The following is a 109407-nucleotide window of genomic DNA, read 5'->3' as shown; positions in this document are numbered from 1 at the left end:
CTCTAGTTTACGTCTCAGGTGAATCTTGTCAAATCGGCGTGTCGCTCGATCTGCCTGAGATGCTCGTGTTGCTCCAGCGAAAGACTTCGCTTTGCGACAACTCGTTCAGCTTATGCTCAGGGATTCGTTACCGTCAAGTCGGCGTGTCGCTCGACTTCAGGTGACTGAGTCGCGTTGCCGGAGCCGTGTAGCTCGCGTTGGCAACTCGAATAACTTACGACCAAGTTCCCGGGCTCGTCAATTCGGGTTCTGCACCAAACACGCCACTGCCCCGGTCGATTTCCTAATTGATCTGGCCTTCTTTGCGATTATTAGCCGCGTGGACGTCGACGAAACCCGGGCGCGTCGCCAAGGTAGGCCTGCCATGCATCGCGCTCATCGTCGCGCAGTCGTCGCGGGCGCTGCGTTTCAGCATCCACAAACACGACCGTTGTGAGCGCGCGGACATAGAGTTCCTCGCCGGCCTCGTCGTAGATCTCATACGCGACATCGCAGCTCGCGCTCCCCAGGTGGGTGCACCAGAGCTGCACATCAATCGGCTTTGCCCGGTATTCGATGGGCCGCACGTACTCGATTTCCTGACGCGCGATGAGGGTCAAGGTGTGATCGTCGGCGGATGACAGCGGCGTGGCCGCGGAGTCTTCGCCCACCCAGAAGGCGCGCACGCGCGCCTCTTCGAGCAGCGTGAAGATGCGCGCGTTGTTGACGTGGTTGTAGGCGTCCATGTCGCTCCAACGAAGAGCGATTGGCACGTGCAGGCGCATATCGAATCCTTTCTGAGTTGAACGAAACGGCCCCGCGTGGTGCGGGGCCGTTTCGTGGCGCGGGGATTAGTCGCGCGTGAGCTTGCGGTAGGTGACTCGCGACGGCTTTGCCGCCTCAGGCCCAAGACGCTCGATCTTGTTGGCCTCGTAGCCTTCGAAGTTGCCTTCGAACCAGTGCCACTTCGAGGGGTTCTCGGCGGTACCTTCGTACGCGAGGATGTGCGTCGCGATGCGGTCGAGGAACCAGCGGTCGTGGGTGATGACCACGGCACAGCCCGGGAACTCGAGGAGTGCCTTTTCGAGACTCGACAGGGTTTCGACGTCGAGGTCGTTCGTCGGCTCGTCAAGGAGCAGGAGGTTTCCACCCTGCTTGAGCGTGAGGGCGAGGTTCAAGCGGTTGCGCTCACCGCCGGAGAGCACACCTGCCTTCTTCTGCTGGTCCGGTCCCTTGAAGCCGAACTTCGACACGTAGGCGCGCGACGGGATTTCGACGTTGCCGACCTGGATGAAGTCAAGGCCATCCGAGACGACTTCCCAGAGGGTCTTCTCGGGGTCGATGCCGCCACGGGTCTGGTCGACGTAGGAAAGCTTGACCGTCTCACCGATCTTGAGTTCACCGCCGTCGAGTTCCTCGAGACCGACGATCGTCTTGAAGAGCGTCGTCTTACCGACACCGTTCGGGCCGATGATGCCGACGATGCCGTTTCGCGGCAGCGAGAACGAGAGGTCCTCGAACAGGACGCGGTCACCGAAGCCCTTCTTGAGGTTGGTCGCTTCGATCACCACGTTGCCAAGGCGCGGCCCCGGCGGAATCTGAATCTCTTCGAAGTCGAGCTTGCGGGTGCGCTCGGCCTCGGCAGCCATCTCCTCGTAGCGAGCAAGACGGGCCTTCGACTTGGCCTGGCGGCCCTTCGCGTTCGAGCGAACCCACTCGAGTTCGTCGGCAAGACGCTTCGCGAGCTTGGCGTCCTTCTGCCCCTGAATCTGGAGGCGTTCCTTCTTCTTCTCGAGGTACGTCGAGTAGTTGCCCTCGTAGGGGTAGAGGCGGCCGCGGTCGACCTCCGCGATCCACTCGGCGACGTGGTCGAGGAAGTACCGGTCGTGGGTGATCGCGATCACGGCGCCGGGGTACTTCTGGAGGTGCTGCTCGAGCCAGAGCACGCTCTCGGCGTCGAGGTGGTTCGTGGGCTCGTCGAGGAGAAGCAGGTCAGGCTTCTCGAGGAGGAGCTTACAGAGTGCGACGCGACGCTTCTCGCCACCCGAGAGGACGGAGATGTCGGCGTCTGCCGGCGGAAGGCGGAGCGCCTCCATGGCCTGCTCGAGCTGCGAGTCGAGGTCCCACGCGTCGGCGGCGTCGATGGCCTCCTGGAGCTTGCCCATCTCTTCCATGAGCGCGTCGAAGTCAGCGTCCGGCTCGGCCATCTCCGCCGAAATGGCGTTGAACCGCTGGATCTTGCCGTACAGCTCGCCGACACCGTCCTGGACGTTCTCGAGGACCGTCTTCGACTCGTCGAGCTCGGGCTCCTGCATGAGGATGCCGACGGTGAAGCCCGGCGTAAGCATCGCGTCACCGTTCGAGGGCTGGTCAAGGCCAGCCATGATCTTCAGGATCGTCGACTTACCGGCACCGTTCGGACCGACCATACCGATCTTGGCGCCAGGGAAAAACGACATCGTGACGTCGTCAAGAATGAGCTTGTCACCAACCGCCTTGCGTGCGCGGATCATTTGGTAGATGTACTCGGCCATGTCCTTCTTCCTGAGTGGTGCGAGTTGCGGCCCGACGTTGCCGGACCCTCGACTTTGCTGTCTCTTGTCTACCAGTCAATAGCTTGGGTCTGCCCGATGAGGCACTCCCCCGTCGACAGAACCGGCGCGACTTCGGAGACGTATCCCTCGACCGCGCGCTGCCCGATGAGGCATTCATTCCCCATCTTCACGGACACAATGACGAAATCAACGTCGAGACCGGTTGGCGTCTTGTCGGCAGTGACTTGCATCGCGCCCTTGTCGAACCCTGCAGCGCTCAAGGCGTTCACGAGGTCGTTCGAGCTCGCCTTCTCGTTCGCGGCGAGAGTCTGTTCGTTGACCTTGTCAAAGAAAGCCTTGTTGTCCTGGGCGGAGCCACCAGGGTTGAAGACGGCGCTGGCGGCCGGGGAGGCGGACGTCGCGCCTGCTTCAGAGGACGCGGGCGAGGGCGTCGGTGCTGAGGACTGGCACGCGGTCAATACAAGCGACGCAGCAGCAGCCAGCGTGAGAAACGCGAGTCGACGGGCCATTGGGTCCTTTCCTGGGCGTTCGGGCATGCACCCGAACGCCCGTCATCCTATTAGAACGGGACGACCGCCGACTCAGACTCGACGAGGACGGACGAATGTGGCTCTGTGCCGGGTGCTGCCCAGGCTGCGTTGCTCGGCTGCGGAGAGGTCGACAGCTCCGGCGCCGGAGCCTGCGGAGGTGCTTCGCGGGGCCGCTCCGGCGCTGCGGGCTGTTCCTGTGCAGCGCGCTGGCTGAGGTCGGGACCAATGGCCTCGGCATCAATTTCGACGCTGCGGCCGGTCGTCCCGTCGGAGCGTTCGTAGTCGCGGATACGCAAGTTGCCGACGACGATGACGCGATCGCCCTTCGCAAGGGCTTGACAGGCTCGTTCGCCCAACTGACGCCAGGCGGTCACGGTGTACCAGTTCGTGCCCGCGTCAATCCAGCGTCCGCTGTCACGGTCAAAGCGTCGAGACTGCGTCGCGAGGCGAAAGCTCGTGAGCAGCGTCCCCCTCGAAGTGGCACGTCGCTCCGGAGCCGTGCCGAGGTGTCCGCGAAGCGTCACCACGTCGTTCATGATGGTTCCCTCCTGCCGCTCGAGCCCATCTCGAGCACGGCGAGGACAGCGTGCACGAACGGCGACGGCAACGAGCAGGAGGGCCAGCAAAGCTGTGGAGAGTGGCGCTTTCCACAGCCCGTTTCTGGATCGAACGCAGGAAACGACTACGTGGCGTACGACGCGAAGCGCTGACGCACCTTTTGTGCTTTCGGTACGGCAACCGCGAGGCAGTACCCCTGGAACGGGTTCTTGCGGAAGAAATCCTGGTGGTGTTCTTCGGCGAGGTAGAACGCACTGAGCGGTTCCATCGTCGTGACGATCTCGTCATCCCACCATTCCTGGGCGCGAGTGCGGGCCTGCTCGAAGAGTTCGCGCTGGGCATCGTCCGCGGGGAACATTGCCGATCGGTACTGGGTACCAACGTCGGCACCCTGGCGATTGAGTTGCGTCGGATCGTGCATCGTGAAGAAGGCGTCGAGGACGACATCGACCGGAAGAACCTCGTCGTCAAAGGTCACCCGGACCGCTTCGGCGTGGCCCGTCTCCCCTGTGCACACGAGTTCGTAGCTCGGATCGGCAACAGTGCCGCCCGTGTAGCCCGACTCGACCGAGATGACCCCACGCAGGGGTCGGTAGGCCGCATCGAGGCACCAGAAGCATCCGCCGGCGAGGACAAATTGCTGCATCATGTGCGCAGACTATCGAGCCGAAATCGAATGTCGGTGGTCCCTCGTAACGTGCGAGCCATGAACGTCACGCAGCTCACGCCCCGAACTGCCCCGCAGTATCACAAATCACTCGGGCTCACGATGGTGCCGCTTCGCGGCAGTCGTTGGCGCCTCGTCCACCCAGATGGGCGCGTTGCCGCCTACCTCGACGAGCTCCCTGCGAACACGGATGACCCGGCTGCAGATCGCTACGAGCTCAGCGTCATGCGCCGTGATCGCCGCGGTTTCACCTCGCTCGCGAAGGTGCGCTCACTCGATGAGGTCGCGCAGGTGCTGCGTTATTCGTCTGCTGCCTGAACGCGCCACCACGTGTCGGTTGGAAGGACGGGCATGTGGCGCTTGTGGCTGCTGCGCGAGTAGATCGACTCGATTTTGCGAGCAACGTCCTCGGGCACGTCGTAGCCGGTGAGGTAGGCGTCGATATCCTGGTAGCGAAGACCAAGTTCGTCTTCGTCGAGTCGGCCGGGCTTCGTGTCGAGCAGGTCTGCGGTCGGCGCCTTCTGCCACAGGCGCTCCGGAGCGTTGAGTTCGCGGAGGATCTCGCGTCCCTGCTCCTTCGTGAGCCCAGCGATGGGGTTGAGGTCGGTGCCGCCGTCGCCGTACTTCGTGTAGAAGCCGGTCACCGCTTCGGCGGCCTGGTCGGTGCCGAGCACGAGCATCTTGCGTTCACCAGCGATCGCATACTGAGCGAGCATGCGCATGCGAGCCTTCACGTTGCCGCGGTTGAAGTCGCTGAGCTCAAGCCCCGGGATACCAGCTTCGAGCGCTGCTTCGAGGCCCGCGACAGCGCCTTGAATGTTGACCGTCACGACCTCATCCGGCTGGATGAACGAGAGCGCCAGCTGCGCGTCGTCCTCGTCCTGCTGCACACCGTGCGGCAGGCGGACAGCAACAAATCGCGCGTCGAGCCCCTCTTCGCGCACACCTTCAACGGCAAGCTGCGCGAGGCGCCCGACGAGCGTCGAGTCCTGGCCGCCCGAGATCCCGAGCACAAATCCTGCCGCGTGCGTTGCACGAAGGTAGTCCTGCATGAACGCGATACGCACCGCAAGCTCCGAAGCTGGCTCGATCTCGGGCTGCACTCGGAGCGCGCGGATGATGGACTGCTGCTGTTCTCGCATGCGCCCCCGACAGGATTCGAACCTGTGACCAACGGATTAGAAGGCCGCTGCTCTATCCACTGAGCTACGGAGGCATGGTCACCTTCAACTGTAACCGGGCGATACGACATCGAAGCTCGATCTCCTCACAACATACGATGGTCACCATGAGTGGAACGAACGATCGCCTCGTCTGGATTGACTGTGAAATGACCGGCCTCAACCCCGACAAGGATGAGCTGGTTGAAGTTGCGGCCTTCGTGACCGATTTCGAACTCAATGTGCTGGACGAGGGCATCGACATCGTCATCTCCTGCTCTCAAGCAGCGCTCGAGCAGATGAACGACTTCGTGCGCAACATGCACACCACCTCAGGCCTGCTGGATGAGATCCCGAACGGTATTCCGCTCGACGAGGCGGAGCGGCGCGTGCTCGAGTACGTGAAGAAGCACGTTCCTGCCGCGAAGACGGCTCCGCTCGCCGGAAACACAATCGGCACTGATCGCACGTTCATCTCGAAGTACATGCCGGAGCTCGACGCGCACCTCCACTACCGCTCTGTTGATGTGTCGGCCGTCAAGGAGCTCTCGCGCCGCTGGTTCCCGCGTGCCTACTTCAACTCGCCCGAGAAGCACGGCGGCCACCGCGCCAGCGCCGACATCCTCGAGTCGATTCGCGAGCTCCGCTACTACCGCGAGGCCGTGTTCGTGCCGCAGCCGGGCCCCTCGAGCGATGAGGCGAAGGCCTGCTCGAGCAAGATCGCCGAAGACTTTGCGCCGATTCTCGCACCGCACGTCAAAATGGCGTAGTATGCTCTGGTTGCCTGCAGATGCCAAGGCATCGCATGCAGCCGCATGGTGGGTATAGCTCAGCTGGTAGAGCGCTTGGTTGTGGTCCAGGAGGTCGCGGGTTCAAGCCCCGTTACTCACCCCAATGTGAAGGCCCCGACTCCCCAGGGAAATACTGGGAAGTCGGGGCCTTACTCGTTGGTCAAGAACCCGTTTTGGGCACATTTTGGGCACATTTTGTTTCGAGCACCACGAGGTTCAACCGTTCTGCGACCGCGTCAAGGTCATCGTCGAAGAGGTCGGCGTACTGGTCCAAGGTGAGTGCCGCGCTCGTGTGCCCAAGCATCCGTTGGATGACTTTCACGTTCGCACCGGCAGAGACGGCGAGCGAGGCGGCAGTGTGTCGCAGGTCGTGGGGTGTGACGCGCGGGAAATGCTCGTCGTTGGCTTGGCAACGCTTGACGGCGCCCGAGAACCAGCCGGTCGTTTTCTGCAGTGGCCTCATTTGCCTCGTCGATGGTGACGGCCACACGAGAGCTTCGGGCAGCGTGAGCGGGACGAGCTTCATGATCTCTGCAGGAATGGGCACCTCTCGACGTTCCCCGCTCTTTGATGCCGTGATTTCAGCTGTGGGCCTGCCTCAGCGGCGAGGCGTGCCACTTGTTCGGCGGTGAGGTAGGCGTGAGACCCGCGTGTTTTCCGTGGCAGGGTGACGCTACGGGCAGGGTTGACGGCGATAGCCCGATCATCAACTGCGAGATCGCAGGATCCCAGCGAGGATGCTGTGGGCACGATGCACGACCGAGGCAACAATGAGGCCGCGAAGTACCGCCGCAAGCTCCGCGAAGTCGAAGGTCAACGCGACCAGCTCACCGAACAACTCAACACAATCCGCCGAACCGTCATCGACCGTCAGGTCAAAGCCCTCGGCTACGAACCCGAAGGATTCTGGGCCGGTGGAGCTGAACTCGAGCAGTTCCTCAACGATGAAGGCCACATCAACGATGAAGCCGTCGAAACAACCGCCCGCGAGATCGCAGCCCGCCTCGGACTCCAGGGCCGCCGCTTTGAAGGATCCGCAGACCAAGGCCGCAAGGGCTCCCAGTCGGCAGTGACACGAAAAAGTCATGGAACGGACTCCTCAAGAAGCCCTAACGCGGACCCGGCCCGGTATCCTAGAAACGTCGAACAGGATGCCGGGCCAGGTGCCCGCCCTGATCGACACGACAGCCCAGGTGGCACCCGAACGGTGAGGCAGAGCCCCGTCCGGAACCATTCATTCGCATGCGCGTTCACGCGCCACCTGAACGGAGAAATCTCCCATGGCAATGTCAAAGCCTGAAACCCCGTCTGCTTTCCTCCCCAACGGATTCGGTCAGCTCCTCATCGCGACCACGGTCCCCATGTCCGTCGCCATGTCGAGCACGAACGTCGTTCGAACGAACAACTCGACCTTCCACATTCCCGTCATCACCGAGGATGTGAACACCTCGTGGGTCGCTGAACTTGCTGAGATCGCGGAATCTGACGCGACGCTCGACGAGGCAATCGCGAAGCCACGCAAGATCGCAGCGCTCACGAAGCTCAGTAACGAGCTCGTCAATGACTCCTCACCTGCAGCCTCGCAGGTGGTTGGTGAGTCGATTGCTCGTGACCTTGCCCGCAAAATCGACGAGGCGTTCCTGAGCACGAACGACGGCCTCGGCGTACCGCCCAAGGGCCTCGGCGCGTTCAAGGACACGGAGATCACGACGATCACCGCAGGCACGAAGTGGGAGAACGCGGACCCCTTCACGAACGCTGTGTTCGCTGCCAAAACGATCGGCGCAACGCTCAACACGTTCATCGCGAACCCTGCAGACGCGCTCACGCTCGCCGCGCTCAAGCATGAAACCGGATCCAACGAGCCGCTCCTTGCTGTCGACGCGACCGAGGGTGCCACCCGCCGTATTAGTGGGGTCGCCCTCAAGACCTCGCCGTTTGTTCCCGCCGGAACGATTTACGGACTGGACTCGACCCGCGTGTTCACCGTGGTCCGTGAAGACGTGACCGTTCGCGCTGATGAATCCGTGTTCTTCACCAGCGACGCGACAGCGCTCCGAGGCGTCGCCCGGGTGGACTTCGCCTACCCCCACGCAAAGTCCATCGTCCGCATCAAGCTCGCAGCAGCGTAACGCCGACCCGGCAGGAGGGGCGACCCCTGCGTTACTCCTCCTGCACCGTCAAACACCCGGGGAGGGACCCCCGCGCGACCTGGCTGCCATTACCGCCGGGGAGGTCTCTCCGGTCTGAGATGAACCAGACATTCCAGAAAGGGTCGTTTTGACCAGACAACCAAGAACCAGGAATCCCCGGCGTATGACTGTTAGTTTCAATTGGCGGTTTATCACCGTTAAAAATGGCGCATCGCACAGCACCACCCGCTTTGGTTTTAGATGGTTGAAGGCGGGGCGCTAATTTCCCGGTGGAAATAGTGCCCCGCCTTCAACGGCAACGAAACCAGCGCTAGTGCAGGACGTTGCCCGGCTGCTGGGTGAGCTGCTTGCGGTGGATACGGGCAGCACGAAGGCCGTTGGCAATCACGATGACTTCTGCGACCTCGTGAACCAGCACTACCGCGGCTAATCCAAGCACTCCGGTAATAGCCAAGGGCAGCAGGACAACGATGATCGCCATTGACAGGACGATGTTCTGATTCATGATCGCTCGGCCCCGTCGGGCATGGGACAAGGCTTGCGGGATCAGTCTCAAGTCATGGCCGGTGAAGGCTACGTCGGCTGATTCTATGGCGGCATCGGCACCGGTAGCACCCATCGCAATCCCCACGGTAGCGCTAGCCAAGGCAGGGGCATCGTTGATCCCGTCACCGATCATCCCTGTAGGAACCTGTTGCACCGACGAAGCGATTTCACGGGCCTTGTCTTCAGGTCGCAGTTCGGCATGAACGGTGTCTATACCGGCGGTTGAAGCCAGCGCGTGGGCAGTACGGGAGTTATCGCCGGTGAGCATCACCACGTCGATTCCCTGGTTATGCAGGTCTCGAATTGCCTCAGCGGCTTCAGGGCGTAGTTCATCGCGCACGCCGATCACGCCAATGACCTGCTCTGCACGGGTGACCATGACGCAGGTTTGCCCGGAGGCCTCCATGGATTCAACAGCGGAAGCAAGCGATCCTGGGGCAATCCATCGAGGACTGCCGACCCCGACCTGAACACCATCCAGGACGCCGGTAATGCCGTGTCCTGACTCTTCGTTAACCGCCGCTGCCTCCGGGATCGCGGGTACTGCTGCGGTGATGGCCGTAGCTAGAGGGTGGGTGCTGTGCTGTTCCAGGGCGGCAGCAACGGCGAGCACCTCTTCGCGAGTCGAATCATCAACGGTCTGGATTTGCGTGACCACTGGCTGATTGCGTGTGAGCGTTCCAGTTTTATCTACCGCGATGCGGCGCAGGGAACCAAGCCGTTCGAAGGCTGCTCCGCTTTTGATGATGACACCGAACTTGCTGGCAGCTCCAATGGCGGAAACAACGGTGACAGGAACAGCGATGGCCATCGCGCAAGGCGAGGCTGCGACCAGCACGATCAGTGCGCGGGTGATCCAGGTTTCGGGATCGCCGAAGATCGCTCCAAGCACAGCAACCAGTACGGCCAGGACGATGACACCGGGAACCAGCGGGCGGGCAATGCGGTCAGCGAGCCGTGCCCGTTCGCCACGTTCCGACTGGGCTTGCTCGACCAGGCTCACCAACGTGGTCAGGGAGTTGTCCGTGCCGTTTGCCGTTGCAGTGACTACTAGCGCGCCGGATGAATTGATGGAACCAGCAGCAACCTGGTCGCCTACGGTTACTTCGACGGGAATTGATTCCCCCGTGATAGCGGAGGTGTCCAAGCTGCTTGATCCTTGGCTGACCACGCCATCGGTTGCCAAGCGTTCACCAGGCTTCACGCGCAGGGCATCGCCAATCTTGATCTCTGCTGCACTGACCACGACCGGTGCGTCGTCACGGATGACGGTGGCCGTTTCCGGGACGAGCTTCAACAAAGAGCGCAGGCCCGAGCGTGCCCTGTCCATGGCTTTGTCTTCCAGGGCTTCGGCAATGGAATACAGGAATGCCAGGGCTGCGGCTTCTTCGATATATCCGAGGATGACCGCACCGGTGGCGCTGATGGTCATCAGCAGCCCAATGCCGAGTTTCCGTTTCGTGAACAGGTTTCGCAGGGCGCCGGGCACAAAGGTAAAAGCGCCCAGCAGCAGGCCGATCCAAAACAGCGCCAAGGCCACGATGGCGGCGCTTTCGCCGTGGGTGCTCCATTCAAGGACGAGCCCAGCGAGGAAGAAAACGCCTGAGGCTATGGGGACGAGCACGTGCCAATCCCGCCACCAGGGCAGTTCCTCTTCGAATTCTTCGGTGGGTTCCGGTGAATCGCAACCGCAGGCGGAACTCATGCTTGCTCCCCGTGTTCTCGATCGGCGCTGGTGGCGCAGTCAGGGCAGGAAGAGTCCAGGCAAGGTACTTGATCATCGACGGCCAACGTCACGTCAACCAGGGCGCTCAGGGCGGTGGTGAGGTGAGGATCGGTGATTTCGTACCGGGTTTTGCGGCCTTCCATTTTCGCCACGACAATTCCGCAGCCGCGCAGGCAAGTCAAATGGTTGGAAACGTTGGCGCGGCTCAGTCCCAGGGCCTGGGCAAGTTCCGCTGGGTATCCGGGTTCGTGCAGCAAGGACAGGAGGATGCGTGACCGGGTGGGGTCGGCCATGGCGCGGCCAAGCCGGTTCATCGCATCGATCCGTGATTCAATATTCATCATACGATGTACTGTACAGCAATTGATGTACTAGTGGCACCGCCCAGAATCGGTGGTTTTCGTGCCTCGTGGAGCTCATGGCCGTGGTGGTCGCCCGGCTGATCCGAATTCGCTTCGTTCGGAGCGGCGCGGGATTGAGTGGACGGCGCTGCCAGCGGCTGGCCGGAAGGGTCGCGTGCCTGTCTGGCCGTTGCCGGTCGAGTTGTCGGAGTGGGGGCGTGCTGAGTGGCGTCGCTTGTGGCGTTTGCCTCAGGCAGTGGAGTGGCAGCGTCTGCAGCTTGGGACTGCCGTTGGCCTGTATGTGCTCGCGCTCGAGCGTTCGCTCGACGAGGGTGCGTCTGCTGCTGACCGGACGGTTGTCCTTCGTATGGGCGAGGAGCTGGGGCTCTCGTCGTCGGGTATGGCTCGGCATCGCTGGGTGATCGTGGACGACGTGCAGCCGTCCGAGGTGAGCCGGTCGTCTTCGTCTGCTCGTTCTCGTTTGAAACTCGTGAGTGGCTAGTTGACTGCCGACACTGTTGTCGGTTTGGGCGTCAACCTCACCCGGGGCCGGTGTTTGCACGGTGGCCGGGAATGGATGGACGGTGAGGGGACCGTTCGGCCTGTAGACCCGACCAGCGCCCAAGCGAGTGCCCGCCTGCAAATGCCAGCAGGCGGGCACTCGCTCATGGCAGAAGGCTGTCAAAGGGGTGTTTCCCTTCGACCTCATGGTGCCGCCCAAGGGGCGTCCGCCAGCTAATGCGCCAATAGGTCGAATACCCTTCGAGAGGCGAGACGAAGACAGAAAATTGATTGTGAGTCTCGGTCTCGCGTGCACGTTCTATTTCGTCCTGAATGACAAGACGGGCTGCCGTTTCATGCTCAACAGAAAAGAAAGAACCAGCAGGTACCGTCTCAGCCCTGTGTTCGCAGAGCTCTCCATCAACAGTCAGGACTACCCGAACGTCTAGAGCATCGTCCATCCCCTCGTTCTTGACGTTGGCGACACCAGGACGCACCCAAGAAACGTCCCAATGGACATCGTTTCGCTCAACTGCGAGCGCAACCTGACGTTCTGCATGGACACTGGTTTCCTCGGTTGCCTTTGCTGTCCTCGCTGCATCAGCAGCAGATTCTTTTGCAGCCTGGGCTGATTTCTTCGCCTGACGCCAAGAGAGCCACGCGAAACCAAACGAGCCAACTGCGACGATGAGAGATGCCCAATCCATGCGCCAGTTATACCAGCCAGGAACGACCCAGTCTGCAGATCATCACCACTCGAGGAGCGGCCATACCTCTGCAATGTGTCCGCGTAACCACCAGTTATCTCGATCCCAATAGCGACGCCATTCGGCTTCAGCTGGTTGAAAGAGTGCTGCAGGGGGTCGGAGTCGTTCTGCATTGACGACCTCGCAGGCTGAGACCAAGGCGTGTCCCTCGCTCCAAGTCCAGATTCCGTCTGCAGTGACGCGCGGCTCTGATGAGTTCAGGATCACCCAGTTAATGAAGGGATCGAGTTCGGGATTGGCGGTGCGATCGAGTGCCCACGCGCGCCATTCATCTTCCGGTAGGTCAGCGATGCGGCCCAAACCGATCCGTTTGCCGTCGCGCACCACCGTAGCTTCATCGGCGGTCCACATCTCCCCGTCGCCGACTTGATTCCTGGCCATGGCCTGATGCTATCGCTGCCCCGTTTCGTGAGCACATTTTGAGCACATCCATGCGAGATTCACCAGGATCAAGGCTGATCCAAGGGGGTCGTGTTCCTTCGTCTGATCAGGGATAACAGCAAAGTTCCGCGTATTCATGCGGCTGCCTGTAGGGGTTCAAGCCCCGTTACTCACCCCAATGTGAAGGCCCCGGTTCCGAGATCATCTCGGGCCGGGGCTTTTCGCATTGGCCCCAGTTCCTCGCTGCCGGGCAAGCTGGCAGGATGGCGGTGTGGAGATGGAGCGCGAGGCATTCGAAAGGCTCGTCGTCGAGGAGCTCGATGAGCTACCCGACGAGATGTTTGAGGGACTCGAGAACCTCATCTTCGTCGTCGAGGACCGCCCCGAGGACGGGTCGCTCGATCTCCTCGGACTCTACGAGGGCATCGCACTCACCGAGCGCGGCCAGTACGGCTTCGGGGAACTCCCCGACCGAATCATCGTCTACCGGGAACCACACCTCGCGGTCTGCGAGACAGAAGAAGAGCTCCGCGACGAAGTGCACACGACCCTCGTCCACGAGATCGCGCACTACTACGGCATCGATGAAGAGCGAGTGCACGAGCTCGGCTGGGGCTAAACACTCACACACACCGAGCGCCGACGTCATCCGCGGCGTGTGACCTCCTGCAGCACGCGCCGGGCCAGCTCCGTCTGACTAGCTCGCGCATCGAGCACAAGCTCGGCAAGCGAACGGGGGTCTTCGCGAGCGATCAGAGCCTCCTCCTGGATGCGCCAAAGCTCCCACCACTGGTCGCTCGTACCATCCCGCGCTTCGGCACGATCCCGTCGTACATCTTCGCCAAGCTCGAGCCACACACGTACGTCAAGCAAGGGTGCCGACGCAGCCGTCAATGATCCGCATCCCTCAAGAACCACAACGCCGCCCGGATGCGCGGCGAGCTTGGGGCCCGGCTCGCTCCGATGCCAGTCCCAGCTCGGCCACGTTGCGGCCTCGCCGCGACGCAGCGGCTCAAGTACGTGGTCCACGACGAGCGCTGCGCCAGCGTCAAGGCCGTGCCACCCCGGGTAGAGCGCATCCATGTGGATGAGCTGCGCGCCAAGTTCGCGGGCGACGCTAGCCGCGAGGGTCGACTTGCCCGCGCCAGAGCGCCCGTCGATCGCGATGATGCGTGTTGGCTCAGATTGCTTGGTCAAAGCCGCTCCCCACCAAGTGATACGTGCCCATGAGCATGGCGATCACGATGCACGCGATGCCAGCGCCGAGGGCAATGGCCAGGAAAACCCAGTCGATCGCACCGAGCCGAGAGCTGCGCGCCCAGCTGCGCGGGCCTCCGCCGAAGGCACGGGCTTCCATCGCGGTCGCAAGATGACCGCCGCGACGGAGCGCGAGCACGAGGAGCGCAAAGGCCATCGTGAAGAAGCCGCGGAGTTTGCCGTCATCGCCGAGCCCGCGCGCGCGACGGGCCTGCGTGAGCGAGGTCCAGTCCTCCACAAACACGGCGAAGAGCCGGAAGCCCGCGAGCGCGCCAAGCACGAAGCGGGCCGGCAGCTTGAGCACGAGCGCGAGACTGTCGGCCAAGCGGGTCGCCTCGATGCCCGCCACCATGACGAGCGTCGGCACACCGATTGCGAGCACTCGCAGCGACATCCCGAGCGCGAGGTCGATTGATTGGTCGGAAATGCGAGCGATCCACCACTGCCAGTAGATAGTGCCGCCCGGCTCGCCATAGAGGAGGATGCTGAGCCCGGCAAACGGCGCAGCGAAGAGGATCGGCCACGTCCGCCGCAGCACGCTCATAATGCTCACGCGCGCAGCCAGGATGAGCAACACCGTGAAGCCGATCCCGATGAGGGCACTCCCCCAGTCGATCGTGGTCAAGAGCGGCGTCGTGAACAGGATTGACGCGAGGAACGGTGTCACCGGGTTCAATCGGGCAAGGAACCCGGGCGGTGTCGAGCTGAGCTGGTCCGTGCTCGTCATGCCGCCGCCTTCGCGAGGTGGATCCGTTCGTCACCGATCGAATCAATGAGTTCGGCGTCGTGCGTGACCGCAATGAGCGCACGACCCTCGGCAATGAGTTCGTCCATGAGCTTCACGAGCTCGATCCAGGTGAGCCGGTCTTGCCCGAAGGTAGGTTCATCGAGCACGAGCACGCGGGGACCCGTCGCGAGCGCGGTCGCCACCGAGAGCCGGCGCTGTTCGCCTCCCGAGAGCGTGAAGGGGTTTGCTTCCGCAAGGTGTTCGAGGCGAAGCGCGGCCAGGAGGCGGTCGCTCGTCGCACGTCGTTCCGCAGATGAGCGTTTGAGGAGCTTCGGGCCGAGCTCGAGTTCGTCCCGAACGGTGCGCGCCACGAATTGGTGTTCGGGCTGCTGAAACACGGTGCCGATGCGCGTCACGAGGTCCTTCGAGCGCCACTTATGGACGTGCGCTCCCCCGGCGGGTGTGAGATCCGACGCGTAGTCAATGCGCCCGGCAACGGGTGCGAGTAGGCCGGCGAGCGTGAGCGCCAGTGTTGACTTGCCGGCCCCGTTCGCGCCAGTGATGACGGTGCCACATCCGGATGCGATCGAAAACCCAAGGCCCTGCTGGACGGCGACACCGTCTCGGCCGATCGCGAGATCGAGGGTGAGGCAGATCGGTGCCTCGCCTATGTTCCGGCTTCGTCGGGTAACTTCGGGCGGATACCCGGGAACCCAAACGCCCTCCGCGGCGAGCGAGGCACCATGTTCGCGGACGACATCACCCGGTGCTCCATCTGCACGCACGCCGCCCGCTTCGAGCACGATGATGCGGTCAATGTGGTCAATCCAGGTGTCGACGCGGTGCTCGACGATGATGACGGTCGCGCCGCGGGATTCGGCCGCGCGAAGCACCGCGTCGCGAACCTCCAGCACGCCCTCCGGGTCGAGGTTCGCGGTCGGTTCATCGAGCAGCAGCAGCCTCGGATGCATGGCGAGCACCCCCGCGAGCGCGAGACGCTGCCGCTCACCACCCGACAATCGCTGCGTCGAGCGGTCGAAGCCGAAGTGGCCAAGCCCCACCTCATCGAGCGCGGCACGTGCACGCTGCCACGCTTCATCCGCGTGCACGCGGAGGTTTTCGCAGCCAAAAACGACGTCGTCACCGACGCGCGCCATGATCGTGTTCGCTTGCGGATCTTGCAGGACAAGCCCCGCCACACCGCGATAGGGCGAAGGCTGCTCGCCATCGATGAGGAGCTCGCCAAACTCGTCGCCGTCTTCGGCATCCCCCAAGACACCAGCGAGGCCCTTGAGGAGCGTCGACTTCCCGGCACCGGATGCGCCGAGCAGAAGCACGCGCTCCCCCGGTTCGATCGCGAAGTCGACTCCAGACACGGCTGCGCGGAGCCGGGAGGCATGACGCCATCCCCAGCCCCGCGCAAGAACCCGTGCGCCGGTCACTAGACGCGCTTGGCGCTTCGTCCCGAAGCGAGTCGGTCGAGTGCGCCTGTTGCGGCGAGCGCCTTCGTGAGGAGCCAGCCGAGGATGCCGGCGAGGACCATGCCCGACAGGATCGAGCAGCCGAGGTAGATGGCGTTGTACTCGAAGCCGTAGTCGGCGTAGGCGTAAATCGCGAGGTAGAGCACCCAGGCGAAGACCGCGGAGAGGCCACCCGCGAGGGCTGCCACGAGCGGGCCGAACTGGCGGTAGAGGAAAATCGCGAAGATGATCTCTGCGCCGAGGCCCTGCACGAGGCCCGAGTAGAAAGTGTCGATACCCCACGGCGAACCGAGCATCCACGACATGAAGGCGGCGAAGGCTTCAACGAAGAACGCTGCGCCGGGTTTGCGAATGATGAGGCCACCGAGGACGCCACCGATGAGCCAAATGCCCGCGGTGAGTGCAGCGATGCCGGGGACGACCGCGTCGAGCGGGTCTGAGAGGGGGCCCGCAATGAAGTCCCAGGCGCGGAAGATGACCGCGGTGGCGACACCGAGGACGGCGGCGACGATGATGTCGATGACGCGCCAGTTGAGCGACCGCTTTGCGGGTGCGGTCGTGGCCTGCGCTTCGGCAGAGGTCGCAATGTGAGTCAAGGCTGTGCCCTTTCGTTCGTGAAAGTGCACGGGTGGCGAGCGCGAATGCACACGCCGGAGATACACCTCCCTGCGCCGGCATGATCCGGATCAGGTTCAACGGTCGAACGCTTCACGCGCTCCTCTCAGCCCGTGGCTACGGACTCCCGTGTTCATCAGGGGATCTTACGCGGAACCTGCCCTACAACACGAAACGGCCACCCCGTGACCGGGCAGCCGTTTCGATGAAGTCTGTGCGCTTAGCGCTTGATGGCCTTGATGATGCGCGGGAGGCCCCAAGCAGCGGTGAGGGCAAGCGGGAACGCTGCAAGCAGGAGCGCCACGATATTCGGCTGGAAGCGCGTGCCGAACTCATCGGTGACGTAGGCACCAACCGGGAAAGCGCCGCCACCAAGGCCTGCCCCCTCGCCCTGGCCGCCCTGGGCGCCGTCAGCGAGCGACTTGGCCGAGGAGACATTGCCCTCGCCAGCACCAGCGCCGCCGCCAAAGCCAACTGCGGCGACCGGAATGATCGTCGAGCCCTCGAGCTCAACCTTCTCGCCGTAGGCGAGGTGAATGCCGAACTTCTTCATCGACTCGGTCATGTCCTGAAACATCTCACGCTGCATCATGCGGCCAGCCTAGAAAGGGTGTGTGCGAAGTGGCTGGGAATGGCCCTGTCTACGCCCAGCCATCCGTCATGGACCAACTACTGCACAACCCACCGACCATCACGCTGCGTGAATCGCAGCGTGTCACCGGGCGCAAATCCCGTCGCGAGCTGCAGTCCCCCTGCCGAGCATGGATCGACGGTCCGAGCAACGCGCCATGTCTCAACGATGCCGCGGGTCGGCTTCGCCCAGTGCCAGAGCGTTTCTGCATCACTATTCGAGGTTGTCACGTCGTTGTACTCCGGTCCAGGTGCCACCGTGTTCAGCTCAGCGACCACCGATTCGGCGGGAGTGTACGGGCAGACCACAACCAGCGATGCACCTTCCGGGGCCCCAGGCAAAGTCGACACCTGAACCTCGTGTGAAGGAGCCGTTTCCAGCATCTTCACCAGTTTGTCAGCCCCATCCTCGTGACCTGATTGACAACCGCACAAGATGAGGGGCAGCCCTATAGCAACGAACCCTAAAACTCGCGACGAAACGCGTCTCTCCGTGATCATTTTACAAGCACTTTCAAAGTACCGTTCAAGGAAGCATGGAAACAGTAATTCGCTGCATGACTGTCACTTGCAGTCATCTTTGCCACGTCGCGCCCACGAGCATTATTGTAGAGATCCATCGACTTCTCACTTGCAGGCTGACCATAGGCGTAGTGTTCATGCCAATCACCGACCAATGCGGCAGCAAAGACGCTAATGTTTCGCGTCATCAGGGCACTCCAATAGCAATGACGGAATGCGTCACCCGCACCGTTATGAAGCATCGATTCTGGGTACCACATCTGCGCCTGACTTGTCGCTTGATCCCCAAGCGCCTTCGCCTTAGCACAGAGGCCAAAACCAAGCCGCTGAAGACACGCATTCTTCTCTTCCGAGTTATACCCGTACAGCGGCGATATGCGCCTCGATGCAAATGGTTCTATTTGAGGCGTCGACCCCTGCTCCTCTTGAGGAATTGGCGATTCCGTTGGAGAAACCACCGGAGGTTCCTCGTCAACACCAGGGGATGAATTCACGACCGAAGACGGGGCTTCCGTCGGGGCAGGGTCAATATCCTCACTGTCATCTTGCGTGTCAAGAGTTGGAGTCTGCGAGGAAGTAGGTTCCACACCTGGGCTAGGCGACGGGCTGCCAACCTGATCCCCCGAGTTAGAGTATTCCGACACCACCTCAGAACCCATAAGGGGTGACGTATCCCCCTCTTTGTCATTCGACAGATCCATGATATTACCAAAGGCCGTTAGCACTAACACGACAGAAACGACCGACAACACTTTCATTCTACTAACGCCCTCGCCACAAGACCCTGCCCGATCTAGGCATGTCTCACACTAGGTCACTCACCCAGCATCCCCACATCGCAGACTTGAACAGCGCATGAAATCGACTCAACTCGAGTGAAATGGAGGACAGCACTGCGAGCAGCCCAGCACCCAGATTCGTCACACGGTGCCAAGCTACCGTTACGGGCAGCTTCTCCAGAGCCATCCCCGCACGCAAGGAGACCCATGCAGACCTGGCCCGGTACCCCGTACCCTCTCGGCGCGACCTTTGACGGGAGCGGCACAAACTTCGCCATCTACAGTGAGGCGGCCGAGAGCGTCACGCTGTGCCTCTTCGACGAGGACGGCACCGAAACCCAGGTGCCGATGCTCGAGCACGACGCCTACGTATGGCACGCGTACCTGCCCCAGGTGCAGCCCGGCCAGCAGTACGGCTACCGCATCGCGGGTCCCTACGAGCCGGGCAATGGCTCGCGCTGCAACCCCTCGAAGCTGCTTCTTGACCCGTATGCCAAGGCGACGACCGGCCAGATCGACTGGGACCAGTCGCTCTTCTCGTACAACTTCGGCGACCCCGACTCGTACAACGACGCCGACTCGGCCGCTCACATGATGAAGGCAGTCGTCATCAATCCCTTCTTCGACTGGGCGGGCGACCGCGCACCGAAAATCCCCTACGGCGACACCCTCATCTACGAGGCGCACGTCAAGGGCCTCACACAGCTCCACCCCGACATCCCGGAAGAAATGCGCGGCAGCTACGCGGCCATCGCACACCCGGCCGTCATCGAGCACTTCAAGCGCCTCGGCGTCACCGCGGTCGAGCTCATGCCGGTGCACCAGTTCGTGCACGACTCGACCCTGCAGGACAAGGGCCTTCGCAACTACTGGGGCTACAACACGATCGGCTTCTTCGCCCCGCACGCGGACTACTCCTCGACCGGCACGCTCGGCCAGCAGGTGCAGGAGTTCAAGTCGATGGTGCGCGCCCTCCACGCGAACGGCATCGAGGTCATCCTCGACGTCGTCTACAACCACACGGCGGAGGGCAACCACATGGGCCCGACGCTGAGCTTCCGCGGCATCGACAACGGCGCGTACTACCGTCTCGAAGAAGACAAGCGTTACTACACCGACTACACGGGCACCGGCAACAGCTTCAACATGCGCCACCCGCACTCGCTGCAGCTCATCATGGACTCGCTGCGCTACTGGGTGACGGAGATGCACGTGGACGGTTTCCGCTTCGACCTCGCTTCCACGCTCGCCCGCGAGCTCCACGACGTCGACCGTCTCTCGGCGTTCTTCGACCTCGTCCAGCAGGACCCGATCGTCTCGCAGGTGAAGCTCATCGCGGAGCCGTGGGACGTTGGTCCCGGAGGCTACCAGGTCGGTAACTTCCCGCCGCTGTGGACGGAATGGAACGGCAAGTACCGTGACACGGTCCGCGACTTCTGGCGCGGCGAGCCCTCGACGCTCGGCGAGTTCGCAAGCCGCATCTCGGGCTCGGCTGACCTCTACGCGCACTCGGGACGTCGTCCCTTCGCCTCGATCAACTTCGTGACCGCCCACGACGGCTTCACCATGCGCGACCTCGTCTCGTACAACGAGAAGCACAACGAGGCGAACGGCGAAGAGGGACGCGACGGCGAAAGCCACAACCGTTCCTACAACCTCGGCGTTGAAGGCCCGACCGACGACGAGAACATCAACGCGATGCGTGCCCGTCAGCAGCGCAACTTCATCGCGACCCTCATGCTCTCGCAGGGCGTGCCGATGCTCCTCCACGGTGACGAGCTCGGCCGCACCCAGTACGGCAACAACAACACCTACGCGCAAGACTCGGAGGTCTCGTGGGTGAACTGGGAGCACGCCGACGAACCCCTCATCGAGTTCACGCGTGCGGTCGCAAAGATTCGCGCCGAGCACCCAACCTTCCGCCGTCGTCGCTTCTTCAACGGCCGCGTGTTCGAGCGCGGCGAGGGTGAAGCGCTGCCCGACATCCTGTGGCTCTCGACCGACGGCACGCCGATGCAGACCGAAGACTGGAACGCCGAGTTCGTGAAGTCGATGGGCATGTTCCTCAACGGTCGCGCGATTCGCGGTCGCGATGACCGCGGCGAGGCGATCGTCGACAAGGACTTCATCATCTATTTCAACGCGAGCGATTCGCTCGTGCAGGCAACATTGCCCGGTGAAGACGTCGCCCGCACCTGGGAGACCGTCATCGACACGGCTGGTCACTCCACGGACTGCGACCCTGTCGGCGCCGGTTCGGTGCTCAATCTGCAGCCGCGCTCGATGGCCGTGCTCCGTGAGTACGACGAGCCGGACCCTGGCCCGGACCACTCGGTCGCGGCATCCGTCGCCTCGATGACGCAGCCGGTGCCGATCATCACGCCGGCACAGTCCTAGTCTCGGAGGCCCTAATGGCACGGCACACCCCTCGAAGCACCTACCGTCTGCAGCTCACGCCGCAGTTCGGGTTCGCTGACGCAGAAGCGATCCTCCCCTACCTTCACCAGCTCGGTGTGGATTGGATCTACTGCTCGCCGGTCACCCAGGCGGGCGAGGGGTCGAGTCACGGCTACGACGTCACCGATCCCACGAAGATCGATGCTGCACGAGGCGGGCGCGAGGCGTTCGAATCGATGTGCCGTGCCGCGCACGAGCTTGGGATGGGCGTGCTCGTTGACATCGTGCCGAACCATCAGGGCGTCGAGGACGCCCTCGCGAATCCCATGTGGCGGAGCCTGCTCGCAGAGGGCAAGGGCTCGATCCACGACGCAACCTTTGACGTGGATTGGGATGCCGGCGAGGGCAAGCTCCTCCTCCCCGTCATCGGCGACGACGACATGCCGCGTGAACCTGGCGCTCCGATCGCGAACCTTCGCGTTGACGGCAACGTCCTCTGGTACCACGACCGTGGTTTTCCGCTCGCGGCGGGCACTGCGGATGACGGTGCCGATGTGGCGACCGTGCACGAGCGTCAGCACTACCGTCTCGTGCACTGGCGCCAGGCCGACCACGCGCTGAACTACCGCCGTTTCTTCACGATCACCTCGCTCGCCGGCGTGCGGGTGGAGCAGCCCGAAGTATTCGAGCGCACCCACAGCGAGATCCTCCGCTGGGTTCGCGAGGGCCTCGTCGATGGCCTGCGCATCGACCACATTGACGGGCTTCGCGACCCCGCTGGTTACCTCGCCCGGCTCCGTGAGGCAGCGCCCGGCATCTACCTTGTCGTGGAAAAGATCCTCGCCGAGGGCGAGACGCTGCCCGAGGACTGGCCGGTCGACGGCACGACGGGGTACGAAGCGATCAGCCTCATCGACCGAATGCTCGTTGACCCGCACGCCGAGGCTTGCCTTGGTGAGCTCGCCGAGCGTGCCGCCGCGCGCGCGGGCGGTGCCGATCACCCAGCCTCCGGGTTCGGCGACCTCGCGCATCAGATGAAGCGTGACGTTGCCTCCGGCCAGCTCCGCGCGGAAATCCACCGCATCACGCGTGAACTCGTCCGCTCCGGCATCGACCACCCGCAGATCGTGGACGCCGTCATTGAGCTCGTGACGTTCCTCCCCGTCTACCGCAGCTACCTTCCCCACGGGCGCGAGCTCGTTGAGGGCGCGGCGGAGGCGGCCCGCGCCTCGCGGCCCGATCTTGCCGAGGCGATCAACGTCATCCTGCCCTCGCTCCTCGACCCGACCCATCCCGCCGCCGGGCGTCTCGAGCAGACGAGCGGCATGGTCATGGCGAAGGGCGTCGAAGACCGCGCGTTCTTCCGCGATGCTCGCCTCACCTCCCTCAATGAGGTGGGTGGTGACCCCGCCCACTTCTCGCTGAGCCTCGACGAGTTCCACACTGCCTTCGCCGAACGTGAAGCGCGGGAACCGCTCGCCATGAGTGCGCTCTCAACGCACGACACGAAGCGCGGCGAAGACACGCGAGCCCGCATTCACGTGCTTGCCGAATGCCCGGAGCTCTGGGAAGACACCCTCGAGCACGTGAGCGATGCGGTGCCGATGTACGCCCACGCCACCGGAAACCTCGTCTGGCAGGCCGTGATCGGCGCGTGGCCCGCCTCCCGCGAGCGCCTCTACCGTTTCGCCGAGAAGGCCGCCCGTGAGGCAGGCCAAGTCACCTCATGGACGAAGCAGAACCCAGAGGCGGAGGCTCGCATCCACGCCGCGGTTGATGCGGCCTTCGACCACCCAGCCATCGGCAGCTTTGTACGAAACCTCGTCGATGAGTTGCGGGGCGACGGTTGGACGAATGCGCTCTCGGCAAAGCTCGTGCAGCTCACCATGCCCGGTATTCCGGACGTCTACCAGGGCACCGAGCTCTGGAGCTTCACCCTCACCGACCCGGACAACCGCGACAAGGTCGACTACCGCTCGCGCCGCAGCGCCCTCGCGGCGCTTCTCGAGGGGCACCGTCCGGACATTGATGATTCGGGCGCAGCAAAGCTCTTTGTCACGGCTGCGGCGCTCCTCACCCGCCGCGAGCGTCCGCAGCTGTTCACCGGATACGAGGCGATGTACGCCCAGGGCACCGCATCCGAGCACCTCATCGCCTTCAACCGTGGCGGCGCCATCACGCTCGCGACCCGTCTCCCCCGTGACCTCCGCGAAGGCGGCGGCTGGGGCGACACGGCGATCGAGCTGCCAGAAGGTGTGTGGGTGGATCAGCTCACCGCGCGCGCCTTCGACGGCGGGCGCATGCACAAGATTGAGCAGCTGCTCTCGGACTACCCCGTAGCGCTGCTGGCACAGAGCGCGCGAAGGGACGACACCGCGGCATGACCCGAGGAAACGACATCTGGCGGCGATTTGACGTGTGGGCACCAGAAGCGACCCATCTCGAACTGGATGTCGAGGGCGATCGCTACACGCTCCACGCTGATGCACGACGCAACGGCTGGTGGCGGCCGAGTGCCGACGATCGCGCGGCGCTCGAGGCACGCGCGAGCGAGGCACCGGACGGCATCAGCTACGGCTACCGCATCAACGGTGATGCGCTGCTGCCGGACCCGCGCTCCCGCTGGCAGCCCGATGGAGTCCACCGCGCCTCCCGCACCCTGCCCGACTCCGTGACGGCACGCCCCGTGCCGAGCTGGACCGGACGCCAACTCGCTGGCGGCGTGGTCATGGAAGTGCACATCGGGTGTTTCACCGAAGCGGGCACCTTCGCGGGCGCCATCGAACGACTCCCCGAGCTGCAGGAGCTGGGCATCTCCTTCATCGAGTTGCTGCCGGTTGCTGCATTCGGTGGGCACCACGGTTGGGGTTACGACGGCGTCGACTGGTTCGCAGTCCACGAGGCCTACGGCGGGCCGCGCGGCTACCACGACTTTGTGGCCGCCTGCCACGAGCACGGCATCGGCGTCATCCAGGACGTCGTCTACAACCACTTCGGCCCCTCCGGCAATTACCTGCCGAAGTTTGGCCCCTATCTCGCCGACCATCACCACACCGTGTGGGGGCAGGCCATCAACCTCGACGGCCCCTGGTCGGATGAGGTGGGACGCTACATCCTCGACAACGTCCGCATGTGGGCCTACGAGTACGACGTTGATGCGCTCCGCCTCGATGCCGTGCACGCCCTCGTCGACACGCGAGCGACAACCATCCTCGAAGAGATGTCGATGCTCGCGGAGGAAATCTCCGCAACCCGCGGCCGACCCTTCACGCTCATCGCCGAATCCGACCTCAACGACCCCAGGACGATCACCCCGCGTGAAGCTGGCGGTCTCGGCGTGGACGCCCAGTGGAGCGATGACTTTCACCACGCCTTGCACGTGGCGGTGACCGGCGACCGCAGCGGCTACTTTGCCGACTTTGACGGCGTGACCGCGCTCGCAAAGGTGTGGAGCGGTGGCTTCTTCCACGACGGTTCGATCTCTTCGTTCCGAGGTCGAACTCATGGCCGGATCCTCGACCCGCGCACTCCAAGCTGGCGGCTCGTCGTGTGCGATCAGAACCACGACCAGGTGGGCAACCGCGCCGATGGCAGTCGCTGGACCGATCGGCTGAGCATCGACCAGCAGCGCCTCAGCCTCGCCGTGACGCTCCTGTCCCCCTTCACCCCGATGCTCTTCATGGGTGAAGAGTGGGGCGCAACGACGCCCTTCTGTTTTTTCTCGGACCATCAGGAGCCTGAGCTTGCCCTCGCCACCTCGAGCGGTCGCTTGCGCGAGTTTGCCCGGATGGGATGGGACGAATCCAAGGTGCCCGACCCCCAGGCCGAAGACACCTTCCTCGCGTCCAAGCTCGACTGGACTGAACGGGAGGCGAGCCCGCACCGGGAGCTGTGGGACTTTACGAAGGCGCTCATCGCGTTCCGAGCCGCCCGCCCCGAATTCGCCAACCCGTGGCGCGAGTCACGCGACATTGAAGCTCGCGCCGACGAGGAGCTCTTCATTGTGCGCACGAACACGCTGAGCCTTGTCGCGAACTTCTCCGCTGACGAGCGGACCGTCGATGTCTCGGCGACGAGGCTCCTGTTCGCCTCGGGAGGCGGCGAACTCGAGGACGGCACCGTGACGCTCCCTGCTCACACGCTCGTCGTCGTCGAGTAGCGTCAGGCGCCCTGGGCGGGCCGGTCGCTGAGGCCAGTCGTGCCGTCGCGGCGTTCACCGCGGCCTAGCAGAGACGCGGGCCGAATGGCGTGCTTGCCGAACTTCTCGAGCGCACGGTCGATGGTGCGCTCAGCCTCACGCCATTCGTCGTTGCGATCGTCTTCCCAGAGAGGAAGCTCGGCGAGGCCGCTGCCGGCCTCAACGAGGTGGTCTGCACGCACCCCAATGAGGCGCACCGCGCGCCCGTGCGGGTTCACTTCATGCAGAAGTTCGCGCACTTCACGAAAGAGGCGATGGCCGGTGTCGCTCGGTTCGGTGAGAACACGGGAGCGGGTGACAGTGGTGAAATCGGGCCAGCGCAGTTTCAGCGCAATACCGCGCGCCTCGAGGCCAGCCGAGCGGAGACGCCGAGCAACGGCATCCGATTGCGCCCGAAGTTCACGCTCAAGCTCGGCAATACCAGCGAGGTCAGTCATAAACGTTTGCTCGTGACTCACGGACTTCTCGCGACGGCTCGTCTCCACCCGGCGCGGGTCGCGTCCCCAGGCGAGGTCGTGGAGGCGCTCCCCCTGCGCAGTACCGAGGGCGCGGATGAGCGTCTGCTTGGGCGTCTCGGCAAGTTCGCGAACGGTCGTGATGCCTCGTTCGCGCAGTCGCGTCGCGGTTGCGGCGCCCACACCCCAGAGCGCCGTCACCGGCAGCGTGTGGAGGAACGGCACCGTCTCGGCCTCGGAAATGATGAGGGTTCCGGCGGGCTTGCACTTGCCGGAGGCGAGCTTGGCGACGAACTTACTCGCGCCACCGCCAACCGAGCAGCTCAGACCCGTCTCTTCGAGAACGCGGGCACGAATCTTCCGGGCAATGCTTGCGGGCGAGCCAAAGAGCGTGAACGCCCCGGAGACATCGAGAAACGCTTCGTCGATGGACAGTGGCTCAACAAGCGGCGTGAACTCTTCGAACAGCGACATCACGCGTCGTGAGTGTTCGCGATATTTCGCCATCTGGCCGGGCAGCACGACGGCCGTTGGGCACAGCCTGAGTGCCTCCGCCATCGGCATCGCCGAACGCACCCCGTAGGCGCGCGCCTCATAGCTTGCGCTCGAGACGACACCGCGGCCAGCTGTGCCGCCCACGATGACTGGTTCGCCGCGCAGTTCGGGACGCTCGAGCAGTTCGACCGCGACGAAGAAGGCGTCCATGTCGACGTGCAGAATCGTGGCGGAACGATCGTTGTCGTTCCAGCCCACGAGTCGCCCACCGAGGTTCTTGCCGCTCACCCTTCAATTGTCCCCGCGACCACCGACATTCCGTTCAGGCGCGGCACTCCTCGTCAGGAGGAAATCTCGAAGAAGGATGTCCCAGGCCAACGAACGTCACCTCGTTGTTGGCCTTGAGCGACATAATGTGCGGAAGCGCCACCCGCGCTGGAAGCTGACAGGAGCATTATGAAGATCTCGGTCATCGGTTGCGGCTACCTCGGTGCAGTCCATGCGGCAGGCATGGCCTCACTCGGCCACGAGGTGGTTGGTCTCGATGTAGACACGGACAAGATTGCACGCCTTCAAGCTGGCAAGGTCCCGTTCCACGAACCCGGTTTTGACTCGCTTCTCACGGAGCAGCTCGCAAACGGCCGTCTCGAATTCACGACCGATCCGAGCAAGGTTGCTGAAGCGGAAGTGCACTTCATCGGTGTGGGCACCCCGCAGCAGAAGAACTCGAAGGCTGCAGATCTCAGCTACGTCCACGCTGCGACTGATTCGCTCATCCCCTACCTGCGTGAAGGCACCGTCGTTGTCGGCAAGTCGACCGTCCCGGTGGGCACGGCCCGCGCACTGCGCTCCCAGATCCAGGAAGCCCAGCCGAGCGCCGAGCTTATTTGGAACCCGGAGTTCCTCCGCGAGGGCTTTGCCATCAAGGACACCCTCACCCCGGACCGCATCGTCTACGGCGTCGCCGACGACGCCGAGTGGGCCGCCGAGAAGCTCGACACGGTCTACCGCTCGATCATCGACATCCCGACGCCGCGCCTCATCGTGAACATGGAGACGGCAGAGCTCGTCAAGGTTTCCGCCAACGCCTTCCTCGCCACGAAGATTTCCTTCATCAACGCGATGGCTGAGGTGTGCGAGGCCACCGGTGGCGATGTCACCGAGCTCGCGGATGCCATCGGTCACGACGTCCGCATCGGCCGCCGGTTCCTCAACTCGGGCCTCGGGTTCGGTGGCGGCTGCCTGCCGAAGGACATCCGCGCCTTCCATGCCCGCAGCCTCGAGCTTGGCCTCGACGAGAGCCTCGACTTCCTTCGCCTCATGGACGAGATCAACCTGCGCCGCCGCGACCGCGTTGTCGCAATGGCTGAGGAGCTCGTCGGCGGCGAAGGTGCCCTCGCTGGCAAGACGGTCGCCGTGTGGGGTCTCTCCTTCAAGCCGGACAGCGACGATATCCGCGAATCGCCCGCCCTCGACGTGGCAGGACGCCTCGTGGCCGCAGGTGCGACGGTGCGCGCCTACGACCCGGCCGCCATGCAGAACGCCATCCGTCAGGTGCCGGGCCTGGTCCTCACCGAGTCGCCGGCCGAGGCAGCTGAGGGTGCCGAGGTTGTGGTGCTCTGCACCGAGTGGCGTGAGTTCCGCGAGCTCGACCCGGCAGAGGTCATTACCCACTGCCCCGGCAAGCGCATCGTCGACGGCCGTAACTGCCTCGACCGCGATGCGTGGGTTCGCGCAGGTTGGACGCTCCGCTCGCCCGGCCGCCCCGACCTGGCAGCTACCGAATAGCGTCATCATTGAAGAAATTCCCTGGTGGGGTCTCGTTGTCGCGAGGCCCCACCAGTGCATTCGCCATCAGGAAGTCGTGGGGTTCCAGGCTTCGCCCGAAGTAGCATTTGGCCTATGGAGCTCAACGAGACGCGCGCCTGGACGAAGTACTACACGGCGGGCACGCCGATGGACATTCCTCCCGTCGAAGGCAGCCTGCCGTCACTGCTGGAGGATGCCGCCGAACGCTACGGCAACCGCCCTGCCATGGTCTTCTTTAACCGGGAAACGAGCTACCGCCGACTGTTCGATGAGGTCCTCCGCGTGGCCCACGGCCTGCAGCGCCTCGAGGTGAAGGCCGGTGACCGTGTCGCGCTCGTGCTCCCGAACTCGCCACAGCACGTCATCGCCTTCTACGCGGTACTTCGCCTTGGTGCGATCGTTGTCGAGCACAACCCGCTCTACACGCCGCACGAGCTCGAAGTGCAACTCAAGGATCACAGCGCGAAGGTCGTCATCGCCTGGGACAAGTCCGCTGGCAAGGTGCTCGAGCTCAAGGACAAGCTCGGCCTCGAACACATCATCTCGGTCGACATCACGCGCGGCATGCCGCTCACGACCCAGATCGCCCTGCGTCTGCCGGTGAAGAAGGCGAAGGCTTCCCGCGCAAAACTCACCCAAGCCGCACCCGAGACGATGCCGTTCACCGAGCTGCAGCGTTCCTCCCGTCTGCCCGCAAGCGTCCCGATGCCAGCGACCGACGACCTCGCGATCATCCAGTACACCTCAGGCACGACCGGTGTCCCGAAGGGCGCGATGCTCACGCATGGCAACCTCCTCGCGAACAGCGCGCAGGGCCGCGCCTGGATGCCGGGCCTGGTCGCGGGACGCGAGACGATCTACTCGATGCTGCCGATGTTCCACGTTTTCGGGCTCATGCTCTCGGTCGTGTACGCCGTGCGCCTCGGCGCCTGCGTCGTCCTCTTCCCCACCTTTGACGTGTCGCTCGTGGCCGAGGCGTCGAAGAAGCACCCGCCGACGTTCCTCCCGGGCGTTCCGCCGATGCTCGAGCGCATCATCCGCTCCGCAAAGGACGGCGGCGTTGACCTTTCCCAGGTGCGCTATGCCATCTCGGGTGCCATGGCGCTCAACCCTGCTCTCGTGAACCGGTGGGATGACGTGTGCAAGGGTCAGCTCGTTGAGGGCTACGGCATGACCGAGGCCTCCCCCATCCTCCTCGGCAACCCGTTCTCGGAGGAGGCAACCGAAGGCTTCGTGGGCCTTGCGTTCCCGAGCACCGAGATCAAGGTCGTGGACTTCGAGAACGACGATCGTGAGGTCGAGCTCGGCGAGGAGGGTGAACTCCTCGCCCGCGGCCCGCAGATTTTCCAGGGCTACTGGAACCGCCCCGACGAGACGGCTGAGACGCTCACCGAGGACGGTTGGCTGCGCACCGGCGACATCGTCGTCCAGGACGAGCGCGGCTTCGTGAAGATCGTCGACCGCCGTAAGGAACTCATCATCACCGGCGGCTACAACGTGGCACCGAGCGAAGTGGAGGGCGCACTCAACTCGCTCGAGGGCGTCAAGGAGTCTGCTGCCGTTGGCGTCACCCGTGGCCGCGGCGCTGAAGTGGTGACGGCCGTCATCGTGCTCGAGCAAGGCGCCATCTTCGACGAGAAGGCTGCCCGTGAACTCCTCCGCCAGCAGCTCGCCGAGCACAAGCTCCCCCGCACCTTCGTCGTGTGGGAAGAGTTGCCGAAGAACCTCATCGGCAAGACGCTCCGCAAGAAGATTCGCGAGACGCTCAACCGCAACAAGAACGCGTCCCGCGCCGAGGACGAGTAGCCTCAAGCAGCACTGCTTGGCGGTATTTTCAACAGTGGGCCGCACACGCGGCGCCCTCCTGAAGAGGAAGCCCGTCAATGACCGTTTCGAATTCGCCGATGCCTGACGTTGGCGATCCGTCGCACGGGGTTACCTCGCTCGACGCCTTCGTGCTTGAGCTTCGCGAGCTGCGCGTGGCGAGCGGTTCCGTCTCGTACGGGGAAATCGCGCGACGTATTGCGGTGCGACGGCGCGAGGCAGGCATCCCGGATGCCCTCTGCGTGGCGCCGCGAACCACGATCTACGACGTCTTCCGTCTGGGCCGACGTCGCATCGATGTGAATCTCGTTGGCGACATTGTCTCGGTGCTCGGCGTTCCCGATGAGGAGTTGCCGTCCTGGCAGGAGCGGGCAAGCCGCGCAATGATCGACCAGCTTGCGCCGGTTGATGCGGGTGCTGCGCCTGACAGCGAACCGGGCAACGGCGACGCACCCAGTCAACTCGCCGCCTCGCAAGCCATGAGGTTGACCACGCAGGATGCAGCAACTCCCGTCCGCATCCCTCTGCTCCTCGCCATCCTCATCGCTGTCATCAGCGTCACGATCAACGTGCTCGGGCACACCTGGTCACACCCGTTCGGGACTCCTCTGTTCCTCGACATGATCGGCACCGCCTTCGCAGCCTTCGCGCTCGGCCCTGTCGGAGGTGCCGTTGTGGGCCTTGCGTCGAGCCTCTTCGGTTCGATTGCTGACCCACCGCAGCTTCCCTTCGCGCTCGTTCAGATCGCGGGTGGCCTCGCCTGGGGTCTCGGATTCCGGTACTGGTGCCAACGAGGCAATCCCTGGCAGCGACTCATCGTGCTCAATCTCGTCGCTGCAGCGGTGTCCTCGCTCATTGCCGTGCCCATCATCCTCCGCACCATGCCCGGTGGCACTGGCCACATGGCCGAGGACCTCGCCATCGTGTTCTCCCATCACGGCGCGGGTGAGATTGAAGCCCTGTTCAAGGCAAACTTCCTCGCACAGGTCCTGGACAAGATGGTCGCGGGCCTCCTGGCCTTTGCAGGGCTTCGCCTCGTGCAGCAACGTGTCCTGCGGCGGCCTGTTCAGGGCTCGACAGACTAGCCCCATGGTGCCGCGAAGGCGGCTCCAGAGCCTTTCCTCGGCAGGCCCGGCAAGCCACAAGAACCGCCGCCCGGGCCACCACTCGCTAGGCTCGAGGTCATGCAGCTCAACGAAACCCGCGCCTGGAACCGTTTCTACGCGGAGGGCACACCTCACGACATCGAGATCCCGACGGGGGCACTCTCCGAGATGCTGGACGGCGTCATCGAACGCTTCCCTGACGCCATCGCGATCGAATTCTTCGGCCGAGAAACGAGCTACCGCGATCTCGGCAAGCAGGTTGCCCGCTTCGCGACGGGCCTTCGCCGACTCGGTGTGAAGAAGGGTGACCGTGTTGCCCTCATCATGCCGAACGCGCCCCAGCACCTCATCGCCTTCTACGCGGTGCTTCGACTCGGCGCGATCGTGGTCGAGCACAATCCGCTCTACACGCGCGACGAACTCGAAGTGCAGTTCCGCGACCACGGCGCCAAGATCGCCATCGTGTGGGACAAGGCGGCCCCCACCGTGCAGTCGCTCCCCGCGGACCTCGGGATTGAGCGCATCATCTCCGTCGACATCACGAAGGCGATGCCGCGCAAGATGCAGCTGCTACTCAAGCTCCCGATCGAGAAGGCGCGCGCCTCCCGCGAGAAGCTCACGACGAAGGCGCCCGGCACGATTCCCTCCACAAAGCTCTTCGCTCAGAAGCCGCTCGACGCCGCCCACCCGCACGCGGCGACCACGGACCTCGCCGTGCTCGCATACACCTCGGGTACGACCGGGACGCCGAAGGGCGCCATGATCACGCATCAGAACCTTTGGGCGAACGCCCGCCAGGGCAAGGCGTGGATGCCGCGTTTCAGTGAGGGCACGGAGGTCATCTACGGCGTTCTGCCGATGTTCCACTCCTTCGGCCTGCTCCTCTCGGTCATCTACTCGGTGTCGATCGGTGCCCGCTCGGTGCTCTTCCCGACCTTCGACCTGGAGCTCATCGTCGAAGCGAACAAGCACACGAAGGCTTCGTTCATCCCGGCAGTCCCGCCCATGTACGACCGGATGGCACGCCTCGCACGTGACGGCAAGCTCGACCTCTCGCATGTGATCTACGCCATCTCGGGCGCCATGACACTGCAGGACCCGGTCGTCGAGCGGTGGGAAGCCGTCGCCGGTGGACGCCTCGTCGAGGGGTACGGCCTCACGGAATGCTCGCCCGTCGCGCTCGGCAACCCCTTCACCGAACAACGCAAGATCGGCACGATCGGCATCCCCTTCCCCTCCACCGACATCAAGGTGACGAACCCGGACAACCCCGCCGAAGAGGTGGCCCAGGGCGAGGTGGGCGAACTGCTCATTCGCGGCCCCCAGCTCTTCCAGGGCTACTGGCAGCGCCCCGAGGACACCCGCGAGACCATCACCGCGGACGGTTGGCTGCGCAGCGGTGACCTTGTCGTGCAGGACGAAGACGGCTTCGTGACGGTCGTCGACCGCAAGAAGGAGCTCATCATCACCGGTGGGCTGAACGTCTCGCCAAGTGAGGTGGAGAAGGTTGTCACGCAGCTTGACTCGGTCGCTGAGTGTGCCGTCGTCGGGGTGACCCGCGGTGGCGGCGCTGAAGCGGTCACGGCCGTCATCGTGCTCGAGGAGGGTGCCGAATTTGATGAGGCGGCTGCTCGCGCCCACGCGCACCAGCACCTCGCCGACTACAAGGTGCCGCGCAGCTACATCATCTGGGATGAGCTGCCGAAGTCGCTGGTTGGCAAGGTCCTCCGTAAGAAGGTCCGCGACGCGCTCGTGAAGGACAAGCACGCAACGCACGCCTAGCGTGAACCATGCGGGAGGGGTCGGACGATGAGATCGTCCGGCCCCTCTTCGCGTTGTGGTCGTGATCCTGCGAGCTAGGCGTTGAGCCAGTCGCGGCCGCCATCGGCAAGCGTCACCGTGCCAAGCTCGCCTGCTTCGAGCAGGCCCTTGCGCACGCACTGTCGGATGCTCGTGCTCATATTGACCGGCACGCGCCAGCCGAGCTTCTCGTACATGGCCGCGATGGCCGCCTCGTCAACGGGCTTCTTGCCCTTTTCGAGGTGCGCCACAATGACGACATTGCGCTGATCGTTGTTGCGCGGCTCGGTGCGGGCGACGAGGTTCATGAGTGCCTTCGGTGCCGGTGAACGGCGGGCCGGAGCACTGGAGGCTGCGGCCGGGCGGTTGCGCTTTGCAGCCGCTGCTGCGGCGCCTGCGAGCTTGATGCGCTCGGACGGCGGAAGAACGCCCGCTGCGCCCGGCGATGCAGCCGCTTCGGCACTCGCCGGGGCCGTATTGAGCGGGCGGGTTGCGCCGGGACGCGACTGCGGGCGTCGCGCTTTCTCGGACGGCATGCTGCCGGGGCCGCGGCGACGACGCGGTGCTGCAGCCTCCCCGTCACCAGCTTCGGCTGGCTCAGTCATGCCCGAGCGGCCCTGAGCGGCTGCGAAGGCGGCGGCCTTCGGCGTACCCTCTTCGCGGACGAGCTCGGGAGCCTCGTGGACGGGGCCGCGACGAGGTGTACGCGCTGTCTCCGTGAAGGCCGCGCGACGCGGACCGGGGGCCTCGGCATCGTCTGCGCCGGCGTCATCCGCGTCGCGTTCGGGAGCCGCGGAGCGGGTGCCCCCGGCCACCTCACCGATCGTGAGCTGGAGCGGCGGAAGCTCCTCCGCGGCCAGCCCGTGCTCGAGCACGCCCGTCACGTAGGCATCAAACGCGGAGCGTCGCACCTGTGCCGAGAGCTGCTCGACAAGTTCCACGATGCGCGGCATCGCAGCGAGCACGAGCTGGTAGTCGTGCTCGCTGCGATCCTGCGCCTCGTTGAGTTCATCCATCGAAGGAGCGCTCGCCGCGGGTTCTGGCTTGCTGCGCTTGGCTGCCTTGTCGGCTTTGGCGGTCTTGTCGGCCTTGTCCGACTTCGACTGCTTGCTGGCCTTCACCGACTTGCCCGGCTTGCTGGCCTTGGCCGATTCCTCGACCTGGGCAGTCTCGTCAGCGGCGCGTGTTTCAGCCTTCGCGAGCTTCTTCGCAGCCTTCTTGGCCTTCTTGATGGCCTGCTCGTCGGCAGCTTCAGCAGCCTGCTTTGCCGCCTTCTTCGCAGCCTTCTTGAGTGCCTTGAGCTCGGCCTCGTCGATCTTCTCGGCCTTACCCTTCTTCGACGGCTTCGACATGGCTACGCTTCGTTCGCGCGCTCGAGGATGAGTTCGCGGACGCGGGCAGCGTCGGCCTTGCCGTGCATCGCCTTCATGACCATGCCGATGACGGCGCCAGCAGCTTGCACCTTGCCGTCCTTGATCTTGGCAAGGACATCCGGCTGCTTCGCGAGGGCATCGTCGATGGCGGCAATGAGTGCACCGTCGTCCGACACGACCGCGAGACCACGCGAGTCGACAACCTCACGGGGTGTGCCTTCGCCCGCGAGGACGCCCTCGAGGACCTGGCGCGCGAGCTTGTCGTTCACGACGCCCTCCGAGATGAGCGCCTCGATCTCGGCCACCTGGGCGGGCGTTGCGAGCTCGCTCGGGTCGGTCTGACGCTCGTTCGCGATGCGCGAGAGCTCGCCCATCCACCACTTCTTGGCACCGGCGGGCGATGCGCCGAGCTCCACCGTCTGGTTCACGAGGCCAAGGAGGCCTGCGTTGACGATGTCCTGGAACTCCTGGTCGCCCATGCCCCACTCGCCCTTGAGGCGGCGACGCATGGCAGCGGGAGCCTCCGGCAGCGCCGCGCGCAGCTCTTCGACAAGCTCACGGCTCGGCTCGAGCGGCATGAGGTCGGGCTCCGGGAAGTAGCGGTAGTCGTCAGCATCCGACTTGGGACGGCCTGCCGAGGTACGGCCGGTGTCCTCGTGCCAGTGACGGGTCTCCTGGATGACCTGTTCGCCCTTCTCGAGGATGGCGGCCTGGCGCTGGATCTCGTAGCGCACGGCACGCTCGATCGAGCGGAAGGAGTTGACGTTCTTCGTCTCGGTGCGGGTGCCGAGCGCCTCGGTGCCGCGCGGGCGGAGCGAGACGTTCGCGTCGCAGCGAAGGTTACCGCGCTCCATGCGAGCCTGTGAGACGCCGATCGAACGGACGATGTCGCGGATCGTCGACACGTAGGCGGCTGCAAGCTCGGGGGTCTTCTCTTCGCCGCCGAAGATCGGACGCGTCACGATCTCGACGAGCGGGACACCTGCGCGGTTGTAGTCAACGAGCGAGTACTCGGCGCCCTGGATGCGACCGGTCGAGCCACCCACGTGGGTGAGCTTGCCAGCATCTTCTTCCATGTGGGCGCGCTCGATCGGCACCTTGAAGATCGTGCCGTCTTCGAGCTCAACTTCAACCTCGCCGTTGAAGGCGATCGGGTCGTCGTACTGCGAGATCTGGTAGTTCTTCGGGTTGTCCGGGTAGAAATAGTTCTTCCGAGCGAAGCCCGAGACCTCTGCGATCTCGCAGCCGAGGGCGAGGCCCAGCTGGATCGAGTAGCGCACGGCCTGCTCGTTGACGACCGGGAGCGTGCCCGGAAGGCCGAGGCACACGGGCGAGACGAGCGTGTTCGGCTCGGCACCGTCGTACTTGCCCGAGGCAATGTTCGGAGCCGGCGAGAACATCTTCGTGTCCGTGGCAAGCTCCACGTGCACTTCGAGCCCGATGACCGGCTCGTACTTCTGGATCGCGAGCTCGTAGTCGAGGAGATCTGCCTTTGCCGCCATTAGCGGTCACCTGCCTTGCTGTCAGAAGTGAGCTGCGGGGCCTTGGCGAGGAGTGCCTCGCCCCATTCGTCAGTGAGGGTGCGCTCGATGGCCGCAGCACTCGTGTAGAGGCGTGCGTCCTCGCGGACCGGAGCCATGAGCTGGAGGCCGACCGGGAGGCCGTCAGTGCTCGAGAGGCCCGAGGGGATCGACAGCGCCGGAACACCCGCAAGGTTGGCGGGGATGGTCGTGATGTCGGCGAGGTACATCGCCGTCGGGTCGTCGAGCTTCTCACCGAAGCGGAACGCCGTCGTCGGCGAGGTGGGTGCCGCGAGGACGTCGGCCTGGGCGAAGGCCTTGTTGAAGTCGTCCTGGACGAGCGTACGAACCTTCTGGGCCGAGCCGTAGTAGGCGTCGAAGTAGCCGGCCGAGAGCGCGTAGGTGCCGAGGAGGATACGGCGCTTCACCTCGGCGCCGAAGCCCTCACGGCGCGTGGCCGACATGACCTGCTCAACCGTGCCCTCGCCGGTGCGGAGACCGTAGCGGACGGAGTCGTAGCGGGCGAGGTTACTTGAGACCTCGGCCGGCATGATGAGGTAGTACGCGGCCACCGCGTACTCGAAGTGCGGCGTCTCAAGCTCGACGATAACGGCACCGCGCTCGCGCATGAGCTCGAGCGACTTCTGGAAGTTCTCGGCAACGCCAGCCTCGAAGCCGTCACCCGAGGCGAGCTCCTTCGGCACACCAATGCGAAGGCCCTCGAGGGCGCCGTCGCGCTGGCCTGCTCGGGCAGCATCCGCCATCGAAGCCCACTCGGTCTTGATCGAGGTGGCGTCGTGGTGGTCGTAGCCGCCGATGACGTCGTGGAGCATGGCTGCGTCGAGCACCGTGCGGGCTGCCGGGCCAATCTGGTCGAGCGAGGAGCCCATCGCGAGCGCGCCGTAGCGGCTCACTGCGCCATAGGTGGGCTTCACGCCGACCGTACCGGTGAGCGACGCGGGCTGGCGGATGGAGCCACCAGTGTCGGTGCCGAGGGCGAGCGGTGCTTCAAACGCCGCGACAGCGGCCGCGGAACCACCGCCGGAACCTCCCGGCGTGCGGTCGAGATCCCACGGGTTGCGGCTCGGGCCGAAGGCCGAGTGCTCGGTTGAGGATCCCATGGCGAACTCGTCGAGGTTCGTCTTGCCGAGGATGACCAGGCCCGCCTCGCGAAGGCGCGACACGACCGTCGCGTCGTACGGCGGGATCCATCCCTCAAGAATCTTCGAGGCAGCCGTCGTCGGCATGCCCTTGGTGGCGAGGTTGTCCTTCACCGCAATGGGGACACCCGCGAGCGCGTGGAGCGTTTCGCCAGCAGCGCGGCGCTCGTCGATGGCGGCGGAGTCCTTGAGCGCTTCCTCGCGGTTGACGTGCAGGAAGGCGTGCACGGCACCGTCGACCTCGTCAATGCGGGCGAGGTGCGCCTCGGCAGCGGCAACAGCTGTCGTCTCGCCGGAGCGAAGCTGCTCGGCGAGCTCAGCTGCGGTGAGCTTGGTGAGATCCGTCATTACTGTTCCTCTCCCAGAATCGCCGTCACGCGGAAGCGAGTGCCGTCATCGTCGGGAGCGCCGGAGAGCGCCTCCTCCGGCGTGAGCGTCTCACCGACCACATCGGGTCGGGTGACGTTCGGCATGACGATCGGGTGGCTCGTTGCCGTCACCTCGGGCGTGGCGACTTCCTGCACCTTGGCAATGAGGTGCTGGATGTCGACAAGCTGCGAGGCAAATCCCGCGAGTTCATCCTGGGTGAGGTCAATCCGCGCGAGCGAGGCAAGATGCTCGACGTCGGCGGTAGTGATGTCGGACATGCGACTCCGTCTGTGAGAGCGGTCAAGGTCGCTTCAGTCTACTGAGGGCCACCGACATCCCCATGTGGGGAGTTCGGTGGCCCTTCATGTTGTGCGCTATCGCTGGTTCCAGGGACCCTGTTGCGGTGGCTGGCCGTTGGGTCCCTGCGGCGGCCACACCTGCGGCGGCTGACCGTTCGGGTCCTGGGGCGGCTGGCCGTGTGGCGGCTGACCCTGCGGCGGACCGTACAGCGGACGCTGCTGCGGGGCACCTCCGAACGGCTGCTGCCCATGCGGCGGCCCATACGGTGGACGCTGCTGCGGCTGGTTCTGCGGAACTCCGTATCCAGGTCCACCCCACACCGGCTGACCGCTCTGCGGCGCCGGCGGGACCGGCGGGATGCCACCGTCGCGACGCGGCGAGAAAGGTGCGTTGCCGGGGCCGACCGGGCCGGAACCCTGCTGCGGGCCGCGCGGCATCGGCGGCTGCTGGTACTGGCTCGGAGGCTGGCTGCCGCCAACGTTCGGTGACTGCGGTGCGGGCTGCTGACCGAATTGCGGTGCGGGCGAACCGAACTGGGGTGCGGGCGAGCCAAACTGCGGGGCTTCCGGAGCCCCCGCAAGCCCGTTCTGGCCGTTGGTCGGCTGCTGCGAGACGACCTGCGTCGGGCCCGTCTCAACGTCCGACTCGGCTTCACGAGCGGCCGTGGAGGTCGCGCCGAACGAGCCAGTGTCGATCGGCGGAAAGAGCGTCATCCCACTCGAATATTCGTCGTCGACCTCGGGAGCGTCCTCGTTCGGCTCGGGCTTCGCAGCCTCATCCTGGGCGGCGTGGGCGCCCGTGTCAACGGTCGGTGCTGCCTCGCCGTGCGTCGCAGCGTCAGCGACCGTGGTGGCCTCGGCGGCCACAGGCTCGGCCGGGCGGGTGGGTGCTTCGGGTGCCTGCTCGGATGCGGGCTGCACGGTCGGCGCCTCCTCAGCGGGAACGTCGCCGAACGGCGAACGACCCCAGCCCAGGCGCGGCACAACACTCGTCTCGTTGGGGTTGTCCTGCGTGAACGACCAACCGCCACGCTGCTGCGGCGCAGCTGCCGGCTCGCCGTGCGGTGCGGCGAGCGCAGCTCCAGCTGCAGCACCGGCGGCGGCAGCTCCGCCCATGAGGAGCGACTGCGGCGGGGCGGCGTTCGGCGCGGTCTCGCCCATGGCATCGCCGTTCCAGGCAGCGTCGAGTTCGTCATCCGCGGGCTGGGGAACCTTGGTGACTGGCTGGACCGGCGCCAGAGCTGGCGCCTCCGCGGCGTGTTCGCGCAGCTCGCGGCGGCTCGGGAAGGCACCGGTCTCGTTGGCCACGGCGGGCGGCTGCTCAGCGTCCGGCTGCGACACGGCAGGCGCATCCGCTGGCGCAACGGCCGAGGCGGCAGCCGGTGCAGCTGCGGATGCGGCCTCCGGTGCAGGGGCCGCTGCCGGGGTGCTCGATGCTTCGGGAGCTGCCTCCGTCTCCCCGGATCCGAGGAGGGCCTTCGGCGGCACGGGGGTGCCCTCCTCAACCGCGGCAGCGGGGGCCTCCGCCGCGAGTGCGGCGGCGCTTGCCATTGTCCAGGCGTGCGCGATCGTCCACGGCGAGCTGGGCGCTGCTTCGCTGGCCTCGCCGAGGATCGCCTGAGGCGCCGCCGGTGCCGGGGCTGCCGGGGCCTTCTTCACGAGGCGCCGCAGGCGCGACACGCGACCGAGGTCGTCGAACTCGACGGCGAGGGCACCACCGAGCGCTTCGATGAGCAGTGCCGGGCCGTGCTCGGCCACCGTGAGGCCACGGAATCCTTCGAGTGCACGGATGCCGCTGCGGTGGTCGACCATGATGCCTGAGCGCGCGGCACGGAGTACCGCCTTGTGGATCTGGGGCACGGTCGGGTCGCTGATGTCACCCTCGTCGCCGAGGAACACCGTCGCCGCAAGCTCGGCGGACACGGGCAGTTCGAGGCTCATGCGCGTGCCGAGGAGGGCCTTTGCCGCAATGACGAGGCGCTCGGCGGTGAGGTCATTCGAGAGTGCGAGCTCAGGGTCGAGACCCTCCCGGAATCCGTGCCGCTTCGCGAGCGACTTCACCCGTTCGGCCAGTGCGATCGAGGCGGCCGGGAGGTTGTTGACGTTGTTCCACGCCCACATCCACTCCCCCGGCTCGCGGCGGCGAAGACCCATGAGGTGGGCGCGCAGCTCGAGCTGAGCCCCCGCTGTTTCAAAGCGAAGGCGCTGCGCATCAAGGTCGATGCTCCACCGCGCTCCGGCGGCTCGGTCGCACATTTGCTGCGCAGAAATGTAGTGGGCGAGCACACCACGATCGACGAGGTGTCGGAGCGCGTCACTGGTCATGCGGGAATTCCTTCGCGTCGCGGACGAGTAGGGCAAAGGGTACCCGCTACCAGTGACATCCGAATGTCGTGCGGGGGTGGACTACTCCCCATCCCCGACGAGATGCGTGACAGCGGCAGGCCCGCCCTCGAGGAGAAGCCGGAACCCATCCGCGTCGAGTACAGGGATGCCGAGCGCTTCCGCCTTCGTGAGCTTGGACCCGGCTCCCGGACCCGCTGCCACGAAGTCCGTCTTGCTCGAGACGCTCGAGGCAGCCTTGCCACCAGCCAGTGTGATCGCTTCCTTCGCACCATCGCGCGTGAACCCGTCCAGGGTTCCCGTGGCGACGACGGTGATACCGGTGAGCGGGCCTTCAACGCTCTGCTTCGCGCCGGGACCGGGGTGCCCCGGGATCGCCCAGTGTACGCCAGCAGCAGTCCACCGGTCGAGGATCTCGAGGTGCCAGTCCACAGTGAGCCACTCGCTGAGGGAACCGGCGATGATCGGGCCGACACCTTCGACCTGCGAGCGTTCCTCGAGGCTTGCGGCGCGGATCGCATCGAGCGAGCCAAACCAGTCCGCGAGCGCACGTGCGGCGACCGGGCCCACATGCCGGATGTTGAGCGCGACGAGCAGGCGCCAGAGGTCTTTCGTCTTCGCCTTCTCAAGTTCCTCGAGCAGGGTCTCTGCCTGCTTCGATGGCTCGACCAGGCGGTAATCCTTGCGGATGCCTGCCTTGCGGCGGTCGGCGGGCGTGAGATCTTCCGTCCCCGGCGGGTAGCTCAGAGTCACCTTCTGGAAGGGTGCTCGCCGCACGGGCTCCCCCGTCACCGGATCGGTGCGCGGTTCGCCGGTCTCGGGGTCTCGAACGACGACCTCGATCGGGACGAGCTCCTCCAGCGTGAGGTCGAACAGGCGCGCTTCGCTCGTGAGCGGCGGGGTGCTCGGCGATTCGGGCTGGGTGAGGGCGGATGCGGTGACTTCACCGAGTGCTTCAATGTCGAGCCCGCCACGAGAACCGATGTGCTCAATGCGGCCACGCACCTGCGCGGGGCAGGACTTCGCGTTCGGACAGCGCAGGTCGATGTCGCCGTCCTTCATAGCGCGAAGCGGCGTCCCGCACTCCGGGCATTCGATCGGCATCTCGAAGGCGCGCTCACTGCCGTCCCGAAGTTCGAGCACTGGGCCGAGGATTTCCGGGATGACGTCGCCCGCCTTGCGCAGCACGACCGTGTCGCCGATGAGCACTCCCTTCGCGCGCACGACGTCCTGGTTGTGGAGCGTTGCTTGACGAACGACCGAACCAGCAACTGCGACGGGTTCCATGACCGCATACGGGGTTGCGCGTCCGGTTCGGCCGACACCAACGCGCACGTCAAGTAGGCGTGTGCGGACTTCTTCCGGCGGGAACTTGTAGGCGATCGCCCAGCGCGGGGCGCGGTTGGTGGCGCCGAGTTCCTCGTGCGTGTGGAGCTCGTCGATCTTCACGACGATGCCGTCGATTTCGTGCTCGATGGCGTGACGGTGCTCGCCGCGGTCGGCAACGACCTCGAGCACTTCCTCGTCGGTGGCGAGGATCTTCGAGTGTGGGCTTGTCGGCAGTCCCCAGGAGGCGAGGAGGTCGTACACCTCGGACTGGCGAGCCACGGGCGCATCCGGCCACGCGCCGATGCCGTGCACGTAGAGCCGGAGGGCGCCAAGGCGTGCTTCACCGGCGACGCGTTCGAGCCCCGTTTTCTTGTCGATCTGCTGGCGGAGGCCACCGGATGCGGCATTGCGCGGGTTCGCGAACGGTGGGAAGCGGCGCTCGGCGCGCTGGCGCTCCGCATCCTCAGCGAAGTCGCCGCGGGACGTCACGGGGCGTGCCTCCCACCGCTCGCGCGCCTCCTGGACGGCGCGCTCGCGCAGCTCAAGCTGCAGCGCGTTGAGTTCGTTGAATGCCTCAACGGGGATGAACACTTCGCCGCGCACTTCCATGAGCGCGGGGTGCCCTTCGCCGCTGAGCTGTGCGGGAATGTCGCTGATGTAGGCAGTGTTGAGGGTGACGTCCTCGCCGACACGGCCGTCGCCGCGGGTTGCGGCGCTCACGAGCTTGCCGTGCACGTAGCGGAGGTTGATCGCGAGCCCGTCGATCTTCACCTCGGTGAGCCAGTTCACCGTGCCGCCGGCAGCCTGTCGCGTGCGCGCAAGCCACGCTGCGAGTTCTTCGGGCGAGAACACGTTGTCGAGGCTCAGCATCCGTTCGGCGTGCGTGACCGGGGTGAAGAGCGAGGAGACACCACCGCCAACGTGTTGGGTGGGCGAGTCCTGCGAGGCGAGTTCCGGGTAGCGTTCCTCGAGCTCGCGCAGTTCCGTGACGAGGGCGTCGTATTCGGCATCCGAGACGAGTGAGGTGTCCTGCTCGTAGTAGGCGGTGGCGAGTTCCTCGATGCGGGCCGAGAGTTCGGCAACGCGGCTGCGGGCTGTCTCGAAGGCGTCACTCATGGCTAGGCTCCGTTCGCTGCGCGGTCGGTGAGGATGCGTTCGGCACGCTTCCAGCCGATCTCGACGAGCTGCGCGCGCTTTCGCTCCATGCGACGCTCGGCCCGCCGTTCTGAGGAGGTCTCCTGGTAGCTCTGCCAGAAGCCGACGATGGCGATGAGGATGGCGAAGACACCGAAGATGATCGTGGTCGTGCCGGAGAGCTGCATGAGGAAGACCGAAAGCACGAACACGGTCATGGCGATGATGATCCAGAGCACGATGCCGAGGATCCAGTCCTTCGCCGTGAAGCGGCGTGCGGATGCTGTCGAGCGGCTCGTGAGTTCGTCGAGGAGCGCAGCGTTGCTCGTCGTGAAGTGGCTGCGCCAGCTGCTCTCGTCCTTCGGGATGCTCGTGCGCTTCGCCCACTTTTCGGACTGTTCGATCATGCGGTCGAAGGCCTGCCCGTCGCTCAGGCGTCCATCCTGGTGTGTGCTCATGCGAGCGCTCCTTCTGCACCATCGTCTGCGCTGCCGTCGTGGCCTGCACGCGTGGTGCGATCGATCGTGAACTGGCCGAGGACGATGTCACCGTCGTAGAGCACGGCCGACTGTCCGAGGGCGACGCCTTCGAGGGGCTCGTCGAGAGCAACCGCAAGCTCGACGCCGGGCTCGCTCTCATCCTCGCGAAGCGGAGCGGTTGTGGCGCGCCGCGTGAGCATCCCAGGGACGGGTTCGGCGTGCGCGCGAATCTGCACGTGGACGGACCGCGGCTCCTCAAGTTCCGGGCGTGCTCCGGCCCAGCTGAACCGCTGGCCGACGATCTCGGTCACCGCAAGCGCCTCCTTCGGGCCCACCACGACCTGCTGGTCCTTCGGGCGAATCTCGAGGACAAAGCGGGGCTTCCCGTCGGGGGCAGGGCGTCCGAGCTTGAGGCCGCGGCGCTGCCCGACCGTGTATCCGTGGGCACCGTCGTGGCTGCCAACCACGGCGCCGGATTCGTCGACGATGTCGCCGGGGGCATCCCCGAGATGCTCCTTCAACCAGCCGCGAGTGTCGCCGTCGGGGATGAAGCAGATGTCGTAGGAGTCAGGCTTCGTCGCCACTGCGAAGCCACGTCGTTCTGCCTCGGCGCGCACGTCCGCCTTCGCCGGGGTATCCCAGAGCGGGAACATGCAGTGCTCGAGCTGCGCCTCGGTGAGAACACCCAAGACGTAGGACTGGTCTTTCGCTTCCTCGCTCGCCCGGCGCAGCTGCATGTGGCCGTTCGGGAGGCGTTCCACGCGCGCATAGTGGCCCGTGCACACGGCGTCGAAGCCGAGTTCGATGGCCTTGTCGAGGAGCGCCTCAAACTTGATCTTTTCGTTGCAGCGCAGGCACGGGTTTGGCGTACGGCCTGCCGCGTATTCGCTCACGAAGTCGTCGACGACGTCCCGCTTGAAACGTTCAGAGAAATCCCACACATAGAAGGGGATGCCGATCTTGTCGGAGACGCGGCGCGCATCCATCGCATCTTCGATCGTGCAGCAGCCACGGCTGCCGGTGCGCAGTGTGCCACCCATGCGCGAGAGCGCCAAGTGGACGCCGACGACGTCGTGGCCCTGCTCGACGGCGCGGGCTGCTGCTACGGCACTATCGACTCCGCCAGACATGGCCGCCAAAACTCGCATGCCGTCAAGAATAGGCGGGCACCCAGGACGCCTCACCGGCGGGACCTCGCCCGATCGCCATCGGCGTAGCGGCGCTACTCGGGGATGCTGCGCTGCTCAGCGTCGAGGCGGGCTTAGAGGCCGCCGCGAGCGACGAGTTCGCTGTGGGTTCCGTGTTCGACGATGCGGCCACGATCCACGACGTAGATGACGTCGGCGTGGCGGATGGTCGAGAGCCGGTGGGCGATCGACAGCACCGTGCGACCTTCGGCGACGACGTCGAGGGCCTGCTGCACGTGCCGTTCGGAGAGCGTGTCGAGAGCGGAGGTTGCCTCGTCGAGCACGAGCACGGCGGGGTCTTTGAGGAAGACGCGGGCGATGGCGATGCGCTGTTTCTCGCCGCCCGAGAGCCGGTAGCCGCGCTCGCCGACGACCGTGTTGTAGCCGTCCGGGAAACGCATGATCGTCTCGTGGATGTTCGCGTGCCGGGCCGCCTGTTCGAGCTCCTCACCCGTCGCAGAGGGTTTTGCGTAGCGGAGATTGTCGGCGATCGTCGCGTGGAAGAGGTATGCGTCTTGGCTCACGATGCCGATGTGCGACATGAGCTCGTGCGCGTCGAGCTCGCGCACATCCTCACCGGCGAAGCGGACAGTGCCGGATGTCGCTTCGTACAGACGCGGCACGAGGTAGCCGATCGTCGTCTTGCCCGCGCCAGATGGCCCGACGAAGGCGGCGTACTGACCGGGAGCCAGCGAGAACGAAACCTGGTCGAGGGTCGGCGCATCCGCCGGGTCCGTTTCGGGATACCGGAACGACACCTCCTCAAAGCACACCTCGCCGAGGCGGGATGCCTCGATGGGGCGCGGCGTCGCGGGTGAGGTGATGCTCGGAGTGAGGTCGAGGTATTCGAAGATGCGGGCAAAGAGCGCCATCGAGGTCTGCACTTCGAGCCCCATCCGCATGAGGCCGAGCAGCGGCATCGAGAGCCTCGTCTGCACAGCGGTGAAGGCGACGATGGTGCCCGCAGTGAGGTGCGTCGCGCCGCCTTCGATGAGGTAGGCGGTGACGACGTAGACGGCGGGCGGCACGAGCGAGAACACGATCGACACGAAGGCAAAGAACCACTGGCCGGACATGGCCTGGCGGATCTGCAGCGCAATCTGGCGGTCATTCTCGGCCTGATAGCGAGCGGCCTCGGCGCCCTCCTGCCCGAAAGACTTTGCGAGCAGTACGCCCGAGACGCTGAGACTCTCTTGGGTGATGGCCGTCATCTCGGAGAGCGACTCCTGCGTTTCGCTCGCGATGCGGGCTCGCAGCTGGCCGACGCGGCGCTGCACGACGACCAGCAGCGGCATGAGGATGACGGCGACGATCGTGAGTTCCCACGAGAGAAGCACCATCGACACGAGGGCTGCAAGCACGGTGACGACGTTGCCGACGACGCTCGAGATCATGGAGCGCAGTGTCTGCGCGACCCCGCCGACATCGTTTTGCAGGCGGGACTGGATGACGCCGGTCTTCGTGCGGGTGAAGAAGGCGAGCTCCATGGACTGCAGCCGCGCAAACAGTTGCGTGCGCAGATCTCCCATGACGCGGTTACCGACCTTCGCGGTGAGCCAGGCCTGCCAGACGCCAAGTGCGTTCGACACGACCCACACGGCGAGCATCGCGGCGACGGCCCACCAGAGCTCGTGAAGGTTCGGTCCGCTTCCGTCTGCCGGGAAGAGTCCTGCGTCGAAGGCGTGCTTGGTGAGCAGGGGCGGCGCGACCGAGATCGCGGCGGTAATGAGGACAAGCACGATCGCGAGCGCGAGAAGTCCCCGGTAGGGCCGGAAGAGAGCGAGTACCCGAGACTCGAGGTGGGGAATCTTCGGCGCCTTCGCATTCTCGGCCTTGAGGGCGGCCTCGTCGCGCATGCGTCCGCCACCTCGTCCAGGCCCGCTGCCCATCATCATCCGCATGCTCATGCGGTCGAGCCTAAAGCCAGCGGACTGTCTTACCGTCCGTGCCGCGAGTGTGTGCGGGTGCCGTCGGCGGGCACCGCCTCGAAGTTTGCTCCGACGGCATCCTCGTCGAGGGCGGGGTCGGTGATCATGAGCTGACCTTCAGCAAGAGCCTCTGCGGGGATCTCACGCTCGATGGCAGTGGCGAGGGGCTTTTCGACCACGAACAGCAGCGCAACAAAGGCAATGACGATGAGCGGAACCAGATAAACGAAGATCGGGACCAGTGCGTGATTGATCGCGCCGAGCACGAGCGTGTGCATGGGCTCGGGCAGGGCGCTCACGGCTCCGGGAGTGAAGTGTCCGCCGCCAGACAACGATGCACCATTTCCCGGCGCAAGTTTGGTGAACTCCTCGACGAGGCGCTGCGCGAACAGGGACCCCACGATGGCAGAGCCCAGGGTTGCGCCGACCTGGCGGAAGTAGTTCGTTGCCGCCGTCGCCGTTCCCACCATGCGAATGGGGAACGAGTTCTGCACGATCAAGGTGAGAATCTGCATCGACAGGCCAAGGCCAGAGCCGAGGACTGCGAGCGCCGCACAGATAACCCACATAGGTGTGTCGACGGTGACAAGCGAGATGAAGACGAGTGCTCCCGCAACAATGCCGGTGCCGACAACGGGCAGCATCTTGTAACGGCCAGTGCGAGACACGATTGCTCCCGACAGAGTCGAGGTCACGAGGAGCACACCCATCATCGGGATCATGAGGAGACCCGACACCGTGGGGCCTGCGCCGGTCACCATCTGGAGGTACATCGGCATGTAGCCGAGCGCTCCAAACATGGCGACACCGATCGCAAGCGCAGCAGCCGTGGTGAGGAGGAAGTTTCGGTCGAGGAAGAGCGCCAGCGGCATGACCGGCTGCTCGGCCTTCGATTCCACAACCACAAAGCAGACGGCAGCAACGATGCCCACGACTGCGAGCACTGCGGATTCGACAGACATCCACTCGAACTGCTGCCCACCCCATGTCGCGAGAAGCACGATCGATGTGGTGGCCACGGCGAGGAGCATCATCCCGAGCACATCAACTCGGCCTTCGGTGCGTCGCTTCGGCAGACGCAGCAGGAACACTGCGGCAGCCAGCGCGAGCAGACCGATCGGCACGTTCATCCAGAATGCCCAGCGCCATCCCGGGCCTTCCGTGAACCAGCCACCGAGCAGAGGGCCAGCCACCGAGGCGAAGGCGAATACGCCACCCATGATGCCCATGTACTTGCCGCGCTCACGCGCAGGCACGACGTCCGCAATCGCAGCCTGGGTGAGGATCATGAGCCCGCCGCCGCCAAGGCCCTGAATGCCGCGGGCTGCGATGAGCATCGGCATGTCTTGGGCAAGGGCGCCGAGAACTGAGCCGCCGAGGAACACCACAATCGCAGCGATGAGCATTGGTCGACGTCCAAAGAGGTCGGAGAGGTTGCCGTACACGGGCATCGTCACGGTTGAGGCGAGGATGAATGCGGTGATGACCCAGCTCAGGTGTTCCACGCCGTTGAGTTCGCCGATGATCGTCGGCATGGCACTCGAGAGGACGGTGTTATTGAGCGAGGCGAGGAGCATCGCGAGCATGAGGCCCGCGAACAGCGGGATGAGGCGCTTCGGGGGCAGTGCGCCGTCGGCGGTTTCAGGGGAGTTCACAGGTGAACCTTTCAACAAGACAGGTGTGAGTTCGGGGTCTCGCGCTAGAGCAGTGCGCGGAACAGCGTGAGCGCATCGTCAAGTACCGGGGATTCGGGGTCGAGGATGCTCTTGAGATCCCGGGTGAGGAGGTAGCGAAGGACCGCGACCGAGAGGGCCACGAGGGCATGTGCCGCGTCCGCGTCTCGGGTAGCTCGTGGAAGGTCGAGGCCGTCACGCAGTTCGGGCATCCGCGCGAGCACCTGCTCCAGGGTGAGGTCGGCGGCAACTTGGAAGTGCTGCCGCGACCGTTCGAGGAGGACAGGGTTGGCGTCGACGAGCTCTTGGCGGCGAAGGTCGCCCGAGAGCTTGGGCCAGCCGGATCGGATGACGGCCATCAGGAGCGTCGTCGTGGCACGCAGTGGATCTTCGAGTTGCTGCTCGAAGGCAGCCACGGCTTGGTCGCTGCAAGCGGGAGTTACAAGGCCGAGGACCGCGTCTTCTTTCGACGGAAAATAGTTGAAGAAGGTCCGGCGAGACACACCCGCGGCTTCCGCGATTGCCTCGACCGTCGACGCAGCGAACCCCTGCTCCACGATGAGATGCACTGCTGCCTCATGGATTGCGAGCCACGTCATGCGTCGATTCTTCGCCCGCCGCGACTCGCACTCCGATTCGGCCAATGCTTCACATTCCACTGTGGAATCTTTGCACCTGATGCAAACTTGCACAAGTGCAATCTTGCACTGCGGACAAACTGTTGCACCTGCGGTCGATGTCGGCCTGCTTCTACAGCCAGCCGGTGGCCCACATCAGGCCAAGAGCACTGAGCGTGATGATCACCCAGAGCACCCCGGCAAAGCCGAGCGGCTTGAAGCCTGCCTTGCGGATGACCGCGAAGTCGACGGTGAACCCGATGCCCGCGAGCGCGGCGGCGATGAGGGTCTTCGCGATGAGGTGGAGCCCTTCGCTCCAGGCTGCGGGGATGGCGCCGAGGCTTGCTGCGAGAGCCGCCACAAGGAAGCCGGTGAGGAACCACGGTACGAGCTGCCACGGCCGCTTCCGCTTCGTTGCCACCTCGCCACTCGCGGTCGCAGCGGTCTTGCTCGTGCGGGCAATCCACCAGCTGAGGGCGATCGTGATGGGGATGATCGCGAGCGTGCGGGTGAGCTTCACGACGACCGCGATCTGCGCGGCTTCCGCACCGTAAATGGATGCCGCTGCCACGACCGATGAGGTGTCGTTCACGGCGGTGCCGGCGAAGAGTCCGAAGGCTTCCTGACTCATGCCGAGCAGGTGCCCGAGCCACGGAAACACGAAGACGGCGACGAGGTTGTATGTGAAGATCGCGGTCACCGCGAGCGCAATGACGCTTGCTTCAGCGGCCAGGATGGGGGCCGTCGCGGCAATCGCGCTCGCGCCGCAAATCGAGGTGCCAACCGTCAGGAGCACCGACTCGTCACGGCTGATGCGCACGAGCTTCGCGAGCAGCCATCCACTCGTGAGCGCAATCGCGAGCGTGCCGAAAAGGACCGGCGCGGTGCGCGCCCCGAGTTCCGCGATACCGGCGAGCGACATGGTGCCACCGAGCACGACGATGGCGAGCTGGAGGACGCGTTTACCCGTGAATCCGGCGCCCACCAGCATCCGCTCCCCTGCCGGCGTCCCGCGAAGCGAGGTGAGCAGCATTCCGATGAGGAGCGCGATGATCGGACCGCCAATGAGTGGCGCAAATCCCCCGAGCCAGGTGGCGAGGATGCCGACCGCGAGCGCCGCGCAGACACCCGGGGCGAGGCGCCGAATTTGCGTCACGAGCGGCCTGCCCGGCGTGCGCGTTCGATGACGCCCGGCAGTGCGGCCGCGAGCGCCTGCACGTCCTCGATCGTGGACGTCCAGCCGAGCGTGATGCGGAGGGCACCGTGGACGTGCTCCTCCGGCACACCCATCGCGCTTAACACGTGCGAGGGCTCCTGTACCCCCGCCTGACACGCAGACCCGGTGGAGACGGAAATCCCTGCCATATCGAGGAGGAAGAGGAGGGAGTCGCCCTGGCATCCCTCAACAGTGAAGTGGAGGTTGCCAGCCGCGCGGCCACGGGCGATGACGCCGCCGTCCTCGAAGTCGGCACCGAGCTCCGCGCCTCGGATGGTGACGCCATCAATCGCCGTGATGGAGGCGGCCAGCTCGTCAATGAGCCCGTCAAGGCGCGCACACTCGAGCGCGAGCGCCGCTGGCTCGCAGGCGGCGTCAAGGGCTGCGGCAAAGCCGAGCGCGCCGGGGACGTCGATCGTGCCGGGGCGGAATCCGCGCTGCTGACTGCCGCCGTGCATGAGCGGGACAAGCTCCATCGAGCGCCGGGTCACAAGCGCGCCGACACCGAACGGCCCGCCAATCTTGTGGGCCGACACCGAGAGGAGGTCTGCGCCGAGGGCGGTGGCATCCACGGTGAGGTGGCCGAGCGAGGCGACCGCATCCACGTGGACCGGGATGCCTGCCTCGTGGGCGAGCGCGGTGACGGCACGGATCGGCTGCACGGTGCCGACTTCGTTGTTCGCGTGGATGAGGCTCACGAGCGCGATGCGGTGACGATCGTCAAGGGCGCGCTCGAACTCGTCGAGGCGGATGCGACCGTCCGCATCGAGCGGCACCAGACGCAGTTCTGCTCCCTCCCGCTGAGCCAGGGATTCGAGGGTGTCGAGGGTCGCGTGGTGCTCCCCCTCCGCGGACACGATGACGGGCCGCTCTGCGTCGCGCTGGCGGGCACGGAACCCGCCGGTGAGCGCGAGGTTGATGCTCTCCGTACCGCCGGAGGTGAGGATGATCTCGATCGGTTCGGCGCCGAGTCGCACAGCGATCCGCTCGCGTGCGTCCGCGAGGCGCGCCTTCGCTGCCTGGCCGTGCCCGTGCACAGAGGAGGCGTTGCCGACATCCTGATACGCCTCGGTGAGCGCAGCGAGAGCCTCCGGACGGATGGGGCTCGTGGCTGCGTGGTCGAGGTAGCGAGGCATGGCGTCATCCCTTCAGCCGACGTCGAGAGTCGCGGGAATGCCCGCACTCGTTCACGGCACGATACTCCTTCGCCTCGTACACTTGAGCGTCCCAGGCCTGCTCGCGCCGAGACGCACACGGCCACTCTTCCGCCACAGGGAATCCTTCGATGACGATCTTTCAGCCCTACCCCGACCTTGGGGTCACCTTCAACGAAGCTGGTGCGCGAGTTCGGGTGGTGTCGCGGCATGCCGATTCGATGGAACTGTGCCTCATCGATGAGCGCGGCGAGGTCACCGCACAGCTGCCGATGCACTGCGAGAGCGAGGTGTGGGAGGCGCGAACCGATGCCCTTCGCCCGGGCGACCGCTACGCCCTTCGCGCAAGCGGCCCGGACGGCCCGCGCAACGCTTTTGACAGCGAACGGCTCCTCCTTGACCCCTACGCGCGACACATCGACAACATCGGGACGGCTCGTCGCCCGATCTGGTGCGGCGTCGCCACCGACCCGGCCGCCGGGCTGCCTGAGTGGCGAGCGCCCAAGCCGTGCACACCGCGCGAAGATCTCGTCATCTACGAAGCGCACGTGAAGGGTCTCACGAAGCTCGCGCCGTTTGTGCCGGAGGAGATTCGAGGCAGCTACGCGGCACTCGGCCACGAAGCCGTCATCGCACACCTCGTCGAGCTTGGCGTCAACGCGGTGGAGCTCCTCCCCGTCCACGCGATTGCGACCGAGAAGTTCCTGCGCCTGCAGGACATGACGAACTACTGGGGCTACTCGAGCGTCGGCTTCTTCGCCCCGCACCTCGGCTACGCCTCCCCCGCGGCGCTCGCGGCAGGGCCGGATGCGGTGGTTGCCGAGCTCCGCGGCGCCGTCGACGCGCTCCACGCAGCAGGCATCAGCGTCCTGCTCGATGTCGTCTACAACCACTCGGCCGAACAGCAGCCCGCGAAGGGCTCGACCTCCTCGTTCCGCGGCCTCGACAATGCGCTCTACTACCGCTTCGACGGCCAGGATGAGTACCTCGATGTGACCGGCTGCGGCAATGCGCTCAACACGGCCGAGGACGCCGTCCGACAGCTCGTGCTCGACTCGCTCGCGTATTGGACCGAGCACTTCGGCATCGACGGCTTCCGTTTCGACCTGGCAGCGACGCTCGGCCGCGACGGCAACACCGTGTTCGACCCGCACCACCCGCTCCTCGAAGACATGCAACGCGACCCGCGCCTGGCCGGGCTTCACCTCATTGCCGAGCCCTGGGATATCGGCTCGGGTGGCTGGCAGACCGGCCACTTCGCGACGGGATGGTCGGAATGGAACGACCACTTCCGCGACCGCGCACGCCAATTCTGGATTCGCGACCTCGCCCATGCCCGACAGAACGGCGATCCCGGCAACGGGCCCGCAGAGCTTGCGACCGCCCTCGCCGGCAGCTCTGACGTCTTCAAGGACGAGCGCGGCCCGATCGCGACCGTCAACTTCGTCACCGCGCACGATGGCTTCACGCTGCGAGACCTCGTCTCGTACAACGTGAAACACAACCTCCTCAACGCCGAGCTCGGCCGCGACGGCACGACGAACAACCGCTCCTTCAACTTCGGCGTCGAAGGCCCCTCGAACGACGACGTGATCGAGCGCGACCGCCGCCTGGCAATGCGGAACCTCCTCGGGACGCTGTGCCTGTCCGCTGGTGTCCCCATGGTGTGCGCGGGCGATGAGTTTGGCCGCAGCCAGCGAGGCAACAACAACCCCTACAACCAGGATTCACCGCTCACCTGGATCGACTGGGAACGCGACGAGCACCAGCTCGCGCAACAGGCGCACCTGGCCAGGCTCCTCGACATCCGCGCGAAGTACCGCACCCTCCGGCCTCGCTCCTTCAACCACGGCACTGAGCTTGAGGAAGGCAGCACGCGTATCGAGTGGTTCGACGCCCTCGGCGACACCATGCAGGCCGAACTCTGGGGCTCCCCCACCGGACGCTGCGTGCAGTACCTCGCCTCCAGCCTGGTGCCCGACGCGAGCGGTGACGGTTCCCTCATCCGCGAAGATCTCCTCATCGTCCTGCACGGTCTTGAGGAGGAAGCACTCTTGCGGCCTCCCGCGGTGGACGGGATTTTTGGCTACGAGCTCCTCTGGGACTCCTCGCTTGAGCATCCGCACGATCTCGCCGAAAACGGGCGCATGCACTGCGTGCTCCCCGAATCCACGCACCGGATCGAGGGCCCGTCCATCCGCGTCTACCTCGCGCACCACCAGGATCGCGACTAAGGGACACACCCACCTGGCGGTCAAGTCGTTCCGCTAACGTCACGAACGTGGCTGCGACACGTGGATCCGACGACCAGACGACGAACACCAACGAGGGCCGCCGCCGGTTCTCATTCTTCCCCCCTGTGCTGCGCGCGCAGGAGGATGCTGAGCCTGAGGCCCCGGCACCGGTGACGCCTGCGAGCGCGGAGCCGAACGCTCCCGCCGAGGAGCTCACCGCATCGGCAACCCCGGCTGAGATCACCGAGCACAATGAGGAGCACGACGTGCCTGAGACGTTCCCCGGTTCCGGCTACACGCCGGTCGTTGGCCGCATCCCGATTTTCAAGCTCCGCCCGCAGATCGAAGACGAGCTTTGGCCGACGAAGGCTGTCGAGGGCGACGTCATCCCCTTCTCGTGCGTGAGCTTCCGCGAGGGACACGACCTCATCGGCGTCGAACTCGTCATAAACACCCCCGATGGCGAAACGGCCCGCCACCGAATGCACCCGGGTGCCCCCGGCACCGACAGCTGGGAGTGCAGTGTTCAGCTCACCGGCATCGGCATGCACCGCTGGCACGTTGAGGCCTGGGCGGATGTCTTCTCGACGTGGCGCCACAACGCAGAGATCAAGATCGCTGCGGGTGTGGACGTCGAGATCATGCTCGAGCAGGGTGCCCGCCTCATGGAACGCGCCGGTCAGGACGAAGCCGCCGCGACCGCCCGCAACCGCGAGCTCACGACGCCGGAGCGCCTTGGGGGGATGCTGCTCGAGGACGTCCTTGACGCCCTCGAGCGCGAGCCGATCCGCGAGCTCGTCACCCACTCGCCGGAGCGTCTCATCGACGTGAACCGGAAGATCGCTGGTGTCGCCGCCTGGTATGAGCTCTTCCCGCGCTCCGAAGGCGCCATCAAGCACGACGATGGCTCCTGGACGAGCGGTACCTTCCGCACCGCCGCCGAACGCCTCCCCGCCGTGCGCGAGATGGGCTTCGACGTCGTCTACCTGCCGCCGATCCACCCGATCGGCCGCACGAACCGTAAGGGCCCGAACAACACGCTTACAGCAGGCCCGAACGACCCCGGTTCGCCGTGGGCTATCGGCGCGAGCGAGGGTGGTCACACTGATATTCACCCGGAACTCGGCACGATCGAGGACTTCCGCTACTTCCGCAGCGAGGTCGAGCGCCTCGGTATGGAACTCGCCCTCGACATCGCCCTCCAGGCGACCCCCGATCACCCATGGGTTGCCGAGCACGAGGACTGGTTCACCGTCCTCCCCGATGGCTCCATCGCCTACGCCGAGAACCCGCCGAAGAAGTACCAGGACATTTACCCGCTCAACTTCGACGGTGACCGCAACGGCCTGTACACCGAGATCCTCGAGATGTTCGAGTACTGGGTGACGCAGGGCGTGAAGATCTTCCGCATCGACAACCCACACACGAAGCCGCTCCAGTTCTGGGAGTGGGTCATCTACGAGGTGCGGGCGCTTCACCCGGAGGTTGTCTTCCTCGCGGAGGCGTTCACGCGTCCGGCCGTCATGCAGGCGCTCGCGCAGGCAGGCTTCCAGCAGTCGTACTCGTACTTCACCTGGCGCAACACGAAGCAGGAGCTCGAGGAGTTCCTCACGAGCATCTCGAAGGAAACCTCGGCGTTCATGCGCCCGAATCTCTTCGTGAACACCCCGGACATCCTCACCGAGTATCTCCAGTTCGGTGGCCGCCCGGCGTACGAGATTCGCGCGACGATCGCTGCCATGGCGGGCCCGCTCTGGGGCATGTACGCAGGCTACGAGCTCATCGAGAACGTTGCTCGCCCGGGCGCCGAAGAGAACATCGACAACGAAAAGTACGAGTTCAAGCAGCGCGACTGGGCAGCCGAAGAGGCCGCGGGCCGCTCGATCGCCCCGTACGTGACGAAGCTCAACGCCATCCGCCATGCCCACCCGACACTCGAGCAGCTCGGCAACTTCGAGGTGCAGTACTCCTCGAGCGACGACCTCCTCGTCTTCTCGAAGCACCTTGCCGCCGAGCACAGCCCGAACGGCGAAGCCGACACGATCATCGTCGTCGTCGCACTCAACCCGCACAGCGTCATCGAAGCGACCGTGTGGCTCGACCCGACGAAGTTCGGCCTGGATGGTGCAAGCCGCTTCGAGGTGGAAGACCTCGTGACGGGCGCGCACTGGGAGTGGGGCACGAACAACTACGTGCGCCTCGACCCGCACGAAGTGCCCGCGCACATCCTGCACGTCAAGCACAGCTAGGGATTGAACGTGCCCGGACGAGCGCGATTCCCGCATCCTGACCCTCGACAGAACGGAGCGATCATGTCGCCCAACACGACCCCGGAGCTTCCCGAGCAGGGCACACCCGCGACCGCGAACCCTGCCGAGGCGGAGCTTGTGACCCGTGCCGATGCACCCGCGAGCGCACCACGTCACGCCGGTGCGCCAGAGACTGCTCGCGAGGTGACGGCTCCGGATGCGCCTACTGAGGTTCCCGAGGCAGGCCCCGAGGACGTCACGGCTCCCGGCCCCGAGTTCTCGGATGCTGAGCTTGCTGCCCTCGAGCAGGGTGAGCACGGTGACCCGCACACGGTCCTCGGTCAACACCCGGGCGCAGCCCCGAACGAAGTCACGATCCGCGTGCGTCGCCCGTTCGCCAAGACCGTCACTGCGGTGCTCCGGACGAGCGGTGCCCGCATCGAACTTGAGCACCTTTCGCACGGCATTTGGACGGGAACCCACAGCTACGGCCTCGACGACTACACGATCGAGGCTCGCTACGAGGGCGGTCACCTGGATGTCCGCGACGACCCGTACCGCTTCACGCCGTCGATTGGCGAAATCGACCTCTTCCTCTTCGGTGAGGGTCGCCACGAGCGCCTCTGGCACGTCATGGGTGCGCACGTGCGCGAGCACTGGGGCACGAACGTCGCCGTGCTGGGCACGTCCTTCACCGTGTGGGCGCCGCGTGCGAGTGCGGTTCGCGTCATCGGTTCGTTCAATGGTTGGGATGGCCGCGGCCACATGATGCGCCGCCTCGGCGACCTCGGCGTGTGGGAGCTCTTCGTCCCGGGCGTCACCGAACATGAAACGTACAAGTTCCAGATCCGCCACCGCGACGGATTCTGGGTGGAGAAGGCCGACCCGATGGCCCGCCACACGGAGTGCCCGCCGCAGACCGCATCCGTCATCCCTGCCCCGTCAAGCTACGAGTGGCAGGACTCGGCGTGGATGACCGAGCGTGCCGCCAACGACCCCCATACGAAGCCGATCAGTGTCTACGAGCTGCACCTCATGTCGTGGCGCGATGGCCTGAGCTACGTGGATGCTGCCGATCAGCTCATCGCCTACCTCGACGAGATGCAGTTCACGCACGTTGAGTTCATGCCGCTCGCTGAGCACCCCTTCGGCGGTTCGTGGGGTTACCAGGTCACCGGCTACTACGCTCCGACCTCGCGCCTTGGCTCTCCCGACGAGCTGCGCTACCTCATCGACCGCCTTCACCAGGCCGGTTACGGCGTCATCATGGACTGGGTGCCGGGCCACTTCCCGAAGGATGAGTGGGCGCTCGGCCGTTTCGACGGCGAGCCCCTCTACGAGCACCCGGACCCGCGCCGCGGCGAGCAGCCCGACTGGGGCACCTACGTGTTCAACTTCGGCAGCCCGCAGGTGCGGAACTTCCTCGTCGCGAATGCGCTCTTCTGGTTCGAGGAGTTTCACATCGACGCACTCCGCGTGGATGCCGTGGCATCGATGCTCTACCTCGACTACTCGCGTGACGAGTGGCTGCCGAACGAGTTCGGCGGACGCGAAAACCTTGAGGCGATCCGTTTCCTCCAGGAGACGAATGCGACCGCCTACCGTCTCCACCCCGGCATCATGATGATCGCCGAAGAGTCAACCAGCTGGCCGGGCGTCACCAAGCCCACCGATTGGGACGGCCTGGGCTTCGGCCTCAAGTGGAACATGGGCTGGATGAACGACACGCTCCGCTACGTCGAGCGTGACCCGATCTACCGCTCGTACCACCACGGCGAGCTCACCTTCTCGTACGTGTACGCGTGGAGCGAGCAGTACATGCTGCCGATCAGCCACGACGAGGTCGTGCACGGCAAGGGTTCACTCTTCACAAAGATGCCGGGCGATCACCGGCAGAAACTCGCCGGAATGCGCCTGTTCCTCGCCTACCAGTGGGGTCACCCCGGCAAGCAGCTGCTGTTCATGGGACAGGAGTTTGGCCAGATAGCCGAGTGGAACCAGTCGCGCGGCCTTGACTGGTGGCTGCTCGACCAGGCCCCGCACCGCGGCCTGCAGCAGTTCGTGCGCCACCTCAACGAGCGCTACCGCGCCTTCCCTGCCCTCTGGGAGCGCGACTTTGACCCGGATGGCCTTCGTTGGATCAACGGTGGCGACAGCCAGAACTCGGCGCTCGCGTTCATCCGCCGCGGCTCGAAGCCCGAGGATGACATCGTCATGGTGTTCAACTTCTCGAACCAGATCCTCTCGAACTACCGCATCGGTGTGCCGGAGGCCGGGTTCTGGGGCGAGGTCATGAACTCGGACGCCACTGAGTTTGGTGGTTCTGGCGTCGGGAACCTCGGCGGCGTCCACTCGAGCAACGAGGGCGCCCACGGTTTCGAGCACTCGATTGAGATCACGGTGCCGCCGCTGGGTGCCGTCTGGTTCCGCCGCTCGGCGTAGCCGCTCAATCCGACCACACAGCGAAGGGGCCGCGGTCATGTGACCGCGGCCCCTTCGCTGTGCCTGCTCGCTAGAACAGGAGGTTGGCGAGCTGCTGACGCGCCTTGAGCACGCGCGGGTCGTCGTCGCCGACGATCATGAAGAGCTCAAGCAAGCGCTCACGGATGCGCGTCTTGCCATCCGCGTCCTGCTTCGGGAAGAGCTCGAGCAGACGCAGGAAAGCATCCGCAACATGTCCGCCCGAGAGGTCGAGGTCGGCGACGTCGAGCTGCGCGTCGAGGTTGTCCGGTTCCATCGCGGCGCGGTGGCGAACCTCGTCGAGCGTGTGGCCCTGGAGTCGGTGGATGAGCTTCACCTGGGCAAGACCCGCCTTCGCTTCGTGGTCGGCGGGGTGCTCGCGGAGCACCTGCTCGAATGCGGCGATCGCGCCCTCGTAGTCGCGTCGCTCGATCGCCTCGTAGGCGGGCTTGTGGTTCTCGGGGATCTTGGGTTCCGGCTCGGCAGTCTCAGCCGCACCCTCGCCGACGGTCACGGTGTTGTGCACGCCCTGCTGGGCGGCCAGCTGCAGGAGCTGGGCGAAGAGCTGCTGGAGTTCTGCTTCGCTCGCCTCACCGTTGTAGAGCGGCATGACGCGGCCAGCGAGGAGTGCGAGCACGGCGGGCTGCTGCGCGACGCCCTGCTGGCGGTCGATGTCGATGCGGAGGAGCACCACCTTGCCAGCAAGACCACGCACGACGCGTGCGAGCGTCTCGGATGCGGGCTGCGCAGCGTTGTGGGCTTCGAGGATGACGGGAACGAACTGCGAGAGCGGCGTGAACTGCTCAAGGAGCTCCCGATCGGCGTCGATGACGACGTCCTCGAGGTGCGCGACGGGCTCACCGGGGCCGGGGATCTCAGGCTCACCCTGCGGACGGGGCTGGCCTGCCTCGGACGGAGCAGCCGCAGACGTCGCAGCATCCTGGCTCGGCGCAGCGGCCGGGGCCGGGCGCGCGGGCTGCTCGTGGCGCTGCACGAGGCTCGACAGGTCGACAGCGCCAGCGAGGTGGCGGCTCGGCAAAGCGTTCGGGTCAGTCATATTCCGTCCTCGATATCTGGAGATGTCGCGCGAGCAATCTGGCTACGAGAGTTCGTGCGCGTTCGTCAGCGTCTGAGCGTAGCCGAGCAGCTGGATCTTGCCGCCGCTCGAAACCGGGGGCACGTAGAACAAGAGCTGATCGGAGTAGGTCTTCTCGAATCCCTTTTGGCTCGTGTTCTTGCCTGCGAGCGCAGCCGTAGCGCCGGTCACCTTGATCGTGGCGAGACGCGTCTTCGCCGAGATCGTCTCGACTTCTTCGAGCGTGACGGAGACGAGGGCACCGTCGTCAAGGCTCGCAACGCCGACGGGTGCGTCCTTGCTCGGCTGGTTCTTGAACTCAATGGTCGAGGCGTTCGCGTCAATCGCCTGCGTTTGGCCAGCACGATATTGCTCGCCAATCTGCGGCAGGAGGGCGTCACCTGCAGTGTCGAAGGCTGCGAAGTGCGGAGACTTGTCGCCGTTGAGGACCACGTCACCGTAGGCAGCGGCGAGCGTCTCCGGGGCAATCGAGAGCCCGGGGGTGACCTCGGCGAGGGTCTTCGAACCGACGGTGAGCGGGGCGGCGTCCGGAAGCTGCGCCTGCGGCGTGAGCTCAACGACGCTGTTCACCTTGAACGGTTCGCGGGCGCTCTCTTGTACGAGCGTGAGCGCCTGCGGCAAGACCTTCTGGTCGGTGGGCTTGATGACGGTGATGACCGTGCGCGGCCAGTCAGGACTTGCAACCGGAACCGAGTAGACCGTGTCACCCTCTGGGATCGCGGCGGGCATCGGCTGCTCCGGGTCATGGATATTGGCCTGATAGATCATCTGGCGCTGGATGAGGGCAACACCCGCGAAGCGCGACTCGAGGAGCTTTGTGTCCTTTTTCTCGTCACCCTCGGATGCGGCACGGCGCACATCGGCAAGGATGCGGTCAAGCTGCGCCTGGCCGAGCGCCGGGGTGGGCGCCCCCTCGTTGATGAGGGCTTGTTCGGCTTCGGAGCTCGCGGTGGCGTGCGGGTGCTCGGCAGCGCCGCCGAGTGCTTCGGGCCACATATCGGCCGAACATCCGGTGAGTACGAGGCTGCTCGCAAGCAGGAGCGGCGCAAAGCTGAAGATGCGCTTGGGCGCCTTCGAGCGGTTCGGGCCGCGAGGACGGCGCCACTTCGCTTCTTCGTCTTCCTCGGGTGCGGCGGGCGGGGTGGAGTCGTCGTCCTTTGAGTCGTCGTCCGTCGTGGGCGCATCTTCGGTGTCGTCGCTCGCGGGTGCAGGCTCGTCGTGCTTCTGCTCCTGAGCTGGGCCCTCTGAGACCTCAGCTTCGGTTTCAGGCTCTGCCGGCATCTCGGCAGCGTGAGTCTCTGGCTCATCGGCCGTTTCGGTAGGCTCGGCCTCATCAACGGTGTCGACACTGTCGTCGTGCTCGGCAGCGTCCGCTGCCTCAGCCTCGGATGCAGCCGCGACCTCAGGTTCTTCGACGAGCTCGGTGCCTCGAGCGACATCCGTTTCGTCGACGATGTCCGGTTCGTCGGTCGCGCTGGGCCCCGTCGCCACAGCTTCCTCAGCCTGGGTGTCCTCGTCGGCGACCTCGCTCGCGGTCAGCGCACCCTTGACCGGCATCGGCTCCTCGCCCGTGGGCTCAAGCTCACGGCGACGCTCGCGACGGCCCAGGAGCGCCCACACCAAGAGGGCAATCGCGCACAGGGCAAGAATGCCTGCGGCGACCAAGAGCGGACCCGACCACTGTGCACGGTTCGAGAGCGGCCAGGTCATGGTCGCAGTCGAGAGCGCCGGGCCGTTGTCGCTCGCAATGAGGACTGCATAACCCGGCGGAAGGTCAGCGTCGAGCTTCACTTCGCCATCACCAGTGATCTCTTCGGTCCAGAGGTCGGAACCCGCGGGGCTCACCTGCTCTGCCTTTGAGCCAGCATCAACGGCCGTGAGGCTCGTCTTGTCTTCCGACAGCATGAGGTCGGCGTGCTTTGCCTCGCCAAGCCATGCCGCGACGTCCCCCGAACGGCCAACCATAACGGTCATCTTGCCGTTGCCGGTGAGGACGATGTTCTGCGAGCCTGCGTTCGCGGTGAGCACCTCGCTCGGGATGACGGCGTAGTTCGCCTCAGACGTGTAGGTGCCGCTCGCCGTCACACTCGTCGTGCTGCTCTGCACAGCAATGTGAATGCCGGCGGCAAGCAACAGCAGCAGGCTCAACACACCCGCGATCGCCGCAGAAACAAAACGCACTCGGGGGCTCCTTCTTGGGTCGTACTGGCGCGTGGAGCACGCGCCGCGGCTCCCGGGGATCGAGGCCACCCCATGTGGGCAGCAAATCCATGACTTGTCACGGTAACGCACCGATCTGGGCATCGTCGGTGGAAGTTATGGATTGTGGGGCCTGTGTGCGGCCACGTCTCAACTCGTCTCCAGGGCACCGCTACTACACTTCACACTCATCGAGCACACACCTTTTGGGGCTCGTGTCGAGGGATGAGGAGAGAGCGTGGACCTTCAGGGCTACACCTTCAGCACCGTGATGCGCGGCTACAACCGAGAAGAGGTTGACGAAGCCATCCGGGACCTGCAGCGCCAGGTGGCCCTCGCCGGTAGCGAAGACTCGCAGAGTGCACGCGAGATCGCACGCCTGCAGTCGCGCGTCGCCGAGCTCGAACAGGAGCTGCGCGAAGCGGGCCAGCCCACCTACTCGGGGCTCGGTTCGAAGCTCGCGGGAACGCTCGCCACCGCAGAGCAGCAGGCTCAGAAGCTCATCGCGGACGCGCGTCGCGAGAGTGAGCGCATTGAGAGCGACGCGCACAGCCATGCAGCCCGCATCCACCAAGAGGCGAACGACTACGCCGAGCGGACGACGCGTGAGGCAGACCAGCGTGCGAACCGCGTGCTCACCGACTCCCGCGCCGAAGCGGATTCGCTGCTCGAAAACGCCCAGCAAGAGGCTGAGCTCACGCGCGCGAACCAGGAGCGTGAGATCGACACGGTGAAGGATCAGGTCACGACCGAGCTGCGTGAGCTGCGCCACTCGACCGACCGCGAAATTGCCGCGCTCAAGGCTGCCGCGGAGGCCGAAATCGCCGAGCTTCGCCGGACTGCGAGCAACGAGACCGCGCAGGCGAAGAGCGAGATCGCGGATGCACGCCGCGCCATCGACCTCGAGCGCGGCGACCACGATCGTTCCCTTGCCGAAGACCGTGAGCGCCACGAACGTGAACTCGCTGCCGAACATCAGCGCACGCAGAGTGAGCTTGAGGGCATGCGCGAGGCAACGCTGCGCGACCTCAACCAGCAGCGTTCCGCTGTCGATGTCGAGCTTGCCGACCGTCGCAGTGAGTTTGAGCAGCAGCTCGTCAGTGCGGGCCGCAAGGCGGAGGCCACCGCGAAGAAGCTCATCGATGACGCGACCGAGCAGCTTGCCGACCTCAACCAGCGCAGCGAGCAGGTTCGCCGTGAGGCTGGCCGAATGATGGCGGATGCCCGTCGCCGCGCCCAGGAGACGGTTGCTGAAGCTGAGCGTCAGGCGGGCGACATCATCGACAACGCAAACCGCCAGGCTCGCGAGCGCAGTGCCGAGATTGAGCAGCGCACGCAGGCTCAGACCGAACAGGCGCAGGCCCGCCTGGCTGAGATCAGCGAGCAGCGTGCCCAGGTCGAGGAGCACCTCGAGCACCTGCGGGCCATGTTCTCGCAGGCAGGTCTTGTCGCGCCGGCAGCTGCGGCGGCTCCAGCGAAGCCGCTCGCCGCGGCATCCATGGCAACCGAGAACAGCGACGACGAGGACGCCGCTTCGGATATCCCAGAGCCAGGCCCGAACGACACGATCGTCATCCCGCGCCCGAAGCGCCCCAACACCAACTAGTCGCGAAAGCATTCACCTCGTATGCGCATCGAAAACCCCTTCCGGCTGGGCTTTGTTGCGACGCTCGGCGCGATTACCGCGCTCGTGCTCGGCGGCATGATGAGTTCGCTTGGGACGGTCCTCACCTACGTTGGTGCGGCGCTGTTCTTGGCGCTCGGCTTTGAGCCGATCATTAGCTTCCTCGAGCGTCACCGCTGGCCGCGACCGCTCGCGATCGTCGTGTCGCTCCTGGTCGTCTTTGGCGCGTTTTCGCTGCTTGTCGTCGCGGTGATCCCCTCGGTGACCGAGCAGATTGGTGAACTCACGAAGCGCTACAACGCGCTCGTTGAACAGCTCGCGAGCTCAAACCTCATTGAGTGGGCTGACCGAACCTTCCCTGGATTGGATGCTCAGAAGGCGCTCGAGGATGGCCTCAACTGGCTCAAGGACAACATCGGCGTCATCACCGGTGGTGTGCTGCAGGTGGGTGTCGACATCCTCAACGGTTTCTTCGGCCTGCTCATCATCGCGATCCTCACGCTCTACTTCGTGTCGAGCATGCACTCGATCAAGCGTGGCTTCTACCAGCTCACGCCTGCTTCCCGTCGTGGCCGCATCGCAGAGCTCACGGAAGAGATCACCGGTTCGGTCGGCAAGTATGTGATGGGGCAGACCTCACTCGCGCTCGTGAACGGCGTGCTCACCTTCATCTTCTTGACCGTCATTGACGCCGCAATGCCGGCGGTGTTCGCGCTCGTTGCCTTCCTCGGCTCGCTCATTCCCCTGGTGGGCACGATCAGCGCCTCGGTCATCATCGTCGTGGCGCAGCTTGCCCTCACGGATCCAGGGAGCCCCACCTGGTGGATCGCGGGCATCTACTACCTCGTCTACATGCAGCTTGAGGCGTACGTCATTTCGCCGCGCATCATGGCGCACGCAGTGAAGGTGCCGGGCCCGATCGTGGTGATTGCGGCGCTCACCGGCGGTACGCTTCTCGGCCTCCTCGGTGCCATGATTGCGATTCCGGTTGCGGCGAGCATCCTCATCATCGTGAAGCGTGTCATTATCCCTGCCCAGAACGAGCGCTAGCCCCGAGAGGTGATCGAGTGCCGGGCGAAGCCCGGTGTATCGAGACCACCGGCCTCAGCACTGCCACACCGCGTGGCCTCGATACGGCCCTGCGGGCCTACTCGACCAGCTCAGTGTCGGGGCCTCGTTACGACCCATCGGGCCCACTCGAACAGCTCAGTCGTGCGAATCCTCGACCAGCTCAGTTGGTGGCGGGCCAGTGGGTCGGCAGAGGCGCAGCCGCGGGGTTCACGCGGGCGACGATTTCGTTGAGCACGCGGCGGGTCTGCTTCTCCCCCACCCACAGGTGACGCCCGTCCTCCACATCCACAAAGTCCACGTTGACGAGGCCCGCGCGCGCAATCGCCTCGCGAGCCGCATCCGGCTTCAGGAAGTCGTCGTGTTCGGGCACGAGCCAGAGGAACGGCTTCGTCCAGTCCTGCCAGGCGGCCAGCTCCTCGGGCGTCGTGCGACGCAGCGGCGGCGAGAGCAGGATGACGCCGCTGAGGAGTTCTTCGTGCTCGCGCGCGTACTTGAGCGTGAGCTCGGTGCCGAAGGACCAGCCGACCATCCAGGGGTTCGGGAGTTCGTGTTCGCGCACGAAGTCGAAGGCAGCGCGGACGTCGTGCACTTCGTCGATTCCATCGCCGAAGGACCCCTCGCTCGTACCGCGCGGCGAGGTCGTGCCGCGGGTGTTGAAGCGGAGCACTGCCAGGTCGGCAAGCGCGGGGAGGCGCAGCGCGGCCTTCCGGTAGATGTGCGAGTCCATGAAGCCACCGTGGGTCGGCAACGGATGAAAGGTGACGAGGGTCGCGACGGGTGCCTTCTCGAGCGGCTGCGCGAGTTCGCCCACGAGGGTCAGCCCATCGGCCGTGTGCAGTTCGATGTCGTCACGGCGGGCAGGCAACTCAATGCCGGAGCGGACCTCGACGGGCTCGGTGGCGGGCGTGTTCTCGTTCTCCATTAGGCAATTCTCCAACAGTGGCTGTGCCAGTGGCGGCGTTCCGCCACGCCCTGCTCGTCGCCAAAGAGGTGCTCCGCTGGCCAGGCGACGATGTGTGCTTGGCCGATTGGCACCATGGTGTGGCAACCAGGGCAGGTGTATTCCTTGAGGGCCCGCTCGGGCGAGATGGGTTGGACGGTCCAGGCGACGCCGCGTTTGGTTTCCGTGCGGCGAAGCCCTGCCCGAAGGCGTGAGAAGTCGTCCTGCTCCTCGACACCGTTCATTCCCCGAGCGCGACGGCCGCGGTGGCGTGGACGGTTGGAGCGGGGCATGACATCCAGTCTACGAAGCACGCGAACGGCGGGCGACCTGATGGCCGCCCGCCGTTCGTGACGTGTCTAGTACCAGCCCTGCGCTTCCGAGTGCCCCCAGGCACCGCACGGGGTGCCGTAGCGAGGAGCGATGTAGTGGTTGATGCCCCAGTCAATCTGGGTTGCGGCGTTCGTCTGCCAGTCAGCGCCAGCGGCCGACATCTTCGAACCGGGCAGTGCCTGCGGAATGCCGTACGCGCCCGAGCTGGCGTTCGATGCGGCGGCGTTCCAACCAGACTCGCGGTTCCACAGATTCACCAGACACGTGAATTCGCTCTCGCTCCAGCCGCGAGCGATGACCATGTCGTGCGCGATCTGCTGCGCTTCGCCCGCCGGCGTCACGGGGCCGTAGCTCGAGGAACCGCTCGAAGAACCACTCGAAGAACCACTCGAAGAACCACTCGAGGACGTCTGCGAGGGGCTCGGCTTCGGCGTCTCGACCGAAACCTCAACACCGTCGCGCGTGATCTGCGAGGCCTCAAGATTCGGGGATTCCTGCTCGGGGGCGGCCTCGGCCGAAGCAGTCTTGAGGTCAAACTCCTGTGCCTGCGCCTGCGCGATGTCGGCGAGGGATGCCTGCTGGAGGTTCTGGGCACCGTGGCCCTCGCCCTGCACAAACAGGCCCGGAACGAAAATGCCGCCGAGAGCAACACCGGTCACCGCGAGGATGGCGGTCGGTGCGGCCAGGCGCGCACGACGACGGCTCCGAAGGCTCGCCGGAATGGCGGCGCGGGTCGAACCGGTTCGGGCTGCGCTGTTCGTCATCTCAGTCATGCGTAAAAGTCATCCGTCTCAATCATCAAGCGCCGGTAACGGCGATGTCACAACGATAACGGAACGATCACGGGCAGACAACGAACATTTGCCGAGAGTCTGACATCCAGCTGAACACACCAAATGACAGTTGTCACAAGCGCCTCAGCGGCACCACACCGAGCGACTAGCGAATGGCGAGCATGACGTCGATGACGGCGTCAAGGAGCAGGTCAACCTGCGCTTCACGGTAGCCACCGCGCTTCGAGGTGAAGGCTGCCGAGCGGACTTCGCGCAGGCTCAGCGGTGCACCGCCTCGGAGGAATTCTTCGAGCTTGACGGCGAAGGCGTCAACTTCCTTCACGTCGTAGCCGCGCTGGAAGAAGGAGACGCGGTCGAAGCGCTCGCCGTCTTCACGCTGGAGGCGCTTGAGCACGGCACGGGCGGTGCCCTTCACTTCGCGCATGAACTCCTTGCGGCCAAGGCGTGCCACGCGCTCTTCGCGCTCGCGCACACCAACAGCGTCTTCGAGGCGCTCGAGTGCCGCATCCACGTGTGCGGCCGAGTAGCCGCCCTTCTTCATCGTGAAGGCGGTGTGACGGATGCTCGAGGTGGTGAGCCGCTTGCCGCCGGAGCCGTTGTCGAAGTTGTCGTATCGCTGGCGGGCGACTCGCAGTGCGCGGTCGACCTCGGCCATGTCGTAGCCAAGCTGGCCTCGGGCGGCTTTCGGAAATGACAGTGCGCTCACCCGTCCATTGTGCAGCACTTTCCACCAAGGAAAATCCAGGCCCGCCGGAGAGCAGCTGCCGAAGCCGCGTCGAGCGGCCTCGATGCCGCTAGTTCACAAGGTGCCCGAGGGCGACATACACGCCAAACATGACGGCACCAGAGGGAAGAATCGAATCGATCCGGTCGAGCACTCCCCCGTGCCCGGGCAGCCAGCCCGACATGTCCTTAATACCGAGGTCGCGCTTCACCATCGATTCGAAGAGGTCACCCAGGGTTGCCGAGACAAGGAGCAGTGGCCCAATGAACAGGCCATGCCACCACGGCAGGCCGATCATGAACTGGCACACGAGCACCGAGGCAACCGTGCCCCACACGGCCGCACCGGCAAGCCCTTCCCAGGTCTTCCCGCCGGAAATGCTCGGCGCAAGCTTCGTCTTGCCGAACGTTATGCCGGTGGCATAGGCGCCCGTGTCGATCGCAACAACCGGGATGATGAAACCAAGCACCCAGAATTCGCCGTGCGGCTGCGCAGCCAAGAGCACCGTGAACGAGCCGAGGAATACGGCGTACAGGTGAATGAAGGCGCCCGCGAGGAGGTCCTTCCACACCTCACCCGAGCTGGGCTTCCTGCTCGCCACCGCAGCCTCGGCCACCCGCCAGAGGGAGGTGCCGACAATCGCGCCGAGAAGCGCCAGCCACTGCGCGCTCGGCCCCATGAAGTACGCGATCGGGACCACGAGCGAGCCAAACACGACGGTGGGGATGCGAGGGATGTCGCGCCCCGCACCGCGCAAGGCGCCCGCAAGCTCTGCCGAGGCGAGCGCAACCGTGGCGATACCAAAAAGATTGAAGAAGGGCTTCGCGATGAGAAGGCTCAGCAGCAGCGCCGCGCCGATGAGACAGCCGATGAGGATGGCGAAGCCAAGGTTTCTGCCGCTTCGCTCATTGATGCGATCGTGCCGTTCTTGGAGGCGGGCGCGCTCGCCACGGACACCTTCACGCACGCGGTTCCAGCGGCTCACCTCATCTTGTGGCAACGGCGAAGCCGCCCGTTCCCGGGGAGCGGGAGCGGGCGGCGTGCTGGCCTCGTGCTGGGTCACCGATTAGACCTCGAGAAGCTCAGCTTCCTTCGCCTTGAATGCGTTGTCGATGCGCTCGATGGCCTGCTTCGTGATCGACTCGAGCTCCTTCTCGGCGCGAGCGACTTCGTCCTCGCCGACCTCGTCGGTGAGTGCGTCGAGCTCAGTCTTCGACTTGCGGCGGATGTTGCGCACGGCAACACGGGCCTCTTCAGCCTTCGTGTTCACGAGCTTCACGTACTCCTTGCGGCGCTCCTGCGTAAGCTCCGGCATGGTGACGCGGATGATGTTGCCGTCGTTCGAGGGCGTCACACCGAGGTTCGGGGCGCTCGCGATGGCCTTCTCGATCTCCTTGAGGGCACCCTTGTCGTAGGGGGTGACCACGAGCATGCGGGCCTCGGGAACCTGCAACGATGCCAGCTGGCCGAGCGGCGTCATCGTGCCGTAGTAGTCGACTTGAATGTTCTGGAAGAGTGCCGGGTTCGCACGGCCCGTGCGCACCGTCGCGAAGTCATCCTTCGCGTGTTCAACAGCCTTGTCGTACTTTTCGCGTGTTTCAGCGAGAACCTCGGAGATCACGGGAATCCTTTCGTCACAGAAAGTGTATCGACCCGAAGCGTGCCCGAGCTGACGACGCCTGGGTGTTCAGGCTTTAGGCGCGGGCAGCCGACACGAGCGTGCCGATCTGCTCGCCGAGGATGGCGCGGCGGATGTTGCCTTCCGGGGCCATGCCGAAGATGCGCATGTCGATGCCGTTGTCCATGCAGAGGCTGAAGGCAGTCGAGTCGACGACCTTGAGGCCGCGCTTGAGGGCTTCGCGGTACGAAACCTCGGTGAGGAGCTCTGCCGAGGCGTCGCTGCGCGGGTCGGCCGTGTAGACGCCGTCGACGCCGTTCTTCGCGACGAGGACGACATCGGCGCGGATCTCGAGGGCACGCTGGGCGGCAACCGTGTCGGTCGAGAAGTACGGCAGACCCGAGCCCGCACCAAAGATGACGACGCGCCCCTTTTCCATGTGGCGTTCTGCGCGAAGCGGGATGTAGGGCTCAGCGACCTGGCGCATTTCGATGGCCGACTGCACACGTGCGTCGCCGCCGGCCTGCTCGAGGAACTCCTGCAGGGCGAGCGCGTTCATGACGGTGCCGAGCATGCCCATGTAGTCGGCGCGGCCACGGTCCATGCCCGCGTTTGCCAGCTGAGCCCCGCGGAAGAAGTTGCCGCCACCGACGACGACCGCCACCTGCACGGTCTTTGCAGCCTCGGCGATTTCTGCCGAGAGGCTGCGCATGACATCCGGGTCGACGCCCATCTTTCCGCCACCGAAGGCCTCACCGGAAAGCTTGAGCAGAACGCGACGGGGGTGTGCGGGAGCGGTCATCGAACATCCTTCGCTTGACGGTGAGTACTGCCCTCCAGGTTACCGCTCCTTGGCCACCCCGCTCGAGGGCAGCTGAGGCTCGCGGCCCACGTGCGTGAAGTACCACGAGTAGAAGGCGATCCACACGAGCGTGTGGGTCGGCATTTGGATGCGGCTCGTGCGCTCGCGGCCAATCACGCGGCTGGTCCCCGCCTGCAAGAGTTGCCCGAGCGCCGTGACGGCAAGGAATCGGGGTAGCCGACCCGGAACCGACCACGCAAGCGTCGGGCCGAGCCCGATGCTCTCGAGCGCAGCCGCTCGCACGTAGAGCTTGTACGGGACGCCCTTCGTTGGCCCGGCAACCGCCGCACGGAAACCGCCCTCGCGCACCCCGTCTTCGACGCGGGTGATCATCTCGTCCGAAATAGAGGGCAGAGAACGCATCGCTGCGCGGCTCCGCTCAGCACCCACCCGCTGTACCCAAGCTCGGGTAAGGATGCCACCAACGAGGGCACCCGCGAGCGCCGAGCCGCAGGCGAGGTACGCGCGCTTCGGGTCACGAAGGACGAGGCGGCTCAGCCACACATCCGGCACGACAAAGAAGGCGCTCGCTTCGGCGCCACCCCAGAGCGCGGCGACAGCGTGGTCGATGATCGTCGAGGAACGGCGGCTCGTCATGCCGCCTATTCTTCCTGCTCTCGTGCACCCGGAACTCAGCACTCAGGCCGATCTGCCGGGGCGACCGCGTCGATAGGATGCCGCTATGCACGAGCAGCCAGAGGGTTTGGATCGACGGACCATTCCTCAACGGACCACCTCTTGGGCGACGAAGTGCGCTGATCTCCTCGCGGCAGCGCACCTCACCCCGAACAGCATCTCGGTCATCTCCGTGCTCGTCGCCGCCGTCGCCGGGGTGTCCTTTGTGGTGTCGGGATTCGTGGATGACGGTGCCCGCACGGCGCTCCTCATCGTGGCCGCCGTGTGCATGCCGCTTCGGCTCCTCTGCAACATGCTCGATGGCATGCTCGCCGTCGAACACGGCATGAAGACCTCGAGCGGCGAGCTTTACAACGAACTCCCCGACCGCATCTCCGACCTGCTCGTCATCGCCGGCGCCGGCTACGCGACGGCACATGTGTGGATGCTTGCGGGCCACGACCTCGGCGTCGCGCTCGGCTGGACCGCGGCCGCCCTCGCACTCCTCACCGCCTACGTGCGCACCCTCGGCGCATCCACCGGCGTCGGCAACTTCTTTCAAGGCCTCATGGCGAAGCCGCCGCGTATGTGGGTGCTCGTCGTCGCATCCTTCGTCTCGATTGCAGAGCCTGCGCTCGGATGGCCGCGCGGCATCGTCCTCGCCGTCGCACTCGCAGTTATTGGACTCGGCAGTCTGCAGACGGTGGTTGTTCGTCTCGGCCACATCACGCGCGCGCTCAAGCACCGAAGCACCCCGCCACTGGCATGATCCTCGCCCGCTCGGCCTTCGCATTCCTCGTCCGCCTCATCGCGGGCGCTCGAACGATCGTCGACGAAGAGTACCGGCCGGGTCGCCGCGCCAGCGTGCTGCACCTGCCGCCGCGCGCCATCTACTTCGCAAACCACTCAAGCCACCTCGACTTCGTCACCATCTGGAGCGTGCTGCCCGGACGCGTCCGCCAGCACGTGCGACCCGTCGCCGCGAAGGACTACTGGAGCGACGGGTTCAAGGCCCGTTTCGTTCAACGCATGTTCCGACCCGTCCTCGTCGCACGCGGCCGGGATGTGCTGCGAGAACCTCGTACGACGGCAGCGGCGCCCGCGAGCGGTGAGCCGCAGCTCACGCTCCCCGCAAGCAGCCGAGGCCTTCGCGGCCAGCTCGCCGAGCTCGGCGCCGTACTCGACGAGGGCGACTCCCTCATCCTCTTCCCAGAAGGAACCCGCGGCGACGGCAGCGAGATCGGCAACTTCCACGCTGGACTCGCACGTCTCGCCCGCGCCTACCCGGAAGTGCCGGTCATCCCAGTGGCGCTCGCCAACCTCGGGCGCATCCTCCCGAAGGGCGGTCTCATCCCCGTCCCGCTGCTGGGAACCGTCGAATTCCTCGCACCGATCCGCCACGAGCCGGGCGAACGCGACGCTGCCTACCTCGCTCGAGCACGCCAGGCCCTCATCGACGCGGTCCCCGACCCGAGCGCTGAAGACGACGACGAGGAACCCACCGACCACGACGCCACGATCGAGGAGCAGCACCCATGATCGATCTCTTCAACCTGCCGACGGTTGGCCTCATCGACGCAACCGGGTGGCGGCTGCTCCTCGGCGTCCTCGCGGTGCTCATCATCGCGTCCCTCGCGACGCTCATCCTGAGCCACGCGCTCACGAGCGAACGTCACGCGGGCCTCATCACGAATCTCCGGGCCCGCACCTGGGCGTGGTGGGGCATGGTCGCTGTCATCGCGGGTGTGCTCATGCTTGGGGAGACGGCAACCGTCATCCTCTTCGCGGTGCTCTCGTTCCTCGCCCTGCGCGAGTTCATCACGATCTCCCCCACCACGCAGCGCGACCACGGCGCCCTCGTGTGGATGTTCTGGATCATCCTGCCGCTCCACTACATCTCGGTGTGGAACCACTGGTACGGCTTCTTCGCCATGTTCATCCCGGTGTACGCGTTCCTCTTCCTCCCCGCCCGGCAGGCGCTCGCAGGCGACACGAAGTCATTCATGCGGCGTGCCTCCGTCGTGCAGTGGTCGCTCATGGTGTCGGTCTACGCCGTGAGCCACGTGCCCGCGCTCCTGCAGCTGCCGGTCGCGATGATGTACGGACGGGATGTCGCTGAGGGCTCCGCTCCGGGATCTGGCGGCCCCGCCGGTGCCAACCTTTTGCTGTTCCTTGTCATCGTTGTGCAAGGTTCGGACGTCCTCCAGTACGTGTGGGGCAAGACGTTCGGCAAGCACCCGATTGCCCCGAAGGTGAGCCCCAATAAGACCTGGGAAGGCTTCATTGGTGGCGTGCTCAGCGCAACCGCACTCGGTACTGCTCTCTGGTGGGTGACGCCCTTCACCTGGTGGCAGGCGGCGATCTTCGCGTTCCTGTCGTGCCTGCTCGGCTTCGCGGGCGGACTCGTCATGAGCTCGATCAAGCGCGACCGCGGCATCAAGGATTTCGGTTCGCTCATCCCCGGTCACGGCGGCGTCATGGACAGGATCGACTCGCTCACCTTCGCGGGACCGGTGTTCTTCCACCTCGTTCGCTTCTTCTTTAGCTAGGGGAACGCTCGTCGGCTACGGGCGCATCCCTGCACACGTGCACGCCGATCGTCCTGCCTCACGCACGGAGAGATGTCCGCGGGCTGACCGTGTGAGGTGCGTGCGATGAGCACACCTGCAGCGACAATCAACAACGGGCCCAGCGTGTGCTGAGCCCGTTGTTCGTGTCGACGTTGGAGCGTTACGCGCCGACGCGGAAACGTGCGTAGTCGGTCACCGTGATGCCGGCGTCCTTGGCCACCTGCTCGATGGTGAACTTGTTGTCCTTCGCGTAGTCCTGCTCGAGGAGCACGATCTGCTTGAAGAAGCCCTTGAGGCGACCCTCAATGATCTTCGGGAGTGCAGCCTCCGGCTTGCCCTCGTTGCGCGAGATCTCCTCGACAAGCGTGCGCTCGCGGTCGACGTCCTCAGCGGGGACGTCCTCACGGGTGAGGTACGTCGGGTTGGCGAAGGCGATGTGCTGCGCGATGCCGCGGGCGGTCTCGTGGTCCGTACCCTCGAAGCCGACGATGACGCCGACCTGCGGGGGGAGGTCCTTCGAGGTGTAGTGGAGGTAGATCTCCTGTTCAGCGCCCTTGACGAGGCGGACGCGTCGGAGCTGCATCTTCTCGCCGAGGATGGCTGCGTCCTCGTCGATGATCTGAGCAACCGTCTTGCCCTCCGATTCGACCTTGAGGGCCGACTCGGCGTCTTCGGAACCTGCAGCCGCGACGATCTCGAGGACGCGGTTTGCGAGGGTGATGAACTTCTCGCCCTTGGCAACGAAGTCGGTCTCGCAGGCGAGCTCGATGAGGGTGGCGGTGCCGTTGCCGTTGTCCTTAGCAGCGACGAGGCCCTCGCTCGTGGAGCGGTCGGCACGCTTTGCGTTGCCCTTCGCACCCTTGAGGCGGAGGATCTCGATTGCCTTCTCCATGTCGCCGTCGGCCTCTTCGAGAGCCTTCTTCGTGTCGACCATGCCGGTGCCGAGCTGCTCGCGAAGAGCCTTGACGTCGGCGAGGGTGAAGTTTGCCATGTGGTGTCTCCCTAGTGGGTCGGGTGGCTTACTTGGTCTCGGTGGCCGAGGCGTCAGCCTCAGCGGTCTCAGCCTGCTCTGCTTCGGTAGCCGACTCCTGAACGCCCTCGGCGTCAGCAGCCGGTGCAGCAGGCTCGGCGCCACCCTGCTCGAGGAGCTCGCGCTCCCACTCAGCGAGCGGCTCAGCCTGAGCCTCAGCAGCGGCCGGGCCCTGGTGGCGCTCGATGAGGCCCTCAGCAGCGGCGTCCGCGATGATGCGGGTGAGGAGTGCAACCGAGCGGATGGCGTCGTCGTTGCCCGGGATCGGGTATTGGACGTCGTCCGGGTCGCAGTTGGTGTCGAGGATGGCGATCACGGGGATGCCGAGCTTCTTCGCCTCGTCGATGGCGAGGTGCTCCTTCTTGGTGTCGACAACCCAGAGCGCCGACGGCGTCTTCTGGAGGTTGCGGATACCACCGAGGCTCTTCTCGAGCTTGTCGCGCTCGCGACGCTGGATGAGAAGCTCCTTCTTCGTGTAGCCCTTGGTCGTGTCGTCGAAGTCGACGAGGTCGAGTTCCTTGAGGCGGTTGAGGCGCTTCTGGACCGTGCCGAAGTTGGTGAGGAGGCCACCGAGCCAGCGCTGGTTCACGTAGGGCTGGCCGACACGGGTTGCCTGCTCAGCGATCGACTCCTGCGCCTGCTTCTTGGTGCCGACGAAGAGGATCGTGCCGCCGCGGGCGACGGTCTCGCGAACGAAGTCGTACGCCTTGTCGATGTAGGCGAGCGACTGCTGAAGGTCGATGATGTAGATGCCCGAGCGCTCGGTGAAGATGAAGCGCTTCATCTTGGGGTTCCAGCGACGGGTCTGGTGCCCGAAGTGCACGCCGCTGTCGAGCAGCTGGCGGATAGTCACGACTGCCATGGTCGTACTCCTTGTATGGGGGCGCGTGTGCGCCATTCGGTTGTCACGAGGGCCGGCGGCCCAAGTCCTGGTGCCTGCACGCTGCACCACTCGTTGGCACGAGACCACGGTGTGCGTGTGATTCAGGCACGCGAAGTCGACCTGCGGATGCAAGTCGCTGAGTCGAGTTTACACCTCACGCACGGTGTGTCGGCCGTCGAATGGCATAGATGCGGGAATGGCTGTTGCACCGCGGGGACGTACGGGTTCGTTCCATCCACAGCTGCGATTTCCGTCCTCCGCTGACAGATTCTGAAACAGTGAGTCGCACGGACGTCGGCGGCTTCGGATGCTGGCCGCGTGACCACAACATCCCGCACCCCATCACGCCACCTTGCCCGGCGATTGCTCGCGACTCTCACGCTCGTGAGCGCTGTTGCGACGCCGCTCAGCGTTCCCGGCCCGGTCAACGCACACACGGTGGGTTTCACTTCCGCGCCGGACACGGAGGATGCCGTGTGGTCATGGCCGATCTCGCCGAAGCCTGCGGTGACGCGCCCCTTCGATCTGCCCTTCCGCTACGGGGCAGGGCATCGCGGCATTGATCTCGCAGCATCCCCGGGTGCCCAGGTGCTCGCGCCAGCGGACGGCACGGTGCACTTCGTCGGCGTGGTCGTTGACCGACCGGTCGTGTCGATTGATCACGGTGGCGGTCTCATCTCAAGCTTTGAGCCGGTGACGAGCGAACTCTCGCGCGGCGATCGAGTCGTAAAGGGCCAGGTCATCGGTGAGCTCGCCGCATCTCCCACCCACGCGCCCGCCGGTGGCCTTCATCTCGGTGCCCGACAGGACGGCGAGTACCTCGATCCGCGTTCGCTCCTCGGTGAGATTCCGCGCGCGGTGCTCCTCCCCCTCGGCGCCGTCTCGTAAGCAGCTTCCTCATTCCGTCATTCCTTGCTTCACCTATCTTCGAAAGGAACATCTTCCATGTCTGTGTCTCTGCTCCCCCGCGTGCATGCACTCGCTCGCGCCGTGCTGGCGGCCGCCGCACTGTGCGCGCTCGTTCTTGGCGGTCTCAGCCTCGGTGCTGCCTCGGCTGTTGCGGCCAGCTACGGCCCGAGTTTCGACGGACCGCTTGGCCGCGTCGGCTCGTATCAATTCGACGGCAAGCTCGTGTACTGCCTCGAGCCCGAGATGCCACGACCGCTTGGCACGACCACCCCGGCGGGCACGGCCGGGGCGTCGCGCTTCCAGGTGTCCGATCTCGATATGGCCCGTGCGAACTGGGCGATCTCCACGCACGGGCAGACCGAGAGCCAGGTGCAGGCTGCCGCCGTGCAATTGTTTGTGTGGTCAACGGTGGCGCCGAGCGTGTACAACAGCCATGGCATGTCGGGTGACGACTACTACATCGGGCGTCTGCCGGGCGTCTACCAACAGCCAGTGCTGGATGTGCTCGCTGCGCTTCGCGAGGGCGCACGCTACGTGAACAGCTACGCGCCGACGGGCGGCGCCACGCAGGGCACGCTCACGATCACGACGGATCCCTCGGATGCGCGCCGAGGCACGGTGCGCTTCGAGGGCGGCGAGCCTGCGTCGTGGGCCACGGTGAGTCTCACGAATGCGGTCTCGGCGACGAACGGTTCGGCCACGGTCACGCTTGCGCCCGGCGATGCAGTGGAGATTCGTGCGACGCCGAGCGCGGCGGCGAGCGGTTCGTTCCGCATCTCGGCGGAGGCGACGGTCGAGCTGCCGCAGCAGCGCTGGAACGCGACGCTCGCGGTGTTTGAGACTCCGGGTGCGCAATTGCTTGGCGGTGCTGGCGGCCAGGAGGAAGGCTCCTACACACTGAAGGCGGAGGATGCGGCACCTCGCGAGCCGCGCTTCGAGCCATTCGTCTCGACCGCGGTGGCCGCTGCGTTGGTGGGGCCGGGGAGCGCGATCATCGACCGCTGGACGATCGCTCGTGCCAGCACGGCCCCGTGGCTCACCCGTGAGGATGGCACGTTCGCGACCGTCACGGCGCAGGCCACGCTGTATGGTCCCTTTGACGAGCAGCCGGACACGCAGGCCATGCCGCCGAGTGATGCGCCGGTCGCAGCATCCGGCACGGTGACGCTCGGTGGTGGACGTCAAGATCCGACCGGCACGGTCGTCGAGGTGTCGAGCGCCGAGCTTGGCGCTCCGGAGCTTGCCTCGGGTTGGTACAGCTGGGTGGTGTCGATCGACGCATCAGAACAGGTGCTTGCTCCTGGCGAGGGGCCGGTGCTCCCCGCGGGATACGCCTGGCAGGACGCCTTCGGTGTGCAGGACGAGACCGCACTTGTGGTGCCAAGCGTGCGCACTGAAGCGCAGCCCGATGCGCGACCGGGCGAGGAGGTGCACGATGTCGCGATCATCGACGGCGTGCTCCCGGAGGGGGCGACGATCGAGTTTGCGATCTACGAGGCCGTGCATCGAGATGGTGCCGCCGTCTGCGAGTCACCCCTCGCCGTGACAGCAGCGCTCACACTCGAAGCTCGCCGGTACGACGAGGAACGGGTAGCCTCCCCCGCGGTGACACTCGACGAAGCGGGCGAGTATTGGTGGGTGGAGACGCTCCGCTCAGCCGAGGGCGAGGTGCTGCATGTCGGCGGCTGCGGTGTGGCCGACGAAACCACGATCGTGACCGAGCCGACGCAGCCCCCGACGGACACCCCGACCCAGCCTCACGTCGAGGACCGCATCCACGATGAGGCGTCGAGCGCGGCGAGTGGTTCGCTCGCGGAAACCGGCCGCAGCGACGTCCAGGCCTTTGGCGCATTCACGCTCGCGGCGCTCCTGTTCCTTGTCGCGGGTGCACTCGTGACGCGCGAGCGCCGCCGCAATTCCGGGTCGTAAGTAGGTCCAGAACGATTCCCATCGCCCCGAATCCGCAGGCGGCATATTCAGCGCGCATTCTGCTCAGCAGAATACCTGCCGCACCGATTCCTTTATGGGAGAACTATTTGCCAACAAAATCTGATCAATTATGGTATGTCCACACACCGTCGTCCCGAGTTTGCACGCCAAATTCACCAGCTACGGAAACCCATGCGGCCGACGCCGTATATGACAGTGACGCCCAGGCGGGGGACTCTCCGTCCTGAACTGCACGTCGAACAGCCGCATTGACGGTACACGGACCCGCAACATTCTTGCACCCTGCAGCACGCACATCTCGAACTTCCGCTGCCCCTTCGTAGCTCGTGTGGTAATCAACAGTAAAAGACGCTTCACTCACCACATCCCAAACAGAAACGCGACAGCCCACATTCCAGCCATTTTGCGGAATACATCCTTGCATGGAAGCGTCAAACGCACTCACGCCACCCGCACCCGCCGCTCATCGCCAATGGCGATGAGCGGCGGGATCCATCAGGAAAAATCTCACTCCGACGAGCCCACTCGACAATAACCGACTGCGGCTCCCTGCCAGCAAGCGAATCCAGCAACGCTCCGCGATCCAGCTTGGTAAGAATACGCACACGATCGTGTTCAGGAATGCCACCTTGAGCCAAATGATCAGTAATTCTCTCACACACATCGCCAGGAAGGACACCATATTCCTGGCCGTAATCGTTTGGCCCACCCACTCCACATAGAAAAAGAACGTTTCCAGCAACCACTCCAAACATTGCAAAAGCCTTTTTCGCAAGCACCCCTTTGCAAGACACGAGCCACACAACTCATCGACGAAGCAATAAAAACAGTCCCACACCTAGCCCAAGTAGGAGCAGGATCGAAATTACAAGAATGAGTATCATTTCCGCACCGAACACACTCGCTAGACTAGCGAATCATTCATTCCATATCGACGATTCACAGAGAACAGTGACCCGCCTCCACCTAGGCGCGAGGATGGGCCTGCTGGTAGGCGGCCTTCAAACGGTCGGCGGAGACGTGCGTGTAGATCTGCGTTGTGCCGAGGCTTGCATGGCCGAGCAGCTCTTGAACGCTGCGAAGATCGGCGCCACCGTCGAGCAGATGCGTTGCCGCCGTGTGTCGAAGAGCGTGCGGCCCCGACGGCCCACTGCCTGGGGCCGCCTCGAGTTCCCGGCGGGTGAGTTCGTAGATGCTGCGCGGGTCGACGCGGCCACCCCGCACGCCGAGGAAGAGGGCGTCCCCAGAACGGGGCTTCGCAAGGGCAGGCCGGCCACGCTGGATCCAATCGCGCAGCGCCTCTGCGGCAGGAGCCCCGAAGGGGGCGACGCGTTCTTTCGACCCCTTACCCATCACCCGAAGCGTGCGACGTTCAAAGTCGAGATCACCGAGGTCGAGCGAGCAGCACTCCGAGACGCGGATACCGGAGGCATACAGCAGTTCGATGATGGCGAGGTCACGGAGCGCCTTCGGATCGCCGCCAGCAGCGAGGGCGTGCAGGTGGTCGAAGATGCCGTGCATGCCGTCGTTGGTCACCACGCGTGGGAGGCTGCGGCCCGTCTTCGGAGACTTCAGTCGCCGTGCGGCATCGGGTCCGTAGCCACGCCGCTGGAGCCAGGCGGTAAAACTTCGGGCGCTCGCGGCACGTCGGGCAATCGTTGCGGGGGCGGCACCGGTTTCGCTCGCTCGCCACAGCCAGTCGCGGAAGAGCTCAAGGTCGAGCTCGTCGGCATCCGTGACGCCCTGTTCTTCGGCGAAGTTCGCGAAGCCTTGGAGGTCGGCGGCGTAGGCCTTCACCGTGTTGGGTGAGAGGCCGCGCTCGAGGTCGATTGCGCGAAGAAACGCGTCGATCTGCTCGTCCAGGCTTGCCACACGTTCAGCCTAGGCCGATCGTCGCCGCTTTCTGAGGAGGCGCCAGCCGTTGCCCGAGTGTTCGACGAAGCCGTCGAGTTCGAGTCCAATGAGCGCAGCGTTCGTTGCACCTATGCCGAGCCCCGCGCGACGCGCAAGCTCATCAGCGGGAAGCGTCCCGCGGCCCGGCATCGCGTCGAGCACGCGCCGCTGCTCGGCGTCCTGCAAGAGGCTTGGAGCCGTGTGCCCGGCTCCGTCAGCGCTCCCCTCACCCGACGCGCGCCCTGCATGCTGCGTCGGCTGCGTGGCACTGCACCACGAGGACCCGATGAGTTCTCGGACATCCTCGGGCCCCGTCACAAGCACGGCGCCGTTTTCGCGGATGAGACGATGACAGCCGATGGAGCTCGCGCTGCGCACCGGCCCAGGAACGGCGCCGAGGGGGCGCCCCAGCGTGGAGGCGTGGTTCGCCGTGTTGAGCGCACCACTTCGTGCGCCTGCCTCCACCACGACGGTCGCTGCGGCGAGCGCGGCAACCACACGGTTGCGCTGCAGGAATCGCCAGCGGGTCGGCGACTGTCCGGGCGGAAGCTCGCTCACGATGAGCCCCTCGGCGAGGATGCTCTCGAGAAGCTCGCGATTGCCGCTCGGGTAGAGCCGGTCACATCCGCCCGCCATGACGGCCACCGTCATGCCCTCCCCCGCGAGCGCTGCCCGGTGTGCGGCCGCGTCAATCCCGTAGGCGCCTCCCGAGATGGTCGAGAGGCCGTGCTCGGCAAGGTCGTACGTGATCTCCTGCGCGATGTCGTCCCCGTATGGTGATGAGGCACGGGACCCGACAACGGCGGCGCCCGAGCGGGCAAGGAGACTCACCTCACCGCGGAGCCAGAGCCCGATCGGGGCATGGGCGCCAAGGTTGTCAAGACGGTCGGGCCAGGCAGGGTCGCCCGGTACGCAGAGGACCGCGCCAAGACGTGCGCCCGCGGTGACAAGCTGGATGATGCGGTCTGCGTCAAGGCGCGGCTCCCAGCGCTCGAGCGCCTGCTGGAGTTCGCCGCGATACTCGCTGCGGCGTGCGCTGAGCAGCCAGTCGAAGGATTCGGCTGCCCCAAGCTCGGCGATGAGAGTCCCGGCGACGCGGTCCCCAGGCTCGGCGATCGTGAGCCATGCTGCCCGGGCTGCACGCTCGAGCGCCTGGTCGCCGCTCAGAGGCGCATGCGCGCCGAGAGTTTCGGTCACGGGAAGAAGCTCTTCGAGCATGTGGTTGGCCATTAGAGATTCACCTGCCGATACGCGAGGGCCTGGCGGATGTGGTTTGCGGTGATGGCGTCGGCGCCCTCGAGGTCGGCGAGCGACCAGGCGACGCGCAGGGCACGGGTGATGCCTCGCATCGTGAGGAGCCCCCGCTCGAAGGCGCGGTCAAGATCTCGCCGCACCTCGAGCGGCCGCGAGGCGAGATCTCGCCGAAGCCACGTGCCGTCAACTTCGGCGTTGAGTCGCCATGGCGTGCCAGCCAGACGTGCTGCGCTGCGGGCACGCGAATCCTGCACGCGAGCCCTGACCTCAGCGCTCGTCGGCGCACGGCCGACGCCCTTCGCTTGCAGCGCGCGCTGTGCAGCGCTCGGTGGGGCGACCCGCAGTTGCAGGTCGATGCGGTCCCGCAGTGGCCCGGAGATGCGTGAAACGTATCGGCGCCGGGCATTCGGCGGGCAAGAACACTGCTGCTCATCAGCCCCGCACGGGCACGGGTTCGCGGCAAGCACCAGTTGGCAGCGGGCCGGAAACTCGGCAACCCCATAGGCGCGGTGGATGGTGACCGAACCCGACTCGAGCGGTTGGCGAAGCGCATCGAGCACGGCGCGGGGAAACTCCGGTGCCTCGTCGAGAAAGAGCACGCCGCGATGCGCGAGGGATATCGCACCCGGGCGGATGTTGCCCGATCCGCCACCCAGGAGCGCCACCGCCGAGCTCGAATGATGCGGCGCTTCAAAGGGTGGCCGAGTCGACACGGCACGGCAGGCGCTCACACCACGAAGGCTGCGGATGGCGGCGGTCTCGATGGCCGCATCCAGGTCAAGGTCTGGCAGGATCCCCGGCAAGCGTTCCGCAAGCATCGTCTTCCCCGCGCCGGGAGGCCCCACCATCAGGAGGTGATGCCCACCCACTGCGGCAATCTGCAGCGCCTGCACCGCATCCTCGTTGCCAATCACGTCCGACAGGTCCGGTTCCGGTTGGGATGCAGCAGCCTGCACACGCACCTGCTCCGGGATCCGGAGCGGCGGAGCTGCCTCAACCGCTTCCTCAGCGAGATCCTCGACATTCGCCCCGTATCGGAGCGCAAGCTCCCGCAAGTTGCGCACGGCGATCACCTCGATCCCCTCAACTGCTTCGGCCTCCTCTGCCGAAGCAGCGGGCACGACAATCCGCTCAAAGCCCGCACGTGTCGCCGCGAGCGCGATCGGCAAGACGCCCGGCACGGCGCGAATCGAACCGTCGAGCCCGAGCTCCCCCACGTGCATCGTCCGGGCCGGGGCCGCGTGATGAATCGTGCCAGCAGCCACGAGGATCGACACGGCAATCGCGACGTCAAAGCCCGAGCCGTGCTTGCGGAGGGAAGCGGGCGACATGTTCGTGGTGACACGCTTCGCGGGCACACGACATCCAGAGCTTTGCAGTGCCGCGCGCACGCGGTCTTTCGCCTCATCGAGCGCGGTATCCGGCAACCCGATGAGGACGAAGGCTGGCAGCCCGCTCGCGACGTGTGTCTCCACCTCGACAACCGCGCCACGCAGCCCTTCGAGGCTCATGGCCGGGCAGCGGGCGATCATGCGCCGATCCCCGCGAGGTGACGGATGCGGTGCTCGCCGCCGCGCATGATGACGCTCACTGCATCTAGCCGGAGCTGACCTACGAGCTCGGGATGCGCTGCGCACCACATGCCCGCCAACATCCGCAAGCGAACGAGCTTGCGCGGGGTGATCGCCTCGAGCGGGTCGCCCGTGCGAAGGCTCGACCTCGTCTTCACCTCGGTCATGACGAGGCATGCGCCATCACGTGAGACGAGGTCGATCTCGCCTTCGCGGCAGCGCCAATTTCGGTCGAGAATCACGTGCCCGAGCGATTCGAGATACTGCGCTGCTGCATCCTCACCCGCGCGGCCAAGGGTCTGAGCTGACATGGGGTTCCTCCTTGCCCCAAGGCTGAACAAAGACACCGCGATCCACGAATCGCACCCGGAATATCTGTCAGCCGCACGACCACAACGCGCCTGTGAATGGACAAAGCTCCACCAAGCACAGGCTCGTATACTCGAGCCGTCCAGCAACGTCGCTCGATACTTTCGGCGACCGTGCTGTCGCTCGAAAAAGGGGCGCTAGCCCGAGCATGCAGGCACCGACGCCAGCCTCGGCAGACATATACGGCCTTATTCGCCCGTTCATGTCACAAGGACGTTTCATGCTGACCGCGCTTGTTGCTGCCACCGTTTCTGCCCGCATCGCCGAGGTGCTCGCCCACTACGCCACCGAGGTCTTCGGTCTCATGGGCAATGGCAATGCCCATCTTGTGGATGCTGTTGCCCGCTCCGAGATGGCGTACACCGCTGTCCGTCACGAAGCCGCCACCGTGGCCTCCGCCGATGCCTACTTCCGCGTGAGCCGGAAGCTCGCCGTTGCGACGACGACCTACGGCGCCGGATACACGAACACGATGACCGCGCTGGCGGATGCCCGGATGAACCAGTCCCCGCTTGTGCTCGTCGTGGGCGACGCTCCCACGACGGGTCACCGCCCCTGGGATGTCGATCAGGCCCAGATGGCGGCCGCCGTCGGCGTCCCCACCTTCACCGTGGACCAGTCGCACGCCGGCGCGACCACCCTTGCCGCACTGCGGCACGCGGTTGAGCAGCGCACGCCCGTGGTCCTCGCGATCCCCTACGATCTCCCCGCCGCCACCGCCGAGGCTGAATCACTCGAGCTGCCTGAGCGCATTGAACCTCCCACCATCACGCCCGACGCTCATGCCATCACGAAGGCAGCCACGGCCCTCCGCGAAGCGAAGCGACCCGTCATCCTCGCTGGCCGCGGTGCCCGGCACGCCATCCCGGAACTCACCCGCATCGCGGACCGACTGCGTGCCGTCACAACGACGAGCGCGCCAGCCCGCGGCAGCTTTGGAGGCCGCGCGCTCGACGTTGGTGTGTGCGGCGGCTTCGCGTCGGAACGCGCGCAAGGCCTCCTTGCACAGGCGGATGTCGTGCTCGCCGTCGGCGCAAGCCTCAACCAGTTCACGATGGGATTCGGGAACCTCTTCCCCGCTGGCACGCGCATCATCCAGGTCAACGAGACCGCGACGGCGAATCACCCGCAGGTGAGCGAGGTCATCCAAGCCGATAGCAAGCTTGCCGCAGCAGCGCTCGAGGCGACCCTCGACACTGTCACGCCACACAGATGGCAGGAGTTCAGCGACGACGAGATCGCCGGCGCTCACTTTGATCGAGAGCCCGGTGAGGCGCTCGCCGCCGACGGCCGCCTTGATCCGCGCAGCCTCATGGCGCAGCTCGAACGTGCGCTCCCCGAGAATCGTCTCGTAGTGACCGACGGCGGACACTTCATCGGCTGGCCGAACACCTATCTCTCGCTCCCTTCGCCGGACAGCATCGTCATGGTCGGCACCGCATACCAGTCCATCGGTCTCGGCTTTGCTTCAGCACCGGGTGCCGCCGTCGCTCAGCCCGATCGCACGCTCGTTGTCATCACCGGGGATGGCGGTGGCCTCATGGCGCTCGCGGATCTCGACTCCACCGTCCGCGCCGCGCACCGGGCCATCGTGGTCGTCATGAATGACTCCGCGTACAACGCGGAAGTCACCCAGTACGGCACGATCGGCCTTAACCAGGACGCCATGCTCATCGACGAAGTCAACTTCGCCGCCTTCGCGGAGGGTGTCGGCGCGGAAGGCCGCATCATCCGCACACTCAATGACCTCGCTGAACTTGGCGCCTGGCTCGCCGAGCACGAGACGGGGACGCTCCTGCTCGACTGCCGCATCTCGAAGTCAGTGGTCGCGCCGTACCAGCACGAGATCATGGCGAAGCTCCGCGCAAGCCTCGGCATCAGCGAGGCAGCGCTCGAGTGAGCCTCACACATTGCCAACCATTGAAATCAACAAATACAATTGGGGTATGGCAATCCGGCGCGCGTTCAAGCCCTGTGCAATCCTCGTCACGATCGGGACGAGCCTCGCGCTCACCGCGTGCACGGCACCTGCGCCGCAGCCCGCAGCACCCGCTGCCCCGGTTACCCAGGCGAGCACGAGCCCTGCCCTCGGCGACGATGGGGCCGGGCAACCCGCGGAGCAGCCGGCCGAAACCGCCACAAGCGAAGCAGGCTCCACACCCGCGGGCGAAACGTGCGGCCTCAACAAGGAAGACCCGCGCATTTCCGCCGCGGCCGCCGACCTCCCCTCCCCCTTCGTGTCGGGCAGCAACGTCGATGTGAAGTGGGATGCGAACTCCTACGAAACGAACTTCGACCCCTGCGCACCACTCAGCTACGCACTGTTCTCGGTTGAAGGTGCAACCGGTTCCTCACCCGACCAGATCGCGCTCTTCCACTACGGCGAACACATTGGCTCAACGAGCGACTGCGCCCCGGGCATGCAGCGCATTGCGGAAGAAACAGCCACCAGCATCAAAGTCAAGTACTTCTGGCCAGCGCCCAACGAGTCGATGGCGGAAGCCTCGCAGCACGAAACCGTCGAATACCGCTGGAACGACGCAACGCAATCCGTCGACATGATCGGCACGATCCCGGACGAGGTCATCGGCCCGGACATCTGTCACACCTGGCCGCCGATCCAGTAGCCGCCCAGCAAGACGCGCCGCGAGCTACTTGTCGATGGAGAGTTCGCTCGGCAGTTCGAGCTCGGCGTCCTGCAGCTCTTCGACATTGACGTCCTTGAAGGTGAGCACGCGCACGTTCCTCACGAAGCGGTGCGTGCGGTAGATGTCCCACACCCACACATCTTCGAGCTCAAGCTCGAAATAGAAGTCGTGCTCGGCGTCACGGCGCGTGAGTTCGACACGATTCGCGAGGTAGAAGCGACGCTCAGTCTCTACGACGTAGCGGAACTGCGAGACCACATCGCGGTACTCACGAAACAGCGCCAGCTCGAGTTCACGCTCGTAGTCGTCGAATTGCTCAGGATCCATGGTCATCCCAGTCTAGGCGGGATTCGCCGCAACAGTGCCCGCGGGCTCGGAACCAGCGTCCGCCTGCAGAATCTTCGTCAGCCAGCTCAGGCGGTGGTGTTCGCTCGGGCCAAGCGCTCGAATCGCGCTCGTGTGCTGCGCCGAGGCATACCCCTTGTTGGATACCCAGGCAAAGGGGTCTTCCTCACCACCGAGCACCATCATGTGCGCGTCGCGTTCCACCTTCGCGAGCACGGATGCGGCGGCAACCACCGCGCAATCACGGTCGGCTTTCGGACGCACGAGCACCTGCAGCGGGTGCGTGAGGTGCGGCGAGAGCCAATCGTGCGAGCCGTCAAGCAGGATGACGGCGGTGGCCACATCAATCCCCTGCGCGTAGAGCTCCGCGAGTGCCCGCTTCCCCGCGTGCGCGAGCGCCCACGCAATGCCGTGCGTCTCAATCTCGGCAACACTCGCCGAGCCGACGGCCCGTCCCTGCCCCCATTCACGCACGAGCGGCTCAATCGCTTCGCGGCGCTTCGGGCTCATGAGCTTCGAGTCTCGGAGCCCGGCAGGAAAACCATCGGCGAGATCTTCCTGCACGATCGCACAGGCGCCAACACACACGGGGCCAGCGATGGCACCGCGGCCCACCTCATCCATGCCAATCACCGTGGACGCAGTGGTGAGCAGGCGCTCTTCCAGCGCGAGTGTCGGCTCGATGACCGCCACGCGCTAGTTCGCCCCCGGCTCGCGATTCGGGACGTTCGCGAACACCTCGGGGTAGTTGCCGAGCACACCGAAGTGCTCGAAGGGATAGTTCACGAGGAACGCCTTGCCAACAACGGATTCCATCGGGACGAAGCCGCCCGTGGGGAGGTCCTGGTGGTAGCGCGAGTCCTGCGAGTTGTAGCGATTGTCGCCCATCACCCAGATCGAGTTTGCGGGCACGGTGACGTCGAAGGGCACGCCGGAGGCTGCGGTGTTGCCCGCGAGCTGCGCGTAAGGTTCCGAGATCGGGACATCATTCACGGCCACCTGGCCGTACACGGTGCAGCAGGTGACATGATCACCGGGAAGACCAATCACGCGCTTGATGAGCGTGTTGTTGGCGTCTTCCGGCTTCAAGCCGATTGTTTCGAGCGTGCCGTCGCGGAAGGCTTCAAGCGGTGACTTGTCCTTCGGCATGCTCGGCGGGAGCCAGCCGCCCGGGTCCGTGAAGACGACGACGTCCCCGCGCTCGAGCGGCACAAGTTCTGGCACGAAGAGGTTGACGAGAATCCGGTCGTTCTCGATGAGCGTCTCGTGCATCGAGGCGGAGGGGATGTAATACGGGCGCACGATCCACGTCTTCATCGCCATGCTCACCACAAGGGCGAGAACCGCGACGATGACCACATCGCGGAGGAATATGGCCGCAGTGCGGCGCTTGCTCGGTCGCCGGGTGCGAACCGGCTCGTCTTCGTCGTCGTCACTCCAGCCAAGCCGGGCCTGGGCGAGCTCATTCGGCGAGAGTTTTCGGTGACGTGCATCGAAGGGGGGTCGCGCGTGCTGCGGACCACGACCGGAAGCGAGAATCTCCGCAGCCTGGGGGTCGTCACCCACGCGGGGTGCATCATCGGTCGCGTCAGATCGAGCGTCCAGCTCGTCATCGCGCATTGCCGACATGATGCCCCTTCTTCTGTGGGCACGATGCCCATTCGCCTACGGTACGACAACGGCCCCCGAGTTGGGGGCCGTTGTCGCGTGCGTCGCGCGGATCGATCCGCGCCGATCGCGTGTCTTAGTGCTCGCGCTTCTCGCGGATCTTCGCTGCCTTGCCGCGGCGGTCGCGGAGGTAGTAGAGCTTGGCGCGGCGAACCTCACCGCGCGACACGAGTTCGATCTTGTCGATGATCGGCGAGTGCACCGGGAACTGACGCTCCACACCCACCTGGAAGCTGACCTTGCGGACGATGAAGGTCTCGCGAACGCCAGCACCCTGACGGCCGAGGACAACACCCTGGAAGACCTGGATACGCGAACGGTTACCTTCAACGATGTTCACGTGCACCTTGACGGTGTCACCTGCGCGGAAGTCAGGGATGTCGGTCTTGAGGGAGGCCTTGTCGAGTTCGTCGATGAGGTTCATGATGTCGCTCTCTGCAGTCGCCACCGGTCGACTGCGCGGTAAAGGAATCAAGGATGTCGTGCATCGCAGAAGGCGCGGACTCCCCGGAGGCAGAGCCGTGCCGCGGCACGAAGAGCTATTCAACCACGCTTCTAGCGCGACGCGCAATGCTCATGCGCGCCCATGTGCCACTACGTGCCGCGGTACGGAGGCTCGACAGTGCTGTCGTCGAGGGCATCGTCGTCATCCGTATTGCGGCGCTCATCAGTATTGCGCGCTGCGCGCTGGCCGGGCACGGGGCGAGTTGGGTCCCAGTTCTCCGCCTTCGGGGCACGGTTTGCACCGAAGTTCGCCCCGGGACGATCCGTCTCGTGCTCACCCATGACACCGCCGTCAACGCGGGTTGAGCCGGGCATATTACCTTCACGCTTGGGCTCACTGACAGCACCTTCGAGGACGATGCCGGCGCCAGGAGCGGTCGTGCCTGCGCTTCGACCGTGACGCGATTCGTAGCGCGCGTACCAGTCAGCCTGGTCGCGCGGCTGACCCCACGTCGGGTTCGCACCGCGTTCGCGGAGGTCATCGGTCATCTGGTCGAGTCGGCGCGCGGCGACCTTCTTGAGCTGGCGGGCCAGCAGCACGATGACGACGATCGACACGACGAGTGCGATACCGAGCATCCAGCTGCCGAGAGGACGCGGCAGGAATGCACCGACAATCCAGAGCACCCACACGATGCCTACCGTGATTGCATCCGGCACGGTGACCGCCCGCTCGCTCCGAGCATCCGGGCGCGCCCAAATGAGCGCCGAGATCGCACCGAGCGCGATGAGGCACGCGGGCGACACGAGGACCACGGAGAGCAGCTCACCAAGCCGCGACCCCCGGATCACCCATCCGGCGAAGATGAAGGCAGGGATGACCAGCACCGCGGGAAGCAGCAGACGATAAAGCAGTGAACGTGCACGCATGCCTTCACGCTACGGGACATGCATCCGAAGGAGCCGAACGCAGCCGGGCACTCGCGAAACTCACCGAGAACTGGCGGGGCGAGCGGGGGTAGCCTGGAAGACATGATTGAGTTGCGCACCCCGTCCGAACTTGAGGAGATGCGCGCCGCTGGCCGCTTCGTCGCTGAGGTCCTCCACACCCTCCAGCAGGAGACGAAGGTCGGCACGAACCTGCTCGAGATTGACGCGCGCGCTCACGAGATGATCCGGGCTCGTGGCGCTGAGAGCTGCTACATCGACTACGCGCCGAGCTTCGGTTCCGGCCCCTTCGGTTACGTCATCTGCACCTCGGTGAACGAGGCAGTCCTGCACGGACGCCCGAAGGACTACGCGCTGCAGGATGGGGATCTCCTCACCCTCGACTTCGCTGTCTCGGTCGACGGCTGGGTGTCCGACTCGGCAGTCTCGTTCGTGGTGGGGACGCCGCGCGAGGAAGACCTTCGCCTCATCCGAGCCACCGAAGAAGCCCTCGAGGCGGGCATTGCCGAGGCGTATGCCGGCAAGCGCCTCGGCGACATTTCGCACGCGATCGGTGAGGTCGCGAAGGCGTACGGTTACCCGGTGAACGTCGAGTACGGCGGCCACGGTGTGGGGCGCACGATGCACGAGTTCCCGCCGGTGCCAAACCGTGGCCGGGCAAAGCGTGGCCCTGTGCTCGAGCCGGGCCTCGTCATCGCGGTTGAGCCGTGGTTCAACGCCACGACGAACAAGCTCACGAAGGACACGGACGGCTGGACGCTCCTCGGTGCCGATGGCTCACGCGGCGCCCACAGCGAGCACACGATCGCGATCACCGAGGGCGAGCCGATCATCTTTACTGACCGCAGCTTCCTCGAGGCCTAGCGAACACGCTGCGGCTCTTCGACCAGCCTCGGGAGCTCTAGCGCAGTTCTTCCGGCAACAGATCCGGGCGCACGCGCCGCGTCCGCTCAATCTGCTGCTCCTTGCGCCACTCGGCGACCTTGCCGTGGTGCCCCGACAGCAGCACCTCCGGCACCTCAAAGCCGCGCCACGCAGCGGGCTTCGTGTAGCTCGGGTACTCGAGCAAGCCATCCTCGTGTGACTCTTCCACGAGCGAGAGCGGGTTCCCCACGACGCCCGGGATGAGTCGTCCGAAGGCTTCGATCATCGCCATGACGGCTACTTCGCCGCCGTTCAGGACGTAGTCACCGAGACTCACGAGCTCAACGCGAGCGCGCGTTGCGGCGTAGTCGAAGACGCGCTGGTCGATGCCCTCGTAGCGTCCGCAACCAAAGACAATGTGGCGTTCGTTGGCATAGCGGCGTGCGGTGGCCTGCGTGAAGACGTGGCCAGCCGGCGACGGGAAGATGATGAGCGGCTGCTCAGCACCCGGCTCGTTCCCCTCCTCCACCGCGGGCGAGTCAGCAAGGATCACGTCGAGGGCCTCGCCCCACGGCTCCGGCTTCATGACCATTCCGGCGCCGCCGCCGTAGGGGGTGTCGTCGACGGTGCGGTGACGATCGTGCGTGTAGTCGCGGAGGTCGTGCACACCAAGTTCGAAGAGCCCCTGCGCGCGTGCCTTGCCGAGGAGCGACAGGTCGAGCACGTCAAAGAAGCTCGGGAAGATCGTGACGATGTCAACGCGCATGCTCGGCGGCCTCTCGCTCAGGTTCGGTGGACGGTTCAGGGGCGGTTTCATTGTCGCGCGTGACTGGCCCCATCCCGAAGATGAGGTGGACGAGAACGCCCAGGAGCGGCCCGAGGCCCAGCGCGAGCACGACGGCGTCAAGCACGCCGGGCGTCACGAGGAGGACGACGATCGCAACGATCGTGGCCGTCCACCAGCCGGCAACGTACACACCGTGGCGTTCGCGGGCGAGCACTGCAGCGCCGCTCAGGTAGAGGCATCCCGTGACACCCGCCACAAAGGTGAGTGCCGCGAGGACATGCCCGCCGACGGTGAAGCCGCGGCCCATGAGTTCGATGATCGGCGGCCCGACGAGCCAGGCAAGACCGGCACCCACGATGGCAATGCCGAGGACAGCCGCGATCGGAATGAGGAGCACACGGCGTCCCTGGCGGAAACGGTCGACGAAGTAGACGACGATCGCGCTCTGGAACGAGGTGATGGGCGTGAGGATGGGAGCTCGCGTGAGCGTCACAGCCAACAGCAGGTTTGAGAGCAGCACCGGGTCGGTTCCGGGGCGCGTGGCCTTAATGAGCACCGGGAAGCCCACGACGAGGACCGCTGCCGCGCTCGCGGCGAGCATCGACTGGCCGCCGCGCGAGAGGAAGCTACGGAGCGAGACATCTGTGTGGGCGCTCAGCGCGCGACGTCCCACCGGCGTGAGCATGATGATCGGGCTTGAGATCATGCCGGTCACGGTTGCGACGAGGAAGCCCGTCACCGGGTCGCTGAGGAGCGTCGCGATGAGCGCCACAATGACGCGGCCAAAGGACTCGATCATCGTGAGGATGGCGTAGGCGCGCCACCGGCCAATACCCGAGAGCACGCCCGAGAACACCGCTTGCACGGTCGTGAGTGTGATCGCCACGGTGAGCAGGCCCGTTGCGGTTGCTCCGTACTGCGCCGGTAAGAGAGCCGGTGCCCACAGCGGCGAGGTCGCGAGCACGAGGGCGCCGATGACGAGCGAGATGGTGACGCTCGTCTTCACCGGGTTGATGCCGGATGCGTTGCTCGCGCGGGCGAGGGCAAGATCTGCTGCCCGCGCTTCGGCGCTCACGCTCGCATCCTCGAGTTCTTCTGCCTCAAAAGCCTCGAGCACGGCCTCGTCGTCCTGGCCGTGGCTGCGCTCACGCTCCCAGGTTTCGTCGTCGGGGCGCGCCATGGCGCGAACACCGCGCGTGGTCTCGTGCATGAGGCCCATCACGATGCCGTTCAGCGTAAAGAAGAGGCCCCAGAAGACGTTGAAGAGTTCGAAGCGCTCAGCGCCGAGCGTGGTCGTCGCGATGAGGATGACGACGTAGCCGGTGATCGCGGCGACGGCGGACGCGATGGCAACCCACCGCATGGCCTAGTGGTCCGGGATCGTGTCAGTCTGGGCGTGTGCCGCGTCAGCGTCATCCGCGTCAGCCGCAGCTTCAGCTGCGTGGTTGCCGTCAGCACGGGCAATCTCAGCGTGCTCCGGGTCGAAGAGTCCACCAGGCGGAGTCATCGTGATCTGTCCAGCCTGGATGTCAACGTTCGGCACGATCGCGCGCACAAACGGCACGAGGACATCGTCCCCCTTCGTCTTCACGACGATGAGGTCCTGCGCCGGCAGGTGGTCGATGCGAGCCACGACGCCAACCTTCATGCCGTCAACGATGACGTCGAGGCCAACAAGCTGGTGGTCGTACCAGGTGTCAGGTTCGAGTTCTTCAGCGTCGTCCTTGTCGACCCAGAGGATCGCCTTGACGAGCGTTTCTGCCGCGGTGCGGTCTTCGACTCCCTTGAAGAAGGCGACGGGCTGCTCGTTGTACCAGCGGAGCTCGAGAAGCTCGACGCTACGGTTGTGCCAGGGGCTCTCGGGCGGCACCTGGAGGCTAAAACTTGCGCCGGGAACGAAACGGCGTTCCGGCTCGTCGGTGTACAGCTCGACTTTGAGCGCACCCTTGAGCCCATGCGCCTTCGTGAGGCGTCCGACTCGCAGCCGGGTAATGCTGCCGGGTTTTGGAGCCACGGCTATGCGTCGACGACGTCGACACGGACGCGCTCGCCGTCGGCGAGTGCGGCGACGACGGTGCGCAGCGCCTTGGCGGTGCGACCCGAGCGTCCGATGACGCGGCCGAGGTCCTCGGGGTGCACGCGCACCTCGAGGACCTCGCCCCGCGCCTGCGAGACTCGGTCCACGCGGACGTCGTCCGGGCGATCAACGATGCCCCGGACCAGGTGTGTCAGCGCGGATTCGAGCATGATTTACGCCTCGGTCTCCTCTGCGGCGGCCTCGTCGGCGGCCGCAGCGTCCTCAGCGGTCTCTTCAGCTGCAGCCTCAGCAACCTCGTCTTCCGAGGGCTTCACTTCAGCCTTCGGCTCAGCCTTGGGCTTGAGGACCGGCTTCTTGTTGGTGTCAGCTTCAAAGGCTTCCTTTGCCTCGGGAGCCTTGATCTGCGACTCGGTCGAGCCTTCACCGGTGAACTTGCCCCAGTCGCCCGAGAGCTTAAGGAGGGCGAGGACGGCCTCGGTCGGCTGAGCGCCGACGGAGAGCCAGTGCTGGGCGCGCTCCGAGTTGATCTCGATGAACGAGGGGTGCTCGGTCGGGTGGTACTTACCGATCTCCTCGATGACGCGACCATCGCGCTTGGTGCGCGAGTCTGCGACGACGATGCGGTAGAACGGCGCACGGATCTTACCGAGGCGCTTGAGGCGGATCTTGACAGCCACGTGTCTCCTGAATTGGTTTCGTGAAGTGAGTAAGCGTGCCTCAGGTTCGTGGGGCGAACCCGGGTAAAGCTTGAATGGTCGTCGGCGCGCGTCGGATAGAGGGTCGGACGGCACTCGTCAGCGTCCCATCTTGCCAGATTCCGAGCGCCAAGGCCAGCCCTGCTCTCCCACGGGCTGCACGGTCACGCAACGGGACCCGAATCACCACCCTTGGCACCCTTCAACGTCCGCCGTCTCATATGGGAGTGGACTGCGATGACGACGGACGCCAGAACGACGGTCAATGCGGCGGGATTGTCGATCCCTTCAATAATCCAACCAACGACCCAGGGTTCAAATCCTTGCTCGAGGGAATCACCAGCGCCCGCGTTTCCTGTCCAGAACATACGAAATATGCCCAACGTGATTCCACCGAGACCAAAACCCCAGAGTCCCCAAATACGGAATGCAGAGTCCCTTACACTAAACAGTCTCCTGGCAAGAAGACCCAAGACTCCCACAGATAGCAACGCAATGGCAATAAGTGTGAATATTCCTCCAGATGGTGCCGTCACCCCCACCAGCTGATTACTGAGATCAAAAACCGCCCCACCTTCTAAACCGATCTTTCGAATGGTCAGAATTCCCACGAGACAGACATAGACAACAACCCCAATAAGGCCAATAAGAAGGCTCATCAACATCACGTTCTTGCAGAGCAGGTGAGCTCCGCCTCACCACCCACCGAGATCCACCACGAGCACTTGCTTCGGACATGTTGAGCGCGAGCGTGACTCAAGAATGTCTGATTACCACCCGTCGACTCCACGCGGCCAATTTCAACATAACCGGGAGCAGGGCGATATGTCACCACGCCATGCTGCCCCACTCCCAGATTCACATTCGAGCTTCCCCCAACCAAACTCGAAAAAGAACTTGAGGTTCGTTCCACCCCCGAGGTGGTCTTCATGTTCTTCGCGTACACAATATCGGCGGCCTGCACTTCCCCCGCAAAACCAAGCCACAGGGAAACCAACACCCCGCTCCCAATAACACACAAACCTGCGACACGAGTAGAACGCATTCTATCTTGCATCAGCGCCCACCGTTAATATTCACCGTCTCGAAACGGAAGGGGATTCCATTCGGACGATCAAAATTTCCACTTTCAACGCCGAGGGTACCGGGCCGCCCAGTAACGAGATAAGCCGATCCCGCCCGGCCACCAGCGACGGTGGAACCGTCAGCAGCACTGAGCCCGCCGCTCGGTTTCACCGAGCCAGTATGAGCAGCCGCCACATCAGGGGCATCATCAGGGAGAAGGTACGCCTCCGTTGAACGATCTCCTGCTTCTCGGGATTCGCCAGCAACAACCCCGATCCCCTTTTCGTAAAACTCAGGGAAGCTCGCGCAGGCACTCGCTGCGATCTGATTACCGTCAGGAATCACCGTAAGCAGGCAGACGGCAGAATCATGCGCTACACCCACCCAGTAGCGCGCAAGTGCATCTTGCCCCAAATATCGAACACTGTCAGGCGCGATTCCCCCCAGGGCAGCGTGATCCACACCATCAGGCAGATTGTCATATTCAGCTTTTGGCTCATTGAGCACAGCTAGCACGTCCTCAACATTCACTTCCGGTGTCGCATGAACGGGGGCCGCGCCAAAACCTCCGGCCAGCACCAAAGCAACAACCGCTGATGTCATGAGAAATTTCTCTGTCAATGCCCAAACCCCTCTCTAATGATAGAATCCACACGTTGTACGCAGTGCACCAATACTTCCGCTACTCCACGGCCAATCCCACATGCATTTCGAACGAGCATTCGCTACGGCCGCGTGTGTTAGATTGACAGAACCTCCGGAGCTTGCATAACCTACACTGCGGTACCCCGGCGCCGGATAGTATGTCTCAATAGTGAGCACTACATTCGCCCCATCGGCAGAAAAAAGCTCGGTGCTCGCCACACCACCTGAAATCCGGGCACGCACCCCCGAATCGGACGATTGGCGCTCATTTCTGTATTCATTGCTCACATAGTTCGTCGTGGCAGCAAATGCGGTCTCGGCACCAAGAGCCACCCCGGCCATGATGACCAGCAAACAGAATATAATTGGGTTTACTACGATTCGCGTCACACGTTAACGCACTCTTCTATCGAGCCCCCTTGGAGCCATCAGAACACCTCCACAACGACACTGTCAGTAGGCACGTCCATGGTAAACATACACGACAACACAATGTCAACCACATTCAATGAAGATCTTCAGTGTGGTAAAGAGCAGATGGAGTATTCAACAAGGACGCAAGCGTCCTGACCAACACGCGTCCACGACCAAGGGCCGCGGCCTCTCTGACGAGCTAGCGCTTGTCCATCCAAGAGTCGTCGACGAGACCGTCGTCGCCGGGGGTCTCCTGGTGGAGTCCGTGCTCCGGAGCGTCACCGTCGAGTTCATCCACGGCCTCGTCGTCCTTCTTACGGCGGCCGAGGATGAACAACACGATCGCGCCGATGATGAGCAGCGCGATGCCGCCAATGATCCACGGCAGCGCGTTGAAAGTGCCGCCCGTCTCAGCGAGGGAGGTCAGTGCGGGAACGGCTACCTGAAGCGAGGTCTGCATGGTGACACGGTACCAAGCACAAGCGACAGCCCGGGTGAGCGCCACAGATTCTTGACCTGGTCGGGGATTTTCTTCGTCATATCGGCACGTCGCGCCACCGCTCTCAACTACGCTTGCCGCATGGATTTCGCCGACTCAGGTCGATCAACGCTCGGTATCGAGTGGGAGCTTGCGGTCGTAGATGCCTCGAGCGGCGAATTGGCGGGGTTCGGCCCGCAGATCGTTGCGGCGATTGATGACCCCCGCATCGTAACCGAGTACATGACGAACACGGTCGAGCTCGTCACGGGTGTGCACACGTGCATCCCGGAGGCGGTTGCCGAGCTTGCTGAGCTCCGCGAGTTGCTGCGGCAGGCGACCGCACAGCGCGGTCTCGCCTTCATCGGCAGTGGGTCGCATCCGACGTCCTCATGGCGGGATGCCACGATCCGCGACACCGAGCGTTTCACCACGATGCGCGAGGAGTCCAAGGCGTGGGCCGATCGGCTCGCAATTTGGGGCCTCCACACGCACATTGGCGTCGAGTCCCGAGCAAAGGTCGCGCCGGTGATGCACGTCCTCACGGCGACCTCGCCCGTGCTCCTCGCGGCGAGCGCCTCAAGCCCCTTCTGGTGCCGCGAAGACACCGGGTTTGCCTCGCACCGCACCATGCTCTTCCAGCAGCTTCCACACGCAGGCACTCCCCCAGCCTTCCGCTCGTGGGCCGAAATCGAAGAAATGGTGGACCACTACATCGCAAGCGGCATCATTCAATCCGCCACCGAACTTCGCTGGGAGATCCGCCCCACGCCACGCTTTGGCACAATCGAAGTGCGGGTCGCGGATGGCGCTACAAGCCTCGACGATCTCGCCGCACTCACCGCGTTCATGCACGCCATCGCCGAAGCCACCTCGCGAGCGCTCGACCGGGGAACCAGAATGCCTGCCCTGTGCGAGTTGCCACTGTGGGCGCACAAGACGAACCGCTGGCGAGCTGCGCGCTACGGGACGGGGATGGAGGTCATCCAGTACGTCGGTTCATCAGGAACTCCCCTCGCACGGGTCGCCGACGAGCTCATTGACTGGGCGATGCCCGCCGCGTCCTCACTCGGATGCGTCGCCGAGCTCGAACGTTTCTCGGGCCTTATCCGCGAGAACTCCGCGGACCGCCAGCGCGCACGCCTCGCCGCGAGCGCAGGCCGCTTCGAGCCCCTCCTGCAGGAGCTCATCGCGGCAGCACGCGGTTAGCGCTTGAGGAACTTCTGCAGCTGGGCGAGTTCTTCCTCAGACGGCTGGCCCGGGATGCTCGCGGTGCCGAAGCCCGCCCCCTTGCCGAATCCGGCTCCCGTCGCCTTCGGCGCCTGCAGCTCCTGCTGCTGACGCTTCGCCGGGTTGCCCGAGTAGGCCTTGCCCTTCTTCTTGCCCTTCTGCTGGGCGGCACGCTTCGCCGCGCGACCGCCACCCATGCCGGGCATCGGCCCCATACCGGGGATGTTCGGCATGCCGCCGCGGGCGACCGTCTTCATCATCTTCGAGGCCTGCTCGAAATTCTTGAGGAGGGTGTTGACATCCGTCACCGTGCGGCCACAACCGCGCGCGATGCGGGCACGACGCGAGCCATTAATGAGCTTCGGGTTCTTACGCTCGGCGGGAGTCATCGACTGAATGATCGCCTCGGTGCGGTTGATCTCGCGCTCATCGAAGTTGTCAATGAGGTCCTTCATCTGCCCCATGCCCGGAAGCATCCCGAGCATGCGCTTCATGTTGCCGGCCTTGCGCATCTGCTGCATCTGCGCGAGAAAGTCGTCGAGGGTGAACTCGTCGTTCGCCATCTTCTCGGCGGCCTTCATCGCCTCTTCCTCGTCGAAGGCCTTTTGGGCCTGCTCGATGAGGGTGAGGATGTCACCCATGTCGAGGATGCGGCTCGCCATGCGGTCGGGGTGGAACACCTCGAACTCGTCGAGGCGCTCACCCGTCGAAGCGAACATAATCGGGCGGCCAGTCGTCTTGGCCACTGAGAGTGCGGCACCACCGCGAGCGTCACCGTCGAGCTTCGAGAGCACGACACCCGTGAAGTCGACGCCCTCCTGGAAGGCCTTGGCGGTGGCAACAGCGTCCTGACCGATCATCGCGTCGATGACAAAGAGGACTTCATCCGGGTTCGTTGCCTTGCGGATGTTCGCGGCCTGCTTCATGAGCTCCGCGTCAACACCGAGGCGACCCGCGGTGTCAATGATGACGACGTCGTAGTGCTTGTCGGTCGCGTACTTGATGGCGTCCTTCGCCACGCGGACCGGGTCGCCGATGCCGTTACCGGGCTCCGGCGCGAAGACGTGGGCGCCTGCCTGGGCACCGACGATCTGCAGCTGGTTGACCGCGTTCGGGCGCTGAAGGTCACAGGCCACGAGCATCGGCTGGTGTTTGTCTTCGAGGAGCTTCTTCGCGAGCTTTCCGGCGAGGGTCGTCTTACCGGCACCTTGCAGACCCGCAAGCATGATGACCGTCGGCGGCTGCTTCGCGAAGTTGATGCGGCGGACCTCGCCACCGAGGATGCCGATGAGTTCCTCATTGACGATCTGCACGACCTGCTGGGCCGGGTTCAGCGCCTTGTTGACGTCATCCGAGAGTGCGCGCTCGCGAATGTGCGCGGTGAATTCCTTGACGACCGGCAGCGCGACGTCCGCTTCGAGGAGGGCGCGGCGAATCTCCCGAACGGTCCCGTCGACGTCCGCCGGGGTGAGCTTGCCCTTGGTGCGGAGGTTTGCGAGAGATTCGGTGAGCCGAAGCGAGAGATTTCCGAAGATGGCCATAGTTCCAAGATTCTACGCGAGGCGTCGCGACGGCTGGGGCGCGGGGCGAATGTGCATTCGTGGCAGTATTTGGGGCTTCAAGGCGCACCACGCCTCGAAGCCCCAAATACTGCCATTACTGCACAGCGTGCTAGCCGACGAGTTTCTCGGCGTAGACGTGCGGCGTGAAACCGGTGAGGTCGTCGATGCCTTCGCCCTGACCGATGAGCTTGATCGGCAGGCCCGTGCGCTCCTGCACGGCGAGCACGAAGCCACCCTTTGCCGAACCATCGAGCTTCGTGACGACGAGGCCCGTGACGCCCGCGTACTTGATGAAGGCTTCCGCCTGCGAGACGCCGTTCTGCCCCGTCGTCGCGTCGAGCACGAGCAGCACCTCGGACACTTCGCCGAGCTTCTCGACGACGCGCCGAATCTTGCCGAGCTCATCCATGAGACCGCCCTTGGTCTGCAGACGCCCAGCCGTGTCGATGATGACCATCGGGATGTTGTCGCGCTGCGCCACTTCGACGGTCTGGTATGCGACAGATGCCGGATCCTGGCCTTCGTGCTGCGGACGCACGATGAGCGCACCCGCGCGTCCGGCCCACGTCGCAAGCTGCTCCACGGCTGCCGCTCGGAAGGTGTCGGCGGCGCCCACGACAACCGTCATGCCGTGGTTGCGCAGGAACTTCGCGAACTTGCCAATGGTGGTGGTCTTGCCAACGCCGTTTACACCAACAACAAGCGTTACCGCCGGGCGGGCCGAGAGCTTCAGCGTCGGGTCGAACTTCGCGAGGCGCTCTTCAATCGTTTCGCGGAGCATGCGCTTGAGATCGCGCGGGTCGGTCACCTGGTAGCGCTCAACGCCCGCCTGGAGCTCCTCGATGATCTCCTCGGTGATGTCCGGACCGAAGTCCGCCGTGATGAGCGCTTCTTCGAGGTCCTCCCACGTCGTCTCGTCGATCGTGCGACGACCAAACATGCCGCGCAGCGCATTACCGAGTGACCAAGGAGTACGTTCCGCCATGCCCCCAGGGTATCCGTTCCCTGTACATGGGACGATTGCAGGGAAGAAAGGATCCGGATGCGCATTGGACTGATCCGTCACGGTGAAACCGAGTGGAACGCGAAGGGACTCTTGCAGGGCGCCTCAGATATTCCGCTCAACTCGCAGGGTCGCCGCCAGGCAGAGAGCGCGGGCCGGATGCTCGAGAACGCTGGCTGGCAGCACATCTACTCCTCCCCGCTCGTGCGTGCGATGGAGACGGCCACGACGATTGCCCAGCTCGCCGGCCTCCCCGCCCCGATGCGCGAAAACCTCGTCACCGAGCGTGGTTTCGGTGAGCTCGAAGGCACCTCCTATTGGCTTCCGGATGGTACGCGCGCACCACTGGACCACCCGAGCGTGGAGCCGATGGAGGCCGTCATCGCCCGCACGGTGCAGGCCGTGCGCGAGATCGCGGAGCGGCATCCGGCAGAGGATGTGCTCGTCGTCTGCCACGGCACGGTCATCCGTCACGTCCTCGGCGAATTCATGTCACGCCCAGCGCCCAGCATCGGCAATGCGACCCTCAGCGTCCTCGAAACGACCGGGGATGCGGCGCCGAACGATTTCCGTGTCGTCCTCGCGAACGGCTACCCGCTCCCCCACCATTCAGTGCTCTCCGTGACACGCGACAGCGAGGACGTGTAACCTCGTTACCCGTTGAAGGGGAGTATTCCTCCGCGTCGTGTTCGTCATCACGGCTGCTTTTCGTAAAGCGCCCGGGCACGGCGGCTGGTTTCACCGGCGGAAGAGACCTTCGGCTGTTCGTGGAACCTGAACGCCGGAGGAACCCTCATGCATGTCCCCCTGTGGATTTGGCTTGTCACGATCGTCTTGATCATTGCCTTTTTCGCTTTTGACTTCGTCACGCACGTGCGCGACGCACACGAACCGACAATCAAGGAGTCGACCTTCTGGTCGCTCTTCTACATCGGCATCGCCTTCGTCATGATGTTCGGCATCGCGTGGCTGTGGGACTGGGACCACGCGGGCCAGTTCATCGGGGGTTACACGACCGAGAAGGCGTTGTCGGTCGATAACCTCTTCGTCTTCCTCATCATCATGACGAGCTTCAAGGTGCCGAAGCTCGCGCAGCAGAAGGCGCTGCTGCTCGGCATCGCGATCGCCCTCATCATGCGCATGATCTTTATCGTGGCGGGTGCGGCCATCCTCGAAGCCTGGAGCTGGGTGTTCTACATCTTCAGTGCGTGGCTGCTGTTCATGGCAGTGCGTCAGGCGATCGAATCGTTCCAGGATGACGAGCCAGAGATGCCCAGCTGGGTGAACCTCGTGAAGAAGGTCATCCACACGAGCGAGGAATACAACGATGACAAGTGGACTGTCATGAAGGACGGCAAGAAGGCGATGACGCCGCTCGTGCTCGTCGTCGTGTCGCTCGGTTTTACCGACCTGCTCTTTGCGCTTGACTCGATCCCGGCGATCTTCGGTATCACGCAGGAGGCGTACCTCGTGTTCCTTGCGAACGCGGTCGCGCTCATGGGGCTTCGTCAGCTGTACTTCCTCATCGGAGCACTGCTGGAGCGTCTCGTCTTCCTCGACCTTGGTCTCGCGTTCATCCTCGGCTTCATCGGCGTGAAGCTCGTGTTCCATGCACTGCACGTGAACGAGCTGCCCTTCGTGAACGGAGGACAGCCGGTGATGTGGGTGCCGGAGATTCCGATCTGGTTCTCGCTCGCGTTCATCTTCGGCGTGCTGGCGATCGCGACGATCGCGAGCCTCATCTACTCGCGCGGCGGGGATGGGGATGGGGAGTCTGAGGCTGTCGAGGCCACGTCAAGCCAGGCCTCGTAGCCGCCTCCGCGCCCGTCGAGTGCCATGCCACTGAGGTGGTCAAGTGCCGCCGAAGGCGGCGTATCGAGGCCACCGGCCCGGCGTGAGCGAATCGACTACTTCGCGGGGTTCTTCGCGAGGGCGTCTTGGACGTCCTGCTCGGGCGAGCTCGCGAGCCACTCGCGAAGGCTCGGGTAGAGCGAGGGGTTCGAAGCGAGGGCCGCGTGCAGCTCAGGCGCTGCTGCCGCGATCTCGTGCAGCGTCGCAGCGGGCGTTGCCGGGTCCATCGCCTGCTCACGCGTGAAGCCGTGGCTCGGTGCACCATCCACGTCGAGCACCGACTCAGCGTCCGGCCCCTCCTCCGGAGCCCACTCGTCCACGTTGCTTTCGTGCGCCGAGACGACATCCTCAACCGACTCGCGCTGCACGGATTCGTCGGCGGACGTCCTCGTCACCGAGGCCGGAGCACCTGCGGGGTAGCTGATCGAGCCGTCTTCCTCAACGTCGGCTGCGCCATCGGCAGCAAGCTCGTAGCCGTCGCCAAAGTCGGCGACCGGGCCAGCGTGGTGGCCGCTCGGAAGTTCGCGCTCCGCATCCTGCGAGGTCGTTGCAGCGGGAGCATCCCACTCGATCTCGTCTGCCTTTTCACCGCCGTCACGCTTCGTGCGACCCGCGGCCGGGTCGAAGTACCAGTCGGCAAGCGCTGCATCAATGTCTTCGTGCGTGGCGTCCGGCCCCACTTGCGGAGCGTCGTCAAGCTTCGACGGCGCAGGCGTCGTCGCGGCCTGCATCGGCGGCGGGGTCATTGAGTTGGCGGCAATCGGAGCCGCTGCGGGAGCCGCAACGCCTGCACCGCGCTGGTGCTTCGGAAGATCAACGACGAGGGCCAGGAGGATCGGCACAAGCGGCAGGGCCAGCAGCGGCAGCGGGTACGTCCACTCCATCTGCAGACCTGCCACCACACCAAAGAGCACGAGGAAGCCACCGAAGACCAGGCCAAGCACTCGCGTGAGCAAGCTCGAGAAGCGCCACATGAGCGCCGTCGCGACGAGGCCAATGACCCCGACGATGATGAACAGCGTGTCCCATACGCTCCAGTTCATGGACTGCCCCTCGATTGTGTGTCACCCGGTGAAGACGGTTCTGCAGAGTCCTTTTCAGGATATCGAGGCGCACCTTGGCGGCAGGTGCTGAGCGGGCGAGAGCCATCCCAAGGATGACGTGTTCTCGCCTTGGGGCCGACGCGTCAGGGTGCGCTACTCGCTCGCGGAGGTGTCCGTCTGCCGCTCGATCCGCTGGCCAACGACCGCGGAGACACCGTCCTGACGCATCGAGACACCGTAGAGCGCGTCCGCGATCTCCATCGTCCGCTTCTGGTGCGTGATGACAATGAGCTGGCTGGAGGCGCGGAGGTCTTGGAACACCTCGAGGAGTCGGCCGAGGTTCGCGTCGTCGAGGGCTGCTTCGACCTCATCCATGATGTAGAAGGGGCTCGGTCGTGCCTTGAAGATCGCGACGAGGAGCGCCACCGCGGCGAGCGAGCGTTCGCCACCCGAGAGGAGCGAGAGTCGGTCGATCTTCTTGCCGGCGGGCTTCACCGTGACCTCGATGCCGGTCGTGAGGAGGTCGTCCGGGGCCGTGAGCGTGATGTCGCCGCTGCCGCCCGGGAAGAGCACCGGGAACACCTCATGGAAGGCTGCCCGGGTGTCGTCGAAGGCGTCCGCGAACACCATCTTCATGCGCTCGTCGATGTCCTTGACGATCGTCATGAGGTCCTTGCGGGTGCGCTCGAGGTCATCGAGCTGCTCGGCGAGGAAGGCGTGGCGCTGCTCGAGCGCAGCGAACTCTTCGAGCGCGAGCGGGTTGATGCGGCCGAGGCGCTCCATCATCTTCTCGGCTTCAGCCAGGCGCTTCTGCTGGGCGTGGCGGTCGTATGGGACGCCTTCCGGCTCAGCGTCGGCGTCAGCGTCAGTGTCGTCGCCCGCCTCGGCGTCCGCGTCCGTCGCCGGGTCGCCCTGTTCGAGCTGCTCGCGGAGGCTTCGCTCGTATTCCCGTTCGAGAGTGTCGCGCTCCTCCGACCCCTCGGCATCTTCGAGCGCCTGCTGCAGCGCACGCGTCTCGGCCGAAAGCTTCGCCGCGCGCTCGGCGGTGTCACGGAGTGAATCGTCGTCGAGCGGGACGAGCCGATCCGGGCCGTACTCATCGACGAGGACGGCCTCACTCAACGAGAGTTCACTCGCGGCGCGTTCGAGGAGCGACGAGAGCTGCATCTTCTTCTCGTACATCTGCAGCTCGAGATTGTGGACGTCATCGGTGATTTCCGCGAGTCGCGCGCGCAGGGTCGCCTCGTCGTGACGCAGCTGCGCGAGCTCTTCATTCTGCGCGGCGCGTGACTGCTCGGCGTCACGGAGGGCGGTGCGGGCGTGCTCGAGCGAGCTCGACGCGACGGCAATGGCCTCCGGGATGACCTCAATGACCGATTCGATGCGGCGAAGCTCGGCCCGACGAAGCACCCGCTCGCGTGCTGCCACCTCGGCTGCGGCGCGCTCGCGCTCGAGTCGTTCGTCAAGCTGCTCAGCCCGGAGCCTTTCTGCACGGACCCGCTCGCGGAGCGTTTCGAGGGCAAGACGCGCTTCGATCTCCGCTTCGCGCTTCGATTCGAGGGTTTCGAGCTGACCGTCCCGCTTGCCGGGGGTCATGAGCGGGCGGGGCTTCTCGAGGTGTACCTCGAGCGCGCGCTTCGCTGCAGCCTGCTTCGCCTCAGCATCCGCGACACCGGAGCTTGCCTGGTCGAGCCCCTTCACTGCGCGAACAAGCTCCGCCTTCGCGGATTCGACGCGGCTCGTCGCGCGGTGGAGTTCTTCGCGGCGCTGGGCAAGTTCGGCATCGAACGCGCGCAGGCCCTCGAGTGCGCTCGCCTGGCGCTGCTTTACGGCTTCCAGTTCAGCCCGTCGTTCGCCGCGGGCGAGGGATGCTTCATCGAGCGCCGCAATGACCTTCGCAAGGCGCTCCTTGGCCCGGTCACGTTCCGCGTTGATCTCGATGCGGCTTTGGCCGCTCGTTCCGGATCCACCGCGTGCCGTCGTCGCGGTGAGCACGTCGCCGTCGCGCGTCACCACGCGGAGGGGGCCGTTCGCCGAGGCGAGCAGATGCTTCGCGTCGTCGAGGGTGTCAACAATGACGACGTCCGTGAGGAGTCGCAGTACGGCATCCGGTGCCGTGACGAGATCCTGCGCGGCACGGGCGGTGCCCGGGAGCTTCGGCAGCGTCACCTCGCCGGTTGCGCCGAGCGCAGCGACAAGTTCCACGCGACCAAGCTCGCCCTCGCGGGCGTGTTCAAGCACGCGGATGGCAGCATCCGGGCCCTCCGCGAGAATCGCGTCGGCAAGTGATCCGAGGGCCGCAGCGATCGCCGCTTCGAAGCCTTCCTCGACGGTGATGTGCTCGGCGACGAGCCCCTGGACGCCGTCAAGCTTCGCGGCAAGCAGCGCGCCCGTGCCGTCCTGCACTTCACCGGCAAGACTCAGCGCTTCAATGCGGGCCTCGAGTGCCCCCCGCTCGCGCTCGTGATCGTGAAGCTGCTCACGGATGGCGTCGAGGGCGGCCTCCGCTTCGGTGACCTGCTGCTCTGCGTCGCGGTAGGCCTGGTCGAGTTCACTCGACTCTTGCTCCCCTGCCTCGGAGGCATCACCAAGCTCGGCAAGCTGACGCTCGGCATCCTCAAGTCGCTTCGCGGCTGCATCGCGCGAGTTCGTTTGGCGGAGCACTTCGCCGCGCACGGCCGCGAGGCGCGAGGCCGCAGCATCCGCCTGGCCGCGAAGCTCTGAGCCTTCGAGGTCGTGCCGGGAAATGAGCGCCGCAACCTCGGCGATTTCCTGATCGACGCGGTCGAGTTCGGCGCGCGCCTCAGCCGTGGCAGCCTGCGCCTCGTGCCAGCGGGCCTCGGCCGCCTTCGCCTGCTCGGCGAGGAGTTCTGCCTCGCGGAGGGCAGCACCGACCGCATCCTGGCTCACCGTGAGTTCATGGCTCGGCTGCTCAAGACGCTGCTCGGTGAGGACCTTCCGCTGGCCCGCGAGCTGCTCGAGGTTCCTCAGCCGCTCAAGTGCGGACTCAAGCTCGAAGGCAACGCGGCGAGCCTCGTCGACCTGATCGCCGCGCTGCTCCTCGACGATCCGTTCAGCACGCGCAACCGCCCGGTTCAGCTTCTCTTGCAGGACCATGCGTTCGGTCGAGCGCTCCTGCTCGGTGCGACCAGCGGCGGTGAGCGCCTGCCGGAGCTGCACAACGTCATCCGCCATGATGCGGGCCTTCGCGTCTCGCACGATTGCGGCGATGCCCTGCGCGCGGCGGGCGACCTCGGCCTGACGCCCAAGAGGCTTGAGCTGCCGACGCACCTCGGCGGTGAGATCACGCAGCCGCGTGAGATTGTGCTCCATCCCGTCGAGCTTGCGGACCGTCTTTTTCTTGCGACGGCGGTGCTTGAGGATGCCGGCCGCTTCTTCGATGAAGCCGCGGCGCTCCTCCGGGGTCGCGTGGAGGACGTTGTCGAGGCGCCCCTGGCCGACAATGACGTGCATCTCCTTACCGAGACCGGTGTCGGAGAGGAGCTCCTGCACATCCAGCAGACGCACGTTCTCGCCGTTGATGGCGTACTCGGAGCCGCCCGAGCGGAAGAGCGTGCGACGGATCGTCACCTCGGCGTACTCGATCGGGAGCAGCCCGTCGGAATTGTCGATGGTGAGCGTGACCTCGGCGCGGCCGAGTGGCCCGCGGGTCGAGGTGCCCGCGAAGATGACGTCCTCCATCTTGCCGCCGCGCAGCGATTTCGCGCCCTGTTCGCCCATCACCCAGGCGAGGGCGTCCACGACGTTCGATTTTCCGGAACCGTTCGGCCCAACGACGCAGGTGACACCGGGCTCAAAGATGAGGGTCGTGGGGTTCGCGAACGACTTGAAGCCCTTGATGGTGAGGCTTTTGAGGTGCATGCTGCTCCGGTCGTTCGGGGAGCCTCGATTCTATCGAGGCCCCCGCGCTCATCGGTGTGCGTAAATGGCAGTATTTGGGGCTTCAAGGCGCACCACGCCTTGAAGCCCCAAATACTGCCATTACTGCACAGCTCCCAGAACTAGGCTCGAAGCATGGACCCCTGGCTCACCCTCGCTGTTGTTGCTGGCATGGTGCTCGCGGGCACTCTGCTGCTCAACGCGATCGGCGCCAAGGTCAAGGCAGAGCCGCTCACCGCAATTGCCCGCGCGGGCCTGCAGCTCGCCGCGCTCGTGCTCATCTTGAAGCTTGTCTTCACGAGCATCTGGCTCGTGCTGGTCTGGCTCGGCGTCATGCTCGTCGTCGCGATCCTCACTTCGGCGAAGCGCATCGGCTGGTCGATGCCGGTGCTCAAAGCTGCCGCCGCCGCAATCGCTACCTCGGCCGTCATCACCGTCGGCATCATCTCCGCGAGCGGCATCACGGGCCGCGACACCCAGCACCTGCTCGCGATCGGCGGCATTCTCATCGGCAATGTCATGTCGATCACCTCTGTTACGGCGAAGCGTCTGCGTGAGCATCTGCAGGAGTCGCGGGATGAGATCGAGGGGATGCTCGCGCTCGGCGCGACACCGCGTCGGGCAGCAGCACGCTTCAGAGGTCTCTCGGTCTCACACGCGCTCATCCCGACGATCGACTCAACCTCGACGACGGGCCTCGTCACCCTTCCGGGCGCCTTCGTCGGTGCCCTCTTCGCGGGCTCCGACCCTCTCGATGCTGGCCTGTTCCAGCTCGTCGTCCTCGGCTCGATCCTCTTCGGCGGCGCGATTGCCGGCACCGTCCTCACGCAGCTGCTCGGTGCTCCGAAGGTGCTGCCGCAACCGCCGCGTGAGGCCGAAGAGCAAGCCGTCGAAGGTTAGGCAAGATCCTTCCGGCAGAGCGTTTCATTCATGAATGACGCACAGCGTCGAATTGCTTCTCCATTGAGACGCAGGGCAGGTCAATGCCTGAGATGAGAACTCGCGCGTCAGTGCCCCGCTCGCAGTATCCGCGGGCACGGTAGAAGCTCACCGAGGTGAGACTCGAGTGCAGCTCCGCACGACACCCGCCCGTGGCCTGAATCTCTTTCTCGAGCCGCTCCAGCAAGGCGGCACCCACACCTGCTCGAACGCATTCTGGCGCCACATACAGAACATTGACGGTTCCTTGCTTTGGCGAGCACACCCCTACCCCAATGACCGCGCCGCCTTCTTCTGCGAGGTACGTACGCAGCTCGGGGTTGTTGATGAGTGCTAGATGCGAGTCCTTGCTGGTGCCTGCAATCCAGGCGTCGATTTGTTGCGCCGAGTAGTCGCCGCTGCAGAGCTCTCGGATTGAGCGCCTGTGTACCTCTGCAGTAGCAGTCGCATCCTCAACGCGGGCTTCCCTGATCTGCATGCAGCCAGGCTATGCCAGATGCGGTCACTCGTAGTGCGTGCACATCCGTATCCCCCAGGCCTCAGCCCCGAGTACAAGCGCATCGAACCGTTCCACAAGTACGGGGCCGTAGAGATGGGAAAGACGCGATCCGACACATGCAGCCCGCAGCGCGGGGTCCTGCCATATCTCAAGGAGCGGCCGGAGCACCCCATCTGCAGGAGATCTTCGACGACACTCACCGGCGTTGATCCCGCATCTCGAGCCCGGCCTGCCGCGAACGTTCATCGGACGATGCAAGCAGTTCGGCACAGTGCTGGCTTTTTGCTCTGAGAGTTCAAGAGCTGGTGTCCAAAACGCCTCTCGAAGGGTGATGCTTCCCTCAGGGTCTGTGCGAAGCCGACAGAGACGGATTGCATCGAGCCACGGAGGCTCCTCGGAGAGCACGAGTGATTCCTTCGAGCGCATGACGGGAGCAACAGCTTCACCCGCAGGAAGCAAATACAGTTCACCGTCGCTGATACGCCGTAGGAGCTCTTCAGGGCTCGTCCCTGAGACGATGCGACTTCGCAGTGAGGGAATAAGTCGCGCACCGAACCCGACAAGCCAGAGATCGAGCAGCTCCTGTTGCCTCCGGAGTTCGAATCCGGTCGAAAAATAACCTCGCTCCCGCAGGCGCTTCAGCGCTGCCTGAGCCGAACCCACAGAAACGTTAGCCGTTGAGCCGTCTCGCGGACGGTCGCTCGCGTAAGCGGAGCCCCAGCAAGGCCTTCGAGTCGTTCATTCTCGTTCATGCGACTCACGCGTTCAGACCACCTGAACAACATAAATTTCTGAACATGTAGCCTCACCCTTGGGCTCCTCAACAGCCCACCCCACGGGCAGGAGTGAAAGATACGGCTGTGAACACGAAGTAGCTTGCCGCCCATTCACGTTCACGTACTGCGCGTCAAACGAGGGTGCCACACATCTTTCCGAGTACTCGTGCGCCGCCCCACACTTGAACGATCACTTCCCCGCAGTCGCCTGTCCTTCGCGAATCGACGCCTGGGATTCAATATTCACGTCATCTACCGATCCAATGGTGAGTTCCAGCCGGCGCGACGTGGACTCAACATGAATTGGACGACCCGTACTTGTTCCCACAGCCTCATCCACAATCATCCACGCCGCGTGAAGCGCCTTGACGCGGAGGAACTCAGCCCGAAGAAGGATGAGTTCACGGAATGCATCCATCCGCTCAGGGGAAATGCGCACCCAAGACTGAGCTGGCCTGGGGAGAAGCTTCACGAACTGGTTTACCGCCTCTTCGAGGAACCATTTGGGCGCGGGAGATTCATCCCTCACCGGAGCAAGCTCGGTGCTTGCGAAAACGCGTTTGAGGAATGTCGCCATGTCGCGCGTTCCGTCACGCAGATCTTGGTCAAACGTCGCCGTCGTCTTGTTCTGCAACGCCGCAACCCATGCAGCGGCCGGATCCTCGCCAAGTTCACGAACGAAACTCATGTTGAGTCGACGCCCAGGGAGCACCGTTCGTATAGCGGCGTCGAACTCATCCCGGTTATTCGCCGCAAGTGCTTCGAACTGTGAGTGGTACATCGTTCGGAAGCCTCCGAGGACGTCGGAGATGCGCCCGATTTCGAACATCAGGGCTTGTGGCAAATGGATCTTGTCGTTTCGCCCCGCCGCGAGCATGAGACCTTCCGCCTCGCGGCAAAGATACTCAGTAACTTTGAGGTCGAGCCCGTTGAGAGAGTGAGCTACAGCCCAGCGCTGCATCATGTCGATGAGCCAACTGACCCGTCGCTCTTCCTCAATCTGCGCTTCAGCGAGGCGTCTCCACTGGTGTTCATCCCAGCAACGCAAGCCCTCAACGGCAACATTCATTGCGGCAAGGGCCACGGCAAAGCTCCCTCCGCCCACACCTGGGGGGAATCGTGGAGGCACCCCTGCCTCGCGCGGTGATGCTCCTGGCTCATCCTCCAACTGCAGCCATTTCACGCCGCTGCTGGTGTAGTGAATTTCCCAACGGGAGCCATCTGGCTTCCTGACATCAAAGACGGTCACGGGTTTCTCCCTTACAACGCGGAACAATTCTAGGTGTGGTCGCTATGACAATGTCTGCCCAACAAACCGTTTGACATCGCGTCGACATACGGCCGGGGCAACAGCTTTTTGATTCCCGTACAACATGAGCGGCGGGACCGGATCGGAGCCCCTGACGCCTCGACAGGGCGAACGCAACATTCACCATTTGAAGCCCTGGGCACGAGTGGGGCCGAAGATTCGCTAAGGGATCGAATGAGATGTGTGGCTCGCCATGACGCCCATCTTGGTTACATGGTCGTGAAAGCTCGACGAATGACAGAGGTTCGTCGGAGCACCGACCTGTCGATTTCAGTCACCGCAGCCGAGCCGCTGGCACTTGGGGAAGAAGTGGGAGTTTCGGTTCTGGAACTGCTCGCGAATGAGGGCGCGGCCGCAGCGGTCACACGGCTTCCCGTGGCGGCCATAGGCGTGGAGGCTGTGGGCGAAATACCCAGCCTGGCCATTCACATTCACGTATTGCGCGTCGAACGATGTCCCGCCCTCGGCGAGGGCCTT

Annotated in this window: 97 protein-coding genes, 2 tRNA genes and 1 riboswitch; of the genes, 30 read left to right on the top strand and 69 right to left on the bottom strand. The window is 64.9% G+C overall.

Features of this window, described 5'->3' with window-relative positions:
• Positions 1-311: 311 nt before the first annotated feature.
• The 5 genes from ZAL01S_RS06345 to msrA form a co-directional block, all read right to left on the bottom strand.
• Complete coding sequence (locus ZAL01S_RS06345) at positions 312-764, bottom strand: acyl-CoA thioesterase (RefSeq protein WP_066081371.1); 453 nt, start codon at positions 762-764, stop codon at positions 312-314.
• A 66-nt stretch (positions 765-830) separates the two neighbouring features.
• Complete coding sequence (gene ettA / locus ZAL01S_RS06340; RefSeq protein ID WP_066081368.1) at positions 831-2513, bottom strand: energy-dependent translational throttle protein EttA; 1683 nt, start codon at positions 2511-2513, stop codon at positions 831-833.
• 68 nt (positions 2514-2581) lie between these two features.
• A complete protein-coding gene (locus ZAL01S_RS06335; protein WP_066081365.1) occupies positions 2582-3043 on the bottom strand; it encodes a DUF6993 domain-containing protein in 462 nt (153 codons plus the stop codon).
• A gap of 50 nt (positions 3044-3093) precedes the next feature.
• On the bottom strand, positions 3094-3600 hold the full coding sequence (ssb, locus tag ZAL01S_RS06330) for a single-stranded DNA-binding protein (RefSeq protein WP_159421617.1): 507 nt from the start codon (positions 3598-3600) through the stop codon (positions 3094-3096).
• Positions 3601-3746: 146 nt separating this feature from the next.
• Positions 3747-4268, bottom strand: coding sequence for a peptide-methionine (S)-S-oxide reductase MsrA (msrA, locus tag ZAL01S_RS06325; protein ID WP_066081401.1), 522 nt, complete (start codon positions 4266-4268; stop codon positions 3747-3749).
• Positions 4269-4328: 60 nt separating this feature from the next.
• Here msrA and ZAL01S_RS06320 point away from each other — a divergent pair, with 60 nt between their 5' ends.
• Complete coding sequence (locus ZAL01S_RS06320) at positions 4329-4607, top strand: hypothetical protein (protein ID WP_066081359.1); 279 nt, start codon at positions 4329-4331, stop codon at positions 4605-4607.
• Here ZAL01S_RS06320 and nadE read toward each other — a convergent pair.
• Positions 4589-5431: an ammonia-dependent NAD(+) synthetase gene (nadE, locus tag ZAL01S_RS06315; protein ID WP_066081356.1), complete on the bottom strand. Its 843-nt coding sequence runs from the start codon at positions 5429-5431 to the stop codon at positions 4589-4591. The two genes, ZAL01S_RS06320 and nadE, sit on opposite strands and share 19 nt — an antisense overlap.
• 1 nt (position 5432) lies before the next feature.
• A tRNA-Arg gene (locus ZAL01S_RS06310) sits at positions 5433-5505 on the bottom strand.
• 72 nt (positions 5506-5577) lie between these two features.
• Between ZAL01S_RS06310 and orn the strand changes: the two genes are divergently transcribed.
• A complete protein-coding gene (gene orn, locus ZAL01S_RS06305) occupies positions 5578-6219 on the top strand; it encodes an oligoribonuclease (RefSeq protein ID WP_159421616.1) in 642 nt (213 codons plus the stop codon).
• A 48-nt stretch (positions 6220-6267) separates the two neighbouring features.
• A tRNA-His gene (locus ZAL01S_RS06300) sits at positions 6268-6343 on the top strand.
• Positions 6344-6400: 57 nt separating this feature from the next.
• Here ZAL01S_RS06300 and ZAL01S_RS10600 read toward each other — a convergent pair.
• Together ZAL01S_RS10600 and ZAL01S_RS06290 are read right to left on the bottom strand one after the other, a co-directional pair.
• Positions 6401-6820 (bottom strand): tyrosine-type recombinase/integrase, encoded by a 420-nt coding sequence (locus ZAL01S_RS10600; RefSeq protein WP_083523123.1) that lies wholly within the window; start codon positions 6818-6820, stop codon positions 6401-6403.
• Positions 6821-6946: 126 nt separating this feature from the next.
• Entirely contained in the window at positions 6947-7327 is a 381-nt protein-coding gene (locus ZAL01S_RS06290; protein WP_066081348.1) for a hypothetical protein, read from the bottom strand.
• 193 nt (positions 7328-7520) lie between these two features.
• Between ZAL01S_RS06290 and ZAL01S_RS06285 the strand changes: the two genes are divergently transcribed.
• Complete coding sequence (locus tag ZAL01S_RS06285; protein ID WP_066081345.1) at positions 7521-8372, top strand: phage major capsid protein; 852 nt, start codon at positions 7521-7523, stop codon at positions 8370-8372.
• Positions 8373-8703: 331 nt separating this feature from the next.
• Here ZAL01S_RS06285 and ZAL01S_RS06280 read toward each other — a convergent pair whose 3' ends face one another.
• Both ZAL01S_RS06280 and cmtR read right to left on the bottom strand, forming a co-directional pair.
• On the bottom strand, positions 8704-10644 hold the full coding sequence (locus ZAL01S_RS06280) for a heavy metal translocating P-type ATPase (protein WP_066081343.1): 1941 nt from the start codon (positions 10642-10644) through the stop codon (positions 8704-8706).
• Positions 10641-11009 (bottom strand): Cd(II)/Pb(II)-sensing metalloregulatory transcriptional regulator CmtR, encoded by a 369-nt coding sequence (gene cmtR, locus ZAL01S_RS06275; RefSeq protein WP_066081340.1) that lies wholly within the window; start codon positions 11007-11009, stop codon positions 10641-10643. The genes ZAL01S_RS06280 and cmtR overlap by 4 nt, the downstream gene beginning before the upstream one ends.
• Positions 11010-11262: 253 nt before the next feature.
• Between cmtR and ZAL01S_RS06270 the strand changes: the two genes are divergently transcribed.
• On the top strand, positions 11263-11508 hold the full coding sequence (locus ZAL01S_RS06270) for a hypothetical protein (protein ID WP_159421615.1): 246 nt from the start codon (positions 11263-11265) through the stop codon (positions 11506-11508).
• A 163-nt stretch (positions 11509-11671) separates the two neighbouring features.
• Here ZAL01S_RS06270 and ZAL01S_RS10330 read toward each other — a convergent pair whose 3' ends face one another.
• Both ZAL01S_RS10330 and ZAL01S_RS06265 read right to left on the bottom strand, forming a co-directional pair.
• Entirely contained in the window at positions 11672-12214 is a 543-nt protein-coding gene (locus ZAL01S_RS10330) for a hypothetical protein (RefSeq protein ID WP_159421614.1), read from the bottom strand.
• A 42-nt stretch (positions 12215-12256) separates the two neighbouring features.
• Entirely contained in the window at positions 12257-12655 is a 399-nt protein-coding gene (locus tag ZAL01S_RS06265; protein ID WP_159421613.1) for a hypothetical protein, read from the bottom strand.
• 277 nt (positions 12656-12932) lie between these two features.
• On the opposite strand from ZAL01S_RS06265, the gene ZAL01S_RS06260 reads away from it, so the two are divergent.
• Entirely contained in the window at positions 12933-13274 is a 342-nt protein-coding gene (locus ZAL01S_RS06260) for a metallopeptidase family protein (protein ID WP_066081398.1), read from the top strand.
• 26 nt (positions 13275-13300) lie between these two features.
• Here the strand turns inward: ZAL01S_RS06260 and ZAL01S_RS06255 are convergent, their stop codons facing one another.
• The 6 genes from ZAL01S_RS06255 to ZAL01S_RS10325 all read right to left on the bottom strand — a co-directional run bounded on the left by ZAL01S_RS06255 (position 13301) and on the right by ZAL01S_RS10325 (position 18588).
• Entirely contained in the window at positions 13301-13852 is a 552-nt protein-coding gene (locus tag ZAL01S_RS06255; RefSeq protein WP_066081330.1) for a (d)CMP kinase, read from the bottom strand.
• On the bottom strand, positions 13836-14639 hold the full coding sequence (locus ZAL01S_RS06250) for an energy-coupling factor transporter transmembrane component T family protein (protein ID WP_066081327.1): 804 nt from the start codon (positions 14637-14639) through the stop codon (positions 13836-13838). Before ZAL01S_RS06250 ends, ZAL01S_RS06255 begins: the two co-directional genes overlap by 17 nt.
• On the bottom strand, positions 14636-16015 hold the full coding sequence (locus ZAL01S_RS06245) for an ABC transporter ATP-binding protein (RefSeq protein ID WP_066081324.1): 1380 nt from the start codon (positions 16013-16015) through the stop codon (positions 14636-14638). The genes ZAL01S_RS06250 and ZAL01S_RS06245 overlap by 4 nt, the downstream gene beginning before the upstream one ends.
• Positions 16016-16080: 65 nt before the next feature.
• Complete coding sequence (locus tag ZAL01S_RS06240) at positions 16081-16716, bottom strand: ECF transporter S component (RefSeq protein ID WP_066081394.1); 636 nt, start codon at positions 16714-16716, stop codon at positions 16081-16083.
• 49 nt (positions 16717-16765) lie between these two features.
• Positions 16766-16876, bottom strand: a riboswitch (TPP riboswitch).
• Between the two features lie 79 nt (positions 16877-16955).
• The gene (locus ZAL01S_RS06235) at positions 16956-17327 is read right to left on the bottom strand and encodes a spore germination protein GerW family protein (protein ID WP_066081321.1); all 372 of its coding nucleotides are present in this window, start codon (positions 17325-17327) and stop codon (positions 16956-16958) included.
• A 535-nt stretch (positions 17328-17862) separates the two neighbouring features.
• On the bottom strand, positions 17863-18588 hold the full coding sequence (locus tag ZAL01S_RS10325; protein ID WP_159421612.1) for a DUF6973 domain-containing protein: 726 nt from the start codon (positions 18586-18588) through the stop codon (positions 17863-17865).
• 285 nt (positions 18589-18873) lie between these two features.
• Here ZAL01S_RS10325 and glgX point away from each other — a divergent pair, with 285 nt between their 5' ends.
• Genes glgX through treZ form a run of 3 tightly spaced genes read left to right on the top strand, consistent with a single transcriptional unit; the run spans position 18874 to position 25222 of the window.
• Positions 18874-21063, top strand: coding sequence for a glycogen debranching protein GlgX (gene glgX / locus ZAL01S_RS06225; protein WP_066081315.1), 2190 nt, complete (start codon positions 18874-18876; stop codon positions 21061-21063).
• Positions 21064-21077: 14 nt separating this feature from the next.
• On the top strand, positions 21078-23447 hold the full coding sequence (treY, locus tag ZAL01S_RS06220) for a malto-oligosyltrehalose synthase (RefSeq protein WP_066081311.1): 2370 nt from the start codon (positions 21078-21080) through the stop codon (positions 23445-23447).
• Positions 23444-25222 carry a malto-oligosyltrehalose trehalohydrolase gene (treZ, locus tag ZAL01S_RS06215; protein WP_066081308.1) on the top strand — a complete coding sequence of 593 codons (1779 nt, stop codon included), beginning with the start codon at positions 23444-23446 and terminating at the stop codon, positions 25220-25222. Before treY ends, treZ begins: the two co-directional genes overlap by 4 nt.
• A gap of 2 nt (positions 25223-25224) precedes the next feature.
• Here treZ and ZAL01S_RS06210 read toward each other — a convergent pair whose 3' ends face one another.
• On the bottom strand, positions 25225-26499 hold the full coding sequence (locus ZAL01S_RS06210; RefSeq protein WP_066081305.1) for a DNA polymerase IV: 1275 nt from the start codon (positions 26497-26499) through the stop codon (positions 25225-25227).
• 168 nt (positions 26500-26667) lie between these two features.
• Here ZAL01S_RS06210 and ZAL01S_RS06205 point away from each other — a divergent pair, with 168 nt between their 5' ends.
• The 4 genes from ZAL01S_RS06205 (at position 26668) to ZAL01S_RS06190 (ending at position 32732) form a co-directional block, all read left to right on the top strand.
• Positions 26668-27999, top strand: coding sequence for a UDP-glucose dehydrogenase family protein (locus ZAL01S_RS06205; RefSeq protein ID WP_066081302.1), 1332 nt, complete (start codon positions 26668-26670; stop codon positions 27997-27999).
• Positions 28000-28113: 114 nt separating this feature from the next.
• Entirely contained in the window at positions 28114-29826 is a 1713-nt protein-coding gene (locus tag ZAL01S_RS06200) for an AMP-binding protein (protein WP_066081299.1), read from the top strand.
• 77 nt (positions 29827-29903) lie between these two features.
• Entirely contained in the window at positions 29904-30929 is a 1026-nt protein-coding gene (locus tag ZAL01S_RS06195; RefSeq protein ID WP_066081296.1) for an ECF transporter S component, read from the top strand.
• A 99-nt stretch (positions 30930-31028) separates the two neighbouring features.
• Complete coding sequence (locus tag ZAL01S_RS06190) at positions 31029-32732, top strand: long-chain-fatty-acid--CoA ligase (protein ID WP_066081294.1); 1704 nt, start codon at positions 31029-31031, stop codon at positions 32730-32732.
• 74 nt (positions 32733-32806) lie between these two features.
• Here ZAL01S_RS06190 and ZAL01S_RS10320 read toward each other — a convergent pair whose 3' ends face one another.
• The 13 genes from ZAL01S_RS10320 to ZAL01S_RS06125 form a co-directional block, all read right to left on the bottom strand.
• Positions 32807-34102, bottom strand: coding sequence for a hypothetical protein (locus ZAL01S_RS10320; RefSeq protein ID WP_066081291.1), 1296 nt, complete (start codon positions 34100-34102; stop codon positions 32807-32809).
• A gap of 2 nt (positions 34103-34104) precedes the next feature.
• The gene (gene gatB, locus ZAL01S_RS06180; RefSeq protein WP_066081288.1) at positions 34105-35625 is read right to left on the bottom strand and encodes an Asp-tRNA(Asn)/Glu-tRNA(Gln) amidotransferase subunit GatB; all 1521 of its coding nucleotides are present in this window, start codon (positions 35623-35625) and stop codon (positions 34105-34107) included.
• A complete protein-coding gene (gene gatA, locus ZAL01S_RS06175) occupies positions 35625-37151 on the bottom strand; it encodes an Asp-tRNA(Asn)/Glu-tRNA(Gln) amidotransferase subunit GatA (protein ID WP_066081285.1) in 1527 nt (508 codons plus the stop codon). The genes gatB and gatA overlap by 1 nt, the downstream gene beginning before the upstream one ends.
• Positions 37151-37450, bottom strand: coding sequence for an Asp-tRNA(Asn)/Glu-tRNA(Gln) amidotransferase subunit GatC (gene gatC, locus ZAL01S_RS06170; protein WP_066081281.1), 300 nt, complete (start codon positions 37448-37450; stop codon positions 37151-37153). The genes gatA and gatC overlap by 1 nt, the downstream gene beginning before the upstream one ends.
• A gap of 96 nt (positions 37451-37546) precedes the next feature.
• Positions 37547-39796 carry a DUF6882 domain-containing protein gene (locus ZAL01S_RS06165; RefSeq protein WP_066081278.1) on the bottom strand — a complete coding sequence of 750 codons (2250 nt, stop codon included), beginning with the start codon at positions 39794-39796 and terminating at the stop codon, positions 37547-37549.
• A gap of 81 nt (positions 39797-39877) precedes the next feature.
• Positions 39878-42259 (bottom strand): NAD-dependent DNA ligase LigA, encoded by a 2382-nt coding sequence (gene ligA / locus ZAL01S_RS06160; RefSeq protein WP_066081275.1) that lies wholly within the window; start codon positions 42257-42259, stop codon positions 39878-39880.
• Positions 42260-42261: 2 nt separating this feature from the next.
• The gene (locus ZAL01S_RS06155; protein WP_066081273.1) at positions 42262-42735 is read right to left on the bottom strand and encodes a hypothetical protein; all 474 of its coding nucleotides are present in this window, start codon (positions 42733-42735) and stop codon (positions 42262-42264) included.
• On the bottom strand, positions 42732-43886 hold the full coding sequence (gene mnmA, locus ZAL01S_RS06150) for a tRNA 2-thiouridine(34) synthase MnmA (RefSeq protein WP_244875352.1): 1155 nt from the start codon (positions 43884-43886) through the stop codon (positions 42732-42734). The genes ZAL01S_RS06155 and mnmA overlap by 4 nt, the downstream gene beginning before the upstream one ends.
• A gap of 131 nt (positions 43887-44017) precedes the next feature.
• Complete coding sequence (locus ZAL01S_RS06145; protein WP_370664271.1) at positions 44018-45844, bottom strand: ABC transporter ATP-binding protein; 1827 nt, start codon at positions 45842-45844, stop codon at positions 44018-44020.
• 35 nt (positions 45845-45879) lie between these two features.
• Positions 45880-47526: an MDR family MFS transporter gene (locus ZAL01S_RS06140; RefSeq protein ID WP_110467138.1), complete on the bottom strand. Its 1647-nt coding sequence runs from the start codon at positions 47524-47526 to the stop codon at positions 45880-45882.
• Positions 47527-47570: 44 nt separating this feature from the next.
• Positions 47571-48143, bottom strand: coding sequence for a TetR/AcrR family transcriptional regulator (locus ZAL01S_RS06135; RefSeq protein ID WP_066081267.1), 573 nt, complete (start codon positions 48141-48143; stop codon positions 47571-47573).
• 151 nt (positions 48144-48294) lie between these two features.
• Positions 48295-49317 (bottom strand): YeiH family protein, encoded by a 1023-nt coding sequence (locus tag ZAL01S_RS06130; protein ID WP_066081264.1) that lies wholly within the window; start codon positions 49315-49317, stop codon positions 48295-48297.
• Positions 49314-50513: a cysteine desulfurase family protein gene (locus ZAL01S_RS06125; RefSeq protein ID WP_066081262.1), complete on the bottom strand. Its 1200-nt coding sequence runs from the start codon at positions 50511-50513 to the stop codon at positions 49314-49316. The genes ZAL01S_RS06130 and ZAL01S_RS06125 overlap by 4 nt, the downstream gene beginning before the upstream one ends.
• A gap of 149 nt (positions 50514-50662) precedes the next feature.
• Here ZAL01S_RS06125 and ZAL01S_RS06120 point away from each other — a divergent pair, with 149 nt between their 5' ends.
• The 3 genes from ZAL01S_RS06120 (at position 50663) to glgB (ending at position 57456) form a co-directional block, all read left to right on the top strand.
• Positions 50663-52765, top strand: a complete 2103-nt coding sequence (locus ZAL01S_RS06120; protein ID WP_066081259.1) for a glycogen debranching protein — start codon at positions 50663-50665, stop codon at positions 52763-52765.
• Positions 52766-53085: 320 nt separating this feature from the next.
• Complete coding sequence (locus ZAL01S_RS06115; RefSeq protein ID WP_083523130.1) at positions 53086-55014, top strand: alpha-1,4-glucan--maltose-1-phosphate maltosyltransferase; 1929 nt, start codon at positions 53086-53088, stop codon at positions 55012-55014.
• Positions 55015-55077: 63 nt separating this feature from the next.
• The gene (gene glgB / locus ZAL01S_RS06110) at positions 55078-57456 is read left to right on the top strand and encodes a 1,4-alpha-glucan branching protein GlgB (protein ID WP_083523120.1); all 2379 of its coding nucleotides are present in this window, start codon (positions 55078-55080) and stop codon (positions 57454-57456) included.
• 70 nt (positions 57457-57526) lie between these two features.
• Here the strand turns inward: glgB and ZAL01S_RS06105 are convergent, their stop codons facing one another.
• Both ZAL01S_RS06105 and ZAL01S_RS06100 read right to left on the bottom strand, forming a co-directional pair.
• Positions 57527-58531, bottom strand: coding sequence for a co-chaperone YbbN (locus ZAL01S_RS06105; RefSeq protein ID WP_066081256.1), 1005 nt, complete (start codon positions 58529-58531; stop codon positions 57527-57529).
• A 42-nt stretch (positions 58532-58573) separates the two neighbouring features.
• Positions 58574-60751, bottom strand: coding sequence for a hypothetical protein (locus ZAL01S_RS06100; RefSeq protein ID WP_066081252.1), 2178 nt, complete (start codon positions 60749-60751; stop codon positions 58574-58576).
• A gap of 256 nt (positions 60752-61007) precedes the next feature.
• Between ZAL01S_RS06100 and ZAL01S_RS06095 the strand changes: the two genes are divergently transcribed.
• Together ZAL01S_RS06095 and ZAL01S_RS06090 are read left to right on the top strand one after the other, a co-directional pair.
• A complete protein-coding gene (locus ZAL01S_RS06095) occupies positions 61008-62375 on the top strand; it encodes a DivIVA domain-containing protein (RefSeq protein WP_066081249.1) in 1368 nt (455 codons plus the stop codon).
• A gap of 21 nt (positions 62376-62396) precedes the next feature.
• Positions 62397-63443, top strand: a complete 1047-nt coding sequence (locus tag ZAL01S_RS06090; protein ID WP_066081246.1) for an AI-2E family transporter — start codon at positions 62397-62399, stop codon at positions 63441-63443.
• Positions 63444-63624: 181 nt separating this feature from the next.
• On the opposite strand, the gene ZAL01S_RS06085 is transcribed toward ZAL01S_RS06090, so the two are convergent.
• From ZAL01S_RS06085 to ZAL01S_RS06050, 8 genes are all read right to left on the bottom strand, one after another.
• Positions 63625-64386 carry an alpha/beta hydrolase gene (locus tag ZAL01S_RS06085; protein ID WP_066081243.1) on the bottom strand — a complete coding sequence of 254 codons (762 nt, stop codon included), beginning with the start codon at positions 64384-64386 and terminating at the stop codon, positions 63625-63627.
• Positions 64386-64697 (bottom strand): hypothetical protein, encoded by a 312-nt coding sequence (locus ZAL01S_RS06080; RefSeq protein WP_066081240.1) that lies wholly within the window; start codon positions 64695-64697, stop codon positions 64386-64388. The genes ZAL01S_RS06085 and ZAL01S_RS06080 overlap by 1 nt, the downstream gene beginning before the upstream one ends.
• Before the next feature lie 66 nt (positions 64698-64763).
• Positions 64764-65510: an aggregation-promoting factor C-terminal-like domain-containing protein gene (locus ZAL01S_RS09785; protein ID WP_083523119.1), complete on the bottom strand. Its 747-nt coding sequence runs from the start codon at positions 65508-65510 to the stop codon at positions 64764-64766.
• A 166-nt stretch (positions 65511-65676) separates the two neighbouring features.
• Positions 65677-66237 carry a DivIVA domain-containing protein gene (locus tag ZAL01S_RS06070; RefSeq protein WP_083523118.1) on the bottom strand — a complete coding sequence of 187 codons (561 nt, stop codon included), beginning with the start codon at positions 66235-66237 and terminating at the stop codon, positions 65677-65679.
• 88 nt (positions 66238-66325) lie between these two features.
• Positions 66326-67318, bottom strand: a complete 993-nt coding sequence (locus tag ZAL01S_RS06065; protein WP_083523117.1) for a phosphatidate cytidylyltransferase — start codon at positions 67316-67318, stop codon at positions 66326-66328.
• Positions 67319-67321: 3 nt separating this feature from the next.
• A complete protein-coding gene (gene frr, locus ZAL01S_RS06060) occupies positions 67322-67876 on the bottom strand; it encodes a ribosome recycling factor (protein ID WP_066081232.1) in 555 nt (184 codons plus the stop codon).
• A 73-nt stretch (positions 67877-67949) separates the two neighbouring features.
• Positions 67950-68675, bottom strand: coding sequence for a UMP kinase (pyrH, locus tag ZAL01S_RS06055; RefSeq protein ID WP_066081229.1), 726 nt, complete (start codon positions 68673-68675; stop codon positions 67950-67952).
• A gap of 39 nt (positions 68676-68714) precedes the next feature.
• Positions 68715-69332 carry a hypothetical protein gene (locus ZAL01S_RS06050; protein ID WP_066081227.1) on the bottom strand — a complete coding sequence of 206 codons (618 nt, stop codon included), beginning with the start codon at positions 69330-69332 and terminating at the stop codon, positions 68715-68717.
• An 85-nt stretch (positions 69333-69417) separates the two neighbouring features.
• On the opposite strand from ZAL01S_RS06050, the gene ZAL01S_RS06045 reads away from it, so the two are divergent.
• The 3 genes from ZAL01S_RS06045 to ZAL01S_RS06035 are packed head-to-tail and all read left to right on the top strand — an operon-like array spanning position 69418 to position 71899.
• On the top strand, positions 69418-70119 hold the full coding sequence (locus tag ZAL01S_RS06045; RefSeq protein WP_066081224.1) for a CDP-alcohol phosphatidyltransferase family protein: 702 nt from the start codon (positions 69418-69420) through the stop codon (positions 70117-70119).
• Positions 70116-70889: a lysophospholipid acyltransferase family protein gene (locus ZAL01S_RS06040; protein WP_066081222.1), complete on the top strand. Its 774-nt coding sequence runs from the start codon at positions 70116-70118 to the stop codon at positions 70887-70889. Before ZAL01S_RS06045 ends, ZAL01S_RS06040 begins: the two co-directional genes overlap by 4 nt.
• Positions 70886-71899: a phosphatidate cytidylyltransferase gene (locus ZAL01S_RS06035; RefSeq protein ID WP_066081219.1), complete on the top strand. Its 1014-nt coding sequence runs from the start codon at positions 70886-70888 to the stop codon at positions 71897-71899. The genes ZAL01S_RS06040 and ZAL01S_RS06035 overlap by 4 nt, the downstream gene beginning before the upstream one ends.
• A 181-nt stretch (positions 71900-72080) precedes the next feature.
• Here ZAL01S_RS06035 and tsf read toward each other — a convergent pair whose 3' ends face one another.
• Entirely contained in the window at positions 72081-72911 is an 831-nt protein-coding gene (gene tsf, locus ZAL01S_RS06030) for a translation elongation factor Ts (RefSeq protein WP_066081216.1), read from the bottom strand.
• A gap of 28 nt (positions 72912-72939) precedes the next feature.
• Complete coding sequence (gene rpsB, locus ZAL01S_RS06025) at positions 72940-73812, bottom strand: 30S ribosomal protein S2 (RefSeq protein WP_066081213.1); 873 nt, start codon at positions 73810-73812, stop codon at positions 72940-72942.
• A 339-nt stretch (positions 73813-74151) separates the two neighbouring features.
• Here rpsB and ZAL01S_RS06020 point away from each other — a divergent pair, with 339 nt between their 5' ends.
• Together ZAL01S_RS06020 and ZAL01S_RS06015 are read left to right on the top strand one after the other, a co-directional pair.
• The gene (locus tag ZAL01S_RS06020; RefSeq protein ID WP_244875350.1) at positions 74152-74721 is read left to right on the top strand and encodes a murein hydrolase activator EnvC family protein; all 570 of its coding nucleotides are present in this window, start codon (positions 74152-74154) and stop codon (positions 74719-74721) included.
• A 57-nt stretch (positions 74722-74778) separates the two neighbouring features.
• The gene (locus ZAL01S_RS06015; protein WP_066081208.1) at positions 74779-76671 is read left to right on the top strand and encodes a hypothetical protein; all 1893 of its coding nucleotides are present in this window, start codon (positions 74779-74781) and stop codon (positions 76669-76671) included.
• A 987-nt stretch (positions 76672-77658) separates the two neighbouring features.
• Here the strand turns inward: ZAL01S_RS06015 and ZAL01S_RS06005 are convergent.
• From ZAL01S_RS06005 to ZAL01S_RS05990, 4 genes are read right to left on the bottom strand one after another with little or no spacing between them, the layout of a single operon-like run.
• Entirely contained in the window at positions 77659-78564 is a 906-nt protein-coding gene (locus ZAL01S_RS06005; RefSeq protein WP_083523116.1) for a tyrosine recombinase XerC, read from the bottom strand.
• Positions 78565-78573: 9 nt separating this feature from the next.
• Positions 78574-79815 carry a DNA-processing protein DprA gene (gene dprA / locus ZAL01S_RS06000; RefSeq protein ID WP_066081202.1) on the bottom strand — a complete coding sequence of 414 codons (1242 nt, stop codon included), beginning with the start codon at positions 79813-79815 and terminating at the stop codon, positions 78574-78576.
• Complete coding sequence (locus ZAL01S_RS05995) at positions 79815-81371, bottom strand: YifB family Mg chelatase-like AAA ATPase (protein ID WP_066081199.1); 1557 nt, start codon at positions 81369-81371, stop codon at positions 79815-79817. The genes dprA and ZAL01S_RS05995 overlap by 1 nt, the downstream gene beginning before the upstream one ends.
• Positions 81368-81721, bottom strand: a complete 354-nt coding sequence (locus ZAL01S_RS05990; RefSeq protein WP_066081195.1) for a YraN family protein — start codon at positions 81719-81721, stop codon at positions 81368-81370. Before ZAL01S_RS05990 ends, ZAL01S_RS05995 begins: the two co-directional genes overlap by 4 nt.
• 278 nt (positions 81722-81999) lie before the next feature.
• Here ZAL01S_RS05990 and ZAL01S_RS05985 point away from each other — a divergent pair, with 278 nt between their 5' ends.
• Together ZAL01S_RS05985 and ZAL01S_RS05980 are read left to right on the top strand one after the other, a co-directional pair.
• Positions 82000-83679, top strand: a complete 1680-nt coding sequence (locus ZAL01S_RS05985) for a thiamine pyrophosphate-binding protein (protein WP_066081190.1) — start codon at positions 82000-82002, stop codon at positions 83677-83679.
• A 46-nt stretch (positions 83680-83725) separates the two neighbouring features.
• A complete protein-coding gene (locus ZAL01S_RS05980; RefSeq protein ID WP_066081187.1) occupies positions 83726-84406 on the top strand; it encodes an LppP/LprE family lipoprotein in 681 nt (226 codons plus the stop codon).
• 24 nt (positions 84407-84430) lie between these two features.
• Here ZAL01S_RS05980 and ZAL01S_RS05975 read toward each other — a convergent pair whose 3' ends face one another.
• From ZAL01S_RS05975 to ZAL01S_RS05955, 5 genes are all read right to left on the bottom strand, one after another.
• Positions 84431-84754 carry a DUF2469 family protein gene (locus ZAL01S_RS05975; protein WP_066081184.1) on the bottom strand — a complete coding sequence of 108 codons (324 nt, stop codon included), beginning with the start codon at positions 84752-84754 and terminating at the stop codon, positions 84431-84433.
• Between the two features lie 12 nt (positions 84755-84766).
• Positions 84767-85465 (bottom strand): ribonuclease HII, encoded by a 699-nt coding sequence (locus ZAL01S_RS05970; RefSeq protein WP_066081181.1) that lies wholly within the window; start codon positions 85463-85465, stop codon positions 84767-84769.
• A gap of 3 nt (positions 85466-85468) precedes the next feature.
• Positions 85469-86401, bottom strand: coding sequence for a signal peptidase I (gene lepB / locus ZAL01S_RS05965; RefSeq protein ID WP_244875349.1), 933 nt, complete (start codon positions 86399-86401; stop codon positions 85469-85471).
• A 115-nt stretch (positions 86402-86516) separates the two neighbouring features.
• A complete protein-coding gene (gene rplS, locus ZAL01S_RS05960; protein WP_066081374.1) occupies positions 86517-86864 on the bottom strand; it encodes a 50S ribosomal protein L19 in 348 nt (115 codons plus the stop codon).
• A gap of 170 nt (positions 86865-87034) precedes the next feature.
• The gene (locus tag ZAL01S_RS05955; protein WP_066081177.1) at positions 87035-87814 is read right to left on the bottom strand and encodes a hypothetical protein; all 780 of its coding nucleotides are present in this window, start codon (positions 87812-87814) and stop codon (positions 87035-87037) included.
• 102 nt (positions 87815-87916) lie between these two features.
• Between ZAL01S_RS05955 and map the strand changes: the two genes are divergently transcribed.
• The gene (map, locus tag ZAL01S_RS05950; RefSeq protein WP_066081174.1) at positions 87917-88696 is read left to right on the top strand and encodes a type I methionyl aminopeptidase; all 780 of its coding nucleotides are present in this window, start codon (positions 87917-87919) and stop codon (positions 88694-88696) included.
• 37 nt (positions 88697-88733) lie between these two features.
• Here map and trmD read toward each other — a convergent pair whose 3' ends face one another.
• From trmD to ZAL01S_RS10090, 8 genes are all read right to left on the bottom strand, one after another.
• Complete coding sequence (trmD, locus tag ZAL01S_RS05945) at positions 88734-89462, bottom strand: tRNA (guanosine(37)-N1)-methyltransferase TrmD (protein WP_066081171.1); 729 nt, start codon at positions 89460-89462, stop codon at positions 88734-88736.
• Entirely contained in the window at positions 89452-90846 is a 1395-nt protein-coding gene (locus ZAL01S_RS05940; RefSeq protein ID WP_066081167.1) for a hypothetical protein, read from the bottom strand. The genes trmD and ZAL01S_RS05940 overlap by 11 nt, the downstream gene beginning before the upstream one ends.
• Positions 90847-90849: 3 nt before the next feature.
• Positions 90850-91497, bottom strand: coding sequence for a ribosome maturation factor RimM (rimM, locus tag ZAL01S_RS05935; RefSeq protein WP_066081164.1), 648 nt, complete (start codon positions 91495-91497; stop codon positions 90850-90852).
• 2 nt (positions 91498-91499) lie between these two features.
• Positions 91500-91730, bottom strand: coding sequence for an RNA-binding protein (locus tag ZAL01S_RS05930; protein ID WP_066081162.1), 231 nt, complete (start codon positions 91728-91730; stop codon positions 91500-91502).
• A 3-nt stretch (positions 91731-91733) separates the two neighbouring features.
• Positions 91734-92198: a 30S ribosomal protein S16 gene (rpsP, locus tag ZAL01S_RS05925; RefSeq protein ID WP_066081160.1), complete on the bottom strand. Its 465-nt coding sequence runs from the start codon at positions 92196-92198 to the stop codon at positions 91734-91736.
• A 182-nt stretch (positions 92199-92380) separates the two neighbouring features.
• Positions 92381-92875 carry a hypothetical protein gene (locus tag ZAL01S_RS10315; RefSeq protein ID WP_159421611.1) on the bottom strand — a complete coding sequence of 165 codons (495 nt, stop codon included), beginning with the start codon at positions 92873-92875 and terminating at the stop codon, positions 92381-92383.
• Positions 92876-93272: 397 nt separating this feature from the next.
• Positions 93273-93902 carry a hypothetical protein gene (locus ZAL01S_RS10310; RefSeq protein ID WP_159421610.1) on the bottom strand — a complete coding sequence of 210 codons (630 nt, stop codon included), beginning with the start codon at positions 93900-93902 and terminating at the stop codon, positions 93273-93275.
• A gap of 637 nt (positions 93903-94539) precedes the next feature.
• A complete protein-coding gene (locus tag ZAL01S_RS10090; protein ID WP_159421609.1) occupies positions 94540-94800 on the bottom strand; it encodes an LPXTG cell wall anchor domain-containing protein in 261 nt (86 codons plus the stop codon).
• 120 nt (positions 94801-94920) lie between these two features.
• Between ZAL01S_RS10090 and ZAL01S_RS05915 the strand changes: the two genes are divergently transcribed.
• Positions 94921-96027, top strand: a complete 1107-nt coding sequence (locus ZAL01S_RS05915) for a carboxylate-amine ligase (protein WP_066081153.1) — start codon at positions 94921-94923, stop codon at positions 96025-96027.
• Here the strand turns inward: ZAL01S_RS05915 and ffh are convergent.
• Positions 96024-97589, bottom strand: coding sequence for a signal recognition particle protein (ffh, locus tag ZAL01S_RS05910; protein ID WP_066081149.1), 1566 nt, complete (start codon positions 97587-97589; stop codon positions 96024-96026). The two genes, ZAL01S_RS05915 and ffh, sit on opposite strands and share 4 nt — an antisense overlap.
• A 130-nt stretch (positions 97590-97719) precedes the next feature.
• Positions 97720-98595: a signal recognition particle-docking protein FtsY gene (ftsY, locus tag ZAL01S_RS05905; protein ID WP_066081147.1), complete on the bottom strand. Its 876-nt coding sequence runs from the start codon at positions 98593-98595 to the stop codon at positions 97720-97722.
• A 57-nt stretch (positions 98596-98652) separates the two neighbouring features.
• Between ftsY and ZAL01S_RS05900 the strand changes: the two genes are divergently transcribed.
• Positions 98653-99261, top strand: coding sequence for a histidine phosphatase family protein (locus ZAL01S_RS05900; protein ID WP_066081145.1), 609 nt, complete (start codon positions 98653-98655; stop codon positions 99259-99261).
• A gap of 147 nt (positions 99262-99408) precedes the next feature.
• Positions 99409-100425, top strand: coding sequence for a TerC/Alx family metal homeostasis membrane protein (locus ZAL01S_RS05895; RefSeq protein WP_066081143.1), 1017 nt, complete (start codon positions 99409-99411; stop codon positions 100423-100425).
• A gap of 95 nt (positions 100426-100520) precedes the next feature.
• Here ZAL01S_RS05895 and ZAL01S_RS05890 read toward each other — a convergent pair whose 3' ends face one another.
• A complete protein-coding gene (locus ZAL01S_RS05890; protein WP_066081140.1) occupies positions 100521-101507 on the bottom strand; it encodes a variant leucine-rich repeat-containing protein in 987 nt (328 codons plus the stop codon).
• A gap of 153 nt (positions 101508-101660) precedes the next feature.
• Entirely contained in the window at positions 101661-105389 is a 3729-nt protein-coding gene (locus tag ZAL01S_RS05885; protein ID WP_066081137.1) for an AAA family ATPase, read from the bottom strand.
• A gap of 153 nt (positions 105390-105542) precedes the next feature.
• On the opposite strand from ZAL01S_RS05885, the gene ZAL01S_RS05880 reads away from it, so the two are divergent.
• On the top strand, positions 105543-106307 hold the full coding sequence (locus ZAL01S_RS05880) for an ABC transporter permease (RefSeq protein ID WP_066081135.1): 765 nt from the start codon (positions 105543-105545) through the stop codon (positions 106305-106307).
• A gap of 28 nt (positions 106308-106335) precedes the next feature.
• Here ZAL01S_RS05880 and ZAL01S_RS05875 read toward each other — a convergent pair whose 3' ends face one another.
• The 3 genes from ZAL01S_RS05875 to ZAL01S_RS05865 form a co-directional block, all read right to left on the bottom strand.
• Positions 106336-106824: a GNAT family N-acetyltransferase gene (locus tag ZAL01S_RS05875; RefSeq protein ID WP_066081133.1), complete on the bottom strand. Its 489-nt coding sequence runs from the start codon at positions 106822-106824 to the stop codon at positions 106336-106338.
• Positions 106825-107811: 987 nt separating this feature from the next.
• Entirely contained in the window at positions 107812-108870 is a 1059-nt protein-coding gene (locus ZAL01S_RS05870; protein WP_159421608.1) for a hypothetical protein, read from the bottom strand.
• Positions 108871-109200: 330 nt separating this feature from the next.
• Positions 109201-109407: zinc finger domain-containing protein (locus tag ZAL01S_RS05865; RefSeq protein WP_280464771.1), on the bottom strand; the 207-nt coding region annotated here is incomplete at its 5' end.

It is taken from the genome of [Zimmermannella] alba NBRC 15616 (assembly GCF_001570905.1).
Taxonomy (GTDB): Bacteria; Actinomycetota; Actinomycetes; order Actinomycetales; family Microbacteriaceae; genus Pseudoclavibacter; species Pseudoclavibacter albus.
The sequence above is the reverse complement of the archived record's forward strand: the minus strand, read 5'-3'. Positions and strand labels throughout refer to the sequence as shown.

Excerpts from the sequence above, each read along its gene's own strand:
- ZAL01S_RS06345 (WP_066081371.1), bottom strand. The coding sequence starts at position 764 with ATGCGCCTGCACGTGCCAATCGCTCTTCGTTGGAGCGACATGGACGCC.
- ettA (WP_066081368.1), bottom strand. The coding sequence starts at position 2,513 with ATGGCCGAGTACATCTACCAAATGATCCGCGCACGCAAGGCGGTTGGT.
- ZAL01S_RS06335 (WP_066081365.1), bottom strand. The coding sequence starts at position 3,043 with ATGGCCCGTCGACTCGCGTTTCTCACGCTGGCTGCTGCTGCGTCGCTT.
- ssb (WP_159421617.1), bottom strand. The coding sequence starts at position 3,600 with ATGAACGACGTGGTGACGCTTCGCGGACACCTCGGCACGGCTCCGGAG.
- msrA (WP_066081401.1), bottom strand. The coding sequence starts at position 4,268 with ATGCAGCAATTTGTCCTCGCCGGCGGATGCTTCTGGTGCCTCGATGCG.
- ZAL01S_RS06320 (WP_066081359.1), top strand. The coding sequence starts at position 4,329 with ATGAACGTCACGCAGCTCACGCCCCGAACTGCCCCGCAGTATCACAAA.
- nadE (WP_066081356.1), bottom strand. The coding sequence starts at position 5,431 with ATGCGAGAACAGCAGCAGTCCATCATCCGCGCGCTCCGAGTGCAGCCC.
- orn (WP_159421616.1), top strand. The coding sequence starts at position 5,578 with ATGAGTGGAACGAACGATCGCCTCGTCTGGATTGACTGTGAAATGACC.
- ZAL01S_RS06290 (WP_066081348.1), bottom strand. The coding sequence starts at position 7,327 with ATGACTTTTTCGTGTCACTGCCGACTGGGAGCCCTTGCGGCCTTGGTC.
- ZAL01S_RS06285 (WP_066081345.1), top strand. The coding sequence starts at position 7,521 with ATGGCAATGTCAAAGCCTGAAACCCCGTCTGCTTTCCTCCCCAACGGA.
- ZAL01S_RS06280 (WP_066081343.1), bottom strand. The coding sequence starts at position 10,644 with ATGAGTTCCGCCTGCGGTTGCGATTCACCGGAACCCACCGAAGAATTC.
- cmtR (WP_066081340.1), bottom strand. The coding sequence starts at position 11,009 with ATGATGAATATTGAATCACGGATCGATGCGATGAACCGGCTTGGCCGC.
- ZAL01S_RS10330 (WP_159421614.1), bottom strand. The coding sequence starts at position 12,214 with ATGGATTGGGCATCTCTCATCGTCGCAGTTGGCTCGTTTGGTTTCGCG.
- ZAL01S_RS06265 (WP_159421613.1), bottom strand. The coding sequence starts at position 12,655 with ATGGCCAGGAATCAAGTCGGCGACGGGGAGATGTGGACCGCCGATGAA.
- ZAL01S_RS06260 (WP_066081398.1), top strand. The coding sequence starts at position 12,933 with ATGGAGCGCGAGGCATTCGAAAGGCTCGTCGTCGAGGAGCTCGATGAG.
- ZAL01S_RS06250 (WP_066081327.1), bottom strand. The coding sequence starts at position 14,639 with ATGACGAGCACGGACCAGCTCAGCTCGACACCGCCCGGGTTCCTTGCC.
- ZAL01S_RS06235 (WP_066081321.1), bottom strand. The coding sequence starts at position 17,327 with ATGATGCAGCGTGAGATGTTTCAGGACATGACCGAGTCGATGAAGAAG.
- ZAL01S_RS10325 (WP_159421612.1), bottom strand. The coding sequence starts at position 18,588 with ATGGATCTGTCGAATGACAAAGAGGGGGATACGTCACCCCTTATGGGT.
- glgX (WP_066081315.1), top strand. The coding sequence starts at position 18,874 with ATGCAGACCTGGCCCGGTACCCCGTACCCTCTCGGCGCGACCTTTGAC.
- treY (WP_066081311.1), top strand. The coding sequence starts at position 21,078 with ATGGCACGGCACACCCCTCGAAGCACCTACCGTCTGCAGCTCACGCCG.
- treZ (WP_066081308.1), top strand. The coding sequence starts at position 23,444 with ATGACCCGAGGAAACGACATCTGGCGGCGATTTGACGTGTGGGCACCA.
- ZAL01S_RS06205 (WP_066081302.1), top strand. The coding sequence starts at position 26,668 with ATGAAGATCTCGGTCATCGGTTGCGGCTACCTCGGTGCAGTCCATGCG.
- ZAL01S_RS06200 (WP_066081299.1), top strand. The coding sequence starts at position 28,114 with ATGGAGCTCAACGAGACGCGCGCCTGGACGAAGTACTACACGGCGGGC.
- ZAL01S_RS06195 (WP_066081296.1), top strand. The coding sequence starts at position 29,904 with ATGACCGTTTCGAATTCGCCGATGCCTGACGTTGGCGATCCGTCGCAC.
- ZAL01S_RS06190 (WP_066081294.1), top strand. The coding sequence starts at position 31,029 with ATGCAGCTCAACGAAACCCGCGCCTGGAACCGTTTCTACGCGGAGGGC.
- ZAL01S_RS10320 (WP_066081291.1), bottom strand. The coding sequence starts at position 34,102 with ATGTCGAAGCCGTCGAAGAAGGGTAAGGCCGAGAAGATCGACGAGGCC.
- gatB (WP_066081288.1), bottom strand. The coding sequence starts at position 35,625 with ATGGCGGCAAAGGCAGATCTCCTCGACTACGAGCTCGCGATCCAGAAG.
- gatA (WP_066081285.1), bottom strand. The coding sequence starts at position 37,151 with ATGACGGATCTCACCAAGCTCACCGCAGCTGAGCTCGCCGAGCAGCTT.
- gatC (WP_066081281.1), bottom strand. The coding sequence starts at position 37,450 with ATGTCCGACATCACTACCGCCGACGTCGAGCATCTTGCCTCGCTCGCG.
- ZAL01S_RS06165 (WP_066081278.1), bottom strand. The coding sequence starts at position 39,796 with ATGACCAGTGACGCGCTCCGACACCTCGTCGATCGTGGTGTGCTCGCC.
- ligA (WP_066081275.1), bottom strand. The coding sequence starts at position 42,259 with ATGAGTGACGCCTTCGAGACAGCCCGCAGCCGCGTTGCCGAACTCTCG.
- ZAL01S_RS06155 (WP_066081273.1), bottom strand. The coding sequence starts at position 42,735 with ATGAGCACACACCAGGATGGACGCCTGAGCGACGGGCAGGCCTTCGAC.
- mnmA (WP_244875352.1), bottom strand. The coding sequence starts at position 43,886 with ATGTCTGGCGGAGTCGATAGTGCCGTAGCAGCAGCCCGCGCCGTCGAG.
- ZAL01S_RS06145 (WP_370664271.1), bottom strand. The coding sequence starts at position 45,844 with ATGCGGATGATGATGGGCAGCGGGCCTGGACGAGGTGGCGGACGCATG.
- ZAL01S_RS06135 (WP_066081267.1), bottom strand. The coding sequence starts at position 48,143 with ATGACGTGGCTCGCAATCCATGAGGCAGCAGTGCATCTCATCGTGGAG.
- ZAL01S_RS06125 (WP_066081262.1), bottom strand. The coding sequence starts at position 50,513 with ATGCCTCGCTACCTCGACCACGCAGCCACGAGCCCCATCCGTCCGGAG.
- ZAL01S_RS06120 (WP_066081259.1), top strand. The coding sequence starts at position 50,663 with ATGACGATCTTTCAGCCCTACCCCGACCTTGGGGTCACCTTCAACGAA.
- glgB (WP_083523120.1), top strand. The coding sequence starts at position 55,078 with ATGTCGCCCAACACGACCCCGGAGCTTCCCGAGCAGGGCACACCCGCG.
- ZAL01S_RS06105 (WP_066081256.1), bottom strand. The coding sequence starts at position 58,531 with ATGACTGACCCGAACGCTTTGCCGAGCCGCCACCTCGCTGGCGCTGTC.
- ZAL01S_RS06090 (WP_066081246.1), top strand. The coding sequence starts at position 62,397 with ATGCGCATCGAAAACCCCTTCCGGCTGGGCTTTGTTGCGACGCTCGGC.
- ZAL01S_RS06085 (WP_066081243.1), bottom strand. The coding sequence starts at position 64,386 with ATGGAGAACGAGAACACGCCCGCCACCGAGCCCGTCGAGGTCCGCTCC.
- ZAL01S_RS06080 (WP_066081240.1), bottom strand. The coding sequence starts at position 64,697 with ATGCCCCGCTCCAACCGTCCACGCCACCGCGGCCGTCGCGCTCGGGGA.
- ZAL01S_RS09785 (WP_083523119.1), bottom strand. The coding sequence starts at position 65,510 with ATGACTGAGATGACGAACAGCGCAGCCCGAACCGGTTCGACCCGCGCC.
- pyrH (WP_066081229.1), bottom strand. The coding sequence starts at position 68,675 with ATGACCGCTCCCGCACACCCCCGTCGCGTTCTGCTCAAGCTTTCCGGT.
- ZAL01S_RS06050 (WP_066081227.1), bottom strand. The coding sequence starts at position 69,332 with ATGACGAGCCGCCGTTCCTCGACGATCATCGACCACGCTGTCGCCGCG.
- ZAL01S_RS06045 (WP_066081224.1), top strand. The coding sequence starts at position 69,418 with ATGCACGAGCAGCCAGAGGGTTTGGATCGACGGACCATTCCTCAACGG.
- ZAL01S_RS06040 (WP_066081222.1), top strand. The coding sequence starts at position 70,116 with ATGATCCTCGCCCGCTCGGCCTTCGCATTCCTCGTCCGCCTCATCGCG.
- ZAL01S_RS06035 (WP_066081219.1), top strand. The coding sequence starts at position 70,886 with ATGATCGATCTCTTCAACCTGCCGACGGTTGGCCTCATCGACGCAACC.
- tsf (WP_066081216.1), bottom strand. The coding sequence starts at position 72,911 with ATGGCAAACTTCACCCTCGCCGACGTCAAGGCTCTTCGCGAGCAGCTC.
- rpsB (WP_066081213.1), bottom strand. The coding sequence starts at position 73,812 with ATGGCAGTCGTGACTATCCGCCAGCTGCTCGACAGCGGCGTGCACTTC.
- ZAL01S_RS06015 (WP_066081208.1), top strand. The coding sequence starts at position 74,779 with ATGTCTGTGTCTCTGCTCCCCCGCGTGCATGCACTCGCTCGCGCCGTG.
- dprA (WP_066081202.1), bottom strand. The coding sequence starts at position 79,815 with ATGGCCAACCACATGCTCGAAGAGCTTCTTCCCGTGACCGAAACTCTC.
- ZAL01S_RS05995 (WP_066081199.1), bottom strand. The coding sequence starts at position 81,371 with ATGATCGCCCGCTGCCCGGCCATGAGCCTCGAAGGGCTGCGTGGCGCG.
- ZAL01S_RS05990 (WP_066081195.1), bottom strand. The coding sequence starts at position 81,721 with ATGTCAGCTCAGACCCTTGGCCGCGCGGGTGAGGATGCAGCAGCGCAG.
- ZAL01S_RS05985 (WP_066081190.1), top strand. The coding sequence starts at position 82,000 with ATGCTGACCGCGCTTGTTGCTGCCACCGTTTCTGCCCGCATCGCCGAG.
- ZAL01S_RS05980 (WP_066081187.1), top strand. The coding sequence starts at position 83,726 with ATGGCAATCCGGCGCGCGTTCAAGCCCTGTGCAATCCTCGTCACGATC.
- ZAL01S_RS05975 (WP_066081184.1), bottom strand. The coding sequence starts at position 84,754 with ATGGATCCTGAGCAATTCGACGACTACGAGCGTGAACTCGAGCTGGCG.
- lepB (WP_244875349.1), bottom strand. The coding sequence starts at position 86,401 with ATGTCGGCAATGCGCGATGACGAGCTGGACGCTCGATCTGACGCGACC.
- rplS (WP_066081374.1), bottom strand. The coding sequence starts at position 86,864 with ATGAACCTCATCGACGAACTCGACAAGGCCTCCCTCAAGACCGACATC.
- ZAL01S_RS05955 (WP_066081177.1), bottom strand. The coding sequence starts at position 87,814 with ATGCGTGCACGTTCACTGCTTTATCGTCTGCTGCTTCCCGCGGTGCTG.
- map (WP_066081174.1), top strand. The coding sequence starts at position 87,917 with ATGATTGAGTTGCGCACCCCGTCCGAACTTGAGGAGATGCGCGCCGCT.
- trmD (WP_066081171.1), bottom strand. The coding sequence starts at position 89,462 with ATGCGCGTTGACATCGTCACGATCTTCCCGAGCTTCTTTGACGTGCTC.
- ZAL01S_RS05940 (WP_066081167.1), bottom strand. The coding sequence starts at position 90,846 with ATGCGGTGGGTTGCCATCGCGTCCGCCGTCGCCGCGATCACCGGCTAC.
- ZAL01S_RS05930 (WP_066081162.1), bottom strand. The coding sequence starts at position 91,730 with ATGCTCGAATCCGCGCTGACACACCTGGTCCGGGGCATCGTTGATCGC.
- ZAL01S_RS10315 (WP_159421611.1), bottom strand. The coding sequence starts at position 92,875 with ATGAGCCTTCTTATTGGCCTTATTGGGGTTGTTGTCTATGTCTGTCTC.
- ZAL01S_RS10090 (WP_159421609.1), bottom strand. The coding sequence starts at position 94,800 with ATGCAGACCTCGCTTCAGGTAGCCGTTCCCGCACTGACCTCCCTCGCT.
- ZAL01S_RS05915 (WP_066081153.1), top strand. The coding sequence starts at position 94,921 with ATGGATTTCGCCGACTCAGGTCGATCAACGCTCGGTATCGAGTGGGAG.
- ffh (WP_066081149.1), bottom strand. The coding sequence starts at position 97,589 with ATGGCCATCTTCGGAAATCTCTCGCTTCGGCTCACCGAATCTCTCGCA.
- ftsY (WP_066081147.1), bottom strand. The coding sequence starts at position 98,595 with ATGGCGGAACGTACTCCTTGGTCACTCGGTAATGCGCTGCGCGGCATG.
- ZAL01S_RS05900 (WP_066081145.1), top strand. The coding sequence starts at position 98,653 with ATGCGCATTGGACTGATCCGTCACGGTGAAACCGAGTGGAACGCGAAG.
- ZAL01S_RS05895 (WP_066081143.1), top strand. The coding sequence starts at position 99,409 with ATGCATGTCCCCCTGTGGATTTGGCTTGTCACGATCGTCTTGATCATT.
- ZAL01S_RS05890 (WP_066081140.1), bottom strand. The coding sequence starts at position 101,507 with ATGAACTGGAGCGTATGGGACACGCTGTTCATCATCGTCGGGGTCATT.
- ZAL01S_RS05885 (WP_066081137.1), bottom strand. The coding sequence starts at position 105,389 with ATGCACCTCAAAAGCCTCACCATCAAGGGCTTCAAGTCGTTCGCGAAC.
- ZAL01S_RS05880 (WP_066081135.1), top strand. The coding sequence starts at position 105,543 with ATGGACCCCTGGCTCACCCTCGCTGTTGTTGCTGGCATGGTGCTCGCG.
- ZAL01S_RS05875 (WP_066081133.1), bottom strand. The coding sequence starts at position 106,824 with ATGCAGATCAGGGAAGCCCGCGTTGAGGATGCGACTGCTACTGCAGAG.